This window comes from Halomonas nitroreducens, assembly GCF_003966155.1.
GTDB lineage: Bacteria > Pseudomonadota > Gammaproteobacteria > Pseudomonadales > Halomonadaceae > Halomonas > Halomonas nitroreducens.
This window is the reverse complement of the sequence record NZ_RXNS01000001.1, coordinates 339,546-434,781: the sequence shown is the minus strand read 5'-3', so window position 1 is coordinate 434,781 and position 95,236 is coordinate 339,546. Positions and strand designations below refer to the sequence as shown.

The 95,236-nt window shown below is 69.2% G+C and carries 89 protein-coding genes and 1 pseudogene (1 of these 90 running past the window's edge); 16 read left to right on the top strand and 74 right to left on the bottom strand.

Going from position 1 to position 95,236, the window contains the following annotated elements; genetic code table 11:
• The 8 genes and pseudogenes from EKG36_RS01900 to cuyA form a co-directional block, all read right to left on the bottom strand.
• Nucleotides 1–244 (bottom strand): annotated as a pseudogene (locus tag EKG36_RS01900) (hypothetical protein); the annotation flags it as partial.
• Between the two features lie 145 nt (nucleotides 245–389).
• Entirely contained in the window at nucleotides 390–1,124 is a 735-nt protein-coding gene (cuyB, locus tag EKG36_RS01895; RefSeq protein ID WP_126480412.1) for a cysteate racemase, read from the bottom strand.
• A gap of 21 nt (nucleotides 1,125–1,145) precedes the next feature.
• Nucleotides 1,146–2,426, bottom strand: a complete 1,281-nt coding sequence (locus tag EKG36_RS01890) for a TRAP transporter large permease (protein ID WP_126480410.1) — start codon at nucleotides 2,424–2,426, stop codon at nucleotides 1,146–1,148.
• A gap of 5 nt (nucleotides 2,427–2,431) precedes the next feature.
• A complete protein-coding gene (locus EKG36_RS01885) occupies nucleotides 2,432–2,989 on the bottom strand; it encodes a TRAP transporter small permease (RefSeq protein ID WP_126480408.1) in 558 nt (185 codons plus the stop codon).
• Between the two features lie 76 nt (nucleotides 2,990–3,065).
• Nucleotides 3,066–4,049 (bottom strand): TRAP transporter substrate-binding protein, encoded by a 984-nt coding sequence (locus EKG36_RS01880; protein ID WP_126480406.1) that lies wholly within the window; start codon nucleotides 4,047–4,049, stop codon nucleotides 3,066–3,068.
• Between the two features lie 31 nt (nucleotides 4,050–4,080).
• The gene (locus EKG36_RS01875; RefSeq protein ID WP_126480404.1) at nucleotides 4,081–5,289 is read right to left on the bottom strand and encodes a DegT/DnrJ/EryC1/StrS family aminotransferase; all 1,209 of its coding nucleotides are present in this window, start codon (nucleotides 5,287–5,289) and stop codon (nucleotides 4,081–4,083) included.
• 10 nt (nucleotides 5,290–5,299) lie between these two features.
• Nucleotides 5,300–6,616, bottom strand: coding sequence for a histidinol dehydrogenase (gene hisD, locus EKG36_RS01870; RefSeq protein ID WP_185827450.1), 1,317 nt, complete (start codon nucleotides 6,614–6,616; stop codon nucleotides 5,300–5,302).
• Between the two features lie 99 nt (nucleotides 6,617–6,715).
• Nucleotides 6,716–7,729, bottom strand: a complete 1,014-nt coding sequence (cuyA, locus tag EKG36_RS01865) for a D-cysteate sulfo-lyase (protein WP_126480402.1) — start codon at nucleotides 7,727–7,729, stop codon at nucleotides 6,716–6,718.
• Nucleotides 7,730–7,942: 213 nt separating this feature from the next.
• On the opposite strand from cuyA, the gene EKG36_RS01860 reads away from it, so the two are divergent.
• Entirely contained in the window at nucleotides 7,943–8,848 is a 906-nt protein-coding gene (locus tag EKG36_RS01860) for a LysR family transcriptional regulator (RefSeq protein WP_126480400.1), read from the top strand.
• A 111-nt stretch (nucleotides 8,849–8,959) separates the two neighbouring features.
• Here the strand turns inward: EKG36_RS01860 and EKG36_RS01855 are convergent, their stop codons facing one another.
• The gene (locus EKG36_RS01855) at nucleotides 8,960–10,951 is read right to left on the bottom strand and encodes a sensor domain-containing diguanylate cyclase (protein ID WP_342774413.1); all 1,992 of its coding nucleotides are present in this window, start codon (nucleotides 10,949–10,951) and stop codon (nucleotides 8,960–8,962) included.
• Between the two features lie 469 nt (nucleotides 10,952–11,420).
• Here EKG36_RS01855 and EKG36_RS01850 point away from each other — a divergent pair, with 469 nt between their 5' ends.
• Nucleotides 11,421–12,578, top strand: a complete 1,158-nt coding sequence (locus tag EKG36_RS01850; protein ID WP_126480398.1) for a DcaP family trimeric outer membrane transporter — start codon at nucleotides 11,421–11,423, stop codon at nucleotides 12,576–12,578.
• Nucleotides 12,579–12,928: 350 nt separating this feature from the next.
• Nucleotides 12,929–13,147, top strand: a complete 219-nt coding sequence (locus tag EKG36_RS01845; protein ID WP_126480396.1) for a hypothetical protein — start codon at nucleotides 12,929–12,931, stop codon at nucleotides 13,145–13,147.
• A 73-nt stretch (nucleotides 13,148–13,220) separates the two neighbouring features.
• Here the strand turns inward: EKG36_RS01845 and EKG36_RS01840 are convergent, their stop codons facing one another.
• The 8 genes from EKG36_RS01840 to EKG36_RS01805 form a co-directional block, all read right to left on the bottom strand.
• On the bottom strand, nucleotides 13,221–14,297 hold the full coding sequence (locus tag EKG36_RS01840) for a hypothetical protein (protein ID WP_126480395.1): 1,077 nt from the start codon (nucleotides 14,295–14,297) through the stop codon (nucleotides 13,221–13,223).
• A gap of 102 nt (nucleotides 14,298–14,399) precedes the next feature.
• Entirely contained in the window at nucleotides 14,400–15,488 is a 1,089-nt protein-coding gene (locus EKG36_RS01835) for a porin (protein WP_126480393.1), read from the bottom strand.
• Between the two features lie 480 nt (nucleotides 15,489–15,968).
• Complete coding sequence (locus EKG36_RS01830; RefSeq protein ID WP_126480390.1) at nucleotides 15,969–17,027, bottom strand: ProQ/FINO family protein; 1,059 nt, start codon at nucleotides 17,025–17,027, stop codon at nucleotides 15,969–15,971.
• A 90-nt stretch (nucleotides 17,028–17,117) separates the two neighbouring features.
• Entirely contained in the window at nucleotides 17,118–17,657 is a 540-nt protein-coding gene (locus EKG36_RS01825) for a dihydrofolate reductase (protein ID WP_126480389.1), read from the bottom strand.
• Entirely contained in the window at nucleotides 17,654–18,478 is an 825-nt protein-coding gene (locus tag EKG36_RS01820) for a thymidylate synthase (protein WP_126480387.1), read from the bottom strand. The genes EKG36_RS01825 and EKG36_RS01820 overlap by 4 nt, the downstream gene beginning before the upstream one ends.
• Nucleotides 18,479–18,537: 59 nt before the next feature.
• Nucleotides 18,538–19,329 (bottom strand): prolipoprotein diacylglyceryl transferase, encoded by a 792-nt coding sequence (lgt, locus tag EKG36_RS01815; protein WP_126480385.1) that lies wholly within the window; start codon nucleotides 19,327–19,329, stop codon nucleotides 18,538–18,540.
• Nucleotides 19,330–19,374: 45 nt separating this feature from the next.
• Nucleotides 19,375–20,169, bottom strand: coding sequence for a sulfite exporter TauE/SafE family protein (locus EKG36_RS01810; protein ID WP_126480383.1), 795 nt, complete (start codon nucleotides 20,167–20,169; stop codon nucleotides 19,375–19,377).
• Nucleotides 20,166–21,305 (bottom strand): response regulator, encoded by a 1,140-nt coding sequence (locus tag EKG36_RS01805; RefSeq protein WP_185827449.1) that lies wholly within the window; start codon nucleotides 21,303–21,305, stop codon nucleotides 20,166–20,168. The genes EKG36_RS01810 and EKG36_RS01805 overlap by 4 nt, the downstream gene beginning before the upstream one ends.
• A gap of 110 nt (nucleotides 21,306–21,415) precedes the next feature.
• On the opposite strand from EKG36_RS01805, the gene EKG36_RS01800 reads away from it, so the two are divergent.
• Nucleotides 21,416–22,195, top strand: a complete 780-nt coding sequence (locus EKG36_RS01800; RefSeq protein WP_126480379.1) for an NRDE family protein — start codon at nucleotides 21,416–21,418, stop codon at nucleotides 22,193–22,195.
• A gap of 13 nt (nucleotides 22,196–22,208) precedes the next feature.
• Here the strand turns inward: EKG36_RS01800 and ptsP are convergent, their stop codons facing one another.
• Both ptsP and EKG36_RS01790 read right to left on the bottom strand, forming a co-directional pair.
• Nucleotides 22,209–24,473, bottom strand: coding sequence for a phosphoenolpyruvate--protein phosphotransferase (gene ptsP, locus EKG36_RS01795; RefSeq protein ID WP_126480480.1), 2,265 nt, complete (start codon nucleotides 24,471–24,473; stop codon nucleotides 22,209–22,211).
• A gap of 78 nt (nucleotides 24,474–24,551) precedes the next feature.
• Complete coding sequence (locus tag EKG36_RS01790; protein ID WP_126480377.1) at nucleotides 24,552–25,046, bottom strand: RNA pyrophosphohydrolase; 495 nt, start codon at nucleotides 25,044–25,046, stop codon at nucleotides 24,552–24,554.
• 149 nt (nucleotides 25,047–25,195) lie between these two features.
• Between EKG36_RS01790 and EKG36_RS01785 the strand changes: the two genes are divergently transcribed.
• The gene (locus tag EKG36_RS01785) at nucleotides 25,196–25,852 is read left to right on the top strand and encodes a histidinol-phosphatase (protein ID WP_126480375.1); all 657 of its coding nucleotides are present in this window, start codon (nucleotides 25,196–25,198) and stop codon (nucleotides 25,850–25,852) included.
• Between the two features lie 148 nt (nucleotides 25,853–26,000).
• Here EKG36_RS01785 and EKG36_RS01780 read toward each other — a convergent pair whose 3' ends face one another.
• The 10 genes from EKG36_RS01780 to yrfG form a co-directional block, all read right to left on the bottom strand.
• Nucleotides 26,001–26,975, bottom strand: coding sequence for a malate dehydrogenase (locus tag EKG36_RS01780; RefSeq protein WP_126480373.1), 975 nt, complete (start codon nucleotides 26,973–26,975; stop codon nucleotides 26,001–26,003).
• Nucleotides 26,976–27,132: 157 nt separating this feature from the next.
• Nucleotides 27,133–27,624 (bottom strand): sigma D regulator, encoded by a 492-nt coding sequence (rsd, locus tag EKG36_RS01775; protein ID WP_126480371.1) that lies wholly within the window; start codon nucleotides 27,622–27,624, stop codon nucleotides 27,133–27,135.
• An 86-nt stretch (nucleotides 27,625–27,710) separates the two neighbouring features.
• Nucleotides 27,711–28,262 (bottom strand): disulfide bond formation protein B, encoded by a 552-nt coding sequence (locus EKG36_RS01770; RefSeq protein ID WP_126480369.1) that lies wholly within the window; start codon nucleotides 28,260–28,262, stop codon nucleotides 27,711–27,713.
• Nucleotides 28,259–29,881, bottom strand: a complete 1,623-nt coding sequence (gshA, locus tag EKG36_RS01765) for a glutamate--cysteine ligase (RefSeq protein ID WP_126480367.1) — start codon at nucleotides 29,879–29,881, stop codon at nucleotides 28,259–28,261. Before gshA ends, EKG36_RS01770 begins: the two co-directional genes overlap by 4 nt.
• A gap of 203 nt (nucleotides 29,882–30,084) precedes the next feature.
• Complete coding sequence (locus EKG36_RS01760) at nucleotides 30,085–32,430, bottom strand: Tex family protein (protein ID WP_126480365.1); 2,346 nt, start codon at nucleotides 32,428–32,430, stop codon at nucleotides 30,085–30,087.
• A 90-nt stretch (nucleotides 32,431–32,520) separates the two neighbouring features.
• A complete protein-coding gene (msrB, locus tag EKG36_RS01755) occupies nucleotides 32,521–33,018 on the bottom strand; it encodes a peptide-methionine (R)-S-oxide reductase MsrB (protein ID WP_126480363.1) in 498 nt (165 codons plus the stop codon).
• Nucleotides 33,019–33,151: 133 nt separating this feature from the next.
• Nucleotides 33,152–34,732 carry a phosphoenolpyruvate carboxykinase gene (locus EKG36_RS01750; RefSeq protein ID WP_126480361.1) on the bottom strand — a complete coding sequence of 527 codons (1,581 nt, stop codon included), beginning with the start codon at nucleotides 34,730–34,732 and terminating at the stop codon, nucleotides 33,152–33,154.
• Nucleotides 34,733–34,984: 252 nt separating this feature from the next.
• Entirely contained in the window at nucleotides 34,985–35,860 is an 876-nt protein-coding gene (gene hslO / locus EKG36_RS01745) for an Hsp33 family molecular chaperone HslO (protein WP_126480359.1), read from the bottom strand.
• 80 nt (nucleotides 35,861–35,940) lie between these two features.
• The gene (locus tag EKG36_RS01740; protein WP_126480357.1) at nucleotides 35,941–36,327 is read right to left on the bottom strand and encodes an RNA-binding S4 domain-containing protein; all 387 of its coding nucleotides are present in this window, start codon (nucleotides 36,325–36,327) and stop codon (nucleotides 35,941–35,943) included.
• Nucleotides 36,320–37,000 (bottom strand): GMP/IMP nucleotidase, encoded by a 681-nt coding sequence (yrfG, locus tag EKG36_RS01735; RefSeq protein ID WP_126480355.1) that lies wholly within the window; start codon nucleotides 36,998–37,000, stop codon nucleotides 36,320–36,322. The genes EKG36_RS01740 and yrfG overlap by 8 nt, the downstream gene beginning before the upstream one ends.
• 109 nt (nucleotides 37,001–37,109) lie before the next feature.
• On the opposite strand from yrfG, the gene nudE reads away from it, so the two are divergent.
• Nucleotides 37,110–37,694: an ADP compounds hydrolase NudE gene (gene nudE / locus EKG36_RS01730; protein WP_246007402.1), complete on the top strand. Its 585-nt coding sequence runs from the start codon at nucleotides 37,110–37,112 to the stop codon at nucleotides 37,692–37,694.
• A 147-nt stretch (nucleotides 37,695–37,841) separates the two neighbouring features.
• Here the strand turns inward: nudE and EKG36_RS01725 are convergent, their stop codons facing one another.
• The 14 genes from EKG36_RS01725 to nrdR all read right to left on the bottom strand — a co-directional run bounded on the left by EKG36_RS01725 (nucleotide 37,842) and on the right by nrdR (nucleotide 53,895).
• Nucleotides 37,842–38,933 (bottom strand): oxidoreductase, encoded by a 1,092-nt coding sequence (locus EKG36_RS01725; protein ID WP_126480351.1) that lies wholly within the window; start codon nucleotides 38,931–38,933, stop codon nucleotides 37,842–37,844.
• 68 nt (nucleotides 38,934–39,001) lie between these two features.
• On the bottom strand, nucleotides 39,002–40,846 hold the full coding sequence (gene ilvD / locus EKG36_RS01720; RefSeq protein WP_126480349.1) for a dihydroxy-acid dehydratase: 1,845 nt from the start codon (nucleotides 40,844–40,846) through the stop codon (nucleotides 39,002–39,004).
• A gap of 133 nt (nucleotides 40,847–40,979) precedes the next feature.
• Complete coding sequence (locus EKG36_RS01715; protein WP_126480347.1) at nucleotides 40,980–41,636, bottom strand: ATP-binding cassette domain-containing protein; 657 nt, start codon at nucleotides 41,634–41,636, stop codon at nucleotides 40,980–40,982.
• Nucleotides 41,620–43,317 (bottom strand): thiamine/thiamine pyrophosphate ABC transporter permease, encoded by a 1,698-nt coding sequence (gene thiP, locus EKG36_RS01710; RefSeq protein ID WP_221766026.1) that lies wholly within the window; start codon nucleotides 43,315–43,317, stop codon nucleotides 41,620–41,622. Before thiP ends, EKG36_RS01715 begins: the two co-directional genes overlap by 17 nt.
• Entirely contained in the window at nucleotides 43,293–44,300 is a 1,008-nt protein-coding gene (gene thiB / locus EKG36_RS01705) for a thiamine ABC transporter substrate binding subunit (RefSeq protein ID WP_126480345.1), read from the bottom strand. Before thiB ends, thiP begins: the two co-directional genes overlap by 25 nt.
• A 230-nt stretch (nucleotides 44,301–44,530) precedes the next feature.
• Nucleotides 44,531–46,966 carry an endopeptidase La gene (gene lon, locus EKG36_RS01700; protein WP_126480343.1) on the bottom strand — a complete coding sequence of 812 codons (2,436 nt, stop codon included), beginning with the start codon at nucleotides 46,964–46,966 and terminating at the stop codon, nucleotides 44,531–44,533.
• 81 nt (nucleotides 46,967–47,047) lie between these two features.
• A complete protein-coding gene (locus EKG36_RS01695) occupies nucleotides 47,048–48,292 on the bottom strand; it encodes a DUF945 family protein (RefSeq protein WP_126480341.1) in 1,245 nt (414 codons plus the stop codon).
• Between the two features lie 75 nt (nucleotides 48,293–48,367).
• Entirely contained in the window at nucleotides 48,368–48,841 is a 474-nt protein-coding gene (locus EKG36_RS01690) for a phosphatidylglycerophosphatase A family protein (RefSeq protein WP_126480339.1), read from the bottom strand.
• Complete coding sequence (gene thiL / locus EKG36_RS01685) at nucleotides 48,838–49,791, bottom strand: thiamine-phosphate kinase (protein ID WP_126480337.1); 954 nt, start codon at nucleotides 49,789–49,791, stop codon at nucleotides 48,838–48,840. Before thiL ends, EKG36_RS01690 begins: the two co-directional genes overlap by 4 nt.
• A gap of 14 nt (nucleotides 49,792–49,805) precedes the next feature.
• Nucleotides 49,806–50,306, bottom strand: coding sequence for a transcription antitermination factor NusB (gene nusB, locus EKG36_RS01680; RefSeq protein WP_126480335.1), 501 nt, complete (start codon nucleotides 50,304–50,306; stop codon nucleotides 49,806–49,808).
• Nucleotides 50,303–50,800 carry a 6,7-dimethyl-8-ribityllumazine synthase gene (gene ribH / locus EKG36_RS01675; RefSeq protein ID WP_126480333.1) on the bottom strand — a complete coding sequence of 166 codons (498 nt, stop codon included), beginning with the start codon at nucleotides 50,798–50,800 and terminating at the stop codon, nucleotides 50,303–50,305. Before ribH ends, nusB begins: the two co-directional genes overlap by 4 nt.
• 86 nt (nucleotides 50,801–50,886) lie before the next feature.
• A complete protein-coding gene (gene ribBA, locus EKG36_RS01670) occupies nucleotides 50,887–52,053 on the bottom strand; it encodes a bifunctional 3,4-dihydroxy-2-butanone-4-phosphate synthase/GTP cyclohydrolase II (RefSeq protein WP_126480331.1) in 1,167 nt (388 codons plus the stop codon).
• 223 nt (nucleotides 52,054–52,276) lie between these two features.
• Complete coding sequence (gene ribD / locus EKG36_RS01665; protein WP_126480330.1) at nucleotides 52,277–53,413, bottom strand: bifunctional diaminohydroxyphosphoribosylaminopyrimidine deaminase/5-amino-6-(5-phosphoribosylamino)uracil reductase RibD; 1,137 nt, start codon at nucleotides 53,411–53,413, stop codon at nucleotides 52,277–52,279.
• Nucleotides 53,410–53,895: a transcriptional regulator NrdR gene (nrdR, locus tag EKG36_RS01660; RefSeq protein ID WP_126480328.1), complete on the bottom strand. Its 486-nt coding sequence runs from the start codon at nucleotides 53,893–53,895 to the stop codon at nucleotides 53,410–53,412. The genes ribD and nrdR overlap by 4 nt, the downstream gene beginning before the upstream one ends.
• 163 nt (nucleotides 53,896–54,058) lie before the next feature.
• On the opposite strand from nrdR, the gene dsbD reads away from it, so the two are divergent.
• The 3 genes from dsbD to dsbG are packed head-to-tail and all read left to right on the top strand — an operon-like array spanning nucleotide 54,059 to nucleotide 57,511.
• Nucleotides 54,059–55,909, top strand: a complete 1,851-nt coding sequence (gene dsbD / locus EKG36_RS01655; RefSeq protein WP_126480326.1) for a protein-disulfide reductase DsbD — start codon at nucleotides 54,059–54,061, stop codon at nucleotides 55,907–55,909.
• Nucleotides 55,906–56,760 carry a TlpA disulfide reductase family protein gene (locus tag EKG36_RS01650; RefSeq protein ID WP_126480324.1) on the top strand — a complete coding sequence of 285 codons (855 nt, stop codon included), beginning with the start codon at nucleotides 55,906–55,908 and terminating at the stop codon, nucleotides 56,758–56,760. The genes dsbD and EKG36_RS01650 overlap by 4 nt, the downstream gene beginning before the upstream one ends.
• A gap of 4 nt (nucleotides 56,761–56,764) precedes the next feature.
• On the top strand, nucleotides 56,765–57,511 hold the full coding sequence (gene dsbG / locus EKG36_RS01645; protein ID WP_126480322.1) for a thiol:disulfide interchange protein DsbG: 747 nt from the start codon (nucleotides 56,765–56,767) through the stop codon (nucleotides 57,509–57,511).
• A gap of 59 nt (nucleotides 57,512–57,570) precedes the next feature.
• Here the strand turns inward: dsbG and EKG36_RS01640 are convergent, their stop codons facing one another.
• The 20 genes from EKG36_RS01640 to EKG36_RS01545 all read right to left on the bottom strand — a co-directional run bounded on the left by EKG36_RS01640 (nucleotide 57,571) and on the right by EKG36_RS01545 (nucleotide 78,632).
• Nucleotides 57,571–58,524 (bottom strand): c-type cytochrome, encoded by a 954-nt coding sequence (locus EKG36_RS01640; protein ID WP_221766025.1) that lies wholly within the window; start codon nucleotides 58,522–58,524, stop codon nucleotides 57,571–57,573.
• Nucleotides 58,521–59,213, bottom strand: coding sequence for a c-type cytochrome (locus EKG36_RS01635; RefSeq protein ID WP_126480320.1), 693 nt, complete (start codon nucleotides 59,211–59,213; stop codon nucleotides 58,521–58,523). The genes EKG36_RS01640 and EKG36_RS01635 overlap by 4 nt, the downstream gene beginning before the upstream one ends.
• Complete coding sequence (locus tag EKG36_RS01630; protein ID WP_126480318.1) at nucleotides 59,210–60,580, bottom strand: ATP-binding protein; 1,371 nt, start codon at nucleotides 60,578–60,580, stop codon at nucleotides 59,210–59,212. The genes EKG36_RS01635 and EKG36_RS01630 overlap by 4 nt, the downstream gene beginning before the upstream one ends.
• The gene (locus EKG36_RS01625) at nucleotides 60,577–61,263 is read right to left on the bottom strand and encodes a response regulator (protein WP_126480316.1); all 687 of its coding nucleotides are present in this window, start codon (nucleotides 61,261–61,263) and stop codon (nucleotides 60,577–60,579) included. The genes EKG36_RS01630 and EKG36_RS01625 overlap by 4 nt, the downstream gene beginning before the upstream one ends.
• A gap of 137 nt (nucleotides 61,264–61,400) precedes the next feature.
• Nucleotides 61,401–61,814 (bottom strand): DUF6691 family protein, encoded by a 414-nt coding sequence (locus EKG36_RS01620; protein ID WP_246007401.1) that lies wholly within the window; start codon nucleotides 61,812–61,814, stop codon nucleotides 61,401–61,403.
• The gene (locus EKG36_RS01615) at nucleotides 61,811–62,272 is read right to left on the bottom strand and encodes a YeeE/YedE family protein (protein ID WP_126480314.1); all 462 of its coding nucleotides are present in this window, start codon (nucleotides 62,270–62,272) and stop codon (nucleotides 61,811–61,813) included. Before EKG36_RS01615 ends, EKG36_RS01620 begins: the two co-directional genes overlap by 4 nt.
• 15 nt (nucleotides 62,273–62,287) lie before the next feature.
• The gene (locus EKG36_RS01610; RefSeq protein WP_126480312.1) at nucleotides 62,288–62,479 is read right to left on the bottom strand and encodes a YgaP family membrane protein; all 192 of its coding nucleotides are present in this window, start codon (nucleotides 62,477–62,479) and stop codon (nucleotides 62,288–62,290) included.
• Complete coding sequence (locus EKG36_RS01605) at nucleotides 62,476–64,251, bottom strand: SulP family inorganic anion transporter (RefSeq protein ID WP_126480310.1); 1,776 nt, start codon at nucleotides 64,249–64,251, stop codon at nucleotides 62,476–62,478. Before EKG36_RS01605 ends, EKG36_RS01610 begins: the two co-directional genes overlap by 4 nt.
• Nucleotides 64,251–65,537, bottom strand: a complete 1,287-nt coding sequence (locus EKG36_RS01600) for an NAD(P)/FAD-dependent oxidoreductase (RefSeq protein ID WP_126480308.1) — start codon at nucleotides 65,535–65,537, stop codon at nucleotides 64,251–64,253. Before EKG36_RS01600 ends, EKG36_RS01605 begins: the two co-directional genes overlap by 1 nt.
• Nucleotides 65,538–65,583: 46 nt before the next feature.
• On the bottom strand, nucleotides 65,584–66,003 hold the full coding sequence (locus EKG36_RS01595; RefSeq protein WP_126480306.1) for a protein tyrosine phosphatase family protein: 420 nt from the start codon (nucleotides 66,001–66,003) through the stop codon (nucleotides 65,584–65,586).
• A 19-nt stretch (nucleotides 66,004–66,022) separates the two neighbouring features.
• On the bottom strand, nucleotides 66,023–66,892 hold the full coding sequence (locus EKG36_RS01590) for an MBL fold metallo-hydrolase (RefSeq protein ID WP_126480304.1): 870 nt from the start codon (nucleotides 66,890–66,892) through the stop codon (nucleotides 66,023–66,025).
• A gap of 303 nt (nucleotides 66,893–67,195) precedes the next feature.
• Entirely contained in the window at nucleotides 67,196–67,660 is a 465-nt protein-coding gene (locus EKG36_RS01585; RefSeq protein ID WP_126480302.1) for a DsrE family protein, read from the bottom strand.
• A gap of 37 nt (nucleotides 67,661–67,697) precedes the next feature.
• On the bottom strand, nucleotides 67,698–68,300 hold the full coding sequence (locus EKG36_RS01580) for a rhodanese-like domain-containing protein (protein WP_126480300.1): 603 nt from the start codon (nucleotides 68,298–68,300) through the stop codon (nucleotides 67,698–67,700).
• Nucleotides 68,301–68,402: 102 nt separating this feature from the next.
• A complete protein-coding gene (locus EKG36_RS01575; RefSeq protein ID WP_126480298.1) occupies nucleotides 68,403–69,812 on the bottom strand; it encodes an MBL fold metallo-hydrolase RNA specificity domain-containing protein in 1,410 nt (469 codons plus the stop codon).
• Nucleotides 69,813–69,875: 63 nt separating this feature from the next.
• The gene (locus tag EKG36_RS01570; RefSeq protein ID WP_126480296.1) at nucleotides 69,876–70,853 is read right to left on the bottom strand and encodes an OmpA/MotB family protein; all 978 of its coding nucleotides are present in this window, start codon (nucleotides 70,851–70,853) and stop codon (nucleotides 69,876–69,878) included.
• Between the two features lie 170 nt (nucleotides 70,854–71,023).
• Nucleotides 71,024–72,289 (bottom strand): serine hydroxymethyltransferase, encoded by a 1,266-nt coding sequence (gene glyA, locus EKG36_RS01565; protein WP_126480472.1) that lies wholly within the window; start codon nucleotides 72,287–72,289, stop codon nucleotides 71,024–71,026.
• Between the two features lie 130 nt (nucleotides 72,290–72,419).
• Complete coding sequence (locus EKG36_RS01560) at nucleotides 72,420–73,826, bottom strand: hypothetical protein (protein ID WP_126480294.1); 1,407 nt, start codon at nucleotides 73,824–73,826, stop codon at nucleotides 72,420–72,422.
• A 51-nt stretch (nucleotides 73,827–73,877) separates the two neighbouring features.
• Nucleotides 73,878–75,305 carry a polyphosphate:AMP phosphotransferase gene (locus tag EKG36_RS01555; protein ID WP_126480292.1) on the bottom strand — a complete coding sequence of 476 codons (1,428 nt, stop codon included), beginning with the start codon at nucleotides 75,303–75,305 and terminating at the stop codon, nucleotides 73,878–73,880.
• Nucleotides 75,306–75,339: 34 nt separating this feature from the next.
• Complete coding sequence (locus EKG36_RS01550; RefSeq protein WP_246007400.1) at nucleotides 75,340–77,919, bottom strand: ABC transporter permease; 2,580 nt, start codon at nucleotides 77,917–77,919, stop codon at nucleotides 75,340–75,342.
• Nucleotides 77,916–78,632 carry an ABC transporter ATP-binding protein gene (locus tag EKG36_RS01545; RefSeq protein ID WP_126480290.1) on the bottom strand — a complete coding sequence of 239 codons (717 nt, stop codon included), beginning with the start codon at nucleotides 78,630–78,632 and terminating at the stop codon, nucleotides 77,916–77,918. The genes EKG36_RS01550 and EKG36_RS01545 overlap by 4 nt, the downstream gene beginning before the upstream one ends.
• On the opposite strand from EKG36_RS01545, the gene EKG36_RS01540 reads away from it, so the two are divergent.
• On the top strand, nucleotides 78,631–79,299 hold the full coding sequence (locus tag EKG36_RS01540; protein WP_126480288.1) for an arylesterase: 669 nt from the start codon (nucleotides 78,631–78,633) through the stop codon (nucleotides 79,297–79,299). The genes EKG36_RS01545 and EKG36_RS01540 overlap by 2 nt on opposite strands.
• Here EKG36_RS01540 and EKG36_RS01535 read toward each other — a convergent pair.
• A complete protein-coding gene (locus tag EKG36_RS01535; protein WP_126480286.1) occupies nucleotides 79,290–80,186 on the bottom strand; it encodes a DMT family transporter in 897 nt (298 codons plus the stop codon). The genes EKG36_RS01540 and EKG36_RS01535 overlap by 10 nt on opposite strands.
• Nucleotides 80,187–80,340: 154 nt before the next feature.
• Nucleotides 80,341–80,610 carry an Rdx family protein gene (locus EKG36_RS01530; protein WP_126480284.1) on the bottom strand — a complete coding sequence of 90 codons (270 nt, stop codon included), beginning with the start codon at nucleotides 80,608–80,610 and terminating at the stop codon, nucleotides 80,341–80,343.
• 54 nt (nucleotides 80,611–80,664) lie between these two features.
• On the opposite strand from EKG36_RS01530, the gene EKG36_RS01525 reads away from it, so the two are divergent.
• From EKG36_RS01525 to EKG36_RS20420, 6 genes are all read left to right on the top strand, one after another.
• Entirely contained in the window at nucleotides 80,665–81,978 is a 1,314-nt protein-coding gene (locus EKG36_RS01525) for an MFS transporter (protein WP_126480282.1), read from the top strand.
• A gap of 108 nt (nucleotides 81,979–82,086) precedes the next feature.
• Nucleotides 82,087–82,521 carry a PAS domain S-box protein gene (locus tag EKG36_RS01520; RefSeq protein WP_126480280.1) on the top strand — a complete coding sequence of 145 codons (435 nt, stop codon included), beginning with the start codon at nucleotides 82,087–82,089 and terminating at the stop codon, nucleotides 82,519–82,521.
• A gap of 175 nt (nucleotides 82,522–82,696) precedes the next feature.
• Entirely contained in the window at nucleotides 82,697–82,900 is a 204-nt protein-coding gene (locus tag EKG36_RS01515) for a PA3496 family putative envelope integrity protein (protein WP_126480278.1), read from the top strand.
• Between the two features lie 252 nt (nucleotides 82,901–83,152).
• Nucleotides 83,153–84,814, top strand: a complete 1,662-nt coding sequence (gene ettA / locus EKG36_RS01510) for an energy-dependent translational throttle protein EttA (RefSeq protein WP_126480276.1) — start codon at nucleotides 83,153–83,155, stop codon at nucleotides 84,812–84,814.
• 130 nt (nucleotides 84,815–84,944) lie between these two features.
• A complete protein-coding gene (locus EKG36_RS01505) occupies nucleotides 84,945–86,294 on the top strand; it encodes a DUF2254 domain-containing protein (protein ID WP_126480274.1) in 1,350 nt (449 codons plus the stop codon).
• A 160-nt stretch (nucleotides 86,295–86,454) separates the two neighbouring features.
• Complete coding sequence (locus tag EKG36_RS20420; RefSeq protein WP_185827447.1) at nucleotides 86,455–86,607, top strand: hypothetical protein; 153 nt, start codon at nucleotides 86,455–86,457, stop codon at nucleotides 86,605–86,607.
• 318 nt (nucleotides 86,608–86,925) lie between these two features.
• On the opposite strand, the gene lpxL is transcribed toward EKG36_RS20420, so the two are convergent.
• The 9 genes from lpxL to ispF form a co-directional block, all read right to left on the bottom strand.
• Nucleotides 86,926–87,828, bottom strand: a complete 903-nt coding sequence (gene lpxL, locus EKG36_RS01500) for an LpxL/LpxP family Kdo(2)-lipid IV(A) lauroyl/palmitoleoyl acyltransferase (protein WP_126480272.1) — start codon at nucleotides 87,826–87,828, stop codon at nucleotides 86,926–86,928.
• A gap of 60 nt (nucleotides 87,829–87,888) precedes the next feature.
• Nucleotides 87,889–89,010 carry an alanine racemase gene (gene alr, locus EKG36_RS01495; protein ID WP_126480270.1) on the bottom strand — a complete coding sequence of 374 codons (1,122 nt, stop codon included), beginning with the start codon at nucleotides 89,008–89,010 and terminating at the stop codon, nucleotides 87,889–87,891.
• A 209-nt stretch (nucleotides 89,011–89,219) separates the two neighbouring features.
• Nucleotides 89,220–90,209 (bottom strand): RNA polymerase sigma factor RpoS, encoded by a 990-nt coding sequence (gene rpoS / locus EKG36_RS01490; protein WP_126480268.1) that lies wholly within the window; start codon nucleotides 90,207–90,209, stop codon nucleotides 89,220–89,222.
• A 116-nt stretch (nucleotides 90,210–90,325) separates the two neighbouring features.
• Nucleotides 90,326–91,438 (bottom strand): peptidoglycan DD-metalloendopeptidase family protein, encoded by a 1,113-nt coding sequence (locus EKG36_RS01485; RefSeq protein WP_126480266.1) that lies wholly within the window; start codon nucleotides 91,436–91,438, stop codon nucleotides 90,326–90,328.
• Nucleotides 91,431–92,408 carry a DUF368 domain-containing protein gene (locus EKG36_RS01480; RefSeq protein ID WP_126480264.1) on the bottom strand — a complete coding sequence of 326 codons (978 nt, stop codon included), beginning with the start codon at nucleotides 92,406–92,408 and terminating at the stop codon, nucleotides 91,431–91,433. Before EKG36_RS01480 ends, EKG36_RS01485 begins: the two co-directional genes overlap by 8 nt.
• The gene (locus EKG36_RS01475; RefSeq protein WP_126480262.1) at nucleotides 92,405–93,070 is read right to left on the bottom strand and encodes a protein-L-isoaspartate(D-aspartate) O-methyltransferase; all 666 of its coding nucleotides are present in this window, start codon (nucleotides 93,068–93,070) and stop codon (nucleotides 92,405–92,407) included. The genes EKG36_RS01480 and EKG36_RS01475 overlap by 4 nt, the downstream gene beginning before the upstream one ends.
• Nucleotides 93,057–93,803 (bottom strand): 5'/3'-nucleotidase SurE, encoded by a 747-nt coding sequence (gene surE / locus EKG36_RS01470; protein ID WP_126480260.1) that lies wholly within the window; start codon nucleotides 93,801–93,803, stop codon nucleotides 93,057–93,059. The genes EKG36_RS01475 and surE overlap by 14 nt, the downstream gene beginning before the upstream one ends.
• Entirely contained in the window at nucleotides 93,778–94,896 is a 1,119-nt protein-coding gene (gene truD, locus EKG36_RS01465; protein ID WP_126480258.1) for a tRNA pseudouridine(13) synthase TruD, read from the bottom strand. Before truD ends, surE begins: the two co-directional genes overlap by 26 nt.
• On the bottom strand, nucleotides 94,889–95,236 hold the 3' portion of the coding sequence (ispF, locus tag EKG36_RS01460) for a 2-C-methyl-D-erythritol 2,4-cyclodiphosphate synthase (protein ID WP_126480466.1). It continues 141 nt past the right edge of the window; 348 of the gene's 489 nt are visible here — the last part of the coding sequence; its start codon lies beyond the right edge, outside the window; it ends in the stop codon at nucleotides 94,889–94,891. Before ispF ends, truD begins: the two co-directional genes overlap by 8 nt.

The following is a 95,236-nucleotide window of genomic DNA, read 5'->3' as shown; positions in this document are numbered from 1 at the left end:
TGCGGGCGGCGAACTCGATGCCCTCGCGACAGCGCCCCTCCTCGCTCAGGAAGTGCAGCGACATGCCGAACAGCAGGGCGTAGAGCAACGTCGGGCCCCCATAATGATCGGCAATGAAGGTGGTCGCCAAGGCAATGGTGATACACACCAGCAAGCCGCGACCAATGGCACGATAGCCGCTAAGTCGCCGAAGCAGCTGAGATCGCCATGCGGAAGTCGACGTCATGAAGCTGTGTGGTTTCATCTTTCGCTCTCCTGGCCCCGTCCCCGGGGCGAGCGTCCCCGGGTTCGGCAAGAGCCGAACCGAGCGAAGGGCTGTTCAAAGGAACGGGGAAGAGTGGGGTGTGGGGTTGGGCATGAAGGCCCGATCGGATTGGCGGGGACCGCTCTCAGCGACCGCCGGCCGCCTCGACAACCTGTTCGGCCAGGACCTGGACGGTATCCACGACAGGGACAGGGACATCGAGGGCATCCCCGATCACCGACAACTCGGTGCAGGCCAGCACCAGCACGTCGGCGCCGCGTTCCTGGAGCTCATCGGCGGCTTTGGTGAAGGCCGCGAGCGTGTCGGGATGCCGCCCCTGGCCCCGCTTGACGGCACGAATCACCTCGAGAACCGATGCCTCGTCCTCGGGATACACCAGGGACAGGCCGCGCGATTCGACAAACCCTTCGTACAGGCCAATCTTGCGCAGTGCCGGGGAGCAGAGCATGCCCACTTTCGCCTTCGGGATACGATCGGCAATGCTGTCCAGCGTGCGCTCGACGATGTGCCAGACCGGGATGTCGACGGCATCCTGGGCGTACTGCCAGTAATAGTGAGCGGTGTTGCAAGGCATCACCAGGAAGGCGGCACCGGCGTGCTCGAGGCGACGCGCCATCTCGGCAATTGCCGGCCCCGGGTTCTCGCCGTCACCCTCGATCAGCGCCTTGATGCGCGAGGGCACCTTGGGATTGTTGTCCACCAGCAGGTGGACATGATCGATATCATCCTCGGCGGGGGTGGCGTCGATGACCCGCTGCATGAAGGTCACGGTGGCGTCGGGCCCCATGCCCCCCAGCACCCCGACAATGGTATGCCGATCAGCAGGTGAAGCTTCAACATCGTGGTCGTGAATCGTCATCGGTTGCCTATCCATTCGTTGTCAGAAGCCAAGCACTGTGGGTAGCCACAGGGAGATCTGGGGGAAGAACGCCAGCACAAGGTCGATCACCACCATGGACCCGACCAGCGGAATGGCGCGCATCGAGATGCGCTCGATGGACACGTTGGCGATGCTGGAACTGATGAACATGTTCTCCCCCAGGGGCGGCGTGGAAAAGCCGATGCCGAGGCTGACCACCAGGACGATGCCGAAGTGGATCGGATCGACGCCCAGCTCCACCATCACGGGCAGGAGCACGGGAGTGACGATCATGATGGTGGCCAGGATCTCGATGAACATGCCCACGATCAGCAGAAAGCCGATCACCAGTACCCAGACCAGCCACAGGCTGCCGGTGATCTGCAGGATGCCCTGGGCGATCATGGCCGGGATGTGATTCTCGACCAGGATGCGACCGAAGGCGGTGGCGGTGAACATGATGATGAGCACGCGCCCGGTCAGCCAGGTCGTACTCTGGAAGGCCTCGTTGAGCCCTCGCAGCGACGACTCCTTGTGGATGAAGACACCCACGAAGAGGGCATAGAAGATGGAAACCACCGCGGCTTCCGTGGGCGTGAACATCCCGGAATAGATGCCGCCCAGGATCACCACTGGCGCCATGATCGACCAGAACCCATCCTTCAGGACCTTGACGATTCGCTTGCGGTCATAGCCGGTGCTTTCGGTCTGGTAACCGTTGCGCTTCGCGGTGATGTAGTTGGCCACGATCAGGCCTGCGCCGAGCAGGATGCCCGGAAACACACCCGCCATGAACAGTGCCGAGATGGATTCGTTGGCGGTGACCCCATAGATCACCAGCGGCATGCTGGGGGGAATGACCACGCCGAGCCCCCCGGCCGTGGCGGTGATCGCCGCGGGATAGCTCTTGCCATATCCCCGCTCGATCATCGCCGGAATCACCAGCATCCCGACCGCGGCCGTGGTCGCGGGGCCGGAGCCGGAAATGGCGCCGAAGAACATGCAGGCCATCACCGCGGCCGCCCCCAGGCCGCCGGCGGCAGGCCCCGCCAGTTCCTCGGCGATATGGATCAGACGACGGGCGATGCCCGCATCCCCCATCAATGCGCCGGCCAGGATGAACGAAGGCAGCGCCATGAGAGGGAATGAATTGATGGCGGAAAAGGCCAGCTCGATGAGCGAGCTGAGATCGTCACCGTTGAGGACGTAGACCGCCATGGAGGCGACCCCGAGGGCCACCACTATAGGCGCGCCAAAGAATAGCAACGCGCCGAACATGGAAAACAGTACCGTTGCGGCCATGGTGCTTACCCCTTGCCTTTGGAGGAGGAATTCCCGGTGGCGTTGGAATCCCCATCGGTGATCTTGCTCACTTCCTGCTGCTCCACGTCGCCGGGCTCGATGCCCTTGACCAGCTTCAGGTACTGGACCTGCAGGACACGAAAGGCCATCAGCACGAAGGCAATGGGAAAGACGAAGTAGACATAAGCCAGGGACCAGCCCAGGGCGGGGGAGTCATACGGAAATTCCAGCAACAGCCCGATCAGGTCCAGGCTTTTCCACGCCAGGACCAGGCAGAACCCTACCCAGATCAGGTCGACCAGCAGCAGCAAGGTATCGGCGATGCGCTTCGGCATCAGGTTGATGTGTGTCTGCAACCGGTTATGGGCACTCAGGTGCGCTGCGTGAGCGGCCCCCAGGAAGACGAACCAGATGAAGGCATAGCGAGCCAACTCCTCGATCCATGCCATACCGATCCCCAGCGTCACCCGCATGACCACCTGAACGAACAACAGCACGACGAACACACCGAGCAGGAAGCGGCAGGCGTAGTCTTCGATATGATTGAGCAGCTTTGCTAACACGAAAGCCTCCTTCCCCAGTGGGAGAACGTGGAGGGAACCGGGCCGAGCGACGCTGGGCCGCCCGGCCCGATCTCACTCAGTGGCCCAGTGCCGTCTGCATTTCCTCGAAGGCTTCCTGACCGCCGATTTCGTCATAGAATTCCGGCCAGACCTCTTCCTTGGCAATGCGAACCCACTCCTCTTCGTCTTCCAGCGTCGAGACCTCGACACCTTCCGCTTCCATGCCGGCACGCGCCTTGGAGGCTTCGGTCAGCTGGAACTGCAGCGCATACAGCTGGGCTTCGAGCCCGGCCCGATCGATGATCGCGCGCTCTTCGTCACTCAGCTTCTCGTAGGTTCTCATCCCCATCACGATCGGCTGGAGGGAGTACTGGTAGTGCACCTCGGTGAGGTAGTCCTGTACCTCGTGGAACTTCATCGTGTAGTTGACGATGTAGGGATTGTCCTGCCCGTCGATCACGCCCTGCTGCAGGCCGGTGAACACTTCGGGCCAGGACATGCTGATCGGGCTGGCCCCCCAGGCCTCGTAGGTGGCCAGCATCAGCTCGTTCTGCGGCACCCGGACCTTGAGGCCTTCGATATCCTCCAGGGTGGTCACGGGGCGCTGGGAGTTGGTGAGATAGCGGAAGTTGGAGTACAGCCAGCTGACGATATGCACGCCGGCTTCTTCTTCGGCGATGGCATTCCAGCGATCCGCCAGCGTCCCGGTGGTGGCCTTGACCGCATCGGCGTGGCTGCGGATCGCGTAGGGCATGGTCAGGGCGCCGAGACGCGGTGCGTAGGGCGTCAGGTTACCCACGCCGATCAGGGCGAAGTCGAGCTTGCCGATGCGGGTATCCTGGATCATCCCTGTCTCGGAGCCGAGCTGGCCGCCGGGAAACAGCTCCACCTGCATCTCGCCGTCGGAGAGTTCCTCGACCAGCTCTTCGAAGCGTTGTGCCAGTGCGCCCTGGTCGGAATCCATCGGATCACCCATGCCGACCTTGAAGGTCTCTGCCTGAGCCGCCTGCGCGGTCAGGGTGGCAAGGATGGCGGAGGTCACAAGAGTTTTCTTGAACATTGTTGTCACTCCAAGTTGCAGAGGGTTGTTGCTACACGTTTGGGGTCGTGTCGGTTGCCTGGTCCATGGCGTCGCCCATCAGCTGGACGATGTCGTCGCAGTCCTGTTCATCAAAGGTCAAGGGCAGTCGCAGATCGCATAGCGTGGCCAGGATGCGATCGGCGTTCGGCAGCGGACGGGTAGAGGTCAGGTAGCCCCAGCTGTCGTAGCGGCTCGTGTAGTCCTCGGGCTGCGCCTTGCCGTACCACTTGAGAGGAATGCCGCGCGCCTCGCAGCCGGAGATGAACCGCGCGAGCTGATCGCGGGTCAGGGACGGCAGCCGGAACTGAAGCGAACTGCCCACGAAATCCTCTTTGTCAGGCCGGGGAATCGTCTGGACGAGGGCCCTCTCGGCCAGCCCCGCTTCCAGGCGGCGATAGAGGGCATTCCAGCGTTCCTTGCGCGACTCGAGCTCGGCCAGCTGCGGGCGCAGCAGCGCCGCGCGCAGGTTGTCCATCCGTCCGCTCATGTTGGGGGTCACCAGCCGAGTCTCGCGAAACGTCTCGGGGGCCGGTGCCGCAAGGTGACGGTCATAGAGCATGTAGGAGCCGGACATGATCACCGCGCGGCGCATCACCTCGGGGTCTTGCGTGCTCAGCAAGCCGCCCTCTCCCGAGTTGAGATGCTTGTAGGTCTGGGTGCTGAAGCAGCCCACCTTGCCGAAGGTGCCGCTCGGTCTGCCGTCGAAGGTAGCGCCCATGGTATGAGCGCAGTCCTCGATCAAGGTGATGCCCTGGGCCTCGCATACGGACACGATGGCCTCCATGTCACCAATATGGCCGCGCATGTGCGACAGCACGAAGAAGCGTGCCCCCGATTCGCGTGCCGCGGCGGCGAGGTCATCGGGATCGACGGTGGTATCTTCGAGGATGTCCACCAGCACGGCCTCGCCGCCCGCCGCATGGATGCTGCCCGGCACCGGCGACAGCGTGAAGGCGTTGCACAGCACCGCATCCCCGTGCTCGAGCCCGCAGGCGCGCAGCGCCAGCTGAAGCGCATACCCCCCGGAGGCGCAGGCCAGCACGAAGGGGACCCCGAGACTGTCGGCGAACTCCTGCTCCAGTAACGCAGTCTCCCCCTTCTCGCCCTCGACCAGGTTGTAGCGATGGAGCCGACCGGTGCGCATGACCGCCACCGCGGCCTCGATCGCGGCCTCGGAGATCGGCTCCTGCTGGGTAAAGGATTTCGCGAAACGGCGCATGGGACCTACCTCAATAGCGCTGCTGGTGATGAACGGGGAAATCCCACTGCTCATCGGGAAAGTACTTGGTCAGGCGCCAATCGCAGGCGCGGGCATGACCTTCCATCCCTTCGGTGCGCGAAATGCGCGATCCCACGGCGCTGAAGGTGCGATTTGCCTGTTCACTCAGCTGCTGGGTGGTCAGCACCTTCAGGAACTTGTGCACGTTCAGGCCACCGCTATAACGGCCGGCGCGCTTGGTCGGCAGGATGTGGTTGGTGCCCGAGCACTTGTCGCCGTGGGTCACGGTGCTGCCCTCGCCGAGGAACAACGAGCCGTAGTTGCTCAGGTGCTCCTTCCACCAGTCGAGCTCCTCGCACAGCACCTGCAGGTGCTCGCAGGCGTAACGATCACTGATCTCGACGATCTCCTCGCGGCTGTCACCCAGGATCACCTCGCCGTGATCGCGCCAGGCGGCATGGATCACCTCGGCATTGGGCATGTCATCGGCGACCTTGGGCACCAGCTCGATGACCCTGCGCCCCAGGGCCTCGCTGGTGGTGAAGAGCCACACCGGTGAGTTGGTGCCGTGCTCGGCCTGGGAGACCAGGTCGACGGCAATGGTCATGGGATCCGCCGAGTCATCGGCGATGACCGCCGACTCCGTCGGTCCGGCAAAGACGTCGATGCCGACCTCGCCGAACAGCAGACGCTTCGCCTCGGCCACATAGGCGTTGCCCGGCCCCACCAGAATGTCGGCCTCACGACCGCCAAAGAGACCGAAGGCCATGCTCGCCATGGCGTGAACGCCGCCCATCTCGAGGATCACGTCGGCGCCGGCGACATCGAGGGCGTAGACCACGGCCGGGTTGATGCTGTCACCGCGGGGCGGTGAGCAAGCCACCACATGGGGTACTCCCGCCGCCTTGGCCGTCGCCACGCTCATCAGGGCCGAGGCCGCATGCGCATAGCGCCCTCCCGGGATATAGCACCCGGCACAGCCGACCGGCAGCACCCGTTGCCCCAGGAGCACGCCTGGCTCGGTTTCGATCTCGAAGGACGTGAGGCTATCGCGCTGCGCCTCGGCGAAGCGGCGGACCTGGCGATGCGCAAAGTCGATGTCGTCCTTGACCGACTGGGGCACGCTGTCGATGAGTCGCTGGCGCTTCTCGTCGCTGAGGACGAAATCGGCAGTCCAGCCATCGAACTTCTCGGCGTACTCGCGCACGGCCTGTTCGCCACGTTCACGGATATCGTCGAGCATTTGCTTCACCGCAGTGGTGACGCGGTGGTCTTCGGCAGCGACGCCCGCGGCGCCCTCCGCCGACTTGAGATGTCGAATTGTCATTGTGGTCTCCGCCATGGAGCTAACGTACTGGAGCGACTTTGGATCCCCCCAGGGAACGTACCCTGGGGGCTGGACCACCTGGCAGTCAGAGCGCCAGGATCAAGCCTGGTAGTCGGAAAAGCCGAAGGCGTCGGGATAACCAAAGAGGGCGACACTGCCGCCGGTATGCAGGAACACGACGTTCTCGCCTTCCTTGAAATGGCCCTGGCGGATCAGGTCGATCAGGCCGGCCATACCTTTCCCAGAGTAGACGGGGTCGAGCAGGATGCCCTCGTGGCGCGCCAGCAGCGTCACGGCTTCGACCATGCTCTCGGTCGGGATGCCATAGCCCTCGCCGACATAGTCACAGTTGGCGACCACCTGCTCTCGGGCCACGACACCGGAGAGTCCGAGCTTGGCTTCCGTCTTCTGCGCCAGCGCGAAGACGTTGGCCTCCTGCTTGTCCTTGGGGGCGCGGACACCGACACCCAGCACCGGAATGCCGGCATTGCAGGCGGCCAGTCCTGTCACCAGGCCGGCCTGGGTGCCGGCACTACCGGTGGCATGCACCAGGTGATCCACCTGCAGGCCCATGTCGTTGACCTGTGCCAGCAACTCCAGGGCAGCATTGACGTAGCCCAGGGCGCCGATCTCGTTGGAACCGCCGCCGGGAATGATGTAGGGCGTCTTGCCCTCCCCCTTCAGCTGCTCGGCCAGGGCCTCCATTTCGGCCGCCATGTCGGCGCCGCCGGGCCGCTTGCTGACGGTGGCGCCGTGCAGCTGGTCCAGGAAGACGTTGCCGTTGTAGTTGTAGGCGGGATCGTCGCTGCCCGTGCGGTCCTCGAGCAGGATGTGGCACTCCAGCCCCAGCTTGCAGGCCGCCGCCACGGTCTGGCGGGCATGGTTCGACTGGGTCGCCCCCTGGGTGATGATGGTGTCGGCGCCCTTCTCCAGTGCATCGGCCATCAGGAACTCGAGTTTGCGGGTCTTGTTGCCGCCCGTGGACAGTCCCGTGCAGTCGTCGCGCTTGATCCACAGGCGCGGGCCGCCCAGCAGCCGGCTCAGGTTGTCCATGGGCTCCAGCGGCGTCGGCAGGTGGCCGAGTCGAACACGGGGAAAGCGAGAAAGGTGCATACGAGCCTCCAGGCGAGTAATTTTTTGCATAAGCGTGCTCTCGTGATGACCATCGCCAAAATGACGGTGAACCAGAGTTCGCCAACGACGGGTCTGACATCAAGCTAATCCCTATGACTTTGCCTGGACCAATGCCAAGATACTCAGGCGCGGTTACTTTTTTGCATACGACGCCAGAATCACTACACCTGTTCACGAGCCCGGCAAATTGCCATGAAAATTGAGTGGATTGAGGATTTTCTTGCTTTGATCGACGCGGGGACATTTTCGCAGGCTGCCGAGCTGCGGCATGTCACCCAGCCGGCGTTCTCGCGCCGGATACGCCAGCTGGAAGATTGGCTGGGGGTCGAGCTGATCGACCGCAGCTCCGCTCGGCTGTCGCTCACCGCGCATGCACAGGCCTATGAAGCCCCGCTACGGGACTGGCTGGCGCGGCTCTATGCCATGCGCGGTCGCATACGCGCCGATGCCATGCATGGCCCCCGGGCGATATTGACCACCCAGCACACCCTGACCGTCAGCTACCTGCCCAGGCTTCTCCGCTACTTCCGCCACCGCGCCCCGGAGGCTCGACTGCAAGTGAGCTCCTCCGATCGCAGTGACTGCATCCGCGGCTTCCAGCGCGGTGAGGCGGACTTGCTGCTGTGCAGTGAACTGGAGGGCACGCCCCTGTTCACGGATCGTGCCGAGATAGAGCGTGTGCCACTGGGAACGGAGCAATTGATCCCCGTCTGCGCCGCAGACCGGCTGGGACAGCCGGTATTCGATCTGGCGCGCGAGACCCGCCTGCCGCTGATCGGCTACGATGCCGGCAGCTTCCTGGGAGGGATCCTGGCCACTCCTTACCAGCTCAACCTTCAGCGCCGGTACGATGTCGAGCTGGTCTGCGAGACCGCCTTCACGATCGGCATTCGGGAGCTGTCCCTGGCAGGACTGGGGATCGGCTGGCTGCCCCATGGCCTGATCGAGGAAGACCTGGAGGCAGGCAAGCTGGTGTCCCTGGTGGAATCACTGGGGGGGCCCAACATGGTCGTTGCGTGTTACCGGCAAGCCGGAGACGGTGCCACCACGGCGGATACGCTATGGCAGCTGATCAATGATCGCCCCCCGACCGTCTAGGGCAGAACGGGAGCTCGATTCGAGGCGCTACCCGGCACAGGCGACAGGGATGCACATGGGGGAATCCCGATACGGGAACGGCCGCCGCTAACCGATTCACGTCCGGGCGAGTCATGCCTCCGCCGGATGGGCCACCACGCGATCCCGCCCCTGGCGCTTGGCCGCATAGCTGGCGGCGTCGGCACGCCCGATCACCTCGGCGATGCGCTGGTCGGTCTCCGCGAGGCTGGCCACGCCGAGGCTCAGGGTGACCCGGTACTCCTGCCCCTGGTGACTGACGGCCACCTCGCGCACCGCGTCGCGCAGCGACTCGGCAATCCTGGACGCCTGGGCGTGGGTGCAGCTGGGCAGCAGGACGGCGAACTCGTCGCCCCCCTGGCGCGCCACATAGTCGCTGCGCCGCACCTCCCAGGACACCACCTGAGCGATGCGGCGCAGCATCTCGTCGCCCAGGGCATGCCCCCCTTCGTCATTGATCGGCTTGAAGTGATCCAGGTCGAAGAGGATCAACGACGAGGGCGTGCCGGTCTTGCGGCAGTCGGCCAGGGTTTCCTCGAGGCGACGCTCGAAACCGCGACGGTTGAGCAGGCCGGTCAGCGGGTCGTGTTCGGCCTCCCACTGGCGCAGCGCCTCTTCTTCGCGGCGCTCGGTAATATCCTTCACCGTGCCGACGAAGCCGAGGGTCTCCCCATCGATCGCCACCCGGCTGGCATGGACCTCCAGCCACAGCAGGTCGCCCCCCTTGCGGTAGTAGCGGAACTGCTGGAGGAAGTCCTCACCGCTCGCCATGCTGTATTGCCACAGGTCCAGGGCGGACTGGCGGTCGTCGGGATGGATATGCCCCAGCCACACATGCTGACGCTGATGTGCCTGGTCATAACCGGTCAGCTCGACCAGGGCCGCGTTCATGAAGGCGATATGGCCCGCCGTGTCGGTCACGAACATGCCCACCGGCGACGAGGCCAGGATGGCATCGAGGAAGGCCTGGCGATCCCTGAGCTGTGCCAGGGCCTTGCCACGTTCCACCTCGACCCGATTGAAGGTATCGGCGACCTGGCGCAGCTCCTGCATCCCGGTGGACAGCGCCACTCGATGTCGCCGGCCTTGCCCGACGGCCTCGATCTGGCGCTCGAGCTGGAAGAGGGGACGCAGCGCGAGCCACAGCAGCCAGCTCATCAACGGCAGCATCAGGGCCGTGACCAGCAGGACCCTCCAGCCCAGGTGCTCCAGCCAGCGCTGGAGGGGAGCCATCACCTGGCCCTGGGGCAAGGCGACGCCGACGACCCAGTCGGCGGGCCAGATCTGGCGGTAGGCCTGGTAGGCATCACCCCCGGACAGCACCGGCCCCTGCCCCTCCCCTTCCCAGCCATCCAGCGCCAGCTCCAGCCAGGGATTGAACGCCGCATCCGGGACGGCAGAAAAGATGCGGTCCCGGTCAGGATGGAAGAGGAAGGTGCCGGAGGCGCTCATCACCGCCGCGAAGCCCTCCTGCCCCAATCGCAGCCGGTCCAGCCGCTCGAACAGACCGCCGCCACGCAACCTGAGGACCCCACCCACGAGCCCCTCGAAGCGCCCTGCCCGGTCGAGCCGCGGCACCGCGAACAGCACCAGGGGCGCCCCACTGGCCTTGCCGCGAATGGGCTCGCTGACATGGGGGCGCTTGAAGGCACGCACATGACGGAAATAGTCACGATCGGCGATCGCGACGCCCTGGAACCGACGGCGATCGGGCCAGGCGGCCTGGATGTCGCCCACGGCATCGGCCACCAGCAGGCCGTCGAACCATTCCAGCAGGGCATCGTTGCCCCGCAGCTCGTCGCCGAGGCGGGCTCCGCCTTGATCCTGCTGTGACTGCAGGCGCTCGGCCAGTCGCTGCAGGGCCTGAAGGCGCGACTCGACCTGGCCCGTCAGCTCATCGGCGATCAGGCGCGCCTCGTAACGCAGGTGGGCCCGGTTGGACGCCTCGAGCAGTGACTCCCCCGACTGCCAGCCGAACCCCAGCAGCAGGGCCAGGACCACCAGCCAGGTCATGGCCAGTCCCGTCAGCAGGCGGCCCTTCAGTGAAAGCAGCGTCTTCACGTAGGTGGAAGGGTGTAGGGTCACGCGTCACCTTGGAGCCAGGGGAGTGTGACGAATCTATCAGTCATTGCTGATCCTAACATTCAAGTGTCGTGATCAATTGACCGAATAGCCAGGTTTGATGCGCGCATCTAGCGGGGCGAGGCGATAACGTCGTTGGCCATGGCGAAACACCTACACGATGGGTCGCAGTTCCCTGACACTCTCCCCCACCGCAGCCGGGAGGCGCCCGGCGGACCCTGGAGTGAAAGGCGGGGCGTAACGCGCCCTGACGAGACTGCGCTCCCGGCCCTGTCGAGCCGACTGGCCGGTCTGGCCCATTCTCCATTCGATCGCCGGCTCATTCTTTTGTCGTAATTGGATATCTTACGTTTGTCATCCTTTGCCGACACGGCTAGTTTCTTACGTTGACGTAAACGTCATCAGGTAATCATAACAACTTCATGCCTTGGCCAACGCAGGGCCTCTCAGGCACAACAACAAGGAACGGCAAGTGATCAAGCACAACAAGATCAAGCAAATCGCACTGTCTACTACCGGCGCACTGGCCTTGGCCGTGTCGGGCGCCTCCCATGCCGTCGACCTCTCGCCCATCGACGGCGTCACGGTCTCGATCGGCGGCTACACGAAGCTCGACATGATCTACAACGTCAATGAAGACCTCGGCGACGCCATGAACATCAGCGCGGTGAATACCGGCGCCGACGAGGACAGCGAGGTCGAGGGCAGCACCCGCTTCCATGCCCGCCAGACCCGCTTCTGGCTCAACACCTCCAGCGAGATCCAGGGCAGCGAGCTCAAGACCCGCGTCGAGGCCGACTTCTTCTCGGGCAACCCCGACTCCGGCTTCAACGAGGTCGTCAGCAATTCCACCCAGCTGCGCCTGCGCCATGCCTACGGCTCCTGGAACGGCATCCTGGCCGGCCAGACCTGGTCGAACTTCATGCCGCTGGTCGCCCTGCCGCCGACCCTGGACTTCAATGGCCCGGCCGGCTACATCTTCAACCGCCAGGCGCAGCTGCGCTACTCGACAGGGGGCTTCTCCATCGCCCTGGAGAACCCGGAATCCGCCATTGCCGGCACCTCCGACGATAATGATCCGCTGCCCGACCTCACGGCCAAGTACCAGAGCAGTGCCGGCCCCCTGTCCTACTCCCTGTCGGGTGTCGTCACCCAGCTCGAGACCGACGACGGCACCAGCGACGACTCCGAGACCGGCTATGGCGTCATGCTCGCCGCCTCGACCAAGCTCGGCGGCGCCAGGATCGGCGGCAATCTCGGCTACACCGACGGCGCCAACCGCTACCTCTTCAACTCGGCCGCGCCCTTCCAGAACGGCTATGTCGACGCCACCGGTAGCATCGAGACCGTCGCTCAGATGGATGCCATGGGCTTCGTCGACGTGCCGCTCTCCGGCAAGCTCAATGGTCTGCTCGCCGTGGGCTACAGCGGCGGCGACGCCGATGACGAGGCGGCCGCCCAGGCCGCGGGCTTCCGGGACAGCACCATGAGCGTGCATGCCAACCTGCGCTACCAGGCATCCAAGCGCATCATGTACGGCATCGAGTACCAGCATGCCCGCGCCGACGAGTACGACGGTACCGACGGCGATGCCAACCGCGTGCAGGTCAGCGCCCAGTACACCTTCTGACCCGGGAAGACGGCAACGCCCGACCTCCCGCGATCATTGCGACAGCACCCCGCAGACCACGCTTCGACCCTCGATCCTTGCCCCGGCCCGCCGCCGGGGCTTTTTCATGCAACCCCACGCCGGCACTGGCCTATTGTCGAAGCGCAAGGGCAGGAGGCCGCAGTGCGCCGCCAGGCCAGGGGCATTCTCGCGCCGAACTGACGAAGATCAGCAGCAGCCAGCGGGACTCTCTGCTATACCTCGAATACGTCTCTGCTAAACCAGCTGTAAGGAATGCGATGGCGGAGGCACTAAGCGAACAAGACCTGACGGCAGGTCCCACGTTCAACCCACCGACCGAGAGGTGCCTCATGAACATCAAGTCTCTGACTGCCGGCTTCCTGGCCATGCTGATGATGGGTGGTGCCGCCTATGCCATGGACTCCGAAGCCATCGAGAAACACATGGAGGAGATCAACCAGAAGGCCGACGCCGCCGCCGATCAGGATCGCGTCGAGGCCCTGGAGCAACAGGTCCAGGACCTGCAGGAGCTGATCCAGATGATGCTGGAGGAAGAGCAGGCCAGCTGAGCCGGCCTTGCTGGCAGACCATCAAGGGGGCCCGCGCAAGCGGGCCCCGCTTCTTTTCGGCGGCGCCTGCCGGTTAGCGGCGCCGCTCGACCCGGAGCTCGTAGTTGTTGACCCCGGAGTGGGCCGAGCCGAACTTCTGGCCCTGGACGCGGATCCGGTAGCGGCCCGGCGACAGCATGGTCTCGAGGTCCACGTCGCCATCGAAGCCCTGGCCGGCCCCCTCGGCCACGACCCGGCCGGAGGCGTCCAGCACCTCGAGGGCGATGCGGTAGGTGTCCTCGTAGCCGGTCGGGTAGGTGGAGGTGGTGATCGCCACGCTGCCCTGCTCGGCCATCTCGAAGGTCAGCACCTCGCCCCGGGCACGGATCTTCACGTCGGTGACGATGGTCTCGTAGCCCTGGCGTGAGGCGGGCTCGCCGACCGGCTCGGCCTCGCCTCCCTCGCGGGATGCCTGGGTGGCGGCGGCAGCGGCGCCGCTCGTCGCGGCCGAGACACCAGCGGCGCCGGCGGTGCCGGGCTCGGAGGTCGAGGCAGTGGCGGCCGCTTCGCCGGCATCCGCGGCCGTCTCCGCCGAGCCGCCCAGGGTCGCCACGGCCTCATCGCCCTTCACGAACACCGAGCGGGCGCCCTCGCGCTTGTCGCCGGTGAAGAAGATGCCCTCGCCGTCGCTGACCCCCTCCGCCAGGCGTTGCCCCTGCTCGTCCAGCCCCACGATATTGATGGAATAGCCGTCCCCGGCCCGGCCGCGGGTGCCGAAGCGCTGGGCCTCGACGCGCAGCACATAGTCACCGGGCGCGAGGCGCTGGCGCAGCGCCAGGCCGCCGTTCTGCCCCAGCGCCTCGCTGCGGGCGATCACCTGGCCCTGGGCATCCTCGAGCACGGCGGCGATGCGATAGTCCTCGGAGTAGCCGGCGGTGACCCGACTCTCGAAGAGGTAGGTTCCCGCCTCGGTCACCGAAAAGTCGTGGGCGTTGGCGCCGCCGAACAGGAAACTGCGGCTGTGGGCATCGGTCTCGGCCTGGAAGAAGCCGGTCAGGTCGAGCTGACGCCCCTCCTCGCGGAATCGCTCCTCCATCACGCTGTCGGCGGCGACCGGCGTGGCCGCCAGGCTCAGCGCCAGCAGGCCGGCCGTCACTATCGGCTGTTTCATGGAACCTCGCTTGCGTTCGTTCATGCCCAATGAAAAAAGCCGATCCCGGGGGATCGGCTTTCGTTGTTCTACCCTTGTCGCAGGATACACCCGCGACCGGACTTAGAACAGGTAGGTCACACCCACGGCGCCGCCGTCACCTTCGTCGTCATTGCGATCGTAGAAGGCCAGCTCGGCCCAGGTGTACATGGCGTCGGAGATGTTGTAGGTGGCACCGACGATGACTTCGTTGTAGCTCTCGTCGTTGTCCTCGTTCGGGAAGTCGCCGCTGGTGAAGGCGTCGTCGGCGGTGTCGGTGAAGTCATCACCACCCACGTCGACGTACTGGTAGGCGGCGTAGATGTCGCCCATGCCGTAGCCGTAGCGGGCGCCCAGGCCGTAGAAGTTGACGTCGTCGAAGTTCTCGTTATCGGCTTCGAAGCGCTCGAGCTTCAGGGCCACGCGCAGGGTGTTCCAGGTGTACTGGCCGGTGATGCCGTACTGGTCGCCGGCATCAAAATCTTCGCCGGTGCTGGCGACAGTGGCGTCGTAGATGCCCAGGTCGTCATAGGTCGCGGCGATGGAGAAGGCGCCGACGGTGTACTTGGCGCCACCGAAGAAGGACGCACGGCTCTCGACGTCAACCAGGCCGCTGGTCTCTTCGGCTTCACCCTTGTACTGGGTACCCACGGCGAACTGCAGGCCGGAGAAGGACGGAGAGGTGTAGGTCACCTTGTCGCCTTCGCGGTCGCCGGTGCCGTAGAAGTCAACGATCTCGCTGTTGGAGTCGGTGACGTCGAAGAACTCGTTGTTGGTGATCGGGTCCTGGATCCAGTCGTCGATCAGCGGATCGTAGGAGCCGAGACGCACGTCACCGAAGTTGCCCTTCAGGCCGACATAGGCCTGGTCGCCGGAGTCGCGACCCGCGACCTTGATCTCGTCGGCCTTGAAGTCGTCGAACTCGAGCTTCAGGTAGCCGGTCAGGCCGTCGTAGATGACGTGCTCGGCGGCGAAGCCGAAGGTGGAGCCGTTGTCGGCAATCTCGTCGGCATCGTCGTTGTCGCCGGCGCCGGTGTCGACGTTGTAGTAGGCGATCTGGATGTTGCCGTACAGGTCGAGCTTGGTGCCGTCCTGGTTATAGACAGTGGCGGCCTGGGCGCCGGAGGCAGCCATGGCACCGGCGATGGCAGTCGCTAACAGTGTCTTTTTCATTGCGATAATCCTTATGACTAGCTTGCTGTTTCGATCGTTGCTGCCTGCTCTTTGGTGAGTCAGTGCAGATGGCATGCCGGTCTTGGTGCCGGTTCTCGTTGCTGCCCTGTCCCTCACGGGAGGTGGCAGTCAGCGAGCCAGACCTCGGCAACGCCTAGTTATAGTCCAATGCTCGCACGAGGAACTCTATACCGTGATTCGCGGGAGCGCAACAAGAAAAAAACACTGTTTTCCTTCGTCACATTCCCCGCTGGCGGCGATTTCCCCTGCGATGACGGCCAGGGCGCCCTCCCGGCGGACCTACCGCCGCTACCGGGCCAGGATATGGCGCGACACCGGGCCCGAGGCCCTCTGTCGTCACCACAGACCAAAACGCATGGTAGCGATGAGCGGGTTCATCATGCCCCGCTGATATGACGCTTTCAAGTCAGCAGACGCTGAAAAGCCTGTCCGGCTGTCAACGTTCGCCAGGCGCCCGCGTCAGCGGGCGTTATGGCGGGCCAGCAGCTCGCCCAGCTTGCGCTGCAGGCGGCTGTCGTCCGGCTCGTCGGTAGCCGGGGCGGTGGGGGCTGGCGGGGCGGGCTCGGGACGCGCCGCGGGCTCGGCGGCGGCGCCGGAGGCCTGGGTCTCCTGGCGGGCCCGGGAGCGCCGCTTGGTCGCACGGGGCTTGCCGGGCTTGCCCTTGGGCGGGCGGTCGGCCTGGAGGCGCTCGAGCTTCTTGTGGGCGTGCTCGGCGGCGCCGGCATCGACCTGGCCGGCCGGGTGGCCGGCGAGGTCGATGCGCTCGGCCCCTTCGCGGACCGACTTGAGGTAGCGAGGCAGGTTGACGTAACAGGCCAGGGCACGCCGCACCAGCTTCTCCGGCCAGGGCTCCAGGGCGGCCAGGTCCTCGTGGATGCCGACCTTGAGGGGGCGCGTATGGCCCTTGAAGAAGGCGGCGTCATAGCGCCGATACCATTGCCTCAGCAGGGCCTGGGGAGACGGCGCCTCGCCGATGGGCAGGTCGGCCTGGGGCGTCGCCGCGGGGGCGCCGACGTCCGTGGCCGCGGCTTCGGCGGGCGGTGTCGGGGCATCGGGGGTATCGTGATGCTCGTCGGACGACGCCGGGGAAGCACGATGATGGCCGATGAGCGCGGAGAGGCCCCGGGCCTGGCGGCCCGGGCGCTGGAAGACCGGGGCCGGTGCGCCGCTGGCCAGGCGTTCCTGCAGGCGGTGATTGTGGCCTTCCAGCTCGCGGTTCTGCTCGTCGAGCTCGCGGTTCTCTTCCTCCAACTCGAGCCGGGCGGCCTCCGTGTCGGCCAGGCGCCGCTCGAGCGCTTCCAGCCGGCTCGCCAGGGCCTGGCGCTGCGCCGCCTCCTCGCGCACCTCGGCCGCCAGCTGCGCATTGTGCGCCTCGAGGCTGACGCGGCGCTGCTCCAGCTCGGTCAGCCGGGAGCGCAGCGCGTCCTGTTGAACGCGGCTATCACGCAGCGCGCCCAGCAGCGCATCGGCGCGACCCTCGAGCGCCGCCATCAGGCGAAATGGACGTTCCTCGATCAACTCCTGATCCTCCAAGTGCACCTTGCCGAAGGGCGGCGACAGCGGCCAGGGAGGGGCCCATGGCGCCGCGCCACCAACCGTCAGTCTGTGTCACGACGCGGTGTCTGGCAAACCTCGCCGGCGATACTGCACGAAGTCATAGGTCGGCTGGCCCTCGGCAGGCGTGCCCGGGACGCGCTGGCATTCCTGCCATTCATCCTTGGCGAGTTCGGGAAACCGCGCGTCGCCTTCCACCTCGACCGCCACCTCGGTGAGGTAGAGACGGCTGGCGTAGGGCAGGGCCTGGGCATAGATCTGCCCCCCGCCCATCACCATGATCTCGTCGACGCCGTCGATGGTTGCCTGCTGATCGGCCAGGGCGAGGGCGGAGGCCAGGTCGTGGCAGACCCGCACCCCCTCGGGCTGGAAATCGGGATCGCGGGTCACCACGATGTTGAGCCGGCCCGGGAGCGGGCGCCCGATGGACTGATAGGTCTTGCGTCCCATGACCAGGGGCTTGGCCTGGGTCATGCGCTTGAAGAACTTGAGGTCCTCCGGCAGGTACCAGGGCAGCTGGTTGTCGACGCCGATGACACGGTTGGCGGACATGGCCGCGATCATCGCCACGGGGATCAGGGTCTCATCGCTCATACGGCGACCTCCGCCTTGATGTGGGGATGGGGATCGTAGCCCTCGATGGCGATGTGCTCGAAGCGGAAGGCGAAGAGATCCTCGACCGTCGAGTCGAGCACCAGGCGCGGCGCGGCCCGGGGCGTGCGCGACAGCTGCTCCTCGGCCTGCTCCAGGTGATTCAGATAGAGGTGCGCGTCGCCCAGGGTGTGCACGAAGTCGCCGGGCTCGAGCCCCGCCACCTGGGCGATCATTCGCGTCAGCAGCGCGTAGCTGGCGATGTTGAAGGGCACCCCGAGGAAGATGTCGGCGCTGCGCTGGTAGAGCTGGCAGGACAGGCGCCCCTCGGCCACGTAGAACTGGAACAGGCAGTGACAGGGCGGCAGGGCCATCTCGTCCACCAGCGCCGGGTTCCAGGCCGAGACGATCAGCCGCCGCGAGCGGGGATTGGTGCGCAGCTGCTCGAGCAGGCCCGCGATCTGGTCCACATGGCCGCCGCCGGGGGCCGGCCAGCTGCGCCACTGGTAGCCATAGACCGGCCCCAGGTCGCCGTTCTCGTCGGCCCACTCGTCCCAGATGCGCACGCCATTGGCCTTGAGGTAGGCGATGTTGGTGTCACCGGCCAGGAACCACAGCAGCTCGTGGATGATCGAGCGCAGGTGGAGCTTCTTGGTGGTGACCAGCGGGAAGCCCCGGGAGAGATCGAACCGCATCTGGTGGCCGAACAGCGAGCGGGTGCCGACACCGGTGCGGTCGTCACGCTCCACGCCGTGCTCGAGCACGGCGCGCATGAGGTCGAGATAGGGTTGCTCCAGCGCCGGCTGGGATTCATCGATGGGCATGATCGGGCTGAGCCTGGGTCACGGGTGAATGGGCGCGCCAGTCTAACATGCCCCGCCCGTCAGGGGGCGTCGGCGTCGACCGGCTGGCGGCGGGACCAGGCAATCAGCGCCAGCCCGGCGGCGATCATCGGCAGCGTCAGCAGCATGCCCATGGTCAGCCAGTCGAAGGCGATGAAGCCGAGCTGGGGATCCGGGCGGCGGACGAATTCCACGGCAAAGCGAAAGACGCCGTAGAGGGTCAGGAAGAGTCCCGAGACCAGCCCCCGGCGGCGCGGCCGGGACGAGACCCACCACAGCACCACGAACAGCACCACGCCCTCGAGCAGGGCCTCGTAGAGCGACGAGGGGTGGCGCGGCTCCGGCCCCAGGCCGGGAAACACCAGTCCCCAGGACACGTCGGTGACCCGCCCCGGCAGCTCGTGGTTGATGAAGTTGCCGATCCGCCCGGCCCCCAGGCCGATCGGCACCAGGGGCGCGACGAAGTCGGTGAGGGTGAAGAAGGCCAGGCGCTTCTTGCGGGCGAAGTACAGGGCGGCCAGCAGCACGCCGACCAGGCCGCCATGAAAGCTCATGCCTCCGTCCCAGACGCGGAAGATCCACAGCGGATCGTCCAGCCACTGCGCCATGCCGTAGAAGAGCGCATAGCCCAGGCGGCCGCCCAGGACCACCCCGAGGGCGGCATAGAAGAGCAGATCCCCCACGTCGTCGCCGGTCAGGCCGATGCGCGGGGCGCGCCGCCGGCCCAGGAACCAGGCGGCGAGAAAGCCGATGACGTACATCAGGCCATACCAGTGAACCTGGAGGGGGCCGAGAGAGATGGCCACGGGGTCGATGGTCGGATAGGTCAGCATAGCAAGTCCCGAGAAGGTGATGCCGCTAGCGGCAAGGGAGTAGAGTCAGAACAGGAAAGTGAGCCCCACCCCGGCCAGCAGGACGGCAAAGGCCAGGCGCAGCACCCGGGCCGGGAGGTGGTGGGCCAGGCGCACGCCCAGGCGCGCGCAGGGCACGCTGGTGATCACGATGCCGAGGAAGGCCGGCCACATCACGTAGCCCAGCGCCCCCGGAGGCAGGTTCGGCTCGCCCCAGCCCACCACGATGAAGGTCAGGGCGCCGAACAGGGCGATGGGCAGGCCGCAGGCCGATGACGTGCCTACCGCCTGGGTCATCGTGGCCCCGCAACGGGTCAGCCAGGGCACGCTGAGGGTGCCGCCACCGATGCCGAACAGCGCCGAGACACCGCCGATCACCGCACCGGCCACTCCCATGGTGCCGCGCCCCGGCTGCAGGCCGCCGGGCCTCGGGCCGCGCCCCAGCGCCATCCGGGCGGCGACCAGCAGGATGAAGACTCCGAACAACAGGCCGAGCAGCCCGCCGGAGAGGCCCCCGGCGACGAACACCCCGGCGACGGCGCCGAGCATCAATCCCGGCAACAGGGCCAGGAACCAGTCTCGCCGGACACTCCCTCGGCGATAGTGCCCCCAGGCGGAGGAAGCGCCGGTGACGACGATGGTCGCCAGCGAGGTCCCGACGGCCAGGTGCATGCTGACCTCGGGAATCACGCCCTGCAGGCCGAAGGCCATCACCAGTGCCGGCACGATGATCAGCCCGCCGCCGATGCCGAAGAGCCCCGCCAGAGTGCCGGCCACCCCGCCCAGCAGCAGATAGCCGAGCAGCAGCGTCCCGCCGCTCACGCCCCCTTCCCCTGGTTCAGGGCACCAGGCAGCCAGTGCTTGACCATCTCGAGCAGGTCCTGGGGACGGTAGGGCTTGGCCAGGTAGTCATCCATCCCGGCCGCCCGGAAGCGGCGCCGGTCGGCGTCCCCGGCATTGGCGGTGAGGGCCACCACCACGCTGCGCGGGCGATCCGGGTAGTCGACCTCGCGGGACCGCCAGGTGCGGCAGGTCTCCACCCCATCCATGTCGGCCATGTAGATGTCCATGAACACCAGGTCATAGGCCTGCTTGTTCAGGCAGGTCAGGGCATCGGCCCCGCTGGTGGCGGTCGACACCTGCAGCCCCTGACGCTCCAGGACCTGCTGGGCGAGCATCAGGTTCACTGGGCCATCGTCGACGATCAGCACCCGCCCGTGGGACGCCGGCTGGCTGCCGGACACCGGGGCGCCTCCCAGGTTCTCGAGCAGTACCGCGGTATCGGCCAGGCGCTCGTGGAGCCCCTGGACCGCCGCCCGCTCGGCCTCGCTGGCATCGCGCCGGAACAGGTCGCTGGCCAGGACGTCGCCGACCGACGTCATCAGCGGGGTCAGCACCTGCTGCAGATGGTGCAGGTAGTCGGACTTCAGCCGGGACTCCTCGCGCGCCCGCTCGCGCCCGGTGGCCAGGCGCGCCAGGCGGCCACGCTGGGCCTCGAGATCATCGGCGAGGCGACGCTCGGCCCCGCGCCGGGCATCCAGCTCGGAGCGCCAGCGATCGACCTGGCCCTCGAGGAGCCTGGCCAGGACGTCCAGCCGCTCGACCAGTGTGGCACGGGGGTCGCCGAGACGCTCGGCCGCGTCGGGCGCCTCCCCCGCCTCGGCGTCGAGGGTTCGCGCCACGCGGCCCAGGGCCGCCTCGACCCGCTGCTCCCTGGCGCGCAGGCGCTGCTTCAGCAGGGTGAGGAACACCGCCACGTTGAGGCTGCTGCCCACCAGCAGCGCCAGCAGCAGAAAGAACGTGGCGCTCCAGGAGGCCTGCGACGGCACCAGCCACCAGCCGCTCAGGCCGACGACCAGGCACAGCGCAACCAGCGCCGCCTGTGCCATGAGGACCGGCCAGAGAATCGGCCAGACCAGCCTTGACCAGTAAAGCTCCTTGGGCGTCTCGACTCGCATTGTCATCCCTGTGCCGGGTCGATCATGAGTCAGGGAGTGTACGCCGCGGGAGGGGGCGCTGTCATGGCGGGCCCTTTTCTCGGGCCCGGGGGCAGGCTACGCTGGCGGCCATGTGCCTGATCGCCTTCGACCACCGACCCGGCGGGGGCATCCCGCTGCGCCTGGTCGCCAACCGTGACGAGTTCCATGCCCGCCCGTCGGCGGCGCTGGCCCCCTGGGACGACGCTCCCGGGATCGTGGGCGGCCGCGACCTGGAGGCCGGCGGCACCTGGCTGGCCGTGCATCGCCGCGGTCGCATCGCCGCGGTCACCAACGTGCGCGATCCCGGCCTGGGCGTGCCCAGCGACGCCCCCAGTCGCGGCGCGCTAGTGCGCGAGGCCCTGCAGTGCCCGGACCTGCCGACCTGGCTGGCACGCCTCGCCGACGGCGAGGCCCGAGCCTATGCCGGCTTCAACCTGCTTGTCGGGGATGGCCGGCGCCTCTGGCACCTGCACCGCGGGCGAGACCGCGTCGTATTGAGCCGGGTGTCCACCGGCCTGCACGGCCTGTCCAACGCCGACCTGGACACTCCCTGGCCGAAGCTGATCCAGGCCCGCCAGGGACTGGCCGCCAGCCTGCATCACGGCCGCTTTCCCGAGGATGCCCTGCGGGAGCTCGCTGACGCCCACCCCGCCGATGACCGTCAGCTGCCCGACACCGGAATCGGCCTGGAGCTGGAGCGCCGCCTCTCGGCCGCCTTCATTCGCGGCGAGGACTACGGCACCCGGGCCAGCACCTGGCTGACCTGGCATGCCGACGGGCACCTGGCGATCGGCGAGCGACGTTTCGGCCCCCTGGGGACCTGCCTCGGCGAGAACCTCATCGAGCTGCACACCCCGCCCCCGGCCTGATCCCGGAACTCGCTCAGTCGTCCTTGGGCGGCAACAGGTGGCGAAGCTGCCACTCCCCCATGCAGGCCTCGAGGTGGCGCCCCACCGCCGCCGGGGACTCGAGCTTCAGGGTCTGCTCCACCAGCTCCCGGGCCGCCGCCTGGGAGACGCGACGGATGGCCGCTCGCACCTTGGGCAGGCTGGGCGCGTTCATCGACAGGGCATCGAAGCCCATGCCCATCAGCAGCAGCGCCCCGGCGGGGTCACCGGCCAGCTCGCCGCACACCGAAGTCGGCATCCCCAGCGCCCGCGCCTCGCTGGCGAGGCGCGCCATGGCCGAGAGTACGGCGGGATGACAGGCATCATAGAGCTGCGACACCCGCGGGTTGTTGCGGTCCACCGCCAGCAGGTACTGGGTGAGGTCGTTGCTGCCCACCGAGAAGAAGTCCACCCGCTGCGACAGCGCCTCCAGCTGGTAGAGCGTCGCCGGCACCTCGAGCATCACGCCCACCCGGGGGCGCGACACCTCGATGCCGTCCTCGCCCAGCTCGCGAATGGCGCGATCGAGCAGGCGCAGGGCGTCGTCGACCTCGTCGACGTTGGTGACCATGGGCAGCAGCACCTGGAGGTTGTCGAGGCCCTGGGAGGCGCGCAGCATGGCCCGCAGCTGCACCATCAGCACCTCGGGATGGTCCAGGGTCACGCGGATGCCCCGCCAGCCGAGAAAGGGGTTGGCCTCCTCGATGGGGAAGTAGGGCAGGTCCTTGTCGCCGCCGATATCCAGGGTTCGCATCACCACCGGCAGGGGCGCGAAGCCCTCGAGCTGCTCGCGGTACAGCCGGGTCTGCTCCTGCTCGCCGGGGAAGCGCTCGGTGATCATGAAGGGCACTTCGGTGCGATACAGGCCGACGCCCCCGATCCGCGACTTGAGCGAGGCCACCGCGTCCACCGCCAGGCCGGTATTGACCATCAGCGGCATGTCATGGCCGTCGGGCGTGCGGCTGGGCAGGTCCTGCTCGTGCTCGAGGACCTCGGCCAGTGCGCACTCCTCGTCGATCAGGCTCTGGTAGTGGCTCTCGAGCTCCTCCCCGGGCCGCACGAAGAGCCGGCCGCGATGGCCGTCCAGCACCACCCGGGCGCCGTTGAGCCGGGGCAGCGGCAGGTCGACCATGCCCAGCACGGTGGGAATGCCCATGGCCCGGGCCACGATGGCCACGTGGGAGGTGCTGGAGCCACGCACCGAGACCAGCCCGGCGAGGCGCTCACGGGGCACCTCGCCGAGCATGGCCACGCTGATCTCGTCGCCCACCAGGATGGTGCTCTCGGGATAGACGCTGGGCCGCGACGACGCCTCCTCCTGGAGGTGGGCCAGCACCCGCCGCCCCAGGTCGCGGACATCGGCGGCCCGCTCGCGCAGGTAGTTGTCATCCACCCGCTCCAGGTACTGGACGTGGCGACGCACCACGTCGGCCAGGGCCCCGGGGGCCCACTGGCCCTCGCGGATGCGCTTGACCACCTCCTGGGACAGCGCCGCCTCGCCGAGCATCTGCTGGTAGACATCGAACAGTGCCAGCTCCTGGGCGGAGATGCGGTTGGCCAGGCGCTCGCCGGCCGAGCGGATCTCGTCGCGGACCCGGCCGATGGCCTCCTTTAGGCGGGCCACCTCGTAGTCCTCGTCGGTGGGGATCAGGTCCGGCACGCTGTCCAGGTCCGCCGGCGGGGCGATCACCACCGCCTCGCCGATGGCCATGCCCGGCGAGGCCGCCACCCCGGTAAAGGTCACCTGCCCGCCGGGCAGGGTCGGCCGGGTCAGGTTGCCGGTGGCCAGGGCATGGGCCAGCACGCCGGCCAGCTGGGCGGCCATGGTGACCAGGAAGGCCTCGTCGGACTCGTCGTAGCGGCGCTTCGCGGACTGCTGGACCACCAGCACGCCGAGCATGCGGCGCTGGTGGATGATCGGTACGCCCAGGAAGCTCGAATAGCGTTCCTCGCCGGTCGCCTCGAAGTAGCGAAAGCGCGGATGCGACTGGGCGTTCTCGAGGTTGATCGGTTCCTCGCGCTGGGCCACCAGCCCCACCAGCCCCTCCCCCACCGGCAAGGCCACGTGGCCGACCGCCTGGGTGCGCAGGCCGATGGTTTCCATCAACATCAGCTGATTGAGTTCGGGATCGAAGAGGTAGAAGGAACACACGTCGGTGCGCATGGCCTTGCGAATGCGGCGCACCATGGTCGAGAGGGCCGCGTCCAGATTGCGGGCCCCGTTGACCTCCAGGATGATGCGTCGCAACACCTCGAGCATCGGCGTCTTGCTGTCCATTATTGTTAGCCTCGCTGAGGGTGTCGCCGGAGGAGCCGTCCCCCGACACGTCTCGGGGCGTCAGCCATGCCCCAGGGCCAAGCGCTGCGCCCTCGGCGACAGTTCGCGCAAGGCGCGGCGATAGACCTCACGCTTGAAGGGCACCACCTGGCCAAGGGGATACCAGTAGCTGACCCAGCGCCAGCCATCGAACTCCGGCTTGGCCGGACCGCCATCCATGCAGATCCGGGTCTCGCCACAGCGGATCCTGAGCAGGAACCATTTCTGTTTCTGACCGATACACACCGGCCGGGAGTGTGTTCGTACCATGCGTCGCGGCAGGCGATAACGCAACCAGCCCCGGGTACAGGCAAGCACCTCGACGTCCTCGGCCGTCAGGCCGATTTCCTCGTGCAATTCGCGAAACAGTGCCTGTTGCGGTGTCTCGTTCGCCTTGATGCCTCCCTGGGGAAACTGCCACGCATTCTGCCCAACCCGACGCGCCCAAAGCAGCTGCCCCTGGTCGTTGGCGATGATGATGCCAACATTGGGGCGAAAGCCGTCAGCGTCGATCACGGACTTCACCTTATGAATCCAGTATTGGATTCATTCTTCCACAAGGCCGTGAAACGTATCAATACGCCGTTGGCGCCAGGCTCGAAGCCCTGGCGGGCTTCTGCCATAATCGCGGCCTCGATGCCACTCCCATGACCAAGAGAAATGCCGTGAGCCTTGCCATCTTCGACCTGGACAACACCCTGCTCTCGATCGACAGCGACCATGCCTGGGGCGAGTTCCTGCTCGAGCAGGGCGCCGTGGACCCGGTGGCCTACAAGGCAGCCAACGACCGCTTCATGGCGGACTACGAAGCCGGCACCCTCGACATGGCCGAGTTCCTGGCCGTGGCACTGAGGCCGCTGGCCGAGAATTCACCGAAGCAGCTGGCCGCCTGGCATCAGCAGTTCATGGCCAGCAAGATCGAGCCGAACATCCTGCCCCAGGGCGAGGAGCTGATCGCCCGCCATCGCGCCCGGGGGGATACCCTGCTGATCATCACCGCCACCAACCGCTTCATCACCGGCCCCATCGCCGAACGCCTGGGGGTGGACGAGCTGATCGCCGTGGAGCCGGAGATGGTCGAGGGCCGCTATACCGGCCGGGTCAGCGGCGTGCCCAGCTACCGGGAGGGCAAGGTCACCCGCCTCGAGCAATGGCTCGACGGTCGCGAGCTGACGCTGGCCGATGCCTGGTTCTACAGCGACTCCCACAACGACCTGCCGCTGCTCGAGCGGGTCGACCATCCGGTCGCGGTGGACCCGGACGCGTCCCTGCGCGAGGCCGCCGAGACCCGGGGCTGGCGCATCATCAGCCTGCGCGACTGACCCGGGCTGTGCCCGGATCAGAGGGGTAAGCCCGAAGCGGGAAGAACGGCGCTTCGCGCCTGGAAGAGAACAGCATAGAAAACCCCGCAACGGCCATGCCGTGCGGGGTTTTCTTCAAGCTTCAAGCTTACCGCTGTCAGCTCATGACTTAGCCCAGCAGATGCTCGACCGCGGCCCGCTCCTCGCGCAGCTCGGTCTCGGTGGCATTCATCCGCTCACGGCTGAAGTCATCGACCTCCAGGCCCTGGACGATCTCGTACTTGCCGTCCTTGCAGACCACCGGGTAGGAATACATGATGCCCGGCTCGACGCTATAGCTGCCGTCGGCGGGGATGCCCATGCTGACGATGCCGTCGCTGCCCAGCGCCCAGTCGCGCATATGGTCGATGGCCGCGGAGGCCGCGGAGGCCGCGGAGGAAGCCCCGCGCGCCTTGATGATGGCGGCGCCGCGCTGCTGCACGGTGGGGATGAAGTCGGTCTCGTACCAGTCGCGCTCGACCAGCTCCAGGGCCGGCTTGCCGGCCACCTTGCAGTGGGCCAGGTCCGGATACTGGGTCGCGCTGTGGTTGCCCCAGACGATCATGGACTCGACGTCGGTGACGTGCTTGCCAGTCTTCTGGGCCAGCTGGGTCTTGGCGCGGTTATGGTCCAGGCGCATCATCGCGGTGAACTGCCCCGGATCCAGGTCGGGCGCGTTGCAGGAGGCGATCAGGGCGTTGGTGTTGGCCGGGTTGCCGACCACCAGCACGCGCACGTCACGGCTGGCGTTGTCGTTCAGCGCCTTGCCCTGCACGGAGAAGATCGCGGCATTGGCCTCGAGCAGGTCCTTGCGCTCCATGCCCGGACCGCGCGGACGGGCGCCGACCAGCAGGGCGAAGTCGGCGTCCTTGAAGGCGACGTTGGGATCGTCGGAGGCGACGATGTCCTGCACCAGCGGGAAGGCGCAGTCGTTGAGCTCCATGACCACGCCGTTGAGGGCGTCCATGGCCGGCGGAATCTCGAGCAGCTGCAGGATGACCGGCTGGTCCTTGCCCAGCATGTCGCCGGAGGCGATGCGGAAGGCCAGGGAGTAGCTGATCTGGCCGGCGGCGCCGGTAATGGCAATACGGACGGGGTCTTTCATCATGGCTCCTTCGGTTGTCGCCGTGAGGATCGGCCTGACGGGCGGCATGCCCGCCGCGGCCGGAAGTCGAACCGCCAAAATGGTATGCCTGCAGTGCACAAAACTCAATTCGACCTGCGACTAGCCCCGAAGGAGGCGCAGCGGGCCCGACGACGGGTCAGGCCTCGCTGGGCGCCCGATGCTGGGGCGCATGCGCGGCATGCAGCCGGGCGATCAGCCGGTCCTCCAGGGAGAAGCGTTCGGTCAGCCCCTTGGCCAGGCGGTCGAGCCAGGCCGGCAACCGCTTGAGGTAGTGCTGGCAACGTACCGGACTCGCGTAATCCTCGTCGAAGGCCAGCACCAGCTCGGTGGACATGCTGAGGCGCTCCAGCAGACGCTCGGCGAGGGCCAGGGCCGCCGCGTCCTCGAAGGCCTCGGCCTCGGCCTTGAGCTGCGGATAGACCTCGAAATGCCCGGCACTGATGTAGTCCATCAGCAGTTCGCTGAAGCCATCGATGCGGGCCTTGGTCACCGCCTCCAGGTCGGCGTCGCAGGCCTCCTTGAGTTCGATGAAGCGGACCAGCAGCTCGCGGCGCTCGTCCAGCCAGCGGTCGATCAGCTGATGCACGCCACCCCAGCGTTCCTGTGCGCTCTTGCAGTCTTCCAGCATGGATTCTCCCTCGCGCAGTGGGACCGTCAGCGGACATGAGTCCGTACCGGCCTGGAGCCTCAGACTCTCCCCTGGCGAGGTCGCTGTCAATCCCGCTCGGTCAGCCCGGGCCAACGATAGCCCGGACGTCGCTGCAGGGCCCGAGCCAGCAGGCCCAGCGGTGCCAGGGCCAGCACCAGGAAGCCGATCAGGGTCCAGCCGGGCAGCGACAGGCCCAGGAAACGGGCGCTGATCTCGGCACACTCGCCCGAGGCGTTGAGTACCGTGGCCACCACCTCCTGCAGGGGCAGGACCTCCATCATGTAGTCGAGCCCGGGCCCGCAGGACGGCACCTGATCCGCCGGCAACGACTGCAGCCACAGGTGGCGCCCTGCCAGGCCGATCCCGCTGCCGACCGCGAGCAGCGAAACCAGCCCGTAGAGCGCCGCGCCGACACGGCCTTGCGGGTCGTGCAGCGCCGCCACGGCGAACACCAGGCCGGCGGCGATCACCGCCACGCGCTGAAAGATGCACAGCGGACAGGGTGCGAGGCCGGCCAGGTGCTCGAGGCCCAGGGCCACGGCCATCATCAGCACGCAGAAACCCAGACCCAGCAGGCTCCAGCGCCGGACGCTCCAGTCTTGCAGCTCCTCGATCATGCCTGCCCCCCCGCCCGCAGCGGCGTCAGGGCCCGGGACTCCCGGGCCTGCTCGAAGTACTGGGCCAGGAAGTCGCCGAAGTCATCGACGTCGCCCTCCTCGATATCGCCCTGCTGCTGGTGGGAGGTTTCCACCAACTGGTCGAACAGCGCCTCCCGGGCCCGACCGATGGGCTCCTCGCGCAGCCGGGCGGCCTGGGTCCGGGCCAGCGCCAGCACCACCTCGACGAACTCCTCGCCGCTCGCCTCCATCCGCGCCAGCAGGCGCCCGGAGGGCGTCAGCGACGGATCCTCGAGGCGCGGCGCCAGCGCAGCGATGGCCTCGGCATGGGGCGCGCCTTCCTCCATGCGGTCGAGCAGCCCGGCGACGGCCTCGAGCTCGGCGAAGATCTCGCCGCCCCAGTCGGCAATGCCACGCTTGCGGCCGTGATGGTCCAGGCGCAGCTCGGGGTCGCGCCCCCGGGTCACCACCAGGCGGCGGTTGTCGTCCAGGTGCTCGCACTCCTCGTCGGAAATCCAGGGACTCTCCGCGAGCAGGCACCACATCAGGAAGGTATCGAGGAAACGGCTCTGGGTGGCGTCGATGCCCAGGGCGTCGAAGGGGTCGAGGTCGAGGCAGCGCACCTCGATGTATTCGACGCCCCGTGCCTCCAGGGCCTGGCTCGGCGTCTCGTCGTGACGCGCCACCCGCTTGGGCCGGATATCGCTGTAGTACTCGTTCTCGATCTGCAGGATATTGGCGTTGAGCTGGTGCCAGGTATCGCCGCCCCGCACGCCCTTGGCCTGGTAGTCGGGCCAGGGCGTCGAGATGGCATGCCGCAGGGTGTTGACGTAGTTCGACAGCGAGTTGAAGCAGATCTTCAGCTGCGACTGCACCTTGTTCTGGTAGCCCAGGTCGGACATGCGCAGGCTGGTGGCATGGGGCGCGACCAGGGTGTCACGGCCATGCGGACGCAGCCCCTCGGGCACCCGGCCATCGGGCAGGAAGCTGCGGTCCACCGCCGGCGAGGCACCGAACAGGTAGAGCAGCAGCCAGCTGTGACGGCGGAAGTTGCGGATCAGCCCGAAGTAGCGCGACGAGCGATAGTCCTGCATGGCGGTCTCGCCCTCGCCGTCGAGCTCGCGCAGCAGCGCGAAGAAGTCGTCGGGCAGCGAGACATTGTAGTGCACCCCGGCAATGGCCTGCATGATGCGGCCATAGCGCACGTCCAGGCCCCGCCGATAGACCTGCTTCATCCGCCCCACGTTGGAGCTCCCGTAGTCGGCGATCGGCACGCTGTCATTGCCGTCGAGCCGGGCCGGCATGCTGGCCGGCCAGATCAGCTCCTCGCCCAGGTGGCGATAGCTGAAGCGATGCAGGTCGGCGAGGAAGTCCAGGGCATCCTCCGGGCGGCAGTAGACCGGCGTGATGTACTCGAGCAACGCCTCGGAATAATCCGTGGTGATATGCGGGTGCGTCAGCTTGGAGCCCAGCTCGGCGGGATGCGGGGTCTGGGCGATACGCCCGGCGGCATCGATGCGCAGCCCTTCCTTCTCGATGCCTCGGCGCAGGCGGCCGAGGCGTCCCTGACCGGCCAGGCGGCCGAGGCGTGCGATGAGGGGGGAAAGCGGTTCGGACAAGGTGAACACCCCATGTCGTGGAAGCCGGCCGGAAGAGGGACCGGCTTCCCGGTTGGCGGTTCGGGCGCCACGGCACCCGCAAAACCTCAGATTATGGTGCCCGAAGCCGGCGATTCAAGATAAGCCGGGTTCGCGGTGCGAGGCTCGAGGTGCGAGCTTCGGGCCTCAAGCTGCGGGCGCGTAGCCCGCCGCCATGCTGACGCTCATCGATCCTTCTTGGCCTTGAGCAGGGCCGCCCCGAGGGCGCCGAGCTGGCCGTCGCCCTGGCCGCCCTGCCCCTTCTTCGATGAGCGGCCGGCGCCCTTGCGCGTCGCCTTGCCCTGGCGGCCCCGCGACTCGCCGCCGTCCTGCTCGCCCGGCTGGTCGTGGAGACGCATGGACAGGCCGATGCGCGCCCGCGCGAGGTCCACGCTCATCACCTTGACCTTGACGATGTCGCCGGCCTTGACCACCGAGCGCGGGTCCTCGACGAACTTGTCGGACAGCGCCGAGATATGCACCAGGCCGTCCTGGTGGACGCCGATATCGACGAAGGCACCGAAGTGGGTGACGTTGGTCACGCTGCCCTCGAGCACCATGCCCGGCTCCAGGTCCTTGAGCGTCTCGACGCCCTCGCGGAACTCGGCGGCGCGGAACTCGGGACGCGGGTCCCGGCCGGGCTTGTCGAGCTCCTTGAGGATGTCGCTGACGGTGGGCACGCCGAAACGCTCGTCGGCGAACTCCGCCGGCTTGAGCGCCTTGAGGGTGGCGCTGTCGCCGATCAGGCCGGCCAGCGGGCGGCCGCTGCGCTCGGCGATGCGTTCCACCAGCGGGTAGGCCTCGGGGTGCACGGCGCTGGCATCCAGCGGATTGTCACCGCCCATGATGCGCAGGAAGCCGGCACACTGCTCGTAGGTCTTGGGCCCCAGGCGGCTGACATCGAGCAGCTGGCGGCGGCTGGCGAAGGCGCCCTCGGCGTCGCGGCGGGCGACGATGTTCTCGGCGAGCCCGGCGTTGAGCCCGGCGACCCGGGACAGCAACGCCGAGGAGGCGGTGTTGAGGTCCACTCCCACGGCATTGACGCAGTCCTCGATCACCGCCTCCAGGCTGCGCGACAGCTGGACCTGGGAGACGTCGTGCTGGTACTGGCCGACGCCGATGGACTTGGGCTCGATCTTGACCAGCTCGGCCAGCGGGTCCTGCAGGCGCCGCGCGATGGAGACCGCCCCGCGGATGGTCACGTCCAGGTCCGGGAGTTCCCGGGCGGCGTATTCCGAGGCCGAGTAGACCGAGGCTCCCGCCTCGCTGACCATCACCTTGGACAGCCGCCGCTTGTCGGCCATGGCCTTGACCAGCTCGCCTGCCAGCTTGTCGGTCTCGCGGCTGGCGGTGCCGTTGCCCACGGCGATCAGCGTCACCGCATGCTCGTCCACCAGCCGGGCCAGGATGGCCAGGGCCTCGTTCCACTGGTTGCGCGGCGCATGGGGATAGATGGTGGCATGGGCCAGGAACTGGCCGGTGGCATCCACCACCGCCACCTTGCAGCCGGTGCGCAGGCCCGGGTCGATGGCCAGGGTGGCCTGGGGCCCCGCCGGCGCGGCCAGCAGCAGGTCCTTGAGGTTGGCGGCGAAGACCTCGATGGCCTCGAGCTCGGCGCGCTCGCGCAGTCGGCCCATCAACTCGGTCTCGAGGTGGGTATAGAGCTTGACCCGCCAGGTCCAGCGCACCACCTCGCCCAGCCAGCGGTCGGCGGGCCGCCCCCGGTCCTCGATGCCGAAGTGCCGGGCGATGGCCACCTGGGCCGGATGCACCTTGACCTCTTCCTCGCCGGGCAGGCGGATGGTCAGTGCCAGCACCCCCTCGTTGCGGCCGCGGAACATGGCCAGGGCACGGTGGGACGGCGTCTTGGCAAGCTTTTCGTCGTGCTCGAAGTAGTCGGAGAACTTGGCCCCCTCCTGCTCCTTGCCGCCGATCACCCGGGCGCTGAGTTCGCCCTCGCTCCACAACCGCTCACGCAGACGCCCGACCAGCTCCGCCTCCTCGGCGAAGCGCTCCATGAGAATCTGCTTGGCACCGTCGAGGGCCGCCTTGGCGTCCTCGATGGCCGGGGTCTCGCCCTCCGCGGAGCGCAGGTAGCCGGCGGCCTCGGCCTCGGGGTCCAGGCCGGGATCGGCCAGCAGGGCCTCGGCCAGCGGCTCGAGGCCGGCCTCCCGGGCGATCTGCGCCTTGGTGCGACGCTTCTTGCGGTAGGGCAGGTAGAGGTCTTCCAGGCGCTGCTTGGTGTCGGCGCCGCGAAGGCTCTCGGCAAGCTCGGGGGTCAGCTTGCCCTGCTCGTCGATACTCGCCAGCACCGCCTCGCGGCGCTCCTCCAGCTCACGAAGGTACCCCAGGCGCTCGTGGAGGGTCCGCAGCTGGGTATCGTCCAGCCCGCCGGTCACTTCCTTGCGGTAGCGGGCGATGAAGGGAACGGTGGCGCCGCCGTCGAGCAGCTCCACGGTGGCCGCCACCTGGGGGGGGCGAACGCCGAGCTCCTCGGCGAGACGATCGATGATCTTGGCTTGTGCGTCCATGAAATCCTTGACGTTCAGGGGGCAGAAGTCGCGTCAAGGTACCACAAACGCGCCCGGGGCGGGCACAAAGCTGAGCCGCCTGCGCCGGCCTCAGGCGGGAACGAAGGTGAGCGCCAGGCCGTTGTTGCACCAGCGCAGGCCGGTGGGCTCCGGCCCGTCCTCGAAGACATGCCCCTGATGGCCACCGCAGCGGGCGCAGTGATACTCGGTGCGCGGAATCAGCATGACCAGGTCCAGCTTGGACAGCAGGTGCCCCTCGACGTGCTCGAAGAAGCTCGGCCAGCCGGTGCCGGAGTCGTACTTCATGGCACTGGTGAACAGCACCAGGTCGCAGCCGGCACAGCGGTACTCTCCCTCCCGGGTCTCCTTGTCCAGAGGACTGGAGTACGGCGGTTCGGTGCCCTCTTCGCGCAGGATCTCGAAACGCGCCTCATCGAGGCGCTCGCGCCATTCGGCCTCGCTCAGCTCGAGAGTCTCCAGGCCGGGCGCCGGGGACAGGTCCAGCTTGGGACGAGCGCTGGCCAGGCGCGGAGCCAGGGTCGACAGTCCGCCGAGTCCCAGCAGGCCCAGGAAATTGCGTCGCTTCATGATCGTTCTCCCGTCAAGGGGGGTGCCCCCTGTGTCGTGCCTGCCCCGCTTTCCTTACACAAAAAGGGAGGGGGAAGCCTCGGCTTCCCCCTCTCGGACAGGTCTGGGACGTTGGGGTTCGCCCCGCCGCGCCTCACACCAGGCTGGGCCCGGCCTTGACGATGGCCTCGCTGACGCCGTCGAACTTCTTGAAGTTGTCGACGAACTTGCCGGCCAGCTCACGCAGGTGACGATCGTAGGCGGCCTTGTCCTCCCAGGTTTCCCGGGGGTCGAGCAGGCGCGAGTCGACGCCCGGCACGGCGGTCGGCACGTCCAGGTTTAGGCCCTCGACATGGCGGGTCTCCACGTCGCGCAGCACGCCGGTCTGGATGGCGCTGATGATGGCGCGGGTGGTGGGGATGGAGAAACGCGCCCCGCCCTCGCCATAGGCGCCACCGGTCCAGCCGGTGTTGACCAGGTAGACCTGGGCATCCTGCTCGGCCACGCGCTTGATCAGCAGGTCGGCATACTCGCGGGCCGGGCGCGGGAAGAAGGGCGCGCCGAAGCAGGTGGAGAAGGTCGCTTCCAGGCCGCTGGAGGACCCCACCTCGGTGGACCCCACCTTGGCGGTGTAGCCGGACAGGAAATGGTAGGCCGCGGCCTCCTTGGAGAGCACCGAGACCGGGGGCAGCACGCCACTCATGTCGCAGGTCAGGAAGACGATGGCGTTGGGCTCGCCGGAACGGTTCTCGGGGACGCGCTTCTCGACGTGCTCCAGCGGGTAGGCGGCTCGCGAGTTCTGGGTCAGACTGTCGTCGGCGTAGTCGGGCTCGCGACGGTCGTCGAGGACGACGTTCTCCAGCACGGTGCCGAACTTGATCGCGTTCCAGATCACCGGCTCGTTCTTCTCGGAGAGGTCGATGCACTTGGCATAGCAGCCGCCCTCGATGTTGAAGACGGTGCCCGGCCCCCAGCCATGCTCGTCGTCGCCGATCAGGAAGCGTGCCGGGTCGGCGGACAGGGTGGTCTTGCCGGTGCCGGACAGGCCGAAGAACAGGGTGGTCTCGCCGTCCTCGCCGACATTGGCGCTGCAGTGCATGGGCAGCACGTCGGCCGCCGGCAGCAGGAAGTTCTGCACCGAGAACATGGCCTTCTTCATCTCGCCGGCGTAGCGCATGCCGGCGATCAGCACCCGGCGCTGGGCGAAGTTGAGGATCACGCAGCCGTCGGAGTTGGTGCCGTCCCGGGCCGGGTCGCACTCGAAGTGGGGGGCATTGAGGATGGTCCACTCGTCCTTGGCCGAGGGGTTGTAGACCTCGGGACGCACGAACATGGTCCGACCGAAGAGGTTGTGCCAGGCCGTCTCGGTGTTGACCCGCACCGGCTGGTAATGGGTCGGGTCGCTGCCGACGTGCAGCTCGGAGACATAGTGCTCGCTGCCGGTCAGGTAGGCCTCGACGCGCGCCCAGAGGGCATCGAACTTCTCGGCGTCGAACGGCTGGTTGACACTGCCCCAGTCGATGGCATCGCGGGTGGACGGCTCATCGACGATGAAACGGTCCTTGGGGGAGCGACCGGTGCGCTGACCGGTGTTCACCACCAGGGCACCCTGGGCCGCCAGGCGACCCTCGCCATTGGCCACGGCGCGCTCGATCAGCTCGGCGCTGCTGAGATTGACGTGGGCGGTGGCGGACTGCGGGCTGGCCGCCTGGGAAGCAGCTTGAGTCGTGGTCATGTCGTTTCCTGGGCCTTGAGGGCCGATTCTCTCTCGTTTGCCGGGCGTCCTGGACGCAGTGGTCGTTCACCCCCGGCACGCCGCATGCGGTTACCCGTCTCGTCGGCGGCGCCCGGCCATGGATGAAACGCGCGCATTATGACAAAAAGACGCGCGACGGGAAACGATGACGTTGGCAGACGTTCTTGTAGTTTTACTACTACATCAGCGCCAATGACTACAGGATCCGCCCTGCTCGCGACATCGCCAGGCTCAGTGCAGGGTCGGTGGCGGCCCCTCGGGGTCGTCGAGCATCGCCTCCACCTCGGCAACGGTGAACTCGTAACGGGTATGGCAGAAGTGGCACTGGGTCGCGATGCCGCCCTGCTCGGCCAGGATCTCGCGCAGCTCCTCGCTTCCCAGGCTCAGCAGGGCGCCGGCGATGCGCTCCCGGGAGCAGGTGCAGGCGAAGCGCAAGGCCTTCGGCTCGAAGACGCGCACCGTCTCCTCGTGATAGAGCCGATGCAGCAGCTCCCGCTGATCCACTTCGAGCAGCTCCGAGGGCGTGAGGGTGGCGGCCAGCTGGACGGTGCGCTCCCAGGCATCGTCGTCCTGGTTCAGTGACTCTTCGGGCAGGCGCTGCAACAGCAGGCCGCCGGCACGCCGGCCATCGTCCGCCAGCCACAGGCGGGTCGGGAGCTGCTCCGAGTGGCTGAAATAGTCCTCCAGGCAAGCGGCCAGACTGTCGCGCTGCAGGGCGACGATGCCCTGGTAGCGGCGCCCTTCCTTGGGGTCCAGGGTGATGGTGATCTGTCCCTCGCCGAGCAACTCGGCGAACCCGGCGTCCTCGGTGGGCAGCGAGGCCTCCTCGTCGAGCCGGGCGATGGCGCGCAGCTCGCCACCGGGGTTGGACTCGGCCATGAGCATCGACAGCGGACCCTTGCCACGAACCTCGATGCTCATGGTGCCGTCGAGCTTGATGGTCTCGGTGAGCAGGGCCACGGCGGCCAGCAACTCACCCAGCTGGCGGGTCACTGCCGGCGGGTAGTCATGGCGCTCCATCACCTCGGCATGGGCCTGCTCGAGGGTGACGATCTCGCCGCGCACATTGGTGCGTTCGAAGAGAAAACGCTGGATCTGGTCACTCATGATACTTGCCTGAAAGTAAGTGGTAAGAGGTAAGGGGTGAGGAGTAAGCGGTTAGGGCCTCACTCCTTACGCCTCACTCCTCACGCGTCATCCCCCCGCATGAAGCGCTTGATCTCGCGACGCTGCTTCTTGTCCGGCCGCTTCAAGGGGTGCTGCATGGCCTGGTTGGCCTGGCGACGGCTCTCGGCCTCCCGGGCGCGGCGTGCCTCGCTCTCCGGGGTCTCGCGAAAGAGCTCGCGGGCCTCGGGGGCACCGCGGCGCTGCTCGGAGAGAGCCAGCACCTCGACCTCCCAGACATCCCAGCCCTGGGGCACACGGATCCGCGCGCCGACCTCGACGGTCTTGCTGGTCTTGGCCCGGCCGCCGTTGTAGTGCACCTTGCCGCCCTCGATGGCCTTCTTGGCGAGCGCCCGGGTCTTGAAGAAGCGCGCCGCCCATAGCCACTTGTCGAGCCTGACGCTAGACATCCCCGGGGCCTCCGGGAGGCAGGTTGTCGGGCAGGATGGCGGCGAAGCGCTCGAGGGCGATGAACTCCTCGAGCTCCTTCTCGGGCCGCCGACTGTCGGGCTGCTTGATCCCCAGCAGGTGACGGATGCCGAACTCCCGGGCGCTTTCCAGCACCGCGGGATTGTCATCGATGAACAGCGTCCGGCCCGGGTCGAAGGGCTCCACCTCCTGGAGGGCGAACCAGAACTCCTGTGCCTCCTTGGGCACGCCCAGGTCGGCCGAGGAGACGATGGCATCCACGAAGTCCTCGAGGCCGGTCAGCGGCAGCTTCAGGGCGAGGCTCTCGCGGTCGGCATTGGTGGCCAGCACCACCCGCGGGTGGGCCTGCTTGAGCCAGCGCAGGAAGTCCAGGGCGTCGCTGCGCAGGCCGATCAGGTGCTGGACCTCACTCTTGAGCGCCAGGATATCGACGCCCAGTTCACGGCTCCAGTAGGCCAGGCTGTACCAGTTGAGGGTGCCCTGTTCGCGGATGATCCGCGCCCGGACCTCCTCCTGGGTGGCCTCGTCAAGGCGGTGCAGCTCCACGTAGCGACGCGGCAGGTGCTCGAGCCAGAAGTGGCTGTCGAAATGCAGGTCCAGCAGGGTGCCGTCCATGTCCAGCAGGACGGTGTCGATGGCGCGCCAATCGATCATCGTGGCTCCTCGTCAGGGCAGGCCAGTGACGTCTACAAGGGGGAAGACGTGATAGTGTAACCAATCGACGCCGATGGCGCATTTCGACGCCAGACACACCGGAGAGCCCATGTCCGACCATCACCCGCACAAGCCCCATGTCCTGGCGCGTCGCAGCGTGGCTCGCAGCCGCCTGTTCCATGTCGAGGAGATGGAGCTGCGCTTCGCCAATGGCGCCGAGAGGACCTTCGAGCGGCTGGGGGGCACCGGCCGGGGCGTCGGGGCGGTGATGATCGTGGCCATGCCCGACCCGGAGCACGTGCTGCTGATTCGCGAGTATGCCGCGGGGGTCGAGGAGTATGCCCTGACGCTGCCCAAGGGACTGGTGGATCCGGGCGAGGACCTGGTCACCGCGGCCAACCGCGAGCTGATGGAGGAATGCGGTTTCGGCGCCCACCGCATCGAGCCGCTGGTGGAGCTGACCCTGGCGCCCAACTACATGCGCCATCGCATGCAGGTGATGCTGGCCAGCGACCTCTATCCCAAGCGGCTGCCGGGTGACGAACCCGAGCCGCTGATCGTCGAGACCCATGCCCTGGACGAGCTCACGGCCCTGCTGGCCCGGGAGGACTTCCACGAGGCCCGGGCCATCGCGGCGCTGTTCATCGCCCGGGACAAGCTGCGCAGCGAGGCCAGCGAGCCGACGCTCTGGTAGCCCCTCCCGGAGGCCATCGACGGTCGCTCTCCGAGCCTCTCATCGCCAGGGGCATCGCCCGGGACAAGCGGCGCAGCGAGGCCGGCGAACCCACGCGCCGGCTAACCCCGTCAGGAGCGGCCCCCGCGACCGGCCGGCACGCCGCGGCTAGCCCTTGGCGTGAAGCCGCCGCGGCAGGCTGCCGCCCTCCTTGAGCTTGACCCAGCGTCCCTGGCGATAGCTGTCCAGCCCGGCCTCGAGCAGGGTCATCACCTCCAGCGCCTGCTCGGCGGTGACCGGCGGCGGGGTACCGCGCAGCAGGGTCCGGGCGATGCCATCGTAATAGGCCCGGTAGTCGCCGGGGACGCTCTCGACCTCGTGATGGACCAGCACGACCTCGTCGCCCTCCCCCTCGTTCACGGTCAGGCGTCCCGGGGACGGGTCGACGCCCCAGGCCGGCTGGGGGCTCTCGCCCTCCTTGAGCCAGGCCTCCTGGGGATCGAGGCCGTACTTGACGAAACTGCCCCGGGTGCCGTTCACCCGCAGACGCGGTGTGGGCTCGGCCACCAGCGTGCTGGCTCGAAGGGTCACGCGCAGGCGGTCGTACTCCAGCACCGCCATGAAGTCGTCATCGATCTCGGCGCCGTCGCGCAGCGAAGCCAGCTCCAGCAGGATCGCCCGGGGCATGCCGAACAACGCCCTCGCCTGGTCCAGCAGGTGCGGGCCCAGGTCGAACCAGGTGCCGCTCCCGGGACGGTGCTGCTCGCGCCAGCGATCGGGCACCACGGGCCGGAACCGGTCGAAGCGCGATTCCACCTCGACCACCCGCCCCAGGTGTTGCTCGTCGAGGAGTCCCTTCAGGGTCAGGAAGTCACTGTCCCAGCGGCGATTGTGGAAGACGCTGAGCAGCCGGTCCGCCCCGTCGGCCTGGGACTTGAGCTGCCGGGCCTCGGCCAGGGAGACCGCGAAGGGCTTGTCGAGCACCACGTGCTTGCCCTTGGCCAGGGCCGCCTTGGCCAAGGGGAAGTGGGTCTCGTTCGGGGTGGCGATCACCACCAGGTCGATGTCCCGGTCGGCGAACAGCGATGTCGCCTTGGCGTGGACCGCCACCTCCGGATAGGCCGCCTGCACCCGGGCCGCATCGCGGGAGACAATGGCGGAAAGCTCGAGCCCCGGCGCAGCCTGGATCAGGGGGGCGTGAAAGGTCCTGCCGGCCATGCCGAAGCCGATCAGGCCGACGTTGAGGGTCTGGGTCTTCATCTTGGCGGCCTTCCCTGCTGAAGCGAGTCACATCATCCGCCCCGGCGTCCCGGGGCGGCCATCATGCATCAATCGAGCTTGGTCAGGTCGCGCACCGCGCCCTTGTCGGCGGAGGTGGCCAGCAGCGCATAGGCCTTGAGCGCCGCCGAGACCTTGCGGTCGCGCTGGATGCTGGGCTTCCAGGCCGCGTTGCCGCGGGCCTCCTGGGCCTCGCGGCGGCGCGCCAGCTCCTCGTCGGAGAGCTGGACGTCGATGGCCCGGCCCGGGATGTCGATGCGGATGATATCGCCGCTCTCCACCAGGCCGATGGCGCCACCCGCGGCGGCCTCCGGCGAGACGTGGCCGATGGACAGCCCCGAGGTGCCGCCGGAGAAGCGCCCGTCGGTGAGCAGCGCGCAGGCCTTGCCCAGGCCCCTGGACTTGAGGTAGCTGGTCGGGTAGAGCATCTCCTGCATGCCCGGCCCGCCCTTGGGCCCCTCGTAGCGGATGACCACCACCTCGCCTTCCTTCACCAGCCCGCCGAGGATGTGCTCCACCGCCTGGTCCTGGGACTCCACCACGTGGGCGGGGCCCTCGAAGACCAGGATGGAGTCGTCGACGCCGGCGGTCTTCACCACGCAGCCGTCGCGGGCGATGTTGCCCTGGAGCACGGCCAGGCCGCCCTCCCGGGAGAAGGCATGCTCGAGGTCACGGATGCAGCCCGTGGCCCGGTCGCCGTCGAGACTCGGCCAGCGCGCACTCTGGGAGAACGCGGTCTGGGTGGGCACGCCGCCGGGGCCGGCGCGGTAGAACTCCACCACCTCGGCGCTCGGCGAGCGCATGATGTCCCATTCCTCCAGGGCCTCGGCCAGGCTGTCGCCGTAGACCGTCGGCACCCGGGTATCCAGCACCCCGGCACGATCGAGCTCGCCGAGGATCGCCATGATGCCGCCGGCGCGGTGCACGTCCTCGATATGGTACTTCTGGGTGTTGGGCGCCACCTTGCACAGCTGCGGCACCTCCCGGGACAGGCGATCGATATCGGTCATGTCGAAGTCGATCTCCGCCTCCTGGGCCGCGGCCAGCAGGTGCAGGATGGTGTTGGTGGAGCCACCCATGGCGATGTCCAGGGTCATGGCGTTCTTGAACGCCGCCTTGGCGCCGATGGCCCGGGGCAGCAGGTGGGCCTCCTCGCCCTCGTAGTAGCGCTTGGCCAGCTCGACGATGCGGTGGCCCGCGGTCTCGAACAGCCGGCGACGATCGGCATGGGTGGCCACCACGGTGCCGTTGCCGGGCAGCGCCAGGCCCAGGGCCTCGGTGAGGCAATTCATGGAGTTGGCGGTGAACATCCCCGAGCAGCTGCCGCAGGTCGGGCAGGCGCTGCGCTCGACCTCGTCGAGGGTCGCCTCGTCGACGCTGTCGTCGGCGGCCATGACCATGGCATCGACCAGGTCGAGGCCGTGGTCGAGCAGCTTGGTCTTGCCCGCCTCCATGGGGCCGCCGGAGACGAAGATCACCGGGATGTTGAGGCGCATGGCGGCCATCAGCATCCCCGGGGTGATCTTGTCGCAGTTGGAGATGCACACCAGGGCATCGGCGCAGTGGGCGTTGACCATGTACTCGACGCTGTCGGCGATGATGTCACGGCTCGGCAGCGAGTAGAGCATGCCGTCGTGACCCATGGCGATACCGTCGTCCACGGCGATGGTGTTGAACTCCTTGGCCACCCCCCCGGCCTTCTCGATCTCCCGGGCCACCAGCTGGCCCATGTCCTTGAGGTGCACATGGCCCGGCACGAACTGGGTGAAGGAGTTGGCCACGGCAATGATCGGCTTGTGGAAGTCGTCGTCCTTCATGCCGGTGGCGCGCCACAGGGCGCGAGCGCCAGCCATGTTGCGGCCGGCGGTGGTGGTGCGGGAGCGATACTCGGGCATGGTGTCCTCTTGATGATGCTGCCGCCCGTGGCCCTGCGCATGTCGACACGGCAGGGGCCCGGGCGATCTTGGTGTCCAGTCTGCCCGATTCTGTCATGGCCCCGGCCGCCAGGCCAGCGCCACCGGCCGTCCGTCAGCGGCCCTCGGCGACCAGGCGCCCGCCGGCCAGCCGACAGCGCCGGCCGGCCAGTGCCTCGATATCGTCGCGGTCGTGGCTGACCAGCAGTACCGCCACACCCTCGGCCTTCTGGCGGCGCACCAGCGCCCAGAGGCCCTGGCGGGTAATATCGTCGAGGCCGGTGAAGGGCTCGTCGAGCAGCAGCAGCGGCGAGCCCCGCAGCAGCGCCCGAAGCAGCGCCACCCGCTGGCGCTGGCCGCCGGACAGCTCACCGGGCAGCCGGTCCTGGAGCCCCTCGAGCCCCACCTCGGCGAGCCCGGCGATGATCTTCGCTCGCTGGGCCCGGGAGAGCTTCATGTCCGGGGCCAGGCCAAGGCCCACGTTGATCCACACCGGCAGGTGATCGAAGAGGTTGTGGTCCTGGAAGACGGTGGTAATGCCCCGCTCCCAGGGCGGCAGCGCCAGCAGGTCGCTACCCCGCCAGGTCAGCCGGCCGCCACCGGGCTCGAGGAACCCCGCCAGCAGGCCGAGCAGGGTGCTCTTGCCCGACCCCGACGGGCCCTCCACGGCCAGACACTCGCCGGGCGCCAGCCGCAAGGTGAAGCAGAAGTCCGGGATCTCGCCGGGGTCGCAGCGCGAGTAGTGGAAGGTCAGGTCACGGCAGTCGAGCATCGCGGATCTCGTGGGAGGCGGAATGGGGCCAGGGGTGGCGCGGGGGCCGCCGGGTCAGCCGATCCAGCAGCGCGAAGACCGCCACCACCAGGGCGAGCAGCAGCATGGCGGTGGCGGCCGCGCCCTGCCAGCGATAGCCGCCCAGCTGCTGGAAGAGCAGCATCGGCAGGGTCGGCGCCGAGGGGCTGCCGAACAGCGCGATCACGCTGAAGTCGCCGAGCGACAGCGTCATGGCGTAGGCCAGCGCCAGGGCCAGCGGCCGGCGCAGCCGCGGCCAGACCAGCCAGCGCAGCCGGGCCCGGCCGCGCACGCCGAACTGGTCGGCCAGGCGCTGCTCCGGGGCGGAGAGCCCGGGAATGGCCCCGCGCACCACCTGCATGGCGAAGGGCAGCGCCATGAAGGCATTGACCAGCACCACCAGGCCGTAGCCTTCCCAGCCGCTGCCCAGTCGCGGGCGCAGCAGCAGGAAGAGCCCGGTGCCGAGCACCAGGGCGGGGGTCACCAGGATCAGCTGGCCGCCGCCCTCCATGGCCGCTGCACCGAGGGGATGGCGGCGCGCGCGCAGCCAGTGGCTGCCCGAGAGCAGCGCCAGGGCCAGGGCCAGGGCACCGAGGCCGGCGCCCAGGGCCATGACCAGGCTGCGCAGGGCGGCGGGCGCGAGGCTCGTCCCCCGGGGCAGGTCGGGGAGGCCACCGAGGCCGGCCACCAGCACGGCCGCCAGCGGCGGCAACAACAGCGCGGCAAGCCCGGTGAGCCAGAAGGCATCGGTGAGTCGCGAGAGCCCCAGGGCATCGCGGCGCCACCAGCGGCCCTGCCCCTGGCCCGGTGCGGCGCCTACCGCCAGCGACGGGGGGCCGCCGCGGGACAGCGCGAGGAGCCACAGCGTCAGGCAGATGGCCAGCTGGGTGAGGGCCAGCAGCGCCGCCAACGCCAGGTCGTGGTCGAACTTCATGGCCTGGTAGAGGGCGACCTCGAGAGTCGAGGAACGCGGGCCGCCGCCCAGGGTCATGACGATGGCGAAGCTGGTGAAGCACAGGGTGAAGACGAGTGCTGCCAGGCGCGGCAGCAGCGGCGCGAGGCGCGGCCATTCCAGGGCACGCCACAGGGCCCCGCGACTCAACCCCAGCTGGCCGGCGAGGCGCCACTGGGCCGCTGGCGCCTCCTCCAGGGCCTGCAGCATCAACCGGGCCGCCAGCGGCAGGTTGTAGAACACGTGAGCCAGCACGATGCCGGACAGCCCGTAGAGGGTGTCCTCGGGCAGCCCCCCCAGGGCGTCGCGCAGCGGCGCCAGCCAGCCCCGGCGGCCATGCACGGCCACCAGACCGAACAGTGCAATCAGGCTGGGCAGCACCAGCGACAGCTCCATGGCCCTCAGCAGCAGGCGACGCCCCGGGAAGCGGGGCCGCCGGGCCAGGGCCAGGGCCACCGGCACCGCCAGGCCGATCGCCAGCAGCGTGGAGAGACTCGCCTGCCACAGGGTGAAGCGCAGCACGGCGGCGAGCCAGGGTTCCTCCCAGAGCAGCGCCGGATGCAGCTCGCGGGCCTGCCACAGCAGCGCCCCGAGGCTGCCGCCGCCCAGGCCGACCACCACGACGAGGGCGGCGAGCCCCCAGCCCAGCGGCCAGCGCGACAGCGTCGTCCAGGGCGACAGCGGGCTCACCGGGCGACGGCGTTCAGCCACTCACGGATCCATTCGCGACGATGCTCGTGAACCTCCTCGGGGCTGAAGGTCAAGCTCTCGGGCGCGATCAGCCGGTCGAACACCGCCGGCAGCGCGTCGCCCAGGTCGATGGCCGGATTCATGACGTTGCCCAGCGGGATATGGCGCTGGAACTCCGGGGTCAACACGAAGGCCAGGAAATCCCGGGCGAGCGCCGGCTGCTCGGTGTTCGCCACCATCGCCGCGGTCTCGACCTGCAGGTAGTGCCCCTCCTCGAACTCCGCCGCCTGGTAGCGCTCGGTACCCTCCACGGCCATGTGGTAGGCCGGTGAGGTGGCATAGGACAGCACCATCGGCGCCTCGCCGTTCATGAACAGCGAGAAATAGGCCTGACTCCAGCCGTTGGTCACGGTCAGCACCCGCTCGTCGAGGCGGGCCCAGATCTCCGGGGCCTGCTCGCCGTAGACCTTCTTGATCCACAGCATCAGCCCCTGGCCCGTGACGCTGGTCCGCGGGTCCTGGAGGATCACCTGCACGTCCTCGGGGGCCGCCAGCAGCTCGGCGAAGCTGCCGGGGGGCGTCTCGAGCTGCTCGGTGTCGTAGACGAAGGCGAAGTGTCCCCAATCGTAGGGCAGGAAGGTCTCGTCGTCCCAGGCAATGGGCAGCGCCAGCGGGGCGAGATCGACGCCGTGGGGCGCCAGCAGATCCAGGTCCCGCGCCTCGGCGATCAGGTTCATGTCGAGGCCCAGCACCACGTCGGCGGCGGTGCCCTGCCCTTCCAGGCGCAGTCGCTGGAGGATGTCGACGCCGCCCGGCAGGGCCACGAACTCGAGGTCGCAGTCGCCGCAGCGGGCCTCGAAGGCCGCCTCGATGCCGGGGCCGGGGCCCCATTCGGAGACGAAGGAGTCGTAGGTGTAGACGGTGAGGGTCTCGCCGGCCTGGGCCGCGCCGGCGGCCAGCAGGGCCGCGAGCGCCAGGCCGGCGGCGTGAGCCTTGGAAGGCATGGGCATTCCTTGTTGTTCGGGGAAGCATTGACCGGGAAATCGTGATTCGGCCATGAAACAGCGCGCCCGCCATTATGCCATCGGCGGGCGCATTCTGGAGACCTGGACCGTCTCGCGGGGCGGGTTGAGACTAACCCGGCGACATCGCTAACCGGACAAACAGGGAAGCGTCATCTCCTTGTTCCTCGCCCCTCACTCCTCGCCCCTCGAACCTGGCTCCTCGCCCCTCGCTAACGAAACACCACCTTGGCCACATCCCGATAGCGTCCGGCGAAGTGCACGGTCATGCCCTCGCGGAGGTAGTCGGGCAGTTCCTCGTAGTCGCGCCGGTTGGCCTCGGGCAGGATCACCTCGAAGATGTCGCTGCGCCGGGCAGCGATCACCTTCTCGCGGATGCCGCCCACCGGCAGCACCTGGCCGGTCAGGGTCAGCTCGCCGGTCATGGCCAGCGACCGGTCGATGGGCCGGTGCTTGGCCAGCGACAGCAGCGCCGTGGTCATGGTCACGCCGGCGGAGGGACCGTCCTTGGGCGTCGCCCCCTCCGGCACGTGGAGGTGCACGAAGGCCGAGTCGAAGAAGTCCGCATCGGCGCCGTACTCGCCGAGGTGGCCCAGTACATAGCTGTAGGCGATGTTGGCCGACTCCTTCATGACCTCGCCGAGCTGACCGGTGAGCTTGAAGCCCCGGTCCAGGGCATGCACCTTGCCGGCCTCCACCGACAGGGTCGCCCCGCCCATGGCCGTCCAGGCCAGGCCGGTGACCACGCCCTCGCCCTTCATCACCTTCTCCTTGCGGAAGGTGGGCGCGCCGAGGAAGTCCTCCAGGTTCTTCACCGAGACCTTGACGCTCTGCTGGTCGTCCTCCAGCAGTTTGACGGCGGCCTTGCGCACGATGCGGTGCAGCTGCTTCTCGAGCTGGCGCACCCCGGCCTCCCGCGCATAGCCCTCGATGACCTGGCGCAGCGCCGCCTCGGTGAGGTTGATGCGCTTCCTGGGAATGCGGTCGCGCTCGAGCAGCTTGGGCCACAGGTGGTGCTTGGCGATGGCGACCTTTTCCTCGGCGATGTAGCCGGACAGGCGGATCTGCTCCATGCGATCGAGCAACGCCGGGGGAATCGAGTCGAGGGTGTTGGCGGTGCACACGAAGAGCACCTTGGAGAGGTCCAGGCGCACGTCCAGGTAGTGGTCGAGAAAGTCGACGTTCTGCTCCGGGTCGAGCACCTCGAGCAGCGCCGAGGCCGGGTCGCCCTGGAAGGACTGGCCCATCTTGTCGATCTCGTCGAGCATGATCACCGGGTTCTCGACGTCCACCTCCTTGATGGCCTGGACCAGCTTGCCCGGCATGGCCCCGACGTAGGTGCGGCGGTGCCCCTTGATCTCGGCCTCGTCGCGCATGCCGCCCACCGAGAAGCGGTAGAACTCGCGGCCCAGGGCCTCGGCGATGGAGCGGCCCACCGAGGTCTTGCCGACCCCCGGCGGCCCCACCAGCAGCAGGATGGAGCCCCCCACGTCGCCCTTGAAGGTGCCCTCGGCGAGGAACTCGACGATGCGCTCCTTGACGTCCTTGAGGCCGTCATGGTCGCGATCGAGGACCTCCCGGGCATGGCCCAGGTCGAGCTGATCGTCGCTGGTCACGCCCCAGGGTAGCGAGGTCAGCCAGTCCAGGTAGTGCCGGGTGGTGCCGTACTCCGGCGAGCCGGTCTCCAGCACCGAGAGCTTGTCGAGCTCGTCGTCGATGCGCGCCATGACCCGCTCCGGCACGACCTTGTCCTCGAGGCGGGCGCGGAAGGTGTCGACGTCGTTCTCGCGATCGTCCTTGGAGATGCCCAGCTCGCGCTGGATGATCTTGAGCTGCTCGCGCAGGAAGAACTCCCGCTGGCGCTCCTGCATCTGGGCGTTGACCTGCTCGCTGATCTCGCTCTGCAGCTGGGCGACGTCGATCTCCTTGCGCAGCAGCGGCAGCACCTTCTGCATGCGCTCCATGACCGGCAGGGTCGACAGCACGTCCTGCAGCTCGGGCCCCTTGGCCGAGGTGATGGCCGCGGCGAAGTCGGTCAGCGGCCCCGGCTCGTGGGGGCTGAAGCGGTTGAGATAGTGCTTGAGCTCCTCGCCGTAGAGCGGGTTGATCGGCAGCAACTCCTTGATGCCGTTGATCAGTGCCATGGCATAGGCGCGGGTCTCGTCGTCCTCGGCGTCGACCGGCTCGCGGGGATAGCTCACCTCCACCAGGTAGGGCGGCGTCCGCGACAGCCAGCGCTGGATGCGAAAGCGCCGCATGCCCTGGGCGATGAACTGCAACTGGGAGTCCTCGCCCTGCAGCTTGTGCACCTTGACCGCGGTGCCGACCTCCGGGAAGTCGTCGTAGCCGAGCTCATCCACCCCGGTCTCGCCGACGAAGGCCAACCCAACCATGTGGTGCGGCGTGTTGCCGACCCGGCGGATGGTCTCCTCCCAGCGCTCGCGGTTGATCACCAGTGGCTGCACCTGGGCGGGAAAGAAGGGGCGATTGTGGATCGGCAGCAGGTAGACCCGCTCGGGCAACGTGTCGCTGGCCGGCACCACCGCATGACCACCCTGCTCGCCGAGTTCGGGGGCGTGGTCGTCGCCGGCATCGGCCTGGATCCAGTCCAGGCCGCCTTGTTCAAAGCGCTGATCGTCTTCGCTCATGCGTACCTCAATCCTGAAGGGGGCGGGACATCTCGACCCATGATGTCTTCGGGAATGCGGGCACCGACGCCGAACTTCAAGTCATAGCAGGCGTTCGAGGACCGGCGGCAGGGGACGACCGTTGAGTCGCAGCTCGCCACGCACCACGTCGATTTGCAGCTCCCGCGTGTCCAGGGGCAGGCCCAGCCACAACGCCACCACGGGCGGCACCTGGCGCCACAGGAAATCGCCGTCGAGCCGGGCCCGCCATTCGGCCCGCTCCGCCGGCGAGTCCAGCGCCAGGGGATCCAGTGCCGTCAGGTCCCGGGCATCGAAGATCAGCGTGCCCTCGCCATTCAGGGCCAGTCCCAGCATCGGGCTGTCCAGGTTGGCCTCGAGGAGGTCGAGCCGGGGCGAGTCGGCGAGCAGGCCACGCAGCGACGGGGCGAGATCGGCCAGCACCTCCCGCCCACTGGCGTCGGTGGAGCCCCGCGCCGCCTCGCGCCGCAGCCCATCCAGCAGGTCGCGCAGGGCGTCGGCGTCGATCCGCGACAGCTCGGCGGTCACCCCGCCGGTCAGCAGTACCTGGTCGGCGGAGTGCAGCTCGCCGAGGGTCAGCTTGCTGCGGATCCGCAGCTCCCGTTCATCGAGCACGGTCTTGCTGTGCAGCATGATCTCGTCCCCGGCGAGCACCAGCTCAGGGGAGCGCCAGCGCAGGCCCTCGATCTTGAGCAGGTCCTGCTGGGTGAAATGATAGGCGCCTTCGGTATAGGCGTAACGGCTTTCCAGGGTCACCGGCCCGGCCTGGAGTTGCGCCTCGCCATCATCGAGGCGCAGCGAGGCCAGCCGAGCGCGCAGCCGCCAGTCGCCGAAGCCGCCCTGGAAGGAGATGCGTGTGCCCTGCAGCGCCAGGGTCCGGCCCTGCTGATGGAAGACCAGCGGCGACAGCGCCAGGGCGCCGTCGAACGTCCCCGAGAGGACATGATAGCGGGCCTCCCAGCGGGGCGGCGAGGCCTCCACGGCGCCGAACAGGGTCTCGCCCGCCGAGGCCATGTGGGGCGCGAGGGTCCCGTCGAGGCGGGTGCCGAGCACACCATGGCGGGCCCGGTAGACGACATCGACGTGCCAGGCGTCGCCGAACAGCGGCGACAGGTGCAGCACGCCACGAGAGGCGAGCCAGCCTCGCTCGACGTCGCTGCGGCGGATCGACAGCTCTCCCCTGGCCTGCAGGTCCTCGACGGCGCGGGCCAGCTCACGCTCGAAGAGCAGACCGGCCACGGTCTGGGCCACCGCCCAGGCCAGGGCCACCACCGCCAGCACCGGCGCAATCAGGCGCTCCTTGCGCATCGTTCCCTCCTCGTCCCGAAGGCGCGACCTCCTGTCGCGACTGAGGCGGCCCCGGCCCGCCGGCGCCGACGCGGCTCAGTGCAGCCAGAACCACAGGTGCATGGTACTCCAGCCATAGACCGCCGCCAGGACATCATCGATCATGATCCCGAAACCACCGGCGACCCGGCGGTCCGCCCAGCGGATCGGCCAGGGCTTGAAGACGTCGAACACACGGAAGACCACGAACCCCCACAGGGCGGCCTCCCAGGAGAAGGGCACGGCGGTCATGGTCAGCCAGTAGCCGACGAACTCGTCCCAGACGATGCCCGAGTGGTCGTGGACCCCGAGATCCCGGGAACTCTTCTCGCACAGCCACACGCCCCACACGAAGGTGATGGCGACCACCATCAGGTACCAGCCCAGGGGCAGCTCGGACATCAGCCAGTAGAAGGGAATCGCCGCCAGGGTCCCGAAGGTGCCTGGCGCGAAGGGCACGGCCCCGCTGCCAAAGCCGAAGGCGAGGAAGTGGACGGGGCGGTGCCAGACGCTCTGGGGGGCACGGTTCATGGCGTGTCTCCTGGAAAGTGCTGCCAGCCGGACACGCCCGTGGGCTCGACACCGGTGACCCCGGGGACCGCGGTGACGCGGCCGATGACCGTCAGGGGTAGCGCGAGGGCCGCCAGTCTCGCCCGGGCCTCGTCGAGGCGCTCGGGGGGCAGGCTGACCAGCAGCTCGTAGTCGTCGCCGCCGCCCAGGGCGAGCTGTCGCGCGCGGGCCTCGCCGAGAGCGTCGACCAGCCCCTCGGCCAGCGGCAGGCGCTCCGGCCACAGCTCGGCGCCCACGCCGGAGGCCTCGCGCAGGTGGCCGAGATCGGCCAGCAGGCCGTCGGAGATGTCGATGGCCGCGCCGGCCAGGCCGCGCAGCGCCAGGCCGGCCGCCAGGCGTGGCCGGGGGCGCAGGTAGCGGCGGATCAGCGGGTCATCGAGGTCGCGCTCGCCGGCCTGCCAGCGCTGCAGGCCGCCGGCGCCTCCGCCCAGCGCGCCGGTCACGGCCAGCCAGTCGCCGGGCCGGGCACCGGCGCGGGTCAGGGCCTCGCTCGGCGGCACCTCGCCCATCACCGTGACACCCACGGCCAGCTCGCCGCGGGTCACGTCGCCTCCCGCCAGGCTGACGCCGCAGGCCTCGCAGAGGGCGTGGAAGCCCTCCGCGAAGGCGGCGACCCAGGCATCGTCGGCCGCGGGCAGGGTCAGCGACATCAGGCACCAGCGCCCCCGCGCGCCCATGGCGGCCAGGTCGCTCAGGCTGACGGCCAGTGCCCGATGGCCCACGGCCTCGGGCGGGGCATCCGCGGGGAAGTGTACGCCGGCCACCGAGGTGTCGACGCTCACCGCCAGGTGCTCGCCCGCGCTCGGCGCCAGCAGGGCACAGTCGTCGCCCACCCCGAGGGCAACCCCTGCCGCGGCGGGGGCCGGGGCGGGAGCCAGGTAGCGGGCGATCAACTCGAATTCACTGTGCATCCGGGGCATCGCCTTCAGCGTCGGCGCGCGGCGACCTCGGCGGACCGCAGCCTTACGGCGAGCTTGTCGAGAATGCCGTTGACATACTTGTGCCCCTCGGTGGCACCGAAGGACTTGGCCAGCTCAACGCCCTCGTTGATCACCGCCCGATAGGGCACCTCGAGGCGCTTGGACAGCTCGTAGGCCCCCAGGCGCAGGATGGCAAGCTCGATGGCGTCCAGGTCCTCGAGGCGGCGGTCGAGCAACGGGGCGATGGCCCGGTCCAGCTCCTCGCGATGGCGCACCACGCCCTGCAACAGATCATGGAACAGCGCCAGGTCGGCGATTTCCATGACCTTGTGCCAGTTCTCGTGGTCCTCCAGGTCGTCATCGGCCACCTGACTGCGGAACTCTGCCTCCACCGTGCCGATCGACTTGCCCGTCAGCTGCCACTGGTAGAGTCCCTGGACCGCGAGCTCGCGGGCTGCGTGGCGGGACAGCTGGCCTTTCGAGGGTGCCCGACGCTGCTCGCTCATCGCTCTTCTCCCGGGGTGTCGTCGCCGAAACAGCGCAACAGCGAGACCATCTCCATGGCCGCCATGGCCGCCTCGGTGCCCTTGTTGCCGGCCTTGGTACCGGCCCGCTCGATGGCCTGCTCGATGGAATTGACGGTCAGCACGCCATTGGCCACCGGGGTATCGAACTCCAGCTGCAGGCGGCTCATCGCCGAGTTGCACTCGCCGGCCACGTGCTCGAAGTGCGGGGTGCCCCCGCGGATCACCGCGCCCAGGGCGATCACCGCCTCGGGGCGCGCCACCTGGAGCACGCGCTTGATCGCCAGCGGCAGCTCCCAGGCGCCCGGGGTGTGGACGATATCGATGTTCTCGGCATCCACGCCGTGGCGCACCAGGCTGTCCACGGCGCCCTCCACCAGGCTGTCCACCACATGATGATTGAAGCGGCCCACCACGATCACGTAGCGGCCATCGACGTCGACGAAGCTGCCTTCGACTTGGGAAATCGGTTGCATGATCTGTTTCCTGCTGAACCCGGTGGTACGGAATCCACATGACGCCGCGACAGGCGACGTCGTGTCAATGTATGGGAGACGATCGCTCAGGCGCCGGCATCATCCTCGGCGACGGACGACTGGCCGGGCTCGACCCGCTCGACGACTTCCAGGTCGAAGCCGGAAAGCGCCGAGAACTTCCAGGGCGAGCTGAGCAGGCGCATGCGTCCCACGCCCAGGTCGCGGAGGATCTGCGAGCCGGTGCCGATGGTGAGGTAGTTGCCCGCGCCGTCGGACTCGGTGGTGCGCGGCGCGCGGCGACGCTCCAGGAACAGGTCGAGCAGGTCCTGGAGGTCCTGGCGGGGCCGGCCGTCGTCGAGCAGCACGAAGACGCCATGCTCGGCGCGAGCCACCTCGGCCACGGCCTCGTGGGCCGCCCAGCTGCCCCCCTCGCCCTTCTGCAGCGAGAGCAGGTCGCGCATCACGTTGGCCAGGTGCACGCGCACGGTGGTCAGTGCCTCGGGATGCGGGTGCCCCTTGACCAGGGCCAGGTGGTGGGCGCCCTGGATGCGATCGCGGAAGACGTGCAGGGTCAGCTCGCCATGGGGCGTCTGGACCGGCATCGATTCCTGGGGCTCGACGGTCTGCTCGTTGTGGATGCGGTAGTGGATCAGGTCGGCGATGGTGCCCATCTTGAGGCCGTGCTCGCGGGCAAAGCACTCGAGCTCGGGGCGGCGGGCCATGCTGCCGTCCTCGCTCATCACCTCGCAGATCACGCCGCTCGGGTCCAGGCCGGCCAGGGCCGCCAGGTCGCAGGCGGCCTCGGTGTGGCCGGCACGCCGCAGCACCCCGCCCGGCTCGGCCATCAGCGGGAAGATGTGGCCAGGCTGGACGATATCCTCCGCCTTGGCGTCCCGGGCCACCGCGGCCTGCACGGTGCGCGCCCGGTCGGCCGCCGAGATCCCGGTGGTCACCCCGTCGGCGGCCTCGATGGACAGCGTGAACTTGGTCCCGAAGCCGGAGCCGTTGTCGCGGACCATCAGCGGCAGCTGCAGCCGCTCGCAGCGCTCGCAGGTCATCGGCAGGCAGATCAGTCCCCGGGCGTGGCGCGCCATGAAGTTGATGTGCGCGGCCTCGACCTTTTCGGCGGCCATGATGATGTCGCCTTCGTTCTCGCGATCCTCGTCGTCCATCAGGATCACCATCCGCCCCTGGCGGATGTCATCGATCAGCTCGGCGATGGGGGCCAGGCCCCCAGAGGAGGAGTGCTCCATGGAATCTCCATTGACTCTGCGTGGTGGCTGTCGCGCCCCGACGACGATCGGGTCGCCGTGGGGCGTCGCCCCCCTCGAAACCGCGTCAGGGTACCGTGGCGCGGCGCCCGGCGCCAGTGGATCGCACCGCTGGCGCGAGCTCGGGCAGCCGCCTGTCGTGGTGATGGCCCCGCGCGGGAGCGGAGCGAGCCGCAAAGGCGCCCTGGCGATGCCGGCGACGGGCTCAGGCGTCCCGGCGCGGCCGGGCGGTGATTCGCCAGTCCCGCCCCACGGCACGGATATCGAGGATCTCCAGCGGGCGCTGCTGCTCCATGCGCTCCAGCCCCGGCAGGGCGAACAGCGGCCGGGCCTCGCCGCCGAGCAGGGTCGGAGCCACGAACAGCTGCATCTCGTCGACCAGGTCGGCATCCAGCATGGCGCCGGCCAGGGTCGCGCCGGTCTCCAGCAGCACCTCGTTGACCGCCTCCCGCTCGGCCAGGTGACGCAGCAGCGCCGCCAGGTCCACGCGGCCGTCGACGGCCGCGGGCAGCGCCAGCACCTCGGCGCCGGCGGCCTCGAGGCGGGCCCGGTGCTCGCCGTCCTGACCCTCGAGGGTCGCCACCAGGGTACGCCCCGGCTCGCGCAGGCAAGCGGCGGCCTCGGGCAGGCGCAGCCGCGAGTCCACCACCACCCGCAGCGGCTGGCGGGCGGCGATGGCCGCGCCCTCGGGCAGCTCGAGCTGGTCGGCGCGGACCGTGAGCCGGGAGTTGTCGAAGATCACCGACTCCACGCCGGTCAGCACCGCGCTGGAGCGGGCACGCAGCCGCTGCACCTCGCGACGTGCCCGGGGGCCGGTGATCCACTGGGACTCGCCGGAGCGCATGGCGGTCCGGCCGTCGAGGCTCATGGCCATCTTCAGCCGCACGAAGGGCCGGCCCCGGGCCATGCGGGCAATGAACCCGGGGTTGAGGGCCCGGGCCTGAGCCTCGAGCAGGCCGACCTCGACCTCGATACCGGCCTCGCGCAGCCGCGCGATGCCCCGACCGGCCACCAGCGGATTGGGGTCCCGCATGGCCACGATCACTCGTGCCACCCCGGCCGCCACCAGCGCCGCGGCACAGGGACCGGTGCGCCCCTGGTGGGAGCAGGGCTCGAGGGTGACGTAGGCGGTGGCCCCCCGGGCTGCCTCGCCGGCGGCGTGCAGGGCATGAATCTCCGCGTGGGGCTCGCCGGCCCGCACGTGCCAGCCCTCGCCCACCCGCTGGCCATCCTTGACCAGCACGCAGCCCACCCGGGGGTTGGGGTCGGTGGTGTAGAGGCCGCGACGCGCCAGCACCAGGGCGCGGGCCATCCAGGCCTCGGGAGTCCGCCGCACGGTCATGCGCCCCCCGGCTCGTCGGGCCGGAAGCTCGGCTCCTGAGCGAGGCGATCGATCTCGGCACGGAACTCGTCGATGTCCTGGAAGCGCCGATAGACCGAAGCGAAGCGGATATAGGCCACCTGGTCGAGCCGCTTCAGGGCATGCATCACCTCCTCGCCAACGTCCCGGGCATGGACCTCGCGCTCGCCGCGGGCGCGCAGCGTCTGGCGGATGCGCTCGACCGCGGCCTCGATGGACTCGGCGCTGACCGGCCGCTTCTCCAGGGCGCGCAGCATGCCGGCGCGCAGCTTGGCCTCGTCGAACAGCTCGCGGGAGCCGTCGGCCTTGATGACCCGGGGCATCACCAGCTCGGCGGTCTCGTAGGTGGTGAAGCGCTCCCCGCAGGCCGCACACTGGCGTCGGCGGCGCACCTGATCGCCCTCGGCGACCAGCCGGGAATCGGTCACGCGGGTGTCATGGGCGCCGCAGAAGGGGCAATGCATAGCGAGTATCCGACGTGGCAGGAAACGGTGTCGCCACATTGTAACGGTTTTGGGGCCACGGCGCCCAGCGCTCGCCCCGGCCGACGCCGTCGTCGGCCGGGGCTAATACGCTGCTAATCCACGCCTGTCATGCTGCCGCCGAACCCGACGAGAGAGTCGCGCCATGCCTTCCGTGACAAGATCGCCACGCCCCGCGAGATGCCTCGCATCCCTGCTGCTGGTCACCCTGCTCGGGCTGCTCGCGGCCACCTCGGCCGAGGCCCAGGGCCTCCCGGATCAGCAGGACGACTTCCTGCCCCCCGACCAGGCCTTCCAGCTGCAGGCGCGCCGCGACGGCCAGGACATCCGCCTGAGCTGGGACATCGCGCCGGGCTACTACCTCTACCGCAAGCGTCTCGAGGTGACCACCGCCGCGGGCGAGACGCTGTCGCCGATGCTGCCCCCGGGGGAGGTCATCACCGACGAGTACTTCGGCGAAGCCGAGGTCTATCGACAGCGGCTCGTGGCCGGGGTTACCCCCGGGGACGCCGAGGTGCTCTCGCTGACCTGGCAGGGCTGCGCCGACAACGGCCTGTGCTATGCGCCGCAGCAGGCGGACCTGCGCCTGGCCGACATGGCGCTGCTGCCGCCGGGAGAGGCCCGCGCGCATCCCGAGCCGCCGCAACCGGAGCCGGAACCCGAGACGGCGGGCCCTGGCCCCGGGGAGGACCAGCGTCTCGCCGAGCGCCTCGCCGGCGCGCCCACCGCCTGGATCCCGGCCGCCTTCTTCGGCATGGGACTGCTGCTCACCTTCACGCCCTGCGTGCTGCCGATGATCCCCATCCTCTCGAGCCTGGTGGTGGGGGCCGGCGGCGGGACCCGCCGCGGCCTGGCCCTGTCCGCGGCCTTCGTGGTGCCCATGGCGCTGACCTATGCGCTCCTCGGCGTGGCCGCGGGGCTCGCCGGCGCCAACCTGCAGGCCATGCTGCAGACACCCTGGCTGCTGAGCGCCTTCGCGGCGTTCTTCGCGGTGTTCGCCCTGGCCATGTTCGGGCTCTTCGAGCTCCAGTTGCCCGGTCCCCTGCGCCGCCGCCTGGATGCCCTGCAGCAGCGCCAGCGCGGCGGCACCCTGCATGGCGCGGCCCTGATGGGCGGGCTCTCGGCGCTGCTGGTCGGCCCCTGCATGACCGCCCCGCTGGCCGGCGCCCTGCTCTACATCGGCGACAGCGGCGATGCCCTGCTCGGCGGCGCCGCCCTGCTGGCCCTGGGACTCGGCATGGGCACGCCGCTGCTGCTGGTGGGTGCCCTGGGGGCGCGACTGCTGCCCCGGCCCGGCCCCTGGATGATGCGCATCAAGGCCCTGTTCGGCTTCGTGCTGCTGGGCATGGCCATCACCTTCCTCGACCGGGTGATCGACGATTCCCTGACCCTGGCCCTGTGGGGCGCCTGGCTGATCGGCCTGGCGCTGTCGCTCTACCAGGCCGCCCTGGCGCCCCCCGCCCGACGGCTGTCGCGGACCCTCGGCCTGGTACTGAGCCTCTGGGGGGGACTGCTGATGGTCGGCGGCGCCGGTGGCGGCGACGACGCCCTGCGCCCGCTGGCCTTCCTGGAGGGGGCCGGCGTCACGGACGCGTCGAGCGACGGCGAGGACCTCATGGCCCGCTTCAGGCCGGTGGCGGACGGCGAGGATCTCCGGCGACAGCTGGACGCCGCCACCGAGGCCGGCCGCTGGAGCCTGGTGGACGTCTATGCCGACTGGTGCGTGTCCTGCCAGGTCATCGAGGACGAGGTTTTCGGCGACCCTCGGGTGCAGGCCGCCCTGGCCGACATGCGCCTGCTGCGCCCGGACGTCACCGCCCAGGACGCCGACGACCAGGCCCTGATGCGAGACCACGGCATCATCGGTCCGCCCACGCTGATGCTGGTCGGTCCCGACGGCGAGGAGCGGCGCGGCGCGCGCGTGGTCGGTGAGATCGACGCCGACGCCTTCCTCGCGCGCCTGCACCGGGTCCGCGCGTCGGGGGCGACGCCATGAGCCTACTCGACCGCAGCCTGGCCATCGGTCCCTTCGGCCTGAGCCTCGAGCGCTGGCTGCTGATCGCCGCCGCACTGATCGCCCTGCTGGTCGGCGGGCTGCTCGGCCGGCGCCGCCGGGTTGCCGTCGGCGATGCCCTCCTCACGGCCCTGGTGGTCGGCCTCATCGCCGCGCGACTGGCTTTCGTGCTGCGCTACTCTGGACAGTTCGAGGGGTTCGTCGCCATGCTGGACATTCGCGACGGCGGCTTCCGCCCCCTGGCCGGCCTGCTGGGCGCGGGCGCCTTCCTGGCGTGGCGCGCCTGGCGATGGCCGGTCACACGACGTCCGCTGGCCGGCGCCGTGCTGGCCGGCGGACTGGTCTGGACCGGACTCGCCGGGAGCCTGCAGCTGATCGGGACCACCTCGAGGCCGTTGCCCGAGGTCGCGATGACCACCCTGGCGGGCGAGCCGATCTCGCTGCCGACCTTCGCCAAGCCCCGGGGACGCCCTATGGTGGTGAACCTGTGGGCCAGCTGGTGTCCGCCCTGCCGCCGGGAGATGCCGGTCCTGGCGGCCGCCCAGCGGCGCCATGGCGACATCGACTTCGTGTTCGCCAACCAGGGCGAGAACCGTGCCCGCGTCGAGGATTTCCTCGCCACCGAGGGGCTGGGCGGGCTGCGGCATGTGTGGCTCGACCGCCCTGGCCAGCTGGGGCGCACCACCGGGGCCCAGGTGATGCCCACCACCCTGTTCTACTCGGCCGGCGGCCGGCTGGTCGACAGTCATGTCGGCGAGCTGTCCCGGGCCTCCCTCACCCCCTACCTGGAGCGGTTGACCACTGCCCCGACCTCCACCGACACACGAGGATGAACCGATGCTGCGACTCGCCCTGACCCTCGCCGGCCTGTCCCTGCCGCTGGCGGCGCCAGCCGCGGACTGGCCGGCCCCGATCCAGGCGCTGGCCGACCAGGGACTGACCATCCACGAGCGCTTCGAGGCGCCGGGCGGCCTGACCGGCTTCGCGGCCAGCGCCCAGGGGCGCGAGGTTGCCGTCTACCTGACCCCGGACGGCGAGCATGCCGTGGTGGGCAACCTGGTGGATGCCGAGGGCAACAACCTCTCCACCGCGCCGCTGGAACGGCTGGTGCGCGGCCCGCAGGATGCCGAGACCTGGGCCTCGCTGTCCGACAGTGCCTGGATCCCCGACGGCGACGCCTCGGCCGAGCGCATCATCTACGTCTTCACCGACCCCAACTGCCCCTACTGCCGCCAGTTCTGGCAGATGGCCCGCCCCTGGGTCGAGGCCGGCCGGGTCCAGCTGCGCCACATCATGGTCGGCATCCTCGAGCAGGACAGCCCGCGCCTGGCCATCTCGATGCTGGCCGCCGAGGATCCCGCAGCGGCGCTGGCCGCCCACGAGAGCGGCGATCCGATCGAACCGCTTCAGACCCTGCCCCGCCGCTGGGAGATGACGCTGCAGGAGAACCATGAGCTGATGCGCGGCATGGGCCTCTACGCCACGCCGAGCATCTTCTATCGTGACGGCGAGCTGGTGGAGGTGCTGCAGGGCCTCCCCGAGGAGGAGCAGTTCGCCGAGATCATGGGCTCGCCCGAGCCCTGACACACTCGACCCCCGCCTCCCGGCGGGGGTCGAGATCAGGGGACTGCGCGGGCAGTCGGCTAGCGCGGGTTCTCGCCGTAGTCGTCGTGATCGCCCAGGCGCTGGCCGTCGATCTCGTCGCCGTAGAAGCCCATGTGCTGGTGGAAGATCTCGTCGGTCTCGTCCACCGAGGCCAGGGTCCGGCGTCGCGGGTCCTGGGGCCGCTCGTGGCTGTTGATGAAGGCCGCCACGTCCCAGGCCTGCTGGTCGGTGAGGGAATACGGCTTGCCGAGCGGCATGTTGGCCTTGATGAAATTGGCCGCAGTGTTCACCCGGTGCATGCCGGCGCCCCAGTTGTAGGCACCGTCTCCCCACAGCGGCGGGAACACCTGGCGCTCGCCGACCTTCTGCCCCTGGCCGTTGTCGCCATGGCAGACGGCACACTGGTCGGCGTAGACCTCCGCACCCCGGCCGCGATCCGGTGCCTCCCCGGTCTCCTCCAGCCCGGGATAGCCCCGCCCGGGCAGGGACTGGTTGATGGGCGCGCCAGTGGCCATCCAGTGGAAGTAGGTCTGCAGCGCCACCAGGGTCTCGCTGCCGTACTCGGGGGGCACGCCGTTCATGGAGTAGGTGAAGCAGCCCTGGATGCGCTCGGCCATGGTGTTGACCTTGTCGTTCTTGCCGCGATAGGCGGGATAGACGCCCATCGAGGCCCACATCGGGGCCGAGTCGGCCAGCCGCCCGGCGTCCAGGTGACAGTTGCTGCAGTTCTGGTCGTTGAAGACATTCTCGCCGCGCAGCTGCTGGGTGTTGACGAAGAGGTCGCGCCCCTTGCGGACCATCTCACCGTACTGGTTGTCGGGAATGTCCCGCTCGGCGGGCGGCGTGAAGGTGGCCTCGCCGGCCGGCGCCTCAGGCAGGGGCACCTGGTAATCGCGTTCCGGCGCCTCGGACTCGGCGGCGGACACGGCGCTCAGGCCGAGCACCGCCACCAGGGGGCCGGCGAGCCAAGACGTCATCCTGGGGGTGTTCATTGGCCGCCCTCCTCTTCTGCTGCCGACGCGCTCGTCGCCTCGAGCCGCTCGGGCAGGGTCGCGTAATAATCGGCGATCAGGTCGATCTGGTCGTCATCCAGGCGCTCGGCGATGCCCCGCATCAAGCCGTCGGGATCATTGTGACGGTCCCCATTGCGCCAGGCGCGCAGCTGGGCCGACAGGTAGCCGGCATGCTGGCCGGCGATCGGCGGGAAGTCGGCGCCCACGCCCTGGCCGTTGGGGCCATGGCACTGGCTGCAGGCCGGCAGTGTCTTGTCCCAGTCGCCGCGCTCGGCCAGCCACTCCCCCGGCTGGTCCGGCGACGCGGCAGAATAGGCCGTGGGCAGCTCGGGCCAGGACGCCAGGCCCGCATAGTAGGCCGCCACATCGGCGATCTGCTGGTCGTCCAGCATCTTGGCGAAGGGCATCATGGTGGCGTTCTCTCGCCGCCCGGCCTGGAAGTCATGCAGTTGCTTGGCGATGTAGTCCGCCGGCAGTCCGGCCAGGCGTGGCCAGGACTCCCCCTGCGGCATGTTCATGCCCATGCCGTCGGCCTGGTGGCAGGCCACGCAGGTGCCGGCGACGCTCTCGCCGCGGCTCGGGTCACCCTCGAGGGCGAGCGCGGGGCCGGCGGCGAGGCCGATCCCCACCAGCAACCCCAGGCCGCCCGTGATTCTCATGGTTGTCATCCGGTCTCTTCCTCTGTTGTTATCGATCCCTTGCAGGGTTTCTCTCCCTGCCGGTCGGCGCAGGCCTCGACCGGCAGGGTCAGGCGGGCCTCCAGCCCACCCTCCGCGGGGTGCCGGAAGTCCAGCGCCCCGCCGAAACGCTCGGCGATGGCGGTGACGATCGCCAGCCCCAGGCCACTACCGTCGCCGCCGCGATGCCAGAATCGACGCGGCGGCGCCGACAGGCTGGACGCGTCCAGCCCGGGGCCACGATCGCGCACCACGAAGATCAGCCGGTCCGGTGCGGGGGTCTCGACCGCGAGGCGCACGGGGTCACCGCCCGTCCCGTGACGCAGGGCGTTGTCGACCAGGTTGCGCAGTGCCGTGATGGCCAGCTCGCGGGGCAGCGCCAGGCACTCCTCCGGCCAGGTCGACGGCATCTCGACCCGGTCCGCCGCGGCGCCGGCGTCGCGCACTGCCAGCCTCGCCACGTCCCCGGCTCGGCACGGCTCGCCGTCCTCGAAGGTCACACGGCCCTCGACCCGGGCCAGCGTCAGCAGCTGTTCCAGGGTCCGCGTCAGCCGCGCCACGCCTTCCTCGGCCCGGGCCAGGGCGCGCCGGGCACCCTGGCCCTCCACCCGGGAAGCCACCTGCAGATGGGTCTTGATGGCGGTGAGCGGGGTGCGCAGCTCGTGGGCGGCATCGTTGGTGAAGCGTTGTTCACGGACCATCGCCCGCTGCACGCGGGCCAGCAGCTGGTTGAGGGTCTCGACCGGCGGGCGCAGCTCGGCGGGCAGGTCACGGGTGCCCAGCGGCGCCAGGGCATCGGGGTGACGGTGCGCCAGGGCATCGCGCAGGCGCCGCAATGGTGCCAGGCCACGCACGACCCCCAGCCAGACCGCCAGCAGGCTGCCGAGCAACGCCACCAGGAAGGGCACCACGGCCACCTCCAGCACGTTGCGCAACAGCTGCTCGCGCTCGTCCAGGCGATCCGCGGTGGTGATGGTCAGTCCGTCACGGCGGTAGGTGAAGACCCGCCAGGTGGTGCCATCGGCCTCCCGATAGGCATGGCCCGGCTCGCCCGGGGTCAGCACGCCGGCCATGTCGCCATGGGTCTGCGCCAGGACCTCGCCGCGTGGCGAGTGCACCTGGCAGGCTAGCCCCTCGATGGGAGGAATCGACAGCGCGCGCCGGTCCGCCTGCGACCAGACGTCCCGGGGCAGCTGAGTCATCAGCCCGGCCACCATGCGCGCCGACTGGGCCAGGCGCTGGTCCAGGGTCTTCTCCACCTGGTGGTGGAGGTCGCGCATCAGCCAGGCGGCCACCAGCGTCCACAGCAGGGTCAGGGTCAGCCCCAGGGTCAGCAGCAGGCGGGTCCTCAGGCTCACGTCGACGCCTCGGCCACCAGCGCCTCCGGTGCTCCCAGCCGATAGCCAAGCCCGCGCACCGTCTCGATGATGGCGGGGCCGAGCTTGCGCCTCAGGTGGTGGATATGCACGTTCAGGGCATTGCTCTCGACCTCCTCGGACAGGCCATAGAGCCCGTCCTTGAGCCGCTCCGCCGAGAGGATCCCCTGCGGCGAATGCAGGAAGGTCTCCAGCAGCATCAGCTCGCGGCGCGACAGCGACACCGGCCTGCCGGCGAGGCGCACCTCGCGGGACACCGGGTCCAGACTGAGCGGGCCGTGCTCGATGCGGCTGCCGGCCTGGCCGGCGGAACGGCGCAGCAGCGCCTGGAGCCGGGCCACCAGCTCGTCCAGGTCGAAGGGCTTGACCAGGTAGTCGTCGGCCCCCTCGCGCAGCCCCGCGACCCGGTCCGCCACGGCGTCCCGGGCGGTGAGCACCAGCACCGGTACCCGCCGGCCCGCCCGGCGCCATTCGTCAAGCAGGCCCAGGCCGTCGCCGTCGGGCAAGCCGCGGTCCAGGATCACCAGGTCGCTGGCCAGGGTCGCCATCAGCGAATCGGCCTCCGCCCGGGAGGCCGCTACGTCGACGACGAAGCCCTGGGTCTCCAGTCCGGCGCGGATGCCGTCGGCCACCAGGGCATCGTCTTCGATCAACAGCACATGCATCGCGTAGGGCTCCTCTCCGTGTGCGACATTGTGTCGCCTCGTCATTAAGCCGGCATTAAGCCGCCGGCCCAAAGCGCCCGGGCCGGCTAGGCCATTGGTCGAAGGGCCCTCCGCCGGGGCGGAGGGGCAGGCCGTCGTCAGGAACGCGACGGCAGGGCCCGGGCCAGGAACCAGCCGGCGACCATGGCCGCCAGCATGGCCGCCAGCGGGGCGGTAATGCCGACCACGGAGGCGAAGGCCGGGCCGGGGCAGTAGCCGGAAAGCCCCCAGCCGATGCCGAACAGCGCCGAGCCACCGATCAGCCGGCCGTCCAGGTCACGCCGGGTCGGCACCTGGAAGGCACTGGCGAACAGCGGATTGGGGCGGCGCATGGCCAGACGATAGCCGATGAAGTTGGTGATCACGGCGCCGCCGAGCACGAACATCAGCGTCGGATCCCAGGCGCCGAAGAGATCCAGGAAGCCCAGCACCCGGGCCGGGTCGGTCATCCCGGACACGGCCAGGCCGAGCCCGAACAGCAGGCCGGCGATATAGCCCATCAGGATTCTCATGCGCCACCTCCCAGCAGGTGCCGGACCACGAAGACGGTGAGGATCGCCGCCGCCAGGAAGGTCAGGGTGGCCACCATCGAGCGCGGCGACAGCCGCGCCAGGCCGCACACCCCATGGCCGCTGGTGCAGCCACTGCCGATGCCGGTGCCGACGCCGACCAGCAGGCCGGCGACGAGCATCAAGGCGATGCCGCCAGCGGGCTCGCCGATCACCGCCTCGGGCCGGCCGAAGACGTTGCCCAGCTCGCCACCCGCCAGCACCAGCGCCAGAGGGCCGCTGACCAGTCCGAGCAGGAAGGCCAGGCGCCAGGCGCTGTCGCCACGGGGCCTGGCGGTGACCAGGGTGCCGATGATGCCGCTGATGCCGGCGATCCGCCCCAGGGTGGCCATCAGCCAGGTGGCCGAAAGCCCGATCAGCACCCCGCCGACCAGGCCGTGCAGGCTTGCCGTGATATCCAAGGTGTCGTGTCTCCCTTAACGGTGGTTCTTGCAGGTACTGATGCCCAGCAGCGCGTACAGCGGGCAGGTATTGAGCAGCCCGGTGGCCAGCGGGATCACCCCGATCCAGCCCCAGGCGCCGATGGTGCCGGTCAGGGCCAGCACGATGAGCAGCGCCCCGATCAGGATGCGCGCGATCTTGTCGATGCGGCCGACGTTGGTCTTCATGGTGAGACTCCTTGCTTGAGGGAAGCGCCGGACGCCTCGTCCGGCGCGGGAACGACCCCGGCGTCCTCCCCGTGCAGGGCACGCCAGGCGTCATAGGTGCTGAGAAAGATCTGGCCGCTCAGCTCCTGGTAGAAGTCGATGTGCTCCAGGCGATCCATCACCGGCCCTTTCACCTCGGCCAGGTGGAGGCGAACGCCGGCGTCCTTCAGTCGGCTGTTGATGGCCTCCAGGCTCTCCAGGGCCGAGGCGTCGATGACATTGACCGCCTGACAGGCCAGGACGATATGGGCCAGGCCCGGCTGGCGGGCCGCCAGGGCCATGACGGTGTCTTCCAGGTAGCGGGCGTTGGCGAAATACAGGCTCTCGTCGACGCGCAGGATCGTCAGGTGCTCGTCGGTCTCCACCTCGTGGCGGCGCACGTTGCGGAAGTGTTCGCTGCCCGGCACCCGGCCCACCACGGCGCTGTGCGGACGACTGGTGCGATACAGGTGCAGGCCCAGGGACAGCACGACACCGGCCAGGATGCCGCTCTCCACGCCATGGACCAGGGTCAGCACCAGGGTGGCCAGCATGGCCACGCCATCGGCCCGGGAATAGGCCCAGGTGCGCTTGATGGCGCGCAGGTCGATCAGGGTACCCACGGCGACGATGATGGTGGCCGCCAGCGTCGCCTTGGGCAGAAAGGCCAGCGGAGTGGTCAGGGTGAGGGTCGCGAGGGCGATACCCAGCGCCGTGAAGGCACCGGCCAGGGGGGTGACGGCCCCGGCCTCGAAGTTGACCACCGAGCGGGAGAAGCCGCCGGACACCGGCGAGCCCCCGCTTCCCCCGGCAGCGAGGTTGGCCAGGCCCAGGGCGATCAATTCCTGGTTGGGATCGATGCGCTGGCGTCGCTTGGCGGCCAGGGTCTGGGCCACCGACACCGATTCCACGAATCCCACCAGGCTGATCAGCACCGCCGCAGGCGCGAGGCTCGACCAGAGTTCCGGCTCGAGACTCGGCAGCGCCAGGGAGGGCAGGCCGCTCGGCACCTCGCCGACCAGGGCCACGCCGCGCTCGCCGAGCCCCAGGGCCCAGGCCAGCAGGGTGGTGACGATCACCGCCGAGACCGGGGCGGCCTTGGCCACCAGGTCCGCGGCCGTGGCGGACAGCCCCAGGCGCTGCAGCCCGCCCTTGAGATGCCGTCGGCACAGCAGCAGGTAGCCCCAGACCCCGCCACCAATCACCAGGGTGATGATGTTGACGTCCCCGAGCGAGGCGATCAACGCCGAGAGCATTTCCACCAGGTTATGACCGGACGCCTCCACCCCGAGGATATGGCGCAGCTGGCTGGCGGCGATGAGGATGCCTGAGGCGGTGACGAAGCCCGAGATCACCGGGTGGCTCAGGAAGTTGGCGAGGAATCCCAGACGCAGCAGGCCCATGGCCACCAGCACCAACCCGGAGAGTGCCGCCAGCACCAGGGCCGCCCCCACGTACTCGGCACTGCCGGGCGTAGCGATGCCGGACAGCGCCGAGGCGGTCATCAAGGAGGCCACGGCCACCGGCCCCACCGCCAGGGTGGCGCTGGTACCGAAGACCGCGTAGAGCACTAGCGGCAGCATGCTGGCGTAGAGCCCCACCTCCGGGGGCAGGCCGGCCAGCAGGGCGTAGGCCAGGGCCTGGGGCACCAGCATCAGGGTGACGATCACCGCCGCCAGCAGGTCACGGGCCAGGATGTCGCGCCGGTAGCCGTGCAGCCAACCGATCAGGGGAATCCAGCGTGACGGCATCATCAGCCTCTCGCGGTCTGGGTGTCGTCTCGATCGGCATGGCGCCGGGCCGGCTTGGCCAGCCACTCATGCCCCCTGAGCATGCCATTCCAGTACAGCCAGGGCAGTTGCTTGGCCTTGAGCCACCAGGCCCGCCGGGTCGCCTGGGTACCGTCGTTGACCCAGCGCGGGAAGGTGGGCTGCAACTGGCCGCCATAGCCGAACTCGGCCAGCACGATGCGTCCCCGCTCCACGGTCAGCGGGCAGGACCCGTAACCCAGATACCCTGCCGGCAGGGGGGCATCCTCCAGCGAGGCCAGCAGGTTCTCGGCCACCACCGGCGCCTGCTTGCGCACCGCCGCGGCAGTCTTGGCGTTGGGCGTGCCGCTGGCATCGCCCAGGCCGAACACCGCCGGATGGCGAGCGTGCTGGAGCGTCTCCGGATCCAGGTCGAGCCAGCCGCCGGCATTGGCGAGCCCCGAATCGGCGATGAATGCTGGCGCCTTCTGCGGCGGCACCACGTGCAGCATGTCGAAGTCTCTCTCCTCCGCGCGCTCGCCCTCGGCATCCTTCACGGCGAAGCGTGCCGTGCGCGACGGGCCGTCCACCGCCACCAGGCGATGGCCGAAGGCGGTCTCGATCCCGTAGCGATCGATGTAGTGCTCCAGCGCCGGTACATAGTCGGCGACGCCGAACAGCACTTCACCGGCGGTGCAGAAGCTCACCGCGATCTGGCCCAGGCGACCCTGGCGGCGCCAGTGATCGCAGGACAGGTACATGGCCTTCTGCGGGGCGCCGGCGCACTTGACGGGCATGGGCGGCTGGGTGAACAGCGCCCGGCCCTTGTCCAGCGACTGCACCAGCGACCAGGTATAGGGCGCCAGATCGAAGCGGTAGTTGGAGGTCACGCCATGCTGGCCGAGGGTGGCTTCCAGGCCCTCGATGGCCCCCCAGTCGATCACCAGCCCCGGGGCCACCACCAGGCGGGTATAGCCGAGCCGCCGGCCATCCCCCAGCACCACCTCCCCGGCAGCCGGGTCCACCCGCTCGGCATGGATCGCGTACCAGCTCGCCTTGTCGGGGATGACATCGGCCATGGGCCGCCGGGTGATGGCGGCGGAGAAGACCCCGCCGCCCACCAGGGTCCAGCCGGGCTGGTAGCTGTGCATCTCGGCGGGCTCGACGATGGCGATGTCCAGATCGCCGCGGCGCTTCAGCAGGCTCGCGGTCACCGCGATGCCCGCTGCGCCGCCGCCGATCACGACGACGTCGTGTCGGCGGGACGAGGTCTGTGGGGTCGGGTGTGGCATGGCGTGGCTCCGGGGGTCGAGTTGTCGTTGTCGTGGCGGGCGCCCGTCAGGCGTCCAGCATCTCGCGGATCGGCTGGGGGTCGTGGCCGGCGGCGTGGGCCGCTTCCAGCAGCGCCGGAATGTCGCAGCCGGGCTCGCGGGCCCGGGACTGGGCCCAGAGATGCACGGCCCGCCTCCCGGTGCGGCAGAACGCCAGGATCGGGGGCGGCAGCGCGTCCAGGGCACGGCCGAAGGCCTCGATGTCCGCCTCGCCATACTCCCCGGGCGCCACCGGAATGCAGCGCCAGGCCAGGCCCAGGGCCTCGGCACGCTGGCGCAGGGCGGCGTCGTCGGGATGGTCCTCGGCCTCGCCGGAACGGCGGTTGCAGATCACCGCCTGGAAGCCCCGCCGGGCGACCTCGTCGAGGTCGGCGACGCTGATCGCGTCGGCGATGGCCACGCCCGGCTCGAGTTGCTGAATCTTCATCGACGTCTCTCCTTCCGCATCAGAAGCGGTTGATCGGCACCTTGAGGTAGACCTGCCCGTTGTTCTCGGCGGGGGGCATCTCGCCGGCGCGCATGTTGACCTGCACCGAGGGCAGGATCAGCCGCGGCATGCCCAGGGTGGCATCGCGCTCGGTGCGCATCCTGACGAAATCGTCCTCGTCGACGCCCTCATGGACATGGATGTTGTGGGCACGCTGTTCGGCCACCGTGGTCTCGTGCTGGTACTCCTCGCGATCCGGGGCCTTGTAGTCGTGGCACAGGAAGAGCCGGGTCTCGCCGGGCAGCGCCAGCACCTTCTGGATGGAGCGGTATAGGGTGCGGGCATCGCCGCCGGGGAAGTCGCAGCGCGCCGTGCCGTAGTCGGGCATGAAGAGGGTGTCGCCGACGAAGGCGGCATCGCCGATCACATAGGTCAGGCAGGCCGGGGTGTGGCCCGGAGTGTGCAGCACCCGCCCCTCGAGGCCGCCGATGGCGAAGGCATCGCCCTCCTCGAAGAGGCGGTCGAACTGGCTGCCGTCCCGGGCGAATTCGGTACCGGCATTGAAGGCCTTGCCGAAGATCTCCTGGACCTCGACGATACGGGCGCCGATGCCGGTCTTGCCACCCAGCTTGTCGTGCAGGTAGGGCGCCGCCGAGAGATGGTCGGCATGCACATGGGTCTCGAGCACCCACTCGACGCTCAGGCCCTCCCCCTCGACATAGGCGATGATCTCGTCGGCGGAGCGCACGTCGGTGCGGCCGGCGGCATAGTCGAAATCGAGCACCGAATCGAGGATGGCGCAGGCGTTTGAGTCCGGATCGCGGACCACGTAGCTGAAGGTGTTGGTGGGCTCGTCGAAGAAGGCCTTGACGATGGGCTGCTGGGACATGGGGTGCCTCCGTTGGCCGCAAAGGATGGGGGGACGGCGATCTCGGCACGTCCCGGGTCTGCGGGTATGACCGCATCATAACCAAATAATTTAATCTAACGTTAGATTATTTTTTCATATAAGAGAGGCGGCAGGATAGCGGCACGCTATGGCCCGTTGGCCACCTGCAGGGTCAGGCCGGCGATGATCGGCCAGGCAATCGCGACGCCGCAGGCCCCCTGATGCGGCGGGCCAGGCGTTGGGGGCGTGGATGCCGTCGAATGCCGCCCAGAGGGGCGGCAAAAAGACCCGACGTCACGGACGTCAGAAGGTGAAGACGGGAATGCTCGGGTCTCGCATCATCTCCGCCATGGGCGGTGGCGTGGCGACGCCGACGCCCTGCCGCAAGTCTTCCTCGGCATAGTCGCTGTTGGGCAGGTAGAGGGCACAGACATCTACCTGGGCACCATCGTCGATCAGCGCCTGGAGCAACATCTCCGGCTTCATGGAGGCCATGGGACTGCCAGGGGCGGTCTTCAGGGCCTCGGGACTCTGATAGCTCGCCACGGCCAGATCCCCGGCCTGGTCACACAGCAGGACGGAGAGATCGCTGCCCTGTTGCTGCATGGTGCGAGACAGCACCATGGCCATCCCCTGGGTCTGCAGGGAATCGCTGCTCAGAATCACCAACGCCTTGTCGCTCATGTCGTGATCTCCTTCATGCTCCGCCGCCAGCACCGGGGACGCGACCATCACCGCGGCCGCCAGGATCAGGTTTCGCCACTGCATCGCATCGACTCCTTGGATTGGGGGTAGCCGTTCGGCCTCAATGATCGTCGCCAGGCGTCCAAGCCACCTCGGGGTTCACCTCGTAGCTCCAGGGCAGCCCCGAGTTGCGCCAGCCGCTCTTGGCGCGCACGCCCCTGGAGTCGCCCTCCTCGAGCTTGCCGCCCTCGAAGCCATCGGTCACGGAGTAGACCTCGCTGAACCCCAGCTCGGCGATCAGGTCCGCCGCCGGGGCACTGCGCGTCGAGCCGGAGCGGCACATCACGATGATCGGATCGTCCTTGGCCACTTCCAGCGCTTCGAGTTCGGCCTGGATCTCGGCTTCGAAATCGGGGTTCCTGACCATCGGCCAGGTCCGGGCCTCGGCATCGAAATGCTCGCGATCGCCCAGCACCCAGGGCACATGGATGTCGGTGGGTGTCGCGAAGCCGGTGAACTTGATCTCGATGGGATCCCGCACATCGACCAGCACCGCCCGATCGTTCTGCTGCATCAGCGCATGGGCCTCCGCCGCCGTGACATAGAGGCCCAGCTGCGTCTCGCGGTAGGCCGGCACCTCGGTTGCCTGGGCGGCGGGCGCCGCCATCGAGAACGACGCCGTGATCGCGCCGGCGATGACCAGCGTGAGTAGCGATTTTTTCATAACTAAATCCTCTAACATAATTCCCAAATATATTAAGCATAGCCCTTCCCCGACGACATGCCATGCGGCAAGTCGACGCGGGAGGGTCAGCCATCCGGGAAATTAGAGTTCGATGCGCTGGCGATAGGTGGGGATCTCGGCGTCGATGCCGCTCTCGGCCAGCGCCCCCTGGAGCGCCAGCTGGGCTCCGGGTTCGCCATGCACCAGGTAGAAGCGCGGTTGGCCATGGAAGGCGCCGGCCCAGCCGATCAGCTGGCGCTGCCCCGCATGGGCGGAGAAGCCGCCGAGGGTATGCACCCGGGCCTTGACGGCCAGGTCCTCGCCCAGTACCCGGACCCGCTCGGCGCCGTCGATGATCTCGCGCCCCAGGGTGCCCTCGGCCTGGAAGCCGACGATGACCAGTCGGGTGCTGGGTCGCTCGAGGTTGTAGCGGAAGTGGTGGACGATGCGCCCGCCGTTGCACATGCCGGCGCCGGCGATGATGATGGCGCCGCCATGGATGCGGTTGATGGCCATGGATTCCTCCACGGTGCGGGTCAGGCGCAGGATCGGCAGATACTGCCCGGGATCGCCATGGGCGGCGATATTGAGCACCTTGAGATCCTCGGGGTCGAGCGATTTGCGCTTGCGGGCATAGAGCTCGGTGACGCGGATCGCCATGGGGCTATCGAGGAACACCATCTGCTGGCGCAGCCGCCCCTGGTGATAGAGCACGCTGAGGTGGTAGAGGATCTCCTGGGTACGGCCCACGGCGAAGGCCGGGATCAGCACATTGCCGCCGTTGCGGTGGGCCTCCTCCAGGACCTGGGCGAACTCCTCCAGGGTCTCCTCCAGGGGCCGATGGTCGCGGTCACCGTAGGTGCTCTCCATCAGCACCAGGTCGGCGTCGTAGACCTTCTCGGGGTGCTTCATCAGCACCGAATCGGGATTGCCGAGATCCCCGGAGAACACCAGTCGGCGTTGCTGGCCGCCGGAGGGGATGCTCAGCTCGACGATGGCCGACCCCAGGATGTGCCCGGCATCGCGGAAGACCAGGGTCACCCCGCCGGGCAGCTGCACCGGCCGGCCGAGGCCGTGGGGTTCGCAGAGCGACAGCGTCAGGGCGACATCGTCCTCGTCGTAGAGCGGCTCGATGGCCGGCTTGCCGGCCCGCCCCCGCCAGCGGTTCTCCCACTCCACGTCCTTGGCCATCACGAAGGCGGCGTCGACCAGCATGATCTCGAGCAACTCGGCAGTGTCGGCGGTGCAATGGATCGGCCCGCGATAGCCCTCCCGCACCAGCTTGGGCAGCAGCCCGGCATGATCGAGATGCCCATGCGACAGCACCACCGCCTCGAGTTCGGTTGCCAGTCGCCCGAAGGGCACGGCATTGGCGCCCTCGGCATCGCGGCCGCCCTGGTGCATGCCGCACTCCAGCAGCAGCTTGTGCGCGCGCGGCTCGCCATCCACCTCCAGCAGGTAGCGCGAACCGGTTACCTCTCCCACCGCCCCCAGAAACGTCAGTGTCGACATGCCCCCTCCTTGCGATGTACCGGTTGCCGACTGTCAGCATAACGAAGCTCCGGGGGAGACGCCTCAACGGGTCTGGATCACCACCTCGACACGCCGGTTGCGCGCCCGCCCCTGGGCCGTGGCATTGCTCGCCAGGGGACGGGTGTCGGCCAGGCCCACGGCGCGCAGCCGGGACGGGGCGATGCCAGCCCGCACCAGGGCCTCGACGATGGCGATGGCCCGGGCGCTGGACAGCGCCCAGTTGGAGGGGAAGCGCGGGGTCCGGATCGGGCGGCTGTCGGTGTGCCCCTGCACGGCCACCTCGCCGCGATGGCGCGCCACCACCTCCCCCAGCCGCCCCGCCACCAGGGCCAGGCCCGCCTCGGTGAGTTCCGCCTGGGCGGTGGGAAACAGCAGGCGATCCTCCACCCGCAAGCGCACCCCTTCCGGCACCCGGGTCACCTCCACGCCCTGCAGGTCCGGCAGGTAGGGGGCGGAGGCCACGGCCTCGGCGACCTCGCGGGCGGCCAGGCTCAGGCCCTCACTGGTCGCCCTGGGCGCGGCCTCCACGCCGGTCGGCAGGTGGTCGGTGAGGATCACCATATAGTCGGCCAGCGGCGCCGCGAGATCGAGGCCCGAGGGCAGCGCCAGTTGCGGCAGCAGCGGGAGATGGGGCTCATCCGCCTGGAGCTCCAGTGGCAGGCGGGCCAACAGCGCCGGCGGCTCGGCGGCGGACGGCGCCGGCAGCCCGGCCACGCCCAGCGCGGCGCTGACCGCCGGGGGAGCCAGTACCGGCCCCGGCGATGGCGGGACCGACGCCGTCGCCTCCCGGGCCTGGGCCAGCGCCGCCGGCAGGGGCACGCCGAGTCTGGCTGGGGCGGCGGCAGCCGGCGTCGGCGGCGATGCATCGTGGTGCTCGGCGAGGGCGATCACCAGCACGAACAGCACCACCAGCAACGTCATGACGTCGATGTAGCTGACCATCCAGGCCTGGCCGCTCTCGTCCTCCCGGCTCTCCGGCAGCAGGGACTCGTGCCGCGGCCGTTCACGGTGTTCGAGCATCGCAAGACTCGGCTATGGCTGTGGGGAGCGCCCAGCCTAGCCCGTCGGCAGGACACGCAAAGCCTCGAACAGCGCCCCCTTCCCGGCGCTGAACGGACGACGCCCCGTCCCGGGCAGGCCGGGACGGGGCGTCGAGGCGGGCCTTGGCCGGGACATGCCCGGCCGGGACCTCAGCGGTAGACGGGGAAGCGGTCGCAGACGGCCTCGACCTTGCCCTTCACCTCGGCCTCGATGGCGGCGGTGTCGGCGCCCTCGGCCATGACGTCGAGGATGTCGCAGATCCAGCCGGCCAGCTCGTGGCACTCGGTCTCGCCGAAGCCACGGGTGGTGACCGCCGGGGTGCCGATGCGCAGGCCCGAGGTCACGAAGGGGCTCTGGGGGTCGCCGGGCACGGCATTCTTGTTGACGGTGATGTGGGCGCGACCCAGGGCGGCGTCGGCGTCCTTGCCGGTCAGGCCCTGCTTGACCAGGGACAGCAGGAAGAGGTGATCCTCGGTGCCGCCGGAGACGATGTCGAAGCCGCGCTCGATGAACACCCCGGCCATGGTCTGGGCGTTCTTGACCACTTGCTGCTGGTAGCTCTTGAACTCCGCTGCCATGGCTTCCTTGAAGCAGATCGCCTTGGCCGCGATGACATGCTCCAGGGGGCCGCCCTGGCTGCCCGGGAAGACCGCGGACTGCAGCCTCTTCTCGATGTCGGCATCGCCCTCGCTGGAGAGGATCAGGCCGCCGCGCGGACCGCGCAGGGTCTTGTGGGTGGTGGTGGTGACCACGTGGGCGTGGGGCATCGGGCTCGGATACACCCCGGCCGCCACCAGACCGGCGATATGCGCCATGTCGACCAGCAGGTAGGCGCCCACCTCGTCGGCGATCTCGCGGAACTTCGCCCAGTCGATGATCTGGGAGTAGGCGGAGAAGCCGGCGATGATCATCTTCGGCTGGTGCTCGCGGGCCAGCTTGGCGACCTCGTCGTAGTCGATGCGACCGTTCTCGTCGATGCCGTACTGCACGGCGTTGTAGTGCTTGCCGGAGAAGTTGGGACGGGCACCGTGGGTCAGGTGGCCGCCGGCGTCCAGGCTCATGCCCAGCACGGTGTCGCCCGGCTTGACCAGCGCCTGGAAGACGGCGCCGTTGGCCTGGGAGCCGGAATGGGGCTGGACGTTGGCGTAGGAGGCGCCGAACAGCTCCTTGGCGTAGTCGATGGCCAGCTGCTCGACGATGTCGACGTACTCGCAACCGCCATAGTAGCGCTTGCCGGGATAGCCTTCCGCGTACTTGTTGGTCAGCTGGCTGCCCTGGGCCTCCATCACCCGCGGGCTGGCATAGTTCTCGGAGGCGATCAGCTCGATGTGTGCTTCCTGACGCGCGCTTTCCTTCTGCATCGCATCGAACAGGGCGTCATCGAAACCGGCAATCTGCATATCACGGCTGAACATCTGCGGGGAACCTCGCGTCACGGGAGAATCGAAGGGCGCCATGATACCCCAGGCCATGGGGGCTTTCACATGAAAGCCCGTCATGGTGCGCCCCATCATTTCTCATGCGAGCTTCAGAAATACTGAAGGCTCAGCGCGTCTCCACCTGCATCGACAGCTTGCTCGGCAGCATCAGCGGGTCGTCGGCGAGCTTGTCCATGCCGGTCTCCGCCGGCAGGGAGAGATGGATCACCAGCTCGCTGGCCTTGCCCTCCATCATGTCCACCACGCCGTCGAGGATGGCCCCGAACTCGGCCCCGAGCATGGTCCCGAAGCCCTTGGCCTGGGTCCTTGCCTGGGCCAGGAAGTCGGCTTCGCTGACGCCCCGGCTGGCCGCCATCACCGCCGGCATGCGGCCGAACAGGCCGAGCTCGGTCAGGGTCGTCTCGATCTCGCCGCCGAGCAGGGTGACGCCCTCGAGGCTGTCCATCTCGGCCAGGTAGGCCGACGGCTCCACCCCCTCGGGCAGGCGCACCGGCAACTCGGTATCGATGGTCCAGCGGAAGGCGTCGCCGGCGGTGATCCGGCTCTCGCCGGTCAGCAGGCTCTTGGGCCCGACGGTCTGCCACTCGCCGTCGAAGGCGGCGTCGACCGTGAGCCGGCCGCTGCCGCCGGTGAGCACGTTGCTGGCCATGCGCAGCTGGGTCTGCTCGGCCTCCGGGGCCAGCTCGATCATTCGCGCCAGGTCGAGCTCGAGGGACTCGAGCCACATGCCGCCCCCACCGTCGGTCATGTCGCCGTCGACGCGCAGGCGCTCGAGGGTCGCCACCAGCCGCTCGGCCTCGATGCTCAGGTCGCTGAGCTCCAGTCGCTCGAGGGACCGCTCCTCCTCCCGGTCGAGCCCGCGCAGCCCCGCCAGGCTGACGGAGGCCAGCGAGAAGTGACCGTCACCGATGTCCTCCAGCTGTTCCCCGCTGCCGGTGATGCCGGTCATTTCCAGGCGGCCGACGGCCTGGCGGGAGAGCTCGGTGGCGTACAGGTGGTCGATGGCCAGCCGCCCGGTGGCCGTGCCGAGGAAGACCTCCTTGCCCCCCTCGACCCGGGTGCGCGGCGTCTCGCGACTCATCTCCAGGCCGTCGATGGTCAGCTCGGCGGCGGCGAGCTCGCCGTCCCGGGGCAGGTCGTGCAGGGCCAGCAGCGACCGGGAGGGCTCGCCGACCACCAGCCGCTCGGCGCTGATGACGCCCGGCTCGTCGTCCCGTGCCTCGAAGCGCAGGCCTTCCATCACCACCTCGTCGGGCCGGTCGTAGTCGCCTTCGACCGTATAGCGATCGAGCCGCAGCCGGTCGCCATTGTCACCGACGATGACCAGGTTCTCGGCGGTGGTGCTGCCACCCAGCAGGCTATCGGAGACCTCGCCGATGGACAGCTCGCCGGGGGTATCGGCGAACAAGGCGCGCAGGTCGGCCTCGAGCCGCTGGGCATCGGCCAGGGCCGGGCCGGACAGTCCTGTCAGCAGCGCGGCCAGCGCCGCGCCCCGGGTCAGCGTGGTGGACATGGTTCTCACCTCCTCTGTGATCGATGATGCGGTACGCCCTCGGGGCGCCCCTCACTCGGGGGCCGCAAGGCGGCGTTCGAGCAGGGCATTGACGTGGTCGAGCACGGCGAGGCGGGCGCGGCGCTTGTCGTTGGCGTCGATCAGTGCCCAGCCGCCGTCGACGTCATGAGTATGGACGAACATCTCGTCGATGGCGCGGCAGTAGTCATCCCAGCGGGCGCGGTTGCGCCAGTCCTCCTCGGTCAGCTTGTGGCGCTTGTGGGGCGTCTCGGCCCGGGCATGAAAGCGGCGCAGCTGCTCGTCCTTGTCGATGGCCAGGAACAGCTTGCCGACCACGGCGCCGTGGGCCAGCAACTGGCCCTCGAAGCGGCGGATCTCGTCGAAGGCGCGCTGCCACTGGGCCGGGGTGGCGAGCCCCTCGACCCGCTCCACCAGCACCCGGCCATACCAGCTGCGATCGAAGATGGCGAAGCGTCCGTCCAGGGGCAGTCGCCGCCAGAAGCGCCAGGCCCAGGGATGGGCGCGCTCCTCGTCGCTGGGGGCGGCGATGCGATGGACCCGGTAGCCGCGCGCGTCCAGGGCCGAGGTCAGGCGGTGGATGCTGCCGCCCTTGCCGGCGGCGTCATGCCCCTCGAAGACCAGCACCACGGGAATGCCCCGGCGATGGATGGCCCGTGCATTGCCGGCCAGTCGCGCCTGGGCCTCGGCCAGGGCGCGACGATAGGCCGCCTTGGCGAGTTTCGGGCGCGCCCCACCGGACAGCTGCGCGAGCCGGGGCACCGCTTCCCCGCTGGGCGGCGCCCCGGGCCCATTGACCCGCTCGACCCGGGGCAGCGGACCGGCCATGGCCTCGACCAGGCGGTGGATCAGCGTGGTCACCGGCTTGTGCTCAGGCCCCCCCTGCAGCCGGTGCCAGGGCGCGTGGCCGGCTTCGGTGGCCTCGCGCAGCTGCTTGCCGAGCCCCGCCAGGGTATGATGCTGGAGGTGGCGTTGCCAGTCGCTGTCCTTGACCTGCCAGGCCCGCTCGGGATCCTGGAGCAGCGCCTTGAGATGACGGGCCTGCACGTGCCGATCGATGTCCAGCCACAGCTTGACCAGGGCCACGCCCTCGGCGGCGAGTTCGGCCTCGAAGGCGCGGATCTGCTCGAGACGGTCGCGAAAGGCGCCCGCCCCGAGGCGCTGATCGGCACGACCGAAGAGGGCATCGCCATACCAGCCATGGACGAAGACCCCGACCCGGCCCCGGGCCGGCAGGCGACGCCAGTAACGCCACCAGTAGGGTCGCGCGCGTTCCTCGCTGCTCGGCGCCAGGGCGTGCACCTCGGTGAGGCGGTTCTCCAGCCGGTGGTTGAGTTCGTTGATCAGGGCCGTCTTGCCGGTCGCCGCCTGGCCGGTGATCACCACCACCACCGAGCGGGCGGCCTGGCGCGCCATCTCCAGCTGGGCGGCCAGCAGCCGGTAGCGCAGCGCTTCCTTCATCCCTTCCTCCCTGAACCGTTGATCCCTGGCGGCGTCAGGTCTCGCCCAGCAGGCCGAGGCTCGCCGCCGGCGCCTGGCGGCGCAGTCCCCGGGACAGCAGATGGCCGATCACCCCGACCGTGAGGGCGCCCCCCAGGGGCAGCCAGGCCCAGAGCCCCCAGTGTACCCGCGGGGGAAGATCCAGCCAGCTCCAGTAGAGGCCGGCCACGGCGAGTTCTGCCAGCAGCGCGGCGAGCAGGCCACTGGCCAGGCCCAGCAGGGCGAACTCGGCCCCCTGCACCCGGGACAGCAGGCGGTTGCTGGCGCCGAACACCCGCAGCAGGCCGGCCTCGTGGGCGCGCACCGGGAGGCTGGCGGTCAACGCCGCATAGAGCACGCTGATCCCCGCCAGGAGCACGAAGCCGAGCACCAGCTCCACGGCCCGGGTCACCTGGGTCAGGACCTCGCGGACCCGGGCGAGGATCGCCTCCACGTCGAGCAGGGTCACCGCCGGGAAGTCACGCACCAGGCGGCGCAGGGTCTGCCGGTCGCTGCCGTCGAGGTGGAAGGCGGTGATGTAGCTGTGGCCGAAACGCTCCAGCACGCCCGGGGGAAAGATCACGTAGAAGTTCGGCCGGAAGCTGTCCCAGTCCAGGTCGCGCAGGCTCGTCACCTCGCCGACGATGCTGTCGCTGCCGATGCTGAAGGTCAGGGTGTCGCCGAGCGCCAGTCCCAGCCGCTCGGCGAGCCCGTCCTCCAGCGAGATCGGCACCAGCGGCGTGCGACCGTCGGCCTCGACGGCCGAGAACCAGCCTCGCTGGGCTGCGGGCGGGCGCGCCGCAAACCACTCGCCGGCCACCAGCCGGTTGCCCTCCGGCAGGGTCTCGCGCCAGGTCAGGTTGAGTTCGCGGCGCAGGGCGTTGTCGCCCCGGGCTTCCTCGGGCACGGCCTCCCGGGGCGGGCGGCCGTCGATGGCGGTGATGCGCCCGCGCACCATGGGATAGAGGGCGCTACGCGCCTCGCTGGCCCCTGCCAGGGCCGCCTCGAAGGCCGCCCGCTCGCCGGGCTGGATGTTGATGGCGAAGTGATTGGGAGTGTCCTCGGGCAGCTGGGCCTGCCAGGCGTTGAGCAGGTCGCCGCGCACCAGGGCGATCATGGCCATGGCGAAGAAGGCCACGGCAAAGGCCAGCAACTGGCTCAGGCTGGTGCTGCGCCGCCGGGCCAGCTGTCGACCGCCCAGGCGCAGGGCCTGCCAGGCACCCTCGCCGCCGCGCTGGGGCAGCCGGGCGCAGAGGCGCAGCAGCAGCGCCAGCAAGGCGCCTCCCAGGCCCCACAGCGCCGCCAGGGCCAGGCCCCCGCCCACCAGCAGGGCCAGGGACAGCCCCGGGTCGCCGGAATACAGCCACAGCAGGGCCCCGAAGACCGCCGCGGCCACGCCCACCACCAGCCAGGCCGAGGGCGGCAAGGGATCCAGCTCCCGACGCAGCACCTTCAGCGCACTGACCCGCCGCAGCCGGAGCAGGGTCGGTCCGGCGAAGCCGCCGAGCACGGCCAGTGCCGTGAGCACGCCGAGCCACAGCGGGATCAGCCCCGGAGGCGGCAGCTCGACCGGCATCACCGTGGTGAGCAGGGCCAGCAGGGCCGCCTGGCCGGCCAGGCCCAGCAGCGCCCCGAGCACCGAGGCCGCCAGCGCCAGCCACAGCAGCTGCAGGGCGAACAGCCTTACCAGGGTCTGCTGGCCGGCCCCGAAGCAGCGCAGCAGGGCCGCAGTGTCCAGGTGGCGCTCGACGTAGCGGCGGGTGGCCATGGCCACGGCCACCCCGGCCAGCAGCACCGCCGCCAGGCCGGCCAGACTCAGGTAGCGGTCGGCGCGCGCCAGGGCACTACCCAGCCGGGGGCGGTCGCGGCGCACGTCGTGCACCTCGACGCCCTCGCGGCGCAGCCGCTCGAGCAGCGGTTCGAGCCCCGCCACGGCCTCGGCAGGGCCGGCGGCCAGGATCTCGTACTCGATGCGCGACCCCGGCTGGACCAGGCCGGTGGCCGGCAGATCATCGACGTGCATCATCAGCCGCGGGTTGAAGCTGCCGAAGCCCGCCGAGGGGTCGGCCTCGCGCTCGATGATGCCGTCCACCGCGAAGCTGGCCCGGCCGACCCGCAGGCGGTCGCCGGGGGCGAGGTCGAGGAGCAGCGCCAGCCGCGGGGCGACCCAGACCCGCCCGCGACCCGGCCCGCTGGCCACGGCCTCGACGCCCTCGCCGCGGTCCACCCGGGATACGCCATAGTGGGGATAGACGTCGTCCACCGCCTTGAGGCTCGCCGGCTGGAAGGCCTCGCCGCGGCTGACCATGGACACCATGTCGACCTGGTCGGAGAGCACGAGCCCGGCTTCTTCCAGGGTCGCGCGCAGCGTGGCGTCGAAGGGCCGGGACTGCTCGAGCACCAGATCGCCGCCGAGCAGCTGGCCGGCCTGGCGGGTCAGCCCGCGCTCCAGGCGATCGAGGAAGAAGCCGATCATGGTCGCCGCCGCCACCGCCAGCACCAGTGCCAGGAACAGCGCCCGCACGTCGCCGGCCCGCAGGTCGCGCCTCAGGCCCCGCCAGGCGAGGCCCATGGCGCCGGGGATCCGGCCGCTCATGCGCCGACCTCGGCCGGATCGCTCTCGGTGAGGCGCCCCGCCACCAGGTGCAGGCAGCGATCGCAGCGCCGTGCCAGGGCCTGGTCATGGGTGACCAGCACCAGGGTGGTGCCGGCCTCGCGATTGAGGGCGAAGAGGGTATCGATGATCCGCTCGCCGGTGGCCGGGTCGAGGTTGCCGGTGGGCTCGTCGGCGAACACCAGCTCGGCGCCGGTGACGAAGGCACGGGCCAGCGCCACCCGCTGCTGTTCGCCACCGGAGAGCTGCTTGGGCAGGTGATCGAGGCGCTCGCCGAGCCCCACCCGTTCGAGCCACTCGCGGGCCCGGGCCGGCGCCTCGCCGTCCCCGGTCAGCTCCAGGGGCAGCAGCACGTTCTCCAGCGCGGTGAGGGTCGGCAACAGCTGGAAGTTCTGGAACACGAAGCCGACGCGGCCGGCGCGCAGCCGGGCCCGGCCGTCCTCGTCCAGCGCGGCCAGGGAGGCGCCGAACAAGCGCAGCTCGCCGCCGCTGGGGGCGTCGAGGCCGGCCAGCAGGCCGAGCAGGGTCGACTTGCCCGCCCCGCTCTGGCCGAGGATCGCCACGCTCTCGCCGGGGAACACGGAGAGGTCGAGATCACTCAGAATGGTCAACGAGCGCTCGCCACTTTCGACCCGCTTGGAGAGATGGGCGGCGTGCAGGATGGGCGAGGCATCCGCCGAAAAGGAGTTGGACATGACGAAGCGCTTCCCTGTTGGTCGACATCGCACCGCAATGGGCCTGCTGTGGCTGCTCCTGGTCGTGCTGGGCGCCCCCGTCCAGGCCGCGGAGCGCCCGGTGCTGCTGGTGATGGGCGACAGCCTCAGCGCCGCCTACGGCATCGAGCGCCAGGCCGGCTGGGTCCAGCTGCTGGCCGCACGGCTGGAAGGCGAGGCCCGGGTGGTCAATGCCAGCATCAGCGGGGAGACGACCCGCGGCGGGGCGACGCGCCTTCCCGCGCTGCTCCGACAGCATGCTCCGGAGATCGTTCTGCTCGAGCTCGGCGGCAACGACGGCCTGCGCGGCCTGCCGCCGGCGCAGATGCGCGCCAACCTGGCGGCCATGATCGAGGCCAGCCGGGCCGCCGGAGCCGAGGTGCTGCTGCTCGGCATCGACATCCCGCCCAATTACGGCCCGGCCTACCGGGAGGCCTTCACTGGTGTCTACCGCGGGCTGGCCGACCGCTATGGCGTCCCGCTGGTGCCCTTCCTGCTCCAGGGGGTCGCCCTGGAGCAGGAGCTGATGCAGGCCGACGGCATCCACCCCACCGCCGAGGCCCAGCCGGTGATGCTCGACAACGTCTGGCCGGCCCTCGCCCCGCTGCTGCGCCAGCGGGGCATCGAGCTGGCGGCGCGTCAGGACTGAGCGTCCACCGGCGTGGCCGGGGCCTTCTGCCACTGCTGCAGGCCCAGGCCACCGAGGATCAGCACCAGCCCGACCAGGGTCGAGGGCAGGATCGGCTCGCCGACGATGACGTGCAGCAGTACCAGCGATACCGGCGGGGAGAGGAAGATCAGGTTCGAGACCTTGGCCGTGCGCGACACCGTATGCACCGCCAGCTGCCAGAGCACGAAGGCGATACCCATCTCGAACAGGCCCACGTAGATCCCGGCGGCCAGCGCCGTGCCACCGACCCACTGGATGCCCGGCCCCAGCACCACCAGGGCGGTGAGCACCGGCACCCCGACGCTGAAGTTCTGCCACTGGGCCACCAGCGGGGCACGGTGATCCCGGGCATTGAGCAGCCAGTAGAGCGCCCACAGCAGGGTCGAGACCAGCGCCAGGCCAACCCCCAGCGGGTCGGCGAAGGCCACGTCGAGGACCCGGCCACGGGTGGCGATGACCCAGACCCCCGAGTAGGCGATCAGGCCCGCCAGGATGTCCATGCGGGTCAGCCGCTGGCCGAGGATCGGCACGGCCAGCAGGGCCATGGCCAGGGCCCAGGTGTAGTTGAGCGCCATGGCCTCCTGGCCGGGCAGGCGATCATAGGCGGCGAACAGCACCAGGTAGTAGGCCACCGGGTTCATCAGGCCGGCCCAGGCGGCGGTGCGCCAGCCCCGGCCCAGGGCCTCACCGAGCAGCCCGCGGCGCACCACCAGGGCGCCGATCAGCGCCCAGGAGACCAGCGAGGCGATCCACATCAGCTCGAGTGGCGTCATGTGCTGCAGCGCCACCTTGAAGGCGGTGGCCACCGTGGACCACAGGCCCACGGCCCCCAGCCCGTAGAGCATCGCGCGACGATCCTGTGTCATGTTGACTCCCTGTCGTTCGTTGTGGGCCGCGAATGCCGGGCCTGGACCGTGCTCGCCCCTCGACCCTCGACCCTCGACCCTCGACCCTCGACCCTCGACCCTCGACCCTCGACCCTCGACCCTCGACCCTCGACCCTCGACCCTCGACCCCAGATTATCGATCGATATGGCCCAGGTCGCGGGCGGGATCGAGGCGGTCGCGGACCCTCTGCTTGAGCGCCTTGATATCCGGGAAACCGCCATCGCGCTTGCGCTCCCAGAGGCTCGCGTCATCGCAGAAGATCTCGAACTCGCCGCCATGAGACGGCACCAGGGTCACCTCGTCCAGGTCCTCGCCGAAGGTGGAGAGCAACTCCTGGGCGTACCAGGCGCTGCGCAGCAGCCACTGGCACTGGGTGCAATAGTGAATCCGGATGCGTGACATGGGGCCTCGACTGCCGCAAGAATGATCGGGCCATGATACAGCCAGGGAGGTTCGATGGCCCAGCCCGAGATCAGCCAGTCCCGTCTCTACGAGTGGCTCACCGGCGACGAGGACAGCCGGATGTGCCGGGACATTCCCGAGGAGGCCTGCCGGGAGCAGCCGCGCAACTTCCTGCTGCATCTCTGGGCCTCGCTGGGCAACAAGCTTGCCGACGAGCTGGCCAGTGCCCGGCTGGTGCTGCCCTGGCTGCTCGGAGTGATCGGCGCGCCGCTGTGGATGGTCGGCCTGCTGGTACCCATCCGCGAGGCCGGGGCCCTGCTGCCCCAGCTGTTCGTCGCCGGCCTGGTCCGCGGCCGTCCGATTCGCAAGTGGGTCTGGGTCGCCGGCGGCCTGCTCCAGGCACTGGCCGCCGCGGCCCTGGCGCTGCTGGCCCTGGTCGGGAGCGGCAGCCTCGGCGGCGCCCTGGTGCTCGGCGTGCTGGTGGCGCTGTCCCTGGCCCGCGGCCTGTCGTCCATCGCCACCAAGGACGTGATGGGCAAGACCATCGCCAAGCAGCGCCGCGGTACGCTGATGGGCTGGAGCGGCAGCGTGGCCGGCGCCGCAACGCTCGCCGCCGGCGGCGTGCTGATGCTGTTCGAGGACCGTCCCGGGGAGCTGGCCCTGGCCAGCCTGCTGGCGATCGCCGCCCTGGGCTGGGCCACCAACGCCCTGTGTGCGGCGCGCATCCGGGAGACCCCCGGCGCCGTCGAGGGCGGCGAGAACGCCTGGTCGGCGATCCGCACCGGCCTGCGGCTGCTGCGCGAGGACCGTACCTTCCTGCACTTCAACCTGTCCCGGGCGCTGTTGCTCGCCAGCGCCCTGGCCCTGCCCTATGTCGCCCTGCTCGGCCAGCAGCAGAGCGGCGCGGAACTCGGCGGACTGGGCGTGCTGATCGTCGTCTCGGGGCTGGCCGGCATGCTGGCCAGCCCCGTCTGGGGCAAGCGCGCCGATGCCTCGAGCCGCCGGGTGATGCGCGACGGCGGTCTGGGGACCGCGGCCGGCTGCCTGCTCGGGGCGCTCTTCGCCTGGTGGCCGGCGACCTGGACCCAGACCGTCTGGCCCTATGCGCTGGTCTATGCCCTGCTGGTGATCGTGCATTCCGGCGTCCGCCTGGGGCGCAAGACCTATCTCGTCGACATGGCCGGGGCCGAGGACCGGGCGCTCTATGTGGCGCTGTCGAACACCCTGACCGGGGTGCTGATGCTCGCCGTGGGGGGCCTGGTCGGGGCCCTGGCCCAGTGGCTCGGTCCCGCGGCCCTGCTGGCGGTACTGGCGGCCACCGGCCTGGCCGCCGCCGCCAGCGCCGGACGGCTACCCGAGGTGGAGTAGCGCCGCGCCGGCGTTGAAATCCCGCGCCCGGCTGGCCATGATATTTCGCAACAGGGTGTCGGCGACAGCGACCGGCACCATGACAGGCACCGCGACAGGAACGCCCTGATGAAACGATCCCCCTTGATCAGCCCGGAACTGCTCGAACGCATCGTCGATGCCTCGGCGGACGGCATCGTGGTCGCCGAGCAGGAAGGCGACGAGAATATCCTCATCTACGTCAACCAGGGCTTCGAGCGCCTGACCGGCTACAGCGCCGACGAGATCCTCTATCGCGACTGTCGCTTCCTGCAGAACGAGGACCGCGACCAGGCGGCGCTGGACGTGATCCGCAAGGCGCTCAAGGAGGGCCGTCCCTGCCGCGAGGTACTGCGCAACTACCGCAAGGACGGCACCCTGTTCTACAACGAGCTCTCGATCACCCCCCTCTACGACGAGAATGACAACCTGACCTATTACATCGGCGTCCAGAAGGACGTCACCGAGCGCGTCGAGGCCCAGCAGGAGCTCGAGCGCCTGAAGGCCGAGCACGGCCTGTCCTGAGCCGCCTCCCCCGCGCGGCAAAAATTGTCCGCCTGGGGGTTGCGCTTTCGCGTTTCCCGTCTTATACAGCCGTCAGGCGCCCACCACCGGCGCCGGATGAGGCCTCGCGATACGCGGGGCAACGCTTGGATGCGTCGCTCGCCGCGAGCGGCACCTGGCCATGGGAGGACTTCGCATGCGCCCCGATTCCCTTCACGACGACTTCTACGACGAGGACGACCACGACGCCGCCGTCAATGACGACGACTATCGCCGTGCCCGGCCGGCCAGCCGCGCCGAACAGCTGCGCGCCCGACGGCGCCTGGAGGGCCTGCTGGAGGAACGTCGCCTGAGACGTGCCATCGAGGACGACTGGGCCCTGGACGAGGAAGAGGAATAAGGTTCGAGGTTCGAGGTTCGAGGTTCGAGGTTCGAGGTTCGAGGTTCGAGGTTCGAGGTTCGAGGTTCGAGGTTCCGGCAATCTCCGTTGTATCGGGCTGGCTTCCACCCCCTCGTCCCCTTGCCCCTTGCGCCTCGTCCGTTGTCCCTCACCCCTCGAACCTGGCTGGGCCTGGCCTTTCCCCCTTCCGGGCTCTATCATCGAGGGCCACCGATTCCTGCAATCCCGAACCTCCAACACTAGTGAGATTCCATGGCGCAATACGTCTACACCATGAATCGGGTGGGCAAGGTCGTGCCCCCCAAGAAACAGATTCTCAAGGACATCTCGCTGTCCTTCTTCCCGGGTGCCAAGATCGGCGTGCTGGGCCTCAACGGCGCCGGCAAGTCGACCCTGCTACGGATCATGGCCGGGGTCGACACCGAGTTCGAGGGTGAGGCCCGCCCGATGCCCGACATCAATGTCGGCTACCTGCCCCAGGAACCCGAGCTCGACGACGCCAAGAACGTCCGCGAGACCGTGGAGGAAGCGCTGGGGCCGATCAAGGAGGCCCAGGAGAAGCTCGACGGCGTCTACGCCGCCTACGCCGAGCCGGACGCCGACTTCGACGCCCTGGCCGCCGAGCAGGCGCGCCTGGAGAACATCATCGAGGCTGCCGACGCCCACAACCTGGAGCGCAAGCTCGAGGTCGCCGCCGAGGCCCTGCGCCTGCCGCCCTGGGAGGCCCAGGTGGGCAACCTCTCCGGCGGCGAGCGCCGCCGCGTGGCGCTGTGCCGCCTGCTGCTCTCCAGCCCCGACATGCTGCTGCTGGACGAGCCTACCAACCACCTGGACGCCGAGTCCGTGGCCTGGCTGGAGCGCTTCCTGCACGACTATAGCGGTACCGTGGTGGCCATCACCCACGACCGTTACTTCCTTGACAACGTGGCCGGCTGGATCCTCGAGCTCGACCGCGGCGAGGGCATCCCCTTCGAGGGCAACTACTCCCAGTGGCTCGAGGCCAAGGAGAAGCGCCTGGAGCGGGAGGCCAAGCAGGAGGCCTCGCGCCAGAAGGCCATCAAGCACGAGCTGGAGTGGGTGCGCAGCAACGCCAAGGGCCGCCAGGCCAAGAGCAAGGCGCGCCTCAACCGCTTCGAGGAGATGCAGTCCGGCGACTTCCAGAAGCGCAACGAGACCAACGAGATCTACATCCCGCCCGGTCCGCGTCTCGGCGACAAGGTCATCGAGTTCCACGACGTGTCCAAGCGCTTCGACGACAAGCTGCTCTACGAGGATCTCACCTTCACCGTGCCGCCGGGCGCCATCGTCGGCATCGTCGGCGGCAACGGCGCCGGCAAGTCGACGCTGTTCAAGCTGATCAACGGCACCGAACAACCCGACACCGGCGAGGTGGTCAAGGGCGAGACCGTCGACATCGCCTATGTCGAGCAGCTCCGTGACGCCCTGGACGACAAGCAGACGGTCTGGGAAGCGGTCTCCGACGGCCAGGACATCCTCAACATCAATGGCTACGAGGTGTCGTCGCGGGCCTATGTGGGTCGCTTCAACTTCAAGGGCAACGACCAGCAGAAGCGCCTCTCGGATCTCTCCGGCGGCGAGCGGGGTCGCCTGCAGCTGGCCCAGACCCTCAAGCAGGGCGCCAACGTGCTGCTGCTCGACGAGCCGTCCAACGACCTGGATATCGAGACCCTGCGCGCCCTCGAGGAAGCCCTGCTGGCCTTCCCCGGCTGCGCCCTGGTGATCTCCCACGACCGCTGGTTCCTTGACCGCATCGCCACCCATATCCTCGCCTTCGAGGGCGAGTCCCACGTCGAGTTCTTCGAGGGCAACTACACGGAGTACGAGGCGGACCACAAGAAGCGGGTGGGCGACGACACCCCGCATCGCATGAAGTACAAGCGCATCGACGCCTGAGCCTCGCCGTCCTGCGCCCCCGCGCCCCCTGGCTCCCTTGCGGACCGGGGGGCGCTTGCGTTGGTGGTCCCCCTTGCCCCTGGCCGCGGCAGGGGCCATAACGTCAGCACGGCCCACCTGGAGCTCGCCCATGACCGCCTCGCGCTTCTGGCCCATCCGCGCGCTCAAGACCTTCCGCAAGAGCATCGCCTACCTGCCCACCCTGCTGGCCCTGTGCTACTGGGTGCTGGGCTGGCTGGCGCTGATGTCGCCGGTGGTCGACGAGCAGATGCCCGGCCTGCTGCTCGGCCTGCGCCTGGACGCCCCGGACGAGGCCACCACCCTGCTCGCCGCCCTGCTCGGCGGGATGATCTCGCTGGTGGTGTTCAGCTTCTCGATGGTGATGTCGGTGCTGTCCCAGGCCGGCGGCCAGTTCTCCCACAAGCTGGTGTTCGGGCTGGTCACCGAACGCCCCCGGCAGTGGGTGCTGGGCCACTACCTAGGGACCATCCTGTTCATCCTGATGCTGCTGATCGTGCCCGGCAGCCCCGACCAGGCGGCGTTATGGCGCTCCCTGGCGATCTACCTGGCCTGCGGTATGGTCATCCACAGCCTGGCGCTCTACGTGTTCTTCATCCACGACGCCTCCCAGTCGATCCAGGTCGATGCCGTGGCCTCCGAACTGCACCGCTCGACGCTCGCCTCCATGCGGGCCCTGCAGGCCCGCCAGCGAGGCGACCGCTGGCGCCATCAACCCTCCCGGTCGTCCGCCGGCGAGCGGCATGTCATCCATGCCCGACGCGCCGGCTACCTGCAGAACGCCGACCTCCCCGCCCTGGCCCGTCTGGCCCGCCGCCTCGACGGCGTGGTACACCTGAACTTCCGCTTCGGCGACTATGTGGTCCAGGACCTGCCGATCCTGCACATCGAGGCCGCCACGGCGCCCAGCGAGGAATGGTGCCGCTCGGCGCGGGCCACGCTGACCTACCTGGAAGGGGAATCGGTGGCCGAGCACTATGTCCATGGCCTGACCCAGCTGATGGAAATGGCGGTCAAGGCGCTGTCGCCGGGCATCCATGATCCCGGCACCGCGCGCCTGTGCGTGCACCGACTGACCGACCTGCTCGGCCACCACCTGCGCTGGCAGGCCTGCAACACCCTGCTCGACGGCGAAGGCCGGCCACGGGTGACCTGGCCGCTGGAAGGCTTCGACGCCCTGCTGCACCGGCTGTTCACCCCCATCCTGCACTATGGAGCCGACGACCAGAGCATCGGCCTGGCGCTGCTCAAGGCGGTGAAGAGCCTGTCATTGTTCGCCGACGATGCCGAGCGGGAGGCGCTGCAGGCCTTCGCCGAACGGGTGGTCGAGGTCTTGGCCCGCGGTGCCGGCCACCCGCTGGACCGGCAGTTCATCGAGGCGCGCCTGGCCGCGGGCGAGCACCGCCTGGACCTGCCGGCCCGCCTCCCCGCGGTGGCTCCGCACGCCCCGACGACAAGTTGACTGAGGATCCGCCTGCCGCCTCGCACCTGCTGGCCCTGGCCGGGGGCCTTCCCCCGGAGCAGGCGCGTCGCCCGTTCGCGACTCCACTCATCCCCAGTTCATGTGCCCATGGTGTGATGGCAGCTCCCACCCACCTGAACGAACACAAGCGGAGCCGCTCATGTCGGTATTCAACGCCTTGATGGCACTCATGACCCTGGGGCTGCTGATCTCCAGCGCTGCCGTCCTCATTCAGCTGCGGCGGGAAGCATCACGCCGCGAGGCCGCCCTGAGGGCCAGCGGGGCCATGGCCCAGGACAGCGAGCACCCCTGAACCGACCTGCCACAGCACACGCCTCGATCACCAGGGCACCCAAGGCCTTGGTGGCCCTCGAGCCGACGGGATACCACGCAGGCGGGCGGATGCTCGTCCGGCTCACCCACCCCATGGCGCCGAGAACCGTCGTCCACTTCCCCCACCTGATGTCTCGGCGACGCCCGGGGCTCACGATGACTGCCGGCCGCCCCACTGTTCCACGTCGAGCGTCGAGTTCGGGAGACGGCCCCGCTCGACGGAATCGGCACGCAAGGCTCGAGGTGGGTGACCCAACGGCCCTGGCAACCCGATGGGGCACGCCTCGATGTCGAGGCGTCAGTAGAGTTTCGGCTGACCCTGGGGACGCGTCTTGAAGCGCCGGTGCAGCCACAGGTACTGCTCGGGATGGCGGCGGATGGCGGCCTCGATCACGGCATTGATGCGCGTGGCGTCGGCCACCTCGTCGCCGGACGGGAAGTCCTCCAGGGGCGGCAGGTATTCCAGGGTGTAGGTGCGATCATCCGGGTTGCGGTGGAAGATCAGCGGCATGACCGGGGCACCGGTCATGCGGGCAATCTTGGCGGTGAGCTTGATGGTCGCGGCCTCGATGCCGAAGAAGGGGGCGAACACGCTGGCATCGCGGCCGAAGTCCTGGTCCGGCGAGTACCAGACGTTGTGCCCGGCCTTGAGCCGGCGCACCACGCCGCGCAGCTCATGGCGATCGATGGCCCGGCCGAAGATCCGGCTGCGCGCCCGGGTCATGAAGCGCTCGAACAGCGGGTTGTCATGAGGGCGGTAGACCGCGTCGGCAGGGAAGAACAGCGAATGCAGCGCGCCGCCCAGGTCCAGGGTGGAGAAGTGGATGCCGATGATCAGCACCCCCTTGCCCTGCCCCTGGGCCCGGGCCATGTGCTGCTGGCCCTGGAAGGTCACCCGGTGGCGCAGGTGCTCGGGATCGCGACACCAGCCGGTGGCCGTCTCGAGCAGGCCGATGCCGTTGGCGATGAAGCTCTCGCGGACCAGCGCAGCCTGCCGGTCGGCATCGAGTTCCGGAAAGCACAGCCGGATATTGGTCTCGGTGATATGCCGACGCCGCTTGGCGAACCGCCAGGCGGCCAGCCCGATCGCCTTGCCTACCCACAGCTTGAGGCGCCAGGGCAGCCAGGCGCCGAGGTGCATGGCGGCAATGGCCAGCCAGGTGGACCAGTAGCGGGGATGGGCGAAGTTGGGCTTGCTCATTGGGGGACAGCCCCCCCTTGATGACACCTGTCCATGGCAAGGCTCCTGATTGACTGGATCTCAATGGGGGTCTGTCCCCGACGGACCGCCATGATACCGTCTGGGTACCCGCGGCAGCACCCCGGTGAGCAGGGTATAGCTGATGGTCGCGCAGTGGCGGGCCAACTCGTCCACCGACAACACGCTGCCATCGCTTGAGCGTCCCCACAGCACCACCTCACTGCCGATATCGGTCCCGGGCAGGTCAGTGAGGTCCACGGTCAGCATGTCCATGGAGACCTTGCCGGCAAGCCCGGTGCGCCGGCCATCGACCAGCACTGGCGTGCCGTCCACGGCATGGCGGTCGTAGCCGTCGCCATAGCCGCAGGCCACCACGCCGATGCGCGAGGGCCGGGGCGTGCGCCAGCGCCCGCCGTAGCCCACCGGCTCTTCGGCGGGCAGCTCGCGCACGGCGATGATCTCGGAGCGCAGGGTCATCACCGGGGCCAGCCGGCGGCTGACCGCATTGGGGGTCTCCAGCGGGTCACTGCCGTAGAGCATGACCCCGGGGCGGTTCCAGGCACCGTGGCTCTCCGGTCGGGACAGGGTCGCCGGGGAATTGGCCAGGCAGGTGGGTGCCCCGAGATCGGCGGCGAGCGTCTCGAGCAACGCCGACTGGCGTCGGAAATAGTCGCTGTCCTCGGCGTCGGCGGTAGCGAAGTGGCTCATCAGGTGCAGGTCGCGAGCCTGCTCGGGCGCTGCGGCGAGCCGCGCCCAGACCGCGGCCAGTCGCTCGGGGGGAAAGCCCAGGCGGTGCATGCCGGAATCCACCTTGACCCAGACCGGGATCGGCCGGGCCGGGCGGTAGGCCAGCAGGGCGTCCACCTGCCAGTCGCTGTGCACGGCCATCCACAGCCCCTGGGCCTCGACCAGCGCCAGCTCCTCGGCGGCGAAGATGCCTTCCAGGAGCACGATCGGCGCCTTGATTCCGCCCTCGCGCAGCGCCAGCGCCTCCTCGAGGCAGGCCACGGCGAAGGCCGGCGCCAGCCCCTCCAGGGCCCGGGCGCAGCGCACCAGGCCATGGCCGTAGGCATCGGCCTTGAGCACTGCCACCGCCTGGCTGCGGGGCGCCAGATCACGGGCCAGGCGATAGTTGTGGCGCAGGGCGTCGAGGTCGATATCGGCACGCAGGGGACGGGCCATGGGGGCACTCCGGGAAGGTTCGTCTGGGAAGTTAGGCCGACTATTATTTTCCAGATTTGTCGCCATTTCATGGCAATATGAGCCAAATTTTCGACTCAGAATAGCAACAAAAACCAGGAAAAAGATCGACAATAGAAAAAGCAACGATGCATATACAAGAAAGCCAGGACGCGGTCCTGGCTTTCCCTGATCGATGGGGAGATGCCCCGCTACTCGAAGATGGCGTCCAGGTCCAGTCCCTGCTTGTCGAGCATGCGCCGCAGCTTCTTCAGCGCCTCGACCTGGATCTGGCGAACCCGCTCACGGGTCAGGCCGATCTCTTCGCCCACCTGTTCCAGCGTCGAGGCCTCATGACCGCGCAGGCCGAAGCGGCGCACCACCACCTCGCGCTGCTTGTCGGTAAGCTCGGCCAGCCAGTCATCGACATGCTGCTTGACGTCACCGTCCACCAGGGTCGACTCCGGCCCCAGGTCGTTGTCGTCGGTCAGGGTCTCGATCAGCGGCTTGTCGCTTTCGCTGCCCACCGGGTAGTCCACGGAGGACACCCGCTCGTTGAGGCCCATCATCTTCTTGACGGTCTCCACCGGCTTGTCGAGGTAGTCGGCGATCTCCTCGGCCGTGGCCTCGTGATCGAGCTTCTGGGTCAGCTCCCGGGCCGCCCGCAGGTAGATGTTGAGCTCCTTGACCACGTGGATGGGCAGGCGGATGGTGCGGGTCTGGTTCATCAGCGCCCGCTCGATGGTCTGGCGGATCCACCAGGTTGCGTAGGTCGAGAAGCGGAAGCCGCGCTCGGGATCGAACTTCTCCACGGCACGGATCAGGCCGAGGTTGCCCTCCTCGATCAGGTCGAGCAGGGTCAGGCCGCGATTGAGGTAGCGTCGCGCGATCTTGACCACCAGGCGCAGGTTCGACTCGATCATGCGCGATCGCCCGGCGGGGTCCCCCTTGCGGGCCAGGCGCCCGAAGTGAACCTCCTCTTCCGGCGTCAGCAGCGGCGAGAAGCCGATCTCGTTGAGGTAGATCTGAGTGGCGTCCAGGCTGTGATGGTAGTGCCGATCTTCCTTGCTCAGCGCCTTCTCGAAGGCCTCGTCGCTGTCGTCGGCCGCGCCCGCCTCCAGCTCGACCTCCTCGGTGGCCTCCTCCGGCTCGGCGGCCGTGTCCAGATCCACGTCCTGAAGGTCCCGTTCAAGCATGCTCATCGATTGCTACCCCACGTTTGCGACGGGGCATCGGTCATGCCCCCAACGATCGATGTTAAGATTTGTAATTGTATGCCGCTCTCGAGCTACGACGTGAAATTCCACGCCACGCCTATTCAACGCTTCGGCAGGAACTCCAGCGGGTCCTGCGGCTGACCGTCCTTGCGCACCTCGAAATGCAACCTGACATCCTCGGCGTCGCTGTCCCCCATGGTGGCGATCACTTCGCCGGCCTCGACCACGTCGTTCTCCTTCACCCGCAGGCTGTCATTGTGGGCATAGGCGCTCAGGAGCTGGTCGTTGTGCTTGAGCAGGATCAGGTTGCCGTAGCCCCTGACGCCGTTGCCGGCGTAGACCACGATGCCGGGGCCGGCTGCCTTGACAGGTTGCCCCTTTTGACCGTCGATATCAATGCCGGCGGTGACACTGCCGCCCTCGCCGAAGGTGCCGATGACCTCGCCCTGGGCGGGCCACTGCCAGGGCACCTCGTCCACCGGCGTGTAACGGCGAGGCTCGCTGGCCGGGGCTTCCGGCTCGCCGGCCACGCTGGCGCCCGCATCGGGCTCGTCGGCGGGTGCCGCGTCCTGCGAGGCCGCCGTCTCCGCCGGCTGTGCGTCGTCGTCGCTGGCCGTCTCGTTCGCCGCCGCGGCCTCCCGGGCGCGGCGCTCGGCCTGGTCGGCCTCGCTCAGGGTGCCGTCGGCGCCGGGGCTCTCATGGTCATAGACCGGCCCGGGCCCGTCGCTCCCCGCGGCATCGCCGCCGGCCTCACCCGACGCCTGCGCGCTGGCCTTACCGCTCGTCTCGGCCTGGCCGCCGGCCTCGGCCGATGCCTCGTCGTCGGGGGCATCGGGCAGCAGCCAGTCCAGGGACTCGTCGTCTCCCTCGCTGGCGCCGAGTCCGGTGGCGACGGCGCCAGTGCCGGCGCTCCCGGCCGAGCCGCTGGCTTCGCCCTCGGGGCGGCCCTCGCCGCCCAGCACCAGGGTCTGGCCGGGCTGCAGCCGGTAGGGCGGACCGATCTGGTTCAGCCGGGCCAGGTCGCGATAGTCCATGTCGTGGCGCCAGGCGATGCCGTAGAGGGTGTCACCGGCCTCGACGGTGTATTCCGCGGGGGTGGATGTCGCCCGCTCGGTGGACAGCTCCTGGACCCGGACCGGTTGCGCCTGCTGCTGGGACGCGGCGCAGCCGGCCAGCGTCAGGGCCAGCCCGGAAATCAGCAATACCTTATGCATCGGAACCTTTCTCCTTGTCCTTGAGTGCGCCAGGGCGCGCCGGGGCGCTGGCGTCGCGATTGGCTCGACCGACCAGCCACACCAGGGCGGCACCGGTCAGCATCAGGGCCACCACGCCCGTCAGCTGGGCGGGTTCGCCGGTCACCGCGCTGAAGTCGCCCGGGGTCAGGTAACGGTAATCGAGGGGGACCATCTGACCGCCCGGGGCGAGCTGGTAGCGCACCAGCTCCCGCCAGGGCCAGAGCATCGGCAGCGAACCGAGGATGAACCCCAGCAACAGCTGCAGGGTGGCGGTGTGAAAATGATCCAGCAACCAGGCCAGCACCCGCGAGAAGACGAACAGGCCGATCAGGCAGCCGCCGCCGAAGGTGGCGATCAGTGCCAGGTCGAAGCCGCGGATGGCCTCCATGACGGTGCCATAGAGCCCCATGCTCAGCAGCAGGAAACTGCCGGAGACCCCCGGCAGCAGCAGCGCACTGATGGCGATGGCCCCGCCCACCATCAGTACCAGGTCGGGGCTGCCGATCCGCGCCACCAGCGGCATCAGCGACGGCAGGCCGTAGGCCAGCAGCAGGCCGGCCACCAGGGGCGCCACGTGCCACCAGCGCCAGTCGCCGGGATGGCGGCCGACGACCAGTGCCGAGGCGGCCACCAGGCCGAAGAAGAAGCCATCGAGCAGCCGCGGCTGGGCCTCCATCAGCCACACCACCAGGTGAGCGACGCTGACCAGGCTGGCGGCGATGCCGGCCAGCAGTGGCAGCAGAAATGCCAGATTGAGGTGGCTCGCCAGCCCCGCCGTCCCCCCGCGCCGCCAGGCGCCCAGGGCGCTCGGTCCGAACTGCTTGATGGTGTGGATCAGCTCCTCGTAGATGCCGGTGATGAAGGCGATGGTGCCCCCGGAGACGCCCGGTACCGCATCGGCGGCGCCCATGCCGGCCCCCTTGAGCACGAGTCCAAGATGACGCTTCAACGAATGACTCCTTCCAGCAGCGGCACGAAGCGCACCGGCTCCAGCCGCTGTTTCTCGAATTGATCCCCGCGGCGCCGCACCCGCATCAGCCACTGGCAGCCGTCCTTGCCCGCCACGGGGGCGATGATCACGCCGCCGTCGGCCAGCTGGGCGAGCAGCGGCATCGGCAGCTCGCTGGCACAGGCGGTGAGCAGGATGACCGCGAAGGGGGCCGCCTCGGGCCAGCCGTGGCCGCCGTCGGCCAGCCGCAGGCGGGCATTGTGCACCCCGAGCAGCCGCAGCCGTTCCCCGGCACGACGATGCAGGGCATTGATCCGCTCCACCGACCAGAGTTCCGTGACCAGCCGCGACAGCACCAGGGTCTGGTAGCCCGAGCCGGTGCCGATCTCCAGCACCCGGCCGGGCGTCTCCTGGATCACCAGCTCCGTCATGCGGGCCACGATCCACGGCTGGGACAGGGTCTGGCCATGCCCGATGGGCAGCGAGGTGTCCTCGTAGGCCCGGTGGGACAGGGCCTCGTCGAGGAAGAGGTGGCGAGGCTCGCCGGCCATCACCTGCAGCACGCGCCGGTCGCCGATGCCCTGGCGGGCCAGGCGCTCGGCCATCCGATCGCGGGTTCGCTGGGATGTCATGCCGACACCCCGGAGATCAGGTGAGCGCATCCAGCCAATCCTGCACGTCGTCACGAGCCGCATGCCGGGTCAGGTCGGTCTGCAGCGGGGTGATGGACACGAAGCCGGCCTCCACGGCGGCGAAGTCGGTATCGGGGCCATCGTCGGCGTTCTCGCCCACCGGCGCGATCCAGTAACGCTTGCGCCCCCGCGGGTCCTTCACCTCCAGCGGCTGGGCCGCCGGCCCCCGGTAGCCGAGGCGGGTCACCCGGAAGCCGCGCAGCTCCGACCAGGGCAGGTCCGGCACGTTGACGTTGAGCAGGCTACGCGGCGGCAGCGACAGCTGGTCGGCGGCGCCGACCAGGCTCGCCGCCACGCGCCCGGCGGTGTCGAAGTGGCGGTTGCCCACCAGCGACATGGCGATGGCGGTCATGCCCAGGTTGCGCCCCTCCATGGCCGCGGCCACGGTGCCGGAATAGAGCACGTCGTCGCCCAGGTTGCCGCCGTGGTTGATCCCCGAGATCACCAGGTCGGGGCGCTCCTCCCAGACACCGTTGACCCCCAGGTAGACGCAGTCCGCCGGGGTACCGTCGACGCTGTAGAAGCCGTTCTCCAGGGCGCTCAGGGCCAGCGGCCGAGTCAGGGTCAGCGAATTGCTGGCCCCGCTCTTGTCGCGGTCCGGGGCCACCACACGCAGCCGGGCATGGGGAGCGAGGGCATCATGCAGGGCTCGCAGGCCCGGAGCATGAACCCCGTCGTCATTGGACAGCAGCAGTCGACGCATCTGCGGCTCCTTGCTCTGGCCCCCGCGGGGGCGATTGAAAACTCAGGGTCGGGTGGGCGACCAGCTCGCGCAGCACCGCCGTGGCGAAGGCGCCCCGCGGCAGGGTGAAGGACAGCCAGGCCTCGCCCTCGCCCGGCTCGAATCGCGGGGCCTCCAGGCGCAGGCGCAGCGCCCGGCGTGCCAGGCGCACGCCGGCCCGCTCGAGCCCCGCGCAGAGCGCGGGGCAGGCCTCGGCCAGGGCCTGCTCGCGGGCCAGCGCCTCGTCCCGGGCCACCGAGCGGCCCTGGCCCCAGAGCACGCCGCTGGGATGGAGGTCGAGCCGCTCGGCGCGCTCGCGAAGGCTCGCGTCGAGGGTCTCGACGACGAACTGGCTGCTCGAGCCGTCGAGGATCACCGCCTCCCCCGGCAGGGGAGTCGCCCAGCTGCCGTCGACGATGCGCCCGGCGAGCAGGGTGTTGAACAGGTAGCTGCGCGCCGCCGAAAGCAGCATGCCGTCGCGGTCGTCGCGCTTGCGCCAGCCCCGCGCCAGCACGCTCAGCGCCCGCTGCAGGTTGCGCCCCTCGGGGCCGAAGCGCTGGGGACCGAAGTAGTTGGGCACGCCATGGCGGCACAGCCACTCCCAGCGCGCGGCCAGGGCCGGGTCGGCCAGGGCCTCGCCGGTGAGGCGCAGGCGAAAGCGGTTGGCACGGTGCACGCCGCGCTTGAGCTTGCGCGGGTGCCGGGTGACCTCGAGCAGCTCGAGGGGCATTTCCGAGAGCCGCTCCGCCAGGTCGTGAGGTGCCTCGCGGCCGGGCAGGTGCACCGAGAACCACTGGCGAGTCACCGCCACGCGGTCCTTCATCCCCGCATAGCCGACCTGCCGCGGCGCGACCTCGCAGGCCCGGGCTAGCTGCTTGGCGACCATGGCGGTGGTCAGATCACGTTTCTCCACCCATAGCCAGAGGTGCTCGCCCTGCCCCTCGGGGGCGAAGCCGAGGCATTCCTCCACCCGGAAATCCTCCGGACAGGCACGATAGGCGGCGGGGCGCGGCGCCCCGAAGCGGGCGTCGAGCACCCGGGGCCAGTGCGGCGGCCAGTGGATCGCCTCAGCCATGGGCCGTCTCCCGGGCGACCAGCAGCACCACCGCCTCGGCGGCGATGCCCTCGCCGCGGCCGGTGAAGCCCAGCCGTTCGGTGGTGGTGGCCTTGACGTTGACCGCGCCGTTGGCCACGCCCAGGTCCGCGACGAGATTCGCCGTCATGGCCGCGACATGGGGGGCCAGCTTCGGCGCCTGGGCAATCACCGTGGCATCGAGGTTGCCGACGCGGTAGCCGGCATCCTGCACCAGTCCGATCACCCGGCGCAGCAGGGCGCGACTGTCGGCGCCGGCCCAGGCCGGGTCGGTATCCGGGAAGTGGCGCCCGATGTCGCCCAGGGCGCAGGCCCCGAGCAG

What these genes read in the sequence shown, in the direction of transcription:
- EKG36_RS01520 (WP_126480280.1), top strand. Translation starts at nt 82,087, where the DNA reads ATGAAACGATCCCCCTTGATCAGCCCGGAACTGCTCGAACGCATCGTC.
- EKG36_RS01825 (WP_126480389.1), bottom strand. Translation starts at nt 17,657, where the DNA reads ATGAGCGATGAGACCCTGATCCCCGTGGCGATGATCGCGGCCATGTCC.
- EKG36_RS01595 (WP_126480306.1), bottom strand. Translation starts at nt 66,003, where the DNA reads ATGAAGATTCAGCAACTCGAGCCGGGCGTGGCCATCGCCGACGCGATC.
- truD (WP_126480258.1), bottom strand. Translation starts at nt 94,896, where the DNA reads ATGGCTGAGGCGATCCACTGGCCGCCGCACTGGCCCCGGGTGCTCGAC.
- dsbD (WP_126480326.1), top strand. Translation starts at nt 54,059, where the DNA reads ATGCCTTCCGTGACAAGATCGCCACGCCCCGCGAGATGCCTCGCATCC.
- EKG36_RS01505 (WP_126480274.1), top strand. Translation starts at nt 84,945, where the DNA reads ATGACCGCCTCGCGCTTCTGGCCCATCCGCGCGCTCAAGACCTTCCGC.
- EKG36_RS01560 (WP_126480294.1), bottom strand. Translation starts at nt 73,826, where the DNA reads ATGTCCACCACGCTGACCCGGGGCGCGGCGCTGGCCGCGCTGCTGACA.
- nudE (WP_246007402.1), top strand. Translation starts at nt 37,110, where the DNA reads ATGTCCGACCATCACCCGCACAAGCCCCATGTCCTGGCGCGTCGCAGC.
- EKG36_RS01835 (WP_126480393.1), bottom strand. Translation starts at nt 15,488, where the DNA reads ATGAAAAAGACACTGTTAGCGACTGCCATCGCCGGTGCCATGGCTGCC.
- EKG36_RS01610 (WP_126480312.1), bottom strand. Translation starts at nt 62,479, where the DNA reads ATGAAGACCAACGTCGGCCGCATCGACAAGATCGCGCGCATCCTGATC.
- EKG36_RS01635 (WP_126480320.1), bottom strand. Translation starts at nt 59,213, where the DNA reads ATGACAACCATGAGAATCACGGGCGGCCTGGGGTTGCTGGTGGGGATC.
- EKG36_RS01575 (WP_126480298.1), bottom strand. Translation starts at nt 69,812, where the DNA reads ATGTCGACACTGACGTTTCTGGGGGCGGTGGGAGAGGTAACCGGTTCG.
- EKG36_RS01555 (WP_126480292.1), bottom strand. Translation starts at nt 75,305, where the DNA reads ATGAAGGAAGCGCTGCGCTACCGGCTGCTGGCCGCCCAGCTGGAGATG.
- EKG36_RS01890 (WP_126480410.1), bottom strand. Translation starts at nt 2,426, where the DNA reads ATGGCCGCAACGGTACTGTTTTCCATGTTCGGCGCGTTGCTATTCTTT.
- EKG36_RS01875 (WP_126480404.1), bottom strand. Translation starts at nt 5,289, where the DNA reads ATGCGCCGTTTCGCGAAATCCTTTACCCAGCAGGAGCCGATCTCCGAG.
- EKG36_RS01725 (WP_126480351.1), bottom strand. Translation starts at nt 38,933, where the DNA reads ATGAAGACCCAGACCCTCAACGTCGGCCTGATCGGCTTCGGCATGGCC.
- EKG36_RS01845 (WP_126480396.1), top strand. Translation starts at nt 12,929, where the DNA reads ATGAACATCAAGTCTCTGACTGCCGGCTTCCTGGCCATGCTGATGATG.
- ribH (WP_126480333.1), bottom strand. Translation starts at nt 50,800, where the DNA reads ATGCAACCGATTTCCCAAGTCGAAGGCAGCTTCGTCGACGTCGATGGC.
- EKG36_RS01620 (WP_246007401.1), bottom strand. Translation starts at nt 61,814, where the DNA reads ATGAGAATCCTGATGGGCTATATCGCCGGCCTGCTGTTCGGGCTCGGC.
- EKG36_RS01590 (WP_126480304.1), bottom strand. Translation starts at nt 66,892, where the DNA reads ATGTCCCAGCAGCCCATCGTCAAGGCCTTCTTCGACGAGCCCACCAAC.
- glyA (WP_126480472.1), bottom strand. Translation starts at nt 72,289, where the DNA reads ATGTTCAGCCGTGATATGCAGATTGCCGGTTTCGATGACGCCCTGTTC.
- EKG36_RS01535 (WP_126480286.1), bottom strand. Translation starts at nt 80,186, where the DNA reads ATGACACAGGATCGTCGCGCGATGCTCTACGGGCTGGGGGCCGTGGGC.
- surE (WP_126480260.1), bottom strand. Translation starts at nt 93,803, where the DNA reads ATGCGTCGACTGCTGCTGTCCAATGACGACGGGGTTCATGCTCCGGGC.
- EKG36_RS01860 (WP_126480400.1), top strand. Translation starts at nt 7,943, where the DNA reads ATGAAAATTGAGTGGATTGAGGATTTTCTTGCTTTGATCGACGCGGGG.
- lon (WP_126480343.1), bottom strand. Translation starts at nt 46,966, where the DNA reads ATGAGCGAAGACGATCAGCGCTTTGAACAAGGCGGCCTGGACTGGATC.
- hslO (WP_126480359.1), bottom strand. Translation starts at nt 35,860, where the DNA reads ATGAGTGACCAGATCCAGCGTTTTCTCTTCGAACGCACCAATGTGCGC.
- EKG36_RS01545 (WP_126480290.1), bottom strand. Translation starts at nt 78,632, where the DNA reads ATGTCCAACTCCTTTTCGGCGGATGCCTCGCCCATCCTGCACGCCGCC.
- EKG36_RS01695 (WP_126480341.1), bottom strand. Translation starts at nt 48,292, where the DNA reads ATGCGCAAGGAGCGCCTGATTGCGCCGGTGCTGGCGGTGGTGGCCCTG.
- ribBA (WP_126480331.1), bottom strand. Translation starts at nt 52,053, where the DNA reads ATGGAGCACTCCTCCTCTGGGGGCCTGGCCCCCATCGCCGAGCTGATC.
- EKG36_RS01605 (WP_126480310.1), bottom strand. Translation starts at nt 64,251, where the DNA reads ATGATGCCGTCACGCTGGATTCCCCTGATCGGTTGGCTGCACGGCTAC.
- EKG36_RS01540 (WP_126480288.1), top strand. Translation starts at nt 78,631, where the DNA reads ATGACGAAGCGCTTCCCTGTTGGTCGACATCGCACCGCAATGGGCCTG.
- hisD (WP_185827450.1), bottom strand. Translation starts at nt 6,616, where the DNA reads ATGACAATTCGACATCTCAAGTCGGCGGAGGGCGCCGCGGGCGTCGCT.
- cuyA (WP_126480402.1), bottom strand. Translation starts at nt 7,729, where the DNA reads ATGCACCTTTCTCGCTTTCCCCGTGTTCGACTCGGCCACCTGCCGACG.
- EKG36_RS01820 (WP_126480387.1), bottom strand. Translation starts at nt 18,478, where the DNA reads ATGCCCATCGATGAATCCCAGCCGGCGCTGGAGCAACCCTATCTCGAC.
- EKG36_RS01800 (WP_126480379.1), top strand. Translation starts at nt 21,416, where the DNA reads ATGTGCCTGATCGCCTTCGACCACCGACCCGGCGGGGGCATCCCGCTG.
- alr (WP_126480270.1), bottom strand. Translation starts at nt 89,010, where the DNA reads ATGGCCCGTCCCCTGCGTGCCGATATCGACCTCGACGCCCTGCGCCAC.
- EKG36_RS01780 (WP_126480373.1), bottom strand. Translation starts at nt 26,975, where the DNA reads ATGAAAGACCCCGTCCGTATTGCCATTACCGGCGCCGCCGGCCAGATC.
- lpxL (WP_126480272.1), bottom strand. Translation starts at nt 87,828, where the DNA reads ATGAGCAAGCCCAACTTCGCCCATCCCCGCTACTGGTCCACCTGGCTG.
- ptsP (WP_126480480.1), bottom strand. Translation starts at nt 24,473, where the DNA reads ATGCTCGAGGTGTTGCGACGCATCATCCTGGAGGTCAACGGGGCCCGC.
- thiB (WP_126480345.1), bottom strand. Translation starts at nt 44,300, where the DNA reads ATGCCTTCCAAGGCTCACGCCGCCGGCCTGGCGCTCGCGGCCCTGCTG.
- EKG36_RS20420 (WP_185827447.1), top strand. Translation starts at nt 86,455, where the DNA reads ATGTCGGTATTCAACGCCTTGATGGCACTCATGACCCTGGGGCTGCTG.
- EKG36_RS01570 (WP_126480296.1), bottom strand. Translation starts at nt 70,853, where the DNA reads ATGCTCGAACACCGTGAACGGCCGCGGCACGAGTCCCTGCTGCCGGAG.
- EKG36_RS01600 (WP_126480308.1), bottom strand. Translation starts at nt 65,537, where the DNA reads ATGCCACACCCGACCCCACAGACCTCGTCCCGCCGACACGACGTCGTC.
- EKG36_RS01485 (WP_126480266.1), bottom strand. Translation starts at nt 91,438, where the DNA reads ATGCATAAGGTATTGCTGATTTCCGGGCTGGCCCTGACGCTGGCCGGC.
- EKG36_RS01840 (WP_126480395.1), bottom strand. Translation starts at nt 14,297, where the DNA reads ATGAAACAGCCGATAGTGACGGCCGGCCTGCTGGCGCTGAGCCTGGCG.
- EKG36_RS01770 (WP_126480369.1), bottom strand. Translation starts at nt 28,262, where the DNA reads ATGATCGAGGAGCTGCAAGACTGGAGCGTCCGGCGCTGGAGCCTGCTG.
- EKG36_RS01805 (WP_185827449.1), bottom strand. Translation starts at nt 21,305, where the DNA reads ATGCGAGTCGAGACGCCCAAGGAGCTTTACTGGTCAAGGCTGGTCTGG.
- EKG36_RS01690 (WP_126480339.1), bottom strand. Translation starts at nt 48,841, where the DNA reads ATGAACCGTGCCCCCCAGAGCGTCTGGCACCGCCCCGTCCACTTCCTC.
- EKG36_RS01580 (WP_126480300.1), bottom strand. Translation starts at nt 68,300, where the DNA reads ATGAAAAAATCGCTACTCACGCTGGTCATCGCCGGCGCGATCACGGCG.
- cuyB (WP_126480412.1), bottom strand. Translation starts at nt 1,124, where the DNA reads ATGACGATTCACGACCACGATGTTGAAGCTTCACCTGCTGATCGGCAT.
- rsd (WP_126480371.1), bottom strand. Translation starts at nt 27,624, where the DNA reads ATGCTGGAAGACTGCAAGAGCGCACAGGAACGCTGGGGTGGCGTGCAT.
- EKG36_RS01760 (WP_126480365.1), bottom strand. Translation starts at nt 32,430, where the DNA reads ATGGACGCACAAGCCAAGATCATCGATCGTCTCGCCGAGGAGCTCGGC.
- EKG36_RS01650 (WP_126480324.1), top strand. Translation starts at nt 55,906, where the DNA reads ATGAGCCTACTCGACCGCAGCCTGGCCATCGGTCCCTTCGGCCTGAGC.
- nusB (WP_126480335.1), bottom strand. Translation starts at nt 50,306, where the DNA reads ATGAGCGAGCAGCGTCGGGCACCCTCGAAAGGCCAGCTGTCCCGCCAC.
- EKG36_RS01475 (WP_126480262.1), bottom strand. Translation starts at nt 93,070, where the DNA reads ATGCGCTCACCTGATCTCCGGGGTGTCGGCATGACATCCCAGCGAACC.
- yrfG (WP_126480355.1), bottom strand. Translation starts at nt 37,000, where the DNA reads ATGATCGATTGGCGCGCCATCGACACCGTCCTGCTGGACATGGACGGC.
- ilvD (WP_126480349.1), bottom strand. Translation starts at nt 40,846, where the DNA reads ATGCCCGAGTATCGCTCCCGCACCACCACCGCCGGCCGCAACATGGCT.
- msrB (WP_126480363.1), bottom strand. Translation starts at nt 33,018, where the DNA reads ATGAAGCGACGCAATTTCCTGGGCCTGCTGGGACTCGGCGGACTGTCG.
- EKG36_RS01585 (WP_126480302.1), bottom strand. Translation starts at nt 67,660, where the DNA reads ATGCAGTGGCGAAACCTGATCCTGGCGGCCGCGGTGATGGTCGCGTCC.
- EKG36_RS01715 (WP_126480347.1), bottom strand. Translation starts at nt 41,636, where the DNA reads ATGCTCGACTGCCGTGACCTGACCTTCCACTACTCGCGCTGCGACCCC.
- nrdR (WP_126480328.1), bottom strand. Translation starts at nt 53,895, where the DNA reads ATGCATTGCCCCTTCTGCGGCGCCCATGACACCCGCGTGACCGATTCC.
- ettA (WP_126480276.1), top strand. Translation starts at nt 83,153, where the DNA reads ATGGCGCAATACGTCTACACCATGAATCGGGTGGGCAAGGTCGTGCCC.
- EKG36_RS01525 (WP_126480282.1), top strand. Translation starts at nt 80,665, where the DNA reads ATGGCCCAGCCCGAGATCAGCCAGTCCCGTCTCTACGAGTGGCTCACC.
- EKG36_RS01515 (WP_126480278.1), top strand. Translation starts at nt 82,697, where the DNA reads ATGCGCCCCGATTCCCTTCACGACGACTTCTACGACGAGGACGACCAC.
- EKG36_RS01880 (WP_126480406.1), bottom strand. Translation starts at nt 4,049, where the DNA reads ATGTTCAAGAAAACTCTTGTGACCTCCGCCATCCTTGCCACCCTGACC.
- EKG36_RS01750 (WP_126480361.1), bottom strand. Translation starts at nt 34,732, where the DNA reads ATGACCACGACTCAAGCTGCTTCCCAGGCGGCCAGCCCGCAGTCCGCC.
- EKG36_RS01640 (WP_221766025.1), bottom strand. Translation starts at nt 58,524, where the DNA reads ATGAACACCCCCAGGATGACGTCTTGGCTCGCCGGCCCCCTGGTGGCG.
- EKG36_RS01530 (WP_126480284.1), bottom strand. Translation starts at nt 80,610, where the DNA reads ATGTCACGCATCCGGATTCACTATTGCACCCAGTGCCAGTGGCTGCTG.
- ribD (WP_126480330.1), bottom strand. Translation starts at nt 53,413, where the DNA reads ATGACCGTGCGGCGGACTCCCGAGGCCTGGATGGCCCGCGCCCTGGTG.
- thiL (WP_126480337.1), bottom strand. Translation starts at nt 49,791, where the DNA reads ATGCACAGTGAATTCGAGTTGATCGCCCGCTACCTGGCTCCCGCCCCG.
- EKG36_RS01625 (WP_126480316.1), bottom strand. Translation starts at nt 61,263, where the DNA reads ATGCATGTGCTGTTGATCGAAGACGATGCCCTGGTGGCCGACGGCATC.
- lgt (WP_126480385.1), bottom strand. Translation starts at nt 19,329, where the DNA reads ATGCTGACCTATCCGACCATCGACCCCGTGGCCATCTCTCTCGGCCCC.
- EKG36_RS01550 (WP_246007400.1), bottom strand. Translation starts at nt 77,919, where the DNA reads ATGAGCGGCCGGATCCCCGGCGCCATGGGCCTCGCCTGGCGGGGCCTG.
- EKG36_RS01740 (WP_126480357.1), bottom strand. Translation starts at nt 36,327, where the DNA reads ATGTCTAGCGTCAGGCTCGACAAGTGGCTATGGGCGGCGCGCTTCTTC.
- dsbG (WP_126480322.1), top strand. Translation starts at nt 56,765, where the DNA reads ATGCTGCGACTCGCCCTGACCCTCGCCGGCCTGTCCCTGCCGCTGGCG.
- rpoS (WP_126480268.1), bottom strand. Translation starts at nt 90,209, where the DNA reads ATGAGCATGCTTGAACGGGACCTTCAGGACGTGGATCTGGACACGGCC.